Source organism: Prevotella sp. HCN-7019, assembly GCF_037890215.1.
Lineage (GTDB): Bacteria > Bacteroidota > Bacteroidia > Bacteroidales > Bacteroidaceae > Prevotella.
In genome coordinates, this window is record NZ_JBBKBO010000007.1 from 57,672 (window position 1) to 153,648 (window position 95,977).

Sequence of the window (95,977 nt, forward strand, 5' to 3'; positions counted from 1 at the left end):
AATCACAACACCTACAATATAATTCAGCATTCCAAAATATTTCGGGAGACCACTCGGATCACCAATTGTAAGGCCATAAGCATTGTTCTGTACTGCAAGATACATTACAACACGCGGCAAACCTATAACAACATAAAGCACCGATATCATTATGGCACATAGTATAAATACCAACATGATAAATCCCCAGTGACGCCATCCGTTACGATAGGCCTCTCCCAAAATTGACCATACCCTTGCTTTAGATTCAACAAGATATTTCATCACCGAATAAATCAACGGAATAATGGCAATCAGTGCAAGCACTATAAAAAATACCATAAATATGAAATATGTTGTATTCAAACTCTCTGGCGACTTGTTAGTACCTAATAATAACAGTATTGCAGTACCCAACATAATTATAATCACTGAAACCAGCAACATCATTACAGTCATTAATAAGACTGTTTGCAAAGTATAGATATAATTATGCTTGAGGGATTTATCATTCAATAGAGACATAACAGCAGCTCCAAGCCAACTTATTGAAAATACCATGGGCACCAAGAAAACTAACTGCATCCATGACCATGAATCAAAAAAAACAGACAAACTCATGATCGTAGAATAAACAAAAGCAGCCAGCCATGTTTTGCGGAAAATTGTTGCAAAATTGGTAAACATCAGTTCATAAGCTGAGTATATACAACTCGAATAACTGCGATCTTTGTATAAAAATTTCTCTATCATAGCTGAATATAACTTGTTTTTCTTCTAAATTCTGAACATATTATAGCTGTTGCAACCGCAACATTAAGACTATCTGTAGTAGCTCTATCTTGTGGAAAGTTAGGTATAAGCAATTTATTACTTATCATTTCCCTTAACTTATGCGAAATTCCATTACCTTCGTTACCCATCACGATGAGTCCACATTCCGTAAGCCTCTTTTCGTATATATTGTCACCATCTAGAAATGTTCCATATACAGGCATGTCCGAAGGCAACTTATCAATAAATTCTAACAGATCCGTATATACAACACACACTCTTGATATGCTTCCCATTGTAGCCTGCACAACCTTCGGATTATAAACATCAGCAGTACCCTGACTACATATAATTTTTGTTATACCAAACCAGTCTGCAATACGTATTATAGTACCAAGATTCCCTGGATCCTGTACATCATCCAAAGCTAAAACCAAATCGTTATTCAACTCTTCCGGAATTACAATATTTTCTATTTTCGGAAATACAGCCAATACCTGCTGAGGATGTTGAAGGAAACTCACCTTACGAAGTTCTTCGTCACTAACTTCAATAACCTCACTTTCGCTTTTGTTATAACGTGACAAATTATTTTCCAGCCATTCTTTTGTCGCAACAATTATTCTGGCCGGCATACAATCGAGCAAATCACTCACAACTTTTGGTCCTTCTGCAACAAAAGCCTTTTCACGATTACGGTTTTTCTTGAGTTCAAGTGATTTTATATATTTTATTCTGCCTTTACTTATCATTATTTTCTATAAGAGCAAACATATGCCTGTCCATGGCCCCAATGCAGGTTCCAGTCATTCATATATCGGAACCGGACTTTAAAAGGATGGCATCTACTATATCTTAATGCAAAGATAGCAATATTAATCAATTATTTCGTAACTTTGCAAATAAATTAAAGCATATTGAATATAATTAAACACATATCATCTCTACACATACATCCTCATGTACGCATTCTGCTTGTCATCAGTGCAGTTACAATATTCATGTGTACATCCTGTTCCACAACCAAGTTCGTACCAGATGGTGAACACCTTCTTACCGAGGTCAAAATCGAAACAGACAACAAGATTGTTGATCCCTCACAAATGGAACAATACATAAGTCAAAAGGCAAACACAAAATGGTTTTCATTATTCGAAATTCCTCTTGGCACATACAATCTGTCTGGTCGTGACTCCACAAAATGGATAAACAAGGTATTAAGAAGACTTGGCGAGAGCCCCGTTCTGTTTGATACATTAAAAGCAGACATGTCACGTAATAATCTACGCGCAGCAATGCAGAACATGGGCTATCTGCGTGCAGATGCATCTTTAACCACAACGGCAAAGGATAAGAAAATAAAAGCTATCTACAAGCTACATCCAGGGAAGCCTTATTTCATTGGAAACATTGAGTATGATATCCACGACAAAAATATTGCCCAAATACTCAATATGGATAATGCGGAAAATCACGGACTGAAAAGTGGTATGATATTCTCCATCAACAATCTAGAGAACGAACGTAAAAGAATAACAAACATATTATCTGACAGTGGATACTACAAATTTAATAAAGACTACATAATTTACGAAGCTGATTCCACTAGAAGCAACGACTCAATTGACATCAAATTAAAACTGATTAAATATAGAGCAGACAGCAAAAGTCCAGAAAAAAATCACAACCGTTATTACATTAACAAAGTGAATTTCACTGGGGATGACGGTAACAGAATAAAACTAAGACGTAGTGTACTCGATGATAATTTAGCCATAAAAGAAGGATCACCTTTCTGCGAACATGATCTTCAGAGAACCTACAACAACTTTGCAAGACTCCAAGCTGTAAAATATACAAACATACAGTTTGAAGAATTGCCTGATACATCACTGCTGAACTGCAACATACAATTAAGTACAAACAAACCGAACACGATTTCCTTCCAACCAGAAGGAACAAATACCGCAGGTGATCTCGGAGCTGCAGCTTCACTTACGTATGAGAACCGCAATCTTTTTCACGGAAGCGAACTGTTAAGCATACAGTTGCGTGCTGCATTCGAGGCCATCACCGGATTGGAAGGATATCAGGCAGAGGACTATGAGGAGTACAATATAGAAGGACGCCTTATGTTTCCAAGATTCATCGCTCCTTTTCTTTCCGAAAACTTCAGAAGAAACAGCAATGCTCACTCCGAACTTACAATGAGCTATAATCTGCAAAACCGGCCGGAGTTCCATCGCAGAGTCTTTACTGCTGCATGGAGATACCATTGGAATGCCCCTAAGCAAAACTCTACTTATCGTTTTGATCTCATAGATTTGAACTATGTTTATATGCCGTGGATTTCAGAAAAGTTCAAGGAAGATTATCTTGATGATGATTCCAACAGAAACGCAATACTAAAATATAATTATGAAGATCTTTTTATAATGAAGATGGGATTCGGTATGACTTACAATAATGGAGTGCATGCCATAAAAGCAAACATTGAAACAGCAGGAAATCTTCTGAGCCTGATATCAAACATTTCTAGATTTGACAAAAACAGCCAAGGGCAATATACTTTATGCAATATAGCATTCGCACAGTACATAAAAGCAGACTTTGATTATACCAGATTGTTCACATTTGACTGGCGCAACTCACTGGCCATGCATTTTGACATCGGTATCGCCTATCCCTATGGCAATAGCAAAATACTACCTTTTGAAAAAAGATATTTCTCTGGAGGTGCTAATTCTGTACGAGGTTGGAATGTCCGAGAACTCGGACCTGGTAGATTCAAGGGAACAGACGGACGTATCGATTTTATAAACCAGACTGGAGATATGAAACTGGACTTCAATCTGGAATACCGCACGGCTTTGTTCTGGAAATTCAACGGCGCATTCTTCATAGATGCAGGTAATATATGGACCCTACGTTCATATGCAGAACAACCCGGCGGTCAATTCAAAATTGATGAGTTCTATAAGCAGATTGCTGTGTCATATGGTCTCGGAATACGCTTGAATCTTGATTATTTCATATTGAGATTCGATATGGGGGTCAAAGCCATCAATCCTGCATATACAACAAAGAAAGAACATTATCCAATAATAGATCCTAATTTCAGACGCGACGTTTCATTCCACTTTGCAGTAGGACTTCCGTTCTAAACGGATCATCGTAATCCCACAAACAACTATGACAGTCATACTTTTTTCATACACCATCACATAATACCAATATCATTATTCTATAAATACCCATCCGAAAAATTGCGAATGTATATCTATAAAGAATATAAATCCCCAAAAGTATCAGTTCAACTTTTGGGGATTATATAATTGATATGCAATATATTATTATTATAAAATAATTACTGATGTTGCTCTCTCAACAAATCATTGACAGTCTTAACAGGATTAAATGTTGATATCGGAACTTCCACGAACACCGTATTCCAATCGCTCATTGCTCCGTTCCATAAACCAGGAAGTTCGAGTGCCTTGAGTTCTTTTCCATTCTTGCTTTTTGAACTGATAAAACCTGTTGACTTGTCAACGAAATCCGGAAGATGGAATGGTCTTCCTTTGTAATCTTTTGTTGCGCATACAAGATCAACTGGATTGAAGTGGGTGCCTTCTTTGAACATACGCACATATTCCTCGTTGCTCTTATCAATCTGACTCGACTCAAGAATCTGCAGACTTACAGTTCCATCATGATTATAACAAAGGAACGGACCACCTCCCGGTTCGCCAACATTCTTCACCATTCCACAGACTCTCATTGGTCGGTTCAACTTATTGCGTAAATATATAACCAAATCTGCATCCTCAAGTTCCTTGATATCTGTACGTCTGCAACACAAATCACGCTGCACAAAGCGTATTATCTCCTCAAGTTGAGCATGAGTGTAGTTGCCTGTGTCGAGCAAATTAAGATAAGCAAAAGCACGTGCCTGTAGATCAATAAGAATTCCGGCAAGCAACTTCTTATATTTCACCGTATCATCTTTGAATCTGTCAGGAACAACATTATCAATATTCTTTATGAATATAACATCAGCATCAATGTCATTGAGATTTTCTATCAAAGCTCCATGTCCTCCAGGCCGGAACAACAAGGAACCGTCTTCGTTCCTGAACGCAGTATTGTCCGGATTTGCCGCAATCGTGTCGGTATTGGCCTTCTGTTCTGAAAAACTGATATTGTATTCCACACCGAACTTTTCCGCATATAAATCAGCCTTCTCCGATACTTTCTGCTTGAAAAACTCAAGATGATCATGTGAAACCGTAAAATGAACATTTGCCTTTCCTTCTGATTTGGCGTATAAAGCAGCCTCAACCAGATGTTCTTCCATTGGTGTACGGGGGCCCTCCTCATAATTATGGAAGAGCAGTAACCCTTTAGGAAGACGTCCGTAATTCAGCCCCTTATCTTCAAGTAGGTTTGCCACGATTTCCTTATATTCGCCATTATCAACCAAACAGGTAACACACTTTCCTGTATTAACCTTACATGTATTGCACAACTCCTTTTTAAAGGCAAATTTCTTTATATTTTCAAAAAACTCCTTTTCAAATTCTGTTGTAGGCTTATCATAGTCTGCATCCAGAAATGCATACAGATTCTTAAACATGCGACTAGCCGCACCGCTTGCCGGCACAAACTTCACAATCTTATGGCTACCGTTAAGATAAGTATCCCATATGGAAAGATATTTATGCATCTCGTCTTCTGTCGGCGACATTATACCTTTGCCTACGGAAGCGGCAGCTTCAATCTTAAGAAATGGGAAACCTTTTTTTATTTCGTCAAGCTGGTGTTCTACTTGCTCTTCAGTGATTCCTCTTAAGGATATTTGCTTTAGGTCTTGTTGAGATAACATATTATTGAGTTTATGTAAATTGTTGTATATTCGTTACAAATTTAGTTACTTTTTTCATAAATGCGAAACGTTAAAGGTATTTTTTGTAACTTTGTGACCAAACTTAATATAGATAAACATAGTTATGGCAGGAATATTAAGATCCACAAAAGAAGAAAAAAGAGAGTTTGTACGTATCATAAGATATTTACGTGATACTTTGGGAGATTCTCTCATGCCTGACGACGAGCAAAATTTGAGACAAATAATAGAAACTGCAGTAAAAGAAAACAAAATTGAAAGAGATGTCTTTGGGCTGAACCCAATATTATTAAGTTTTCAGACTGCAGAAGTTGAAGTGCAGGAAATAGGCATGAAACGTGACTGCGTACTATCTATATTGCTGTATAATATTGTCACTAATGACGATAGTGTAACAGAGCGAATAGAAAAAATATTCGGCAAAGGTGTTGCACAGATAATACATGGTCTTGTAAGAATCCAAAATCTTTACAGTAAGAATCCTGTTATAGAAAGCGAGAATTTCAAAAGCCTCCTTCTTTCATTTGCAGAAGACATGCGCGTCATTCTTATAATGATCGCAGACAGAGTCAGTCTGATGCGTCAGATAAGAGACACAGACAATGAGGAAGCAAAACGTAAAGTATCCGAAGAAGCCAGCTATCTTTATGCCCCACTCGCCCACAAACTGGGATTGTATAAACTAAAAAGCGAACTTGAGGACCTTAGTCTGAAATATCTTGAACACGATGCATACTATGCCATCAAAGAAAAACTTAACGCCACAAAAAAATCCCGTGATGCATACATTGAGAGATTCATTCAGCCAATAGAAGAACAACTGCATAAAATGGGAATAAAATGTCATGTGAAAGGACGCACAAAAAGTATCCATTCCATATGGCAAAAGATGAAAAAACAGAAATGCGCATTCGAAGGTATATATGATCTGTTTGCAATTCGTATAATTATTGACTCACCTATAGAAAAAGAGAAAATGCTTTGCTGGCAAACATATTCATTAATCACCGATATGTACATGCCAAACCCCAAAAGATTACGCGACTGGCTTTCTGTGCCCAAATCCAACGGATATGAAAGTCTACATATAACCGTACTTGGACCAGAAAACAAATGGGTAGAAGTGCAGATTCGTACAGAAAGAATGGACGAAATTGCAGAGCGTGGTCTTGCTGCACATTGGAGATACAAAGGTATCAAAGGTGAAACTGGACTTGACGAATGGCTTAACAATATACGCAGCGCGCTTGAAACGAACGATGATATGCAGTTGATGGATCAGTTCAAAATGGACTTATATGAAGACGAGGTTTTTGTTTTCACTCCCAAAGGCGATCTGTTCAAATTTCCAAAAGGAGCGACCGTACTTGATTTCGCATACCATATACATTCCGGTATCGGTAACAAATGCGTCGGGGCAAGAATAAACGACAAGAATGTTTCCATAAGGGAGATTCTGCATTCTGGTGACCAGGTGGAAATCATCACACAGAACAACCAGAAGCCCAAACGCGACTGGATCAACATTGTCAAGACAAGCAGAGCTAAAGCCAAGATAAAGCTTGCACTGAGAGAGACGCAGGTAAAAGAAGGCTTATATGCAAAGGAAATGATCGCCAGAAAACTCAAGAATAGGAAAATAGAGATGGACGAAAGCACAATGGCTCATATGATTAAAAAGCTAGGCTTTAAAGAGACGTCCGATTTCTATAAACAATTAACAGATGAGAAACTTGACGTTAACGAGGTGATAGAAACATATATTGAAGTCAGAAATCATGATTTGAATTTAAACGGACCCGGTATAACACGATCTGCTGAAGAATTCAATTATGAAAACCATGACGATGATATGATCCATGCACACGAAGATGTGCTTGTTATAGACAGAAATCTAAAAGGCATTGATTATACTCTTGCAAAATGTTGCCACCCTATATATGGAGATCCCATATTCGGATTTGTAACAATAAACGGCGGAATAAAGGTACATTGTGAAAACTGCCCCAATGCTCCTGAATTGAGAAAACGGTTTGGCTATAGAATTGTAAAAGCACGTTGGAGTGGGAAAGGAACTTCCCAATATAATATTACTCTGAGAATTATAGGAAATGACGATATTGGCATTGTTAACAACATCACAAGCATTATCTCAAAAGAAGAAAAAATAGTAATGCGGTCAATAAACATAGACAGCAATGATGGATTATTTAGCGGTAATATAGTAATTCAAATTGATGATACATCAAGGCTAGAATCACTATTAAAAAAGCTGAGGGCTATAAAAGGAGTAAAAAGCGCAGTGCGCTTATGAACGTGAACTAAGCAAGGCATCAAACTGCTTAATTCCGTCATAAGTACACACACCACGTATAAACAATAAAATTATATTGTTGAGAATACGTGCCAAATCGTATTCTTTATACATTTGTGTGCGCTTCACATATTCTATAGAAGCATTCAATATGCGCGACAATACATCATAATCCACATCATCACGGAATACACCTTCTTTTATTCCACGCCTATAAAAAGACATCTTGTCCTTTTTACGTTCAGAATCTCGGGTTTCAAAATAAGATACCACCTGACTGTATTTCTGTATGTCAGAAAAATAAAGAGGATTTATACCAGACAACCACTGTATCTGCTTATTGTAAAATTCTATTATTATATCAATAACATTATTAGAAGGATCTTTTTCAAAAGACATCATATGGGCATCATATTGTTCCTCTTGAAACTTGACACCCTCAAGCAAAAGTTCCTCTTTGTTAGAATATATCTCATACAACGTACGCTTGGATATACCCAAAGATGCGGCAATATCATCCATCTTAACCGCTCTGATGCCCTTACTCATAAACTCAGCCATTGATGTTTGCAGAATCTTTTCACGCAACTGTTGTCTGTAGTTTGTCTGGGAACTGTTTTTATACATACATATTAGTTTTGTGACAAAGTTATAAAAAAAATGTGAAACTGAAATTGCTTTAATAGTTTTTTATTAACTTTGCGTTTATATATACACATAAAAATCAACAAATATATAATATATGGTAAAAATAACAAAAGAAAGTGCACTGGATTATCACAAGAATGGACGTCCGGGCAAAATTGAAGTAAAACCAACAAAACCATATCATACACAAACAGACCTCAGTCTTGCTTATTCACCAGGTGTTGCCTATCCGTGTATTGAAATACAAAAAAATCCGAATGATGTTTATAAATACACAGATAAAGGCAATCTTGTGGCTGTAATCTCTAACGGTACAGCCGTACTTGGCCTTGGAGACATTGGAGCTATGAGCGGAAAACCTGTTATGGAAGGTAAAGGACTTCTGTTTAAAATATACGGAGGTATTGATGTTTTTGATATTGAGATAGATGAAAAAGATCCGGAGAAATTCTGTGAAGCCGTTGAAAAAATTGCACCGACTTTTGGAGGTATTAATCTTGAAGACATAAAGGCACCGGAATGTTTTTATATAGAAGAGAGATTAAAGAAAACTCTTGACATTCCTGTTATGCACGATGATCAGCACGGAACCGCTATTATATCCGCAGCAGGCCTGAAAAATGCACTAGAGGTTGCCGGCAAAGATATATCCAATGTGAAAATTGTTGTAAATGGAGCCGGAGCTGCAGCCATCAGCTGCACAAAACTGTACGTTGCACTTGGAGCAAAAATAGAAAATATCATCATGGTCGATTCTAAGGGCGTTATAACAAAGGACAGAGAAAATCTCACTCCACAGAAACAAATGTTTGCAACAAGCCAGACAAACATTCATACCTTGGAAGAAGCAATCAAAAATGCAGATGTTTTCGTCGGATTATCAAAAGGAAATATCCTTACACAGGACATGATACGCTCGATGAATGACAACCCTATTGTATTTGCGCTTGCAAATCCTGTTCCAGAAATCAGCTATGAGGAAGCTATGGCCAGTCGCCCTGACGTGCTTATGTCAACAGGACGAAGCGATTATCCAAATCAGATAAATAATGTCATAGGATTCCCCTACATTTTCCGTGGAGCTCTTGACGTACATGCCAAAGCCATAAATGAGGAGATGAAATTGGCTGCAGTGAATGCCATTGCCGATCTTGCCAAGCAACCAGTACCAGACGTTGTGAATGAAGTCTATCATGTGAATGATCTCACATTTGGACCAAAATATTTTATACCGAAACCGGTTGATCCCCGTCTTATTACTGAAGTTAGCGCCGCTGTTGCAAAAAGTGCAATAGAAAGCGGAGTGGCCCGCCATACGATAACAGACTGGGATGCATATAAAAAGAGCCTTATGCAGTTGCTTGGACAAGAAACCAAACTTACACGCAATCTGCATGATACAGCCCGCATGCACCCACAACGTGTTGTATTTGCAGAAGGAGCACATCCAACTATGATGAAAGCTGCCGTACAGGCAAAAGCAGAAGGTATATGCATACCGATTCTTTTGGGAAATCCAGACAGATTGAACAGACTTGCCCAACGGTTGAAGTTGGATCTAACAGGAATACAGCTCATCGACATGCGCGCAGACCAAGAACAAGGACGACGCGCTACATTCGCAAAACATCTGGCAGAGAAACGTGCACGTCAAGGATATACATTCCAAGAAGCCTATGACAAGATGTATGAGCGGAACTATTTCGGTATGATGATGGTGGAAACAGGGGAAGCTGATGCATTTATCACAGGATTGTATACAAAATACTCAAACACAATAAAGGTTGCAAAAGAAGTAATCGGTATACGCCCGGAATATAATACCTTCGGAACCATGCACATACTCAACACAAAGAAAGGAACATATTATATTGCAGACACACTGATCAACCGTCATCCTGACGAAAATGTACTCATTGATATCGCAAGACTTTCTGCACATACAGTGAGATTCTTCAACGAAGAACCACATATTGCTATGATCAGCTATTCTAACTTTGGAACTGATGATATCGGTAGTCCGCAGAAAGTCCATAATGCCGTTGCAGAACTCCAACAAAGGTATCCTGATATGGTTATTGATGGCGAAATGCAAGTTAACTTTGCATTAAATAAAGAGTTAAGGGATGATAAGTATCCATTTACAAGACTAAAAGGTCTTGATGTAAACACTCTTGTTTTCCCTAATATGAGTAGTGCCAATGGAAGCTACAAACTCCTCCAGGCTCTTGATCCAGACGCAGAAATAATCGGACCAATACAAATGGGCTTGAATAAACCTATACACTTTACAGATTTTGAAAGCTCTGTACGTGACATCGTAAATGTAACAGCCATAGCGGTTATTGACGCTTATGTAGATAAGATAAAATCAAATAAATAAAAAACAACGAAATAATGGTTGGGCAAAATTTGCCCAACCATTATTTTCTAATAAAAAATTATTATGCTGACATTACCATGCGCCAAATTAAACTTAGGGTTAAATATTATAAATAAACGTCATGACGGATACCATAATCTGGAAACTGTATTCATACCAATCCCATTATATGATGTTTTGGAAATAAATTTAATGGATGAGCGTTTCCCTTCAGAAACAGCCTGCGACATAAAGATTACAGGAAATAAAATTGAATGTGAAGACAATGATAATATTGTAATCAAAGCATATAATCTAATTGCATCAGAATATAATATACCACGCATACACGTACATTTATTTAAGAATATTCCATCTCAAGCTGGCATGGGGGGAGGTTCCAGTGACGCAGCATATATGCTGAAAGCGCTTAATAAAATGTTTGAACTGAACATTACAAATCAGGAACTAAAAAAATATGCTGCCAGACTTGGCGCAGACTGTGCATTTTTCATTGAATCAACTCCTGTATTTGCAACAGGTATTGGGGATTCTCTAACCCCCGTAAACATAAAATCGATACTCTCCAATTACTATGTGGCTATTGTAAAACCCTCCATTGCAATATCAACCAAAAACGCATATGCTCATATCAATCCACATCATCCACAAAAATGCTGTAAGGAGATAATAAAACAACCATTAGAAACATGGAAACATGAATTGATAAATGATTTTGAGGAACAGGCATTCAAAGAATATCCAGAACTACAAAAGATAAAAAACAGTCTGTATGAACATGGAGCCATATATGCACAAATGAGTGGAAGTGGAAGCGCCATGTTCGGTATTTTCAAAGATAAACCCAATAATATAAGTGTTTGTTTTAGGCAACACTATACAACAATACTTAAATTACAATATTAATGGATAATCCCAAAGAACTTTTTCCTATTGTTGATGAATCTGGAAATATAATAGGAAGTGTCAGTCGAAAAGAAGCTCACAGCGGATCAATGATACTACATCCAGTAGTACACCTACACGTCTTTGACATTAACGGAAATATTTATCTGCAGAAACGTCCTATATGGAAAGATATCCAACCTGGTAAATGGGACACTGCATGTGGAGGGCATATTGATCTTGGCGAGAACGTAGAAGCAGCTCTAAAACGCGAAGCAAAAGAAGAGCTTGGACTATATGATTTCGACGTTAAACTATTAGGAAGTTATATTTTTGAAAGCTCATGTGAACGCGAACTCATATATGTTCACACAACTATTTACAAGAAAGAAATTATACCAAACATAAATGAACTAGCAAATGGACGCTTTTGGAGTAAAGTAGAAATAAGAAACAATATGAATAAAGGTGTATTCACTCCAAACTTTGAAAACGAATACCAAAAATTTTTCATGGATTAAAATAAAAATACCTTATTATATTTTCATAATAAACTTGATAATGGTATGATAATCATACCATTATCAAGTTATTTTCAATTATATAATATATTATTTTTCAAAATATCTCTTATATAATCCCATAAATCCAGCACAGTGGCGTGCTTCGTCCTTTGCCATTTCATGAACTGTATCATGAGTCGCATCCATACCTGCTGCCTTTGCATTTTTTGCAATGCGGAATTTATCCTCACATGCACCACGCTCTGCAGCAATACGTGCTTCAAGATTACTCTTTGTATCTTTTACTACATCACCCAGTAATTCCGCAAACTTACTTGCATGCTCAGCCTCTTCATATGCATAACGCTTAAACGCTTCTGCTATTTCCGGATAACCTTCCCTATCAGCCTGACGACTCATGGCCAAATACATACCAACCTCACCACATTCACCATTGAAATGAGCGTTAAGATCTTTAATCATCTCTTCATTAGCATCCTCTTTACGAGCAGCACCAAGCGTATGGACTGTGGCAAATTCCGCATTATCGGATTCATCCATCTCTTTAAACTTAGCCTTAGATGCTTTACATACAGGACATACTTCAGGAGCCTCTGTACCTTCGTGAATATATCCACAAACTGTGCAAATAAATTTTTTCTTCATAATTTAATACGTTATTAAATGATATACTATGTTATTGCAATCAATTATTTTATTTTTTATTTTTTTCTAAACAACTAGAACATACTCCCCTATAATATAATTGTATACAATCAATGCTGTTACCGCAAATATATTTTTTACAGTCTATATTCAAATTATCTTGAATATCAACAATTGTTTTGCATTGCTTACAATAGAAATGCACATGGGGCTTTATCTCACCATCATAACAAACACGATGCTCATCAATTGTTATCATTTGAGCAGCATTATTATCTGATAATAATCGCAAAGTATTATACACAGTAGTCCTACTCAACGTTGGAATCTTTTTACAGAGCCCTTTATAGACATCATCTACCGTTGGATGAGTTCTATGCTCCAACAGATACTGCATTATTTCAATCCTCTGTATAGATGGCTTTATACCATTCTGCAACAATCTATCATATGCTTCACTTTTCAACATCTTGCATATACATATTATTTTTATGCAAAGATACAAATATATTAGCATAATAACAAATACAACATTGTAATAATTTCAATTTTAACTTAATTTTAAATTTGAATGGTTTGTATAATAGTAAAGGATATGCAAAATCTGCATATCCTTTACTATATTTATATGATAAAATAAATACCATATATCAATCAATATCTACATGCTGTGGAAGATGGAATTCATATGACTTATCAAAAACCTGCCCCACCTTATTTATTTCAAGAAATGTTGTGCCACCATTTTCGCCAAAACTACCACTCATATAAGCAATCTTATCATCCATCGTAATATAACCTTTCTGACGTAGCATTCTTAATGCTGCAATAAACATATATTCGGGTGATTTGTGCTTTTTTTGATATATTGGCGTTACACCAAAACTAAGATTAAGCCATCTTTGTGTTTTTTCTTTATAACAGATTGCAAGAATTGGGGTTGGACCACGAAAAGCTGCGAGATGACGTGCTGTTTCTCCAGATTCACTGTCTGTAATAATTCCAGCGACTCCCAATTTGCGCGTTGCATCTATAGCAGAATGTGCAAGAAATTCACGCTGAGTACATTTATCATTCATCGGAACCTCGAATGCCTCAACATTAACACGGTCACGCTCTGCCTGTTCTGCAATAGCAGCCATGGTTTTAACTGCCTCTAACGGATATTTACCACTTGCGGTCTCACCACTAAGCATAAGTGCATCCGTGTTAGAATATATTGCATTTGCTATATCTGTTACTTCTGCACGTGTGGGACGAGGATTATTTATCATTGTATGAAGCATCTGTGTTGCTACTATTACAGGCTTCTTTTTCATCACACATTTATTTATAATCTGGCGCTGTATACCAGGAATCTTTTCAATAGGGACTTCAATTCCCAAATCACCACGTGCAATCATCACCCCATACGAAACATCTATAATTTCATCGATATTGTCAACACCTTCCTGATTCTCAATTTTTGAAATAATCTTTATATCACTATTGTGTTCATCTAGGATCTTTTGTATTGCTATAACATCATTAGCTGATCTTACAAAAGAATGTGCAATAAAATCTATATCGAGCTCAATGGCCAACAATATATTATTATAATCCCGTTCTGTTATCGTTGGTAAATTTATATGTTCTCCCGGCACATTCACACTCTTGTGTGCACCAAGTACACCGTCATTCTGCACCTGAGCAACAAGCATTGGACCAGTATTCTCAATAACTTTCATATCGATCTCACCATCATCAAACAGGATATCATCACCAACTTTCACATCTTTTGTGATGTCCGCATAACTTACATTAATAATGTCGTGCGTAGAATCCATCTCAGGACGTCCAAAAATCTTAACAACATCCCCTGTTTTATATTGTATAGGATCTTTTACATCGGTAGTACGAACTTCAGGCCCTTTTGTATCTATCATCAACGCAATGTGTGGTGACACAGCACGTACATTCCGTACAATCTCCCTAATTCCGTCCGGTGTGGCATGTGCGGTGTTCATACGGACTACATTCATGCCAGCAAAAAACAATTTGCGAATAAATTCCTGAGAACAACGCCTATCACTAATGGAGGCAACAATCTTTGTCTGTTTCATAACATCTGGTTTATTACATATCCAATATACTAATATGCAAAGTTAAGAAAAAAGAAAATAAATGTCTGTCTTTTCATCGTAAAATCATCTTTTTAATAATACTAAATTTCAAAGTCAAAATATAAACTATTGATAAACAATCTATTGGTTATTATAATATTATTATATGTTGTCAAAAAAAACAAAAATATATTTTGCATGACACAAAAAAACTAGTATCTTTGCACTTCAAAAGAAAGAGAAATAAAAATTCACATAAAAAAACACAAATGACAAAAGCAGATATTATCAACAAGATTGCCACTAGCACCGGTATTCCTAAAAAGGATGTGGCCGTAGTAGTTGAAAGCTTGATGGAAACAATAAAAAACAGCCTTTTGGAGAAAAAAGAGAATGTTTATCTGCGTGGCTTCGGTAGTTTTGTTATCAAACATAGAGCAGCTAAAACTGCAAGAAACATTCTGAAAAAAACAACTATGATTATTGAGGCACACGACCTACCGAGTTTCAAGCCAGCAAAATGCTTTGTTGATAAGATGAAAGGTTGAAACTAATTGATAAACTCGATGTAACATCATTACAAACAAAATATAAATAAATAAAAATTAAAGCTATGCCAAACGGAAAGAAGAAAAAAGGACATAAGATGGCCACGCATAAGCGTAAAAAAAGATTGAGAAAGAACAGACACAAGAGCAAATAAAGTTTTCTGAACATTGCTCTATCGGTTTGTTCCAGATGAGGGCGCGTCAATGCATCCACTCAGGATTTTTGACACGCCCTTTTGTTTTATATTACATTTTTGTTGTTTTGTAAAATACAATTTATAAGCTAAGTATAAAGAAGAAATGACCAGCGAACTTGTAATTGATGTCCAGCAGAAAGAAATATCCATAGCTTTACTCGAGGATAAACGGCTTGTAGAATATCAGAACGAACCACGTTCTGTTTCTTATGCAGTCGGTAATATCTATATTGCAGAAGTGAAGAAACTGATGCCTGGGCTAAATGCCAGTTTTGTGGATGTTGGTTTTGAACGTGACGCATTTCTCCATTATCTTGACATAGGTAGCCAATTTAATTCCTACGAAAAATATCTCAAACAAGTACAAAGCGACAGAAAGAAATTATATCCCTTCAGTAAAGCTACAAGACTTCCTGATCTTAAAAAAGATGGAAGCATACAAAACATACTCACCAAAGGTCAGGAAGTTCTGGTACAAATTGTTAAAGAACCAATATCTACAAAAGGGCCTCGTCTTACAGGAGAACTGAGTTTTGCCGGAAGATATCTTGTTCTTATCCCATTTGGGGATAAAGTATCAGTATCAGCCAAAATAAAAAGCGGAGAAGAGCGGGCTCGTCTTAAACAACTCATCAATAGCATAAAGCCAAAGAACTGTGGTGTTATTGTACGTACTGTAGCTGAAGGTAAACGCGTAGCTGAACTTGATGCAGAATTAAAAATTCTGACTAAAAGATGGGAAGACGCCATCACAAAAATACAAAAAACACAAAAGCGCCCACAACTTGTATTTGAAGAAACAGGTCGAACAGTAGCACTTTTACGCGATCTGTTTAATTCTACATATGAAAATATTTATGTAAATGATGAGACTGTATTCAATGAAGTAAAGGATTATGTTTCGCTCATTGCGCCAGAAAAAGCAAAAATAGTAAAACTGTACACAGGAACAGTCCCTATTTTCGACAATTTCAATATCACCAAACAGATTAAATCAAGCTTTGGAAAAACAGTTAATTACAAACATGGTGCATATCTCATCATAGAACATACCGAAGCCCTGCATGTTGTAGATGTAAACAGCGGTAACCGCTCACATTCAGATAACGGACAGGAAGCCAATGCACTCGACGTCAACCTTGGTGCAGCAGATGAATTGGCAAGGCAACTCAGACTAAGAGATATGGGCGGAATTATTGTAGTTGACTTTATTGACATGAATCTTGCAGAGGACAGACAACTCCTATATGAAAGAATGTGCAAGAACATGCAAAAAGACCGTGCCAAACACAACATTCTGCCTTTAAGTAAGTTTGGACTGATGCAGATCACACGTCAAAGAGTACGCCCTGCCATGGACGTAAATGTAGAAGAAACATGCCCGACATGTTTTGGTAAGGGAAAAATAAAGTCAAGTATTTTATTTACTGATCAACTGGAAAGCAAAATTGATTGTTTAGTAAACAAGATCGGAGTAAAAACGTTCTATCTGCACGTACATCCTTATGTTGCTGCATACATAAACCAAGGAGTTTTCTCACTGAAACGCAAATGGCAATTGAAATACGGACTTGGAGTTCATGTGATTTCCTCCCAAAAATTATCATTCCTTCAGTACGAGTTCTATGACAATAAGAAACAATATATAGACATGAAGGAAGAGATTGAAACAAAATAAAGATACTTATATATTTTGGGAAACTATTACCTTATAATTAATAAAATAAACGACCGTTCCTGTATATCATAAAAACAGAGACGGTCATTTCGTTTTATACAACATATATGATTTATTATTGGCACCAACCAGCATATTTTCGTACGATATCAAGAAAATAGCCATGCACACGTGTATCATCAGTAAGTTCTGGATGGAAGGATGTAACCAACTGATTGTCCTGTCTTGCAGCAACAATATGTCCTCCACATTCAGCCAACACACACGCATTTCCATATACACTTTTAATATACGGAGCGCGAATAAATGTCATCGGAATACCATCACCAACTTCTTTCATCATTCCTTTCACATAGAAACTGCCCAATTGTCTTCCATAAGCATTACGGCAAACATCTATCGACATTGTTGAAAAACCGATGGATGAATCACCATTCTCCACATGCTCTGCAAGCAATATCAAGCCAGCACATGTTCCCATAACGGGCAAACCATTACAGATAGAATCCTTTATAGGTTTTAATAATCCAAGTTCATGGAGCAGTTTTGCTTGTGTAGTACTTTCTCCACCTGGAATGATAAGCCCGTCTTTAGATTGATTCCAATCAGCTAACTTTCTAATTTCAAAAGTTTCACACCCTAGCTCGCGTAGCATACGTTCGTGTTCGATAAATGCTCCCTGAAGCGCCAATACAGCAATTCTCATACAATTACTTTCCACGTTCTGCCATCAATAGATTTATCTCATCATCATTTATACCAACCATAGCTTCACCCAAATCCTCTGAAAGTTCGGCAAGAATATTAGGATCATTATAGTTCGTGACTGCCTTCACTATCGCAGACGCACGTTTTACAGGATTGCCACTCTTAAATATACCAGAACCAACAAATACACCTTCTGCACCGAGCTGCATCATCAGTGAAGCATCAGCCGGAGTTGCAATTCCTCCTGCAGCAAAATTCACTACCGGCAATTTTCCATTATCGTGAACATATCGTACAAGCTCATAAGACACCTGAAGTTGTTTTGCCGACTCAAACAACTCATCTTCACGCATAGATACAAGCATACGAATTTCTTTCTGAATAAGTCTCATGTGTCTTACAGCCTGTACAACATCTCCAGTACCAGGTTCTCCCTTTGTCCTTATCATAGTTGCTCCTTCTGAAATACGACGCAGAGCCTCCCCTAGATTTTTCGCACCACATACAAACGGAACATCGAACTTGTTCTTATCTATATGATACAAATCATCTGCCGGCGATAATACTTCACTTTCATCAATATAATCTATCTCCAAAGCCTGTAGAATCTGTGCCTCGGCAAAATGTCCTATACGACATTTTGCCATAACTGGTATTGACACCGCATTCTGTATCTGTTTTATGAGTTTGGGGTCACTCATACGCGATACACCACCGGCAGCGCGTATGTCCGCAGGTATACGCTCAAGCGCCATTACCGCACAGGCGCCGGCTTCTTCTGCAATTCGTGCCTGTTCTGGAGTTGTCACATCCATTATCACCCCACCCTTCAACATTTGGGCAAGATTTCTGTTCAATATCTGTCTTTCCTTATTCATAACTTGGTATTTTGTTTTATTTTTCTGTATTCACTCGGAGCAACTCCCGTCATCTTTCTGAAAAATTTCGAAAAATGAGCCTGGGAACTAAAACCAAAATCATAAGCAATTTCCTGTACTGTCCTATCAGAAGATGATAACAACAGTTCCGCCTCATGACATAAATAATCATCAATAATGGTCTTCGGAGCTTTACCCGTAATCCGCTTTGTGACCTGGGCTAGATAACGACTGCTGACATTCAGACTATCAGCATAAAAGCGCACATCTCTATTTGATGTAAAATGTTCTGCCACCTCATTCACAAACTCATTGTAAAGTTCGCTGGCCCTACCCACAAGATCTGTATGCAACAGAAAAGCCTGATTTACATAATTATATGCTTTTGTCACAGCATCATATAAGTCATTGCCCTTACAGTAGAAAGTAGCTATTGCTGACGAAAGATTACTGCTCACGCCGTGCCGTTCGTACGAATTACACATATTGGGAGTCGACACATACTTATAGGAAGATTCTCCACGCTGCACAAGAATATCCATAGAAGACTCCGCCATCGATGTTCCATGCTGAAGCAACACGGCCTGACATCCGAACTTCAATATCTCACATGCAGCATCAAACATATCAGAAGCATAAGAAAGCCTTCTGCCGATTATATATTCTGCACTACTTTTCTTTATTGTTACAAGCGAACACAGAGGCAGAAGATATTCCTTTATACAATCTATCGTCTCATCTGACATAAGAACTTCCCCACAACTCGAGATTATGACTGGATCATAAATCACATACAACGGCGGATATTTTCTCAACGACTCGGTTATACTCCTCACAGCAGCTGCGCTGCGGATCATTCCGATTTTTACAACCTGCGGCTGTACGTCATTGACAATAGCCTCAATCTGTCCGGATATCACTTCTGGCGGAATATTATAGAAATCCTGTATGCCGATTGTGTTTTGCACTGTTATAGAAGTTATTACAGACACGGCATAACCTCCCAATGCCGATATTGTCTTTATATCGGCCTGTACACCAGATCCACTTGTACTGTCAGAACCGGTTATCGTGAGAACTGTATTTCTTTGATAATCTTCCACCGTCTTGTACTCTGTTTACATGCAAAGGAAAATAAAAAAACAGACATACCGAAATTTTGTTCGCGTTTTGACAAAGAAAACGAGCGTTTGTATAAAGGTTTAGTATGAATACATCTAAACACTATAAATCCCTTTCACCTTTTAATAATGAATATCTATACATTTCCGAAATAAAATATCCCAACAAAAATATGCACAATAAAAACCGTAGAATAAGAAAATGTAATCATAACAACACAATAAAACTACATAAACATGCTATAGAAACTTTGACAATACATTATGATATAATCAACAAAGTATTACAATAAAAGAATGCGGATAACAACAGAATAAAATTCTACTGTCATCCGCATTGGCACAAATGATATACAATATAATGCCTATTGAACAACTTTATACCGTATTCTGAAACCGTGTGTCTGTTCATCCCAATTAGTACCAAGAAGCTCAAAATGTCCTATCTGTGCAGTTGAACGCACATGTTTACCAATACAAGGACACACGTCATAATCACCAATATAAACCAGACGAATCGTTTCTGAAGCATTATCAGGAAGGTTTGTCAGCTCCACGCTATCAGGAATATCCTGCCGTGTCACAAACTTGAATTTCACTGGGAGATCTTCCTCTATTAGTTCATTCATGCGACGTTCTATCTCCTTCTCATCTTTTCTTGAAGGCTTCTGGTCCAGTATATAGGTTATTTTGCTCTTCTTACGCTCTATATGAGCATTTGTAGAACGCTTACAACCGAACATTCTTATCATAGTCTGGTTCAACAGATGTTCTGCTGTATGAGCTGGAGCAAACTCCTCCTTGTTATGTTCATTCAAAATATAATCAGAATCCGTACCCATCAGATCACAAATTTATAGACATTTCCACTATATGCACCTATGGTGTCTGTGAATTCTTGCTTTGTTGAAAAATCGAATTTCAACTTACGTTCAGTCAATAATTCCGTAACACAATAATTTTTCTTAGGGATACCAAGATACTCGAAAGCATGTTCCGGTATATTCACACAGGCTTCGACATCTTGTTCCGAGAAATTAGCTGTTATAATCAGAACCTCATTTTTGTATTTGCGGATAAATGCATATTGGCGTATAAGAGACTCGTTTACATACATAAGATCGAAGAACTCTCCCATGCTTACCGCTTTATCATGCGATGCAATATTCAATATCTTTGTATATAAAGCATTCAGTCCTCGTTCTTCATCAGTCAGTTCCTCCGGATGTTGATAGCCTTTGTACAACGACTTAACCGTCCAATAATCAAATATCGTGGTGCGTCCGTCACAACCACTGAATCCCTCATGATCCATTCCGCGTTCTCCGTATTCCTGACCAGCATACAACATGAACGGATTCTGACGCATCAGAGCGTTAGTCACTACAGCCGGAACTGCTTTGGCAGCATCTCCGGCAAAGAAGTCACTTGCAATACGTTGCTCATCATGATTCTCCAAAAAATACAGCATATGTTCGTTTATATCATCCACGCTTTGCCATGCATGGCTTATAGCTGTTGTAGATGCCTCACCACGTATGACAGCACGCACCGTGTCGTACATACCGACTTTGTCGTAAAGGTAGTCGAAGCCTGAAGATATATAATTGCGGTATTCTGAAGGATTATAAACCTCAGCTATGAAAAGAAGTTTCGGATATACGGCCTTGACTTTATTGATTGCCCACTTCCAGAACTCCGCTGGCACCATCTCCGCCATGTCACAACGGAAGCCATCAATACCCTTCGAGGCCCAGTACAACAGAATATCTGCCATCTTGTTCCATGTATCAGGTATTGGATCAAAATGATACGAACGGCCTCCCGCATCACAATAATCTACTCCATAGTTCAGTTTTACAGTCTCATACCAGTCATTACGTCCTGGATGGTTATCAAAACGATCGTTGCCTGTAGCCTTTGCCGGACATTCTTCATATCGGTTACCTTCATAAGAAGCATCAAATTCCGGTTCGAACGGCGTATTGACACAATAATAGAAATTATTGTTCGCATTGAAGCCCATACATTTGTCATCGTCTTCTCCTAAATCCTTCACATTGCTTGGTTTTGCAATAGAATGATACTGACGTGCCACATGGTTAGGCACAAAATCCATTATGAATCCCAATCCGTATCTGTGCGTCCGTTTGACAAGAGCTTCGAATTCCTTCATTCTTGTAGCAACATTATCCGCAAGATCAGGATCTATATCATAATAATCCACTATGGCATAAGGAGAGCCGGCCTTTCCTTTAACGACGGCCGGATGTTGCGTTGGTATACCAAATGAAGAGTAATCAGTAACTGAAGCGTGACGTATTACTCCGGTATACCATACATGCGTCACACCCGTAGCCTTTATCTGTTTTAAAACTTTCTCACTGAAGAAACTCATTTTTCCACAACCATTTTCGGCAACCGAACCATTACATTTACATGTAGTGTTACGGTTGCCGAAAATACGTGTGAAAATCTGATATATTATTATCTTTTTATTCATCTCAGATTAATCCATGTGCAGCGACGTTTTTGTCTATACGTCCAATCATTCCTTGAAGAGCTTTTCCCGGTCCACACTCTGTGAAATCGTCGGCACCATCAGCAATCATATTCTGAACAGAAGACGTCCATCTTACGCTACTTGTAAGCTGTGCTATAAGGTTAGATTTGATTTCAGCAGCATCAGTATGAGGTTTTCCGTCTACATTCTGATATACAGGACATTTAGGTGTTGAGAATTCTGTAGCCTCGATAGCCTTCTGCAATTCTTCTTTTGCAGGCTGCATGAGCGGAGAATGGAACGCGCCACCGACCTTTAGAGGTAATGCACGCTTCGCACCGGCAGCTTTCAGTTTCTCACATGCCTGATTTATAGCGTCTACATTACCACTTATAACCAACTGTCCGGGACAATTATAATTTGCCGGAACAACTATATTATCAGGTGTACTGCATTCGTTACAAATCTCCTCAATCTTTTCATCCGGCAGTCCGATAACAGCAGCCATGGTTCCAGGAGCAGCCTCGCACGCTTTCTGCATTGCTGTCGCACGAGCGTAAACAAGCTTCAAACCATCCTCAAAACTCAAAGCCCCTGCTGCGACAAGAGCAGAGAATTCGCCAAGAGAATGGCCTGCAACCATAGAAGGAGCGAAATCATCACCTAAACACAATGCACTGATAACACTGTGAAGGAATACAGCAGGCTGTGTCACTTTGGTCTGTGTCAGCTCGGCATCAGTGCCGGCAAACATAATATCAGTTATTCTGAATCCCAGAATCTCGTTTGCTTTTTCAAACAACTCTTTTGCTTTTTCGTTATTATCGTACAGGTCTTTTCCCATACCAACAAACTGAGATCCCTGACCAGGAAAAACAAATGCTTTCATATTTTTCTGTTTTTAAGTTTAATACGTGTGCAAAGTTACTATTTTTTTCGTAATCAATGGACTTTTATACGGGTAAAAGCCATATAATAACCAAAAAGCAAAGATATGATATTATTATACAACTAAACATAATGCTTACAGAAATACAGAATGAGAAACGGGCTCTGTAAAAATTAAGTGTGAATTGAACTGCTATAAAACAGCGGCATCAATTCCTTACCGGAGTTATTGCCTTCAGCTGAGATAGAAACCAAAGGGGGATGTTACAGATTTTCAGTATCCTGAGCTTTTCACGTCAGAGTTTTCTGTTCTACCCCCAAAAACAAGCGCGTATTTGCACGCTGACTTTCTGTCTGCCGCAAATTCACGAGAAATGAGAGTTTTATGCAAACAACTGTACACCAACAACTTACATCTAAGAATAAATTTTTCATCGTACGAAATGCACCATTTCAGCATGTGATACGGGCCGTTTCATGTCCTGATATACGCAATATCACACCCTGATATGGGCGTAAACAGAGGCTGAAACAGGCATAATCGGAACGTCGGACCAACCGGCCTGCACGACACAACGGGGTATACGACAAGGCCGTCAAGGCGGAACATGCCTTAGAAACAAGGAACTTAACTTTCCCTTACATCTATTTTGCAATTTTCTTTTGTCAAAAAAATGTCAAGAAAATCTGTAAGTACGTCGCTTGAGTTTTCTTTAAAAACATCGATATTAGGAGTTGACAAAAACACGGAAAATATGTGTTCTTCTTGCGGTGAGGATTTTTTCGGTTTCAGTAACGTGGTTTTATATTATATGGGCAGACGCTCAGTCACTATTCATAGCCTCCCCATTTTGTACGGATTTTCCCATCATCCCATCATGCTTCATAAACCAAAACCAATCCCCACAGAATTTCTGTTGGTCCGTAAAACGGATTTTCTATATATATTATTCTACAATACTGTAAAATAAAAATCTCCATTTGGATGATTTATAAAAGTTATAATCCAAATGGAGATTAAAAAATCATATCACAAAAGCAATCAGTCGAGACCAAGAGCTTTCTTGATAGACTCTACCTTTTCTGCACTCTCGTTATTGCAACGCTCATAACATCCAGCACACTTCATATTACCTTTTATTTCAAGATAGAACTTTATCTTAGGCTCAGTTCCTGACGGACGAACGCTGACCTTTGTATTGTCTTCACAGAACCACTGCAATACATTGCTTGTAGCAGGCATATCTATTTTCGTAACATTACCTTCAGCATCCTTCTGTTCAAGCGTAAGATAGTCTTTCACTAGCACGACCTTGCTACCACCTAATTCTGTAGGAGGATTCTTTCTGAAGTTACTCATCATTGCCTGAATCTCGTCTGCACCACTCTTTCCAGGACGTACAACATTTATAGTAGTCTCTTTTGAGAAACCATATTCAATATAAATGTCCATAAGAAGATCGTAAAGAGTCTTACCCTGATCCTTGGCATATGCACAGATCTCTGCCAACAGAGAACATGCTGACACAGCATCCTTATCACGAACGAAATCCTCTGCAAGGAAGCCATAGCTCTCCTCACCACCTCCGATATACTGCTGTTTTCCTTCAGAAAGAGCAATTTCACGCGCAATCCACTTGAAGCCCGTATAGCAATCTCTCATCTCTATGTGCTGCTTATCGGCAATCTGCTTTATTGTCTCTGTTGTAACAATCGTTTTAACAATAAAGTCGGTAGGCTTCATCTTACCTGTCTTAATGCGATTCGTAATTATATAATACAAGAAAATAAGACAAGTCTGATTACCATTGATAAGAATCCATTCTCCCTTATCATTTTTGCATGCCATACCCACACGGTCTGCATCAGGATCACTGGCCATTACGATGTCTGCGTCTATTGCCTTTGCATCCCGTAAAGCCAAAGTAAGCGCTTCTCCATTTTCAGGATTAGGACTCTTGACTGTCGGGAAATCTCCGCTTCTTTCCATCTGTTCCGCAACACAGTGTACATTTTCAAATCCCCATTTCTTAAGACTTTGCGGAATAAGCATCATTCCTGTGCCATGCAAAGGAGTATAAACAATCTTAAGATCTTTCTGACGTTTGATTACCTCTGGATCGATTGAAACAGTATGAACCTGCTCAAGATAAGCATTGTCAACCTCTTCACCGATAATCTGAATGAGCTCTTTGTTACCAGAGAACTTCACGTCGTCGACCTTCACTTTATTAACTTCATCGATTATGCCGACATCATGTGGAGACAACACCTGTGCACCATCTTCCCAATAAGCCTTATATCCGTTATACTCACGAGGATTATGGGAAGCTGTTATATTAACTCCGGCCTGACAGCCAAGATGACGTATTGCAAAAGAACATTCCGGTGTAGGACGCATGTCATCAAAAAGGTAAACCTTGATACCATTTGCAGAGAAAATATCCGCAACAGTTTCTGCAAACAGACGACTGTTATTACGACAGTCATGACATACAACAACAGAAACAGAACTGCGATCTGCAAAATTCTTTTTCAGATAATTTGCAAAACCTTGAGTGGCCATACCCACTGTATATATGTTCATTCTGTTGCTTCCGGCTCCCATGATGCCACGGAGTCCACCTGTACCAAATTCAAGATCCTTGTAGAAACACTCTATCAGATCAGTCTTATCTTCATTGTCAAGCAGTGCCTGAACAGACTTGCGGGTGTCTTCATCAAATGAAGGTGACAACCATTGTTTTGCCTTGTTTTCACACAAAGCAATCAGTTCTGTATTATTCTCCATAATTAAATCTGTTATGTTTTATCATACGTTTATATATTTACAAAGATAGTGATTATCTGTGAATAATACTCAATACAATATGTTATTTTTTCATTTTTATAATATGATAAAATATAATTCTCCATGCTAAATACCACATATGAATATTGCAAATGACATAATAGCAACAATACATAAGCCTATAAATAAAAATGCCTCGGAAGGATAAATAAATCCTACCAAGGCATTTTAAAATAGACATTATAATAAATATGGTTTTATTTTGTCTTAGTTATTGTATGCAATACCTTTCCGGTCTTATCTATCATATACATATTCAATGCTTTCTTCGTCGCTGAAATAACAGAGAAACCTGGTTCCGGTGAACAGAACACGGTACCTTCAATAGGTTTCACCGTACGGGCAAGTGAACCAGATGAGTTTACTACATAATCAATGTTGTCATCTTTCATACGGATATGTTGAAAATTGTGAATATGGCCACATGCATACAATGAAACATTGTTATATTTTTTCAATACAGGCAGAAGTATACGCTGCATATCAGCACGTTCGACATCATCCTTTGGTGTTTCTGCATATATAGGATGATGACCAACCACTATCACCCAATCCTCTTTTGCCTGTTTAAGTGTGGCGTCAAGCCATTTCAATTGCTCATCATTATTCTGCTTGCACGCATCCGGATACTTAACATTCTCCTCACGATATTTTGAAATCAGCGGAGTTGTATCAATAAAAATCAGACGCAGCGTAGTTCCATCTTCATCGAACGTACGTGTATAATAACGTCCTTCCATTTCCCACCTTCGGCTCACTTGCCCATAATCCAGCACAGCCTGAGTGTTACCACGATACTCATGATTTCCTAACACAGGATACCAGGCAAGCATTAGTTCTGGATGAGAATATATCTGTTCATAGTTTGTCATCCACAAAGGATCGTTTACAGAAGCTACACCTTCAAAATGATGAACATCACCTGCAGCAATAACACACTCCGGTCCTAAAGTCTCTGCCATAACTCCCATAAGTTCAGCAATGGGTTTCTGATCATAGTAACCATTACGTCCAAGATCATTGGCCATATACAAAACCACATCACCTTTCATTTTCTCCCAATCAGCAGGAGTCTGTGCGTAAATGCCGAGACTGCAGAAAATGGAGATGAATACAACAGCAAAGGCTGTCAAATAAGTTTTTTTGTTTCTTATCATAAGATTTGTTATCATTTTAATTATTGTAAAATTACAAAAGATTTTATTTATGTAATAAGTTTCCGTCGCATCGTGCAAGAACAGATACAGCGGAAACTTTCAGGAATCTATTTTAAAGATTTATCTTTATACCAGCATTGACTTTTACACCATAATATTCCACCTGCATTGTACGATCTTTCTCGCCCTGATAGTAACGAAGTGGTTGATTGAGCAGATTGTTTGCCTCTGCGTAAACCGTAAACTTGGTTTTATTTCCCCATGTATAGCTTGCGTTCAAGTCAAGATAGTTCACTTTGTCATAATAACGATCAAGTGCACGATCACCAGTATTCATCTGATCAATAAAGCTTGAAGCAAAGTTATAAGACAGCCGCACATTTACTCCAGATTTCTCATAGTACAGAGAAGCGTTTGCTGTATGCTCCGGCGAACCGGCCATCTTCACATCATCTCCATCCTTTATACCAAGGCGTTCATTATAGTTTCTTGTAGTGCTATGTGTGTAAGTGTAGTTGGCATAGAGTCCAAGACACTTTAATGACGGAGCAATAAATCCAAAATCACGCTGCCATGCTGCTTCCACACCAAATATTCTTGCATCGTATGCATTCAAGTTCTGTGTCACCTCAAATGTTTCATCGTTTCCTGCAAGACCAAGTTCTGAACCCTTATAATAGCTGAGTGTCTCCACATTCACATTACGGACATCCTTATAGAATAATCCAAGACTTACAAGACCTACACTCTTGAAATAATAATCAACAGAAAGGTCATAGTTGAAAGATGTTGTCGGTTTTGTGTTTGGATCGCCGATTGCAGCCTCCTGATCGACAAGATTAAAACTCTTGTTTGCTATAAGTGCAGAATACTTTGGACGTGAAAGTGTCTCTGTGAACGAAGCACGTATATTTCCTTCCTCACCAAGTTTATATCTCAAGAGCAGACTGGGCAACAAATTAGTATAATCGTGCTTGTATTCGCCGGTCGGAGTCAGCTTTTCGAATTCCTCCATCTCCACTTCACCGTCCTCATCAAGAACAGGCTGTCCGTTCTCGTCAAGCACTTCATTCTCACCAGCCTCATAGTTAAATCCGCTTGTACGCAGAGATGTGCGCTCAATACGAAGTCCCAGAGTTGCGTCAAGATTCTTACCGAGTTTCTGATCAAAACGGAGATATCCTGCAAGTATAGACTCTTTCACTTTATAATTTCCAGCTTCCTCTTCAAGAACCTCCTCACCATAGGCCTTATCAAAGGAGATACCACCCAAAAATTCTTTTCTTATAAACGGTGAGTGAAGCGGATAATTCTCGCCAGGCATGAATCCGTCACGAATCTGCAAGCTTGTTTGCGAACGCCAATCACCAAGAAGTTCTTCATCATATTCATAGAAGCTTACATTACGTTTCTTATCCTTGCTTGTATATTTGGCACCGAACTTCAGTTTATTTCCATACAAACCGTTGGCAAGGGGCAACTCAAAGTTGATACGTGCTTTGTATTCGTTTTCAGCAATATCCTCATCTTGATTTGTGAGCTCATCAATACTCCAACCATCATCATTCAGATCTGGCAGAGCTATAGTACAGTAAGGCTGACGTCCAAAAGCGTCCTTAAATCCTGAACCGAAATCGATTCCCTCATACTCGAACGAGGCATAGCGTTCGTTAGGACGCTCCTCTGTTGCACGTGAATAACTTCCTGCCCAATCTATTTTAAGGTTGCCGATATAATGTTCACCATCAAGTGTGAAGTCCATTGTCTGCTGACGCTCAAGACGCGCATTTTTTGTATCATCTGCACCGGCCTTTGTTTCGAGAACAACCGACTGTTTTGAAGCAGAAGAATTAAGTTTCTTGTAACTTATACGATAGCGGTTCTCCCAGTCGTTACGACGATTGTATATTCCTTTGAAAGATATTTTATTCAACGGATTAAACTTATAGTCAAAAGAAAGAGAGTAGCTCTGACGCTCACGTGTCACATAATACTGACGTACCTGGGCCTCTTTGAGTTCAACACCCTCATCACCCATTTCATACTCAAACTCAGTATTGTCTGAACCGCCTGGTGCATACTGATACGAAGCCGATGCCATCACTCCCAGTTTATTGTTGAAGAAACGGTCACCCCATGTAGCTCCGAGATTCCACTGTTGCTTATCACTAATCCATGTATGTCCACTTCCAAGAGTGAAATTCAAAACACGGTGTGACGGAGTGTTCTTTGTCACAAGGTTTATGGCACCACCGATAGCGTCGCCATCCATATCTGATGTCACGACTTTATTTACCTCGATAGTCTGCACCATGTCTGACGGTATAAGATCAAGCTGTACATTACGTGTATCACCTTCGGCAGAAGGAAGTCTGTTACCATTTACAGTGACAGAAGTTAAGTCTGCACTTGTTCCACGCACCTGTCCAAAGCGTGCCTCTCCCTGGTCATACTGTACATTTATACCATTGATGCGCTTCAAGGCATCACCAATATTTGAATCCGGGAATTTGCCAACCTGATCTGCGGACACCACATTGGTTACCCCCATACTGTTTTTCTGCATCTGCATTGCACGACGCTGGCCAGAGAAAGCCCCATCAACAACCACTTCCTGCAAAGCGAGTCCTTCAGTCAAGACAAAATTGTTTTCTTTTGATTTATTATCCTCTATTACAATCTTGCTGACTACAGGCTGATAGCCGACATACGATATTTTCACAACATAAGTTCCTGGTTTCAAATTCGGCAACTTATAAAAACCATTTATGTCACTTGTCACACCAGTGTGCAAATCCTCGATCATAATAGTAGCTCCAGGCAGTACGTGATGTTCTGTATCGGTGATACGACCACTCACACTTCCACCTACATTAATTTCGGTAACATCATTTGCAGCCGAAAGGCTGATACATCCGGCGCTGAACACAGCTGCCGCCAATAACAATCTTTTACCCTTTTCCATATAATTTTAAACAAATTGATTTCTGGGCGCAAAGGTATTCCTGAATAATTGCTAAAGAATAACAAAGAAATTAAAGCATTGCAACAATTATATTACAACTAGATTACAGACAACGGATATACACAGGAATATAAAACTGAATATACATACAAAATCATGGCATTTTTATTCATTAAAATATATATGTTAAACTCTCTAAGAATAAATTATTTGAATACAACAAACAGCCTGGTAATAAATTCGCGAGTATTCACATATCCATGCAAACATATTGAATAACAGCGCATCATACCATTCAATTCATATTATTAACAAATTATTGTTACGCAGAAAAGGGCTTTCCATAATGGAACAAAGCCGATTCCGGCATCCAAACAAGGCCATACGAATATGCAAAAACGCTTTTATAAAAGTACCAAAATAGCTTTCCGATACTCACATAACGAATAAAACGATACATAAAACAACATAAAGCCCCAAAATCATCATGAATAAATAATGGTACAATACTCTATTTCATAAACTTCAGATGTTGAAACTTTTTTACCACCGGGCAATGCATATTTACACATCACCGGTGTATAAACATATTACACCATCAATACAGGAAATAAACCAACTATTATAACTTGCTGTTTTTGAATAAAAATAAAAAAGCGGAAGATATTTAATATCTCTTCCGCTCATATCAGATTAATCAGTTGACTTCCTCAACCACGGTTTTCACACCTTTTATTTTCTCACCATTTGCCATACGTAGCACCTGTCTTAACTTTGAACGCTCTACTGCTACATATGAATAACGGTCCTTTATGTCAATCCTGCCGATGTCGGCTGATTTAAGCCCGGCTTTCTTACACAAAAAACCAACAATATCGCCTTTACTGATTTTGCTCTGTTTTCCTTTCCCTATATATACTGTAGCATTTTTAGGCTGCGCCACAGGCAACAGTACATCAGGAATCTCAAATACATCCATATCGCTTTCCACGTAATCGGGAAGTTTCTCTGACGGACTCAATAAAAAGAACGCTCTGCCATGAGCGTCCCATCGTGCCGTACGTCCCGTGCGATGAATATAATTATCTTCAGTTTCTGGAAGATGATAATGTATAATATTCTCAACAAACGGTATATCAAGACCACGTGATGCAAGATCTGTACTCACAAGCACACTGGCAGATCCATTTGAAAATTTATATATAGCATCCTCACGTTCACGCTGATCCAAACCACCATGATATGCACTCGTGACAAATCCAAGACTACGCAGATAAGCATCTACACGCTCCACGCTTTCACGATAGTTCACAAATACAATACTGCTTTGGTTACCGAAAGTCCTCAACAACGAGGACAACGTCTCTAATTTATCTTTTACAGGAACAGCAACCTTATATATTTTCAACCGTTCTGCTACAATGTCGGCACCGTCTAAATAATCAAGACGCACCATACGTCTCATATTCAAAAAATGAGGTATTGAATCAATATCCGTAGCAGAAAGAAGGATACGTTTCCCAACATTCGGCAACTTACCCATTATGGCACTCATCTCATCAGCGAATCCCATCTCAAGACATTTGTCAAACTCATCGATAACAACATATCTAATGCCATCAGAAGAGATATTATGCTTATCAAGATGATCATTAAGACGTCCCGGAGTAGCAAATACAATATGCGGACAAACTTGCCGTAGAGTCCGGTGCTCTTCCATAGCCATCCGGCCTCCATAACATGCACAACATCGCAATCCGGTCTTCATATCATTCAATACATTAGCCGACTGCAGCGCAAGTTCTCGTCCTGGCACAATGACAACGCACTGCACATGATCATCCATCTGATTTACCATCTGCACAATAGGCAAAAGATAAGCCAGAGTCTTTCCTGAACCAGTCGGAGACAAAATTACCACATCATTATCTCCATTCATTATGGCCTCACCAGCTGCTTTCTGCATATCGCTCAAAGAATCCACCCCGAGCCTTTTCAAAAAATCATTTATTATCATCCGTCTTCAATAATGCGTCTATTTCCTCAAATTCCTTTCCCATGTTAAGGTTAAGATATATCGTATATAACGGCATTCCCCACTTTCCTTTCTGGTCCGGCGCAAGAGCCCTATAACGTTCGAGATATGGCATTGCACTCTTATACAAAATCCTCAGCCGTGACTTCTGCTTGCGAGACATAAGCGTATTGGAATCTATTCTCACAGCTTGATTGAAATATGCCAGTCCGGCATTGAGATAGGCGTCCGCCAATGTATCATTGCGTGCTATAAGATCATCGCTTATGTTTATACATTCATCATAACGTCCTATATTGAGCAGAACAGTACTCTTTGCATACAGAAAAACTCCGTTGGTACTGTCTACCTCCAAAGCTTTGTCACATAGCATAAGAGCATTCCTCATGTCATCACTTTTATAGTACAAGTCAAACAGTCGTGGGAAAAAATACATAGACTTGGGATATTTATCAAATCCCGTCAATAATAATGACTTATACTTGGCAGTATCTGCTTGTTGCTTATATGTTTCTGCAAGATACTGATATAAGAATTTCTGTTTTGCAGTATCCTTCATTGCAAGGTCTGCATACTTCAATGTTTTTCCTGCATCATTTTGCTTGAAACCACTATACACTGCCATATAAGCGGCACGTGGAATGATAGTGTCGCGATTCTCATAATCATATCCCGAAAAAAGCGGTTGATTCTTGCAATCTATATACGTATCAAAAAAATCATACGCCTGTTTAAAATCATGTTTTCTTGCAAAGAACAGACCACCATTATACAGATTCGGACGATATGTATTGAGAAAAGCGGAATGTTTCTTACGGTATTTCAAAACAATACGTCCACGCTTGTGCGGTTCAATGTTCACAGAATCAAAACTTTCCAGAACCTGAAACATTCTGCGTGTAGCATTGAACAAAACTGCGGTATCATACTGATTCTTCAGATACAACTGTTCATTACCATGATCATATTGTTTCTTTATGGCATCAAAAAGTACCAACCATATTTTCTCGTTCTTACGATTCGCTGAATCTTTGAGTAAATTACGCATCGATTCTTCCGCTTTGGCAAATTCTTTCCCTTCCTTCAACCATTCCTTGGCCTGTGATATCTCCTTCCTCTGAGAATAAATGCCAATAGGAATAAAAAAGAAGAATATGAATAATACGAATTTATTTACCATAGCCATAAACATAAATAATTATCTACGATACCGCGCAAACAAGAAAACAGATATTAGGGCAATATCCCCTTTAAATTATATTTTATCCTCTACGATAAAATCTCGTAGAGGATAAAATAGCGTTTATCATTTCACCAAAGCCTCCATCTCCTTGGTACGACTATCGTCTGCACCATAAAGATTATAATAGCATTGGTACAACGGATAGCTCCAGTTCGCTTCCTTACGATTCGGATCCAAAGAACGTGCTTTTTCCAAATATCCTAAAGACTCTACCAAGAGAGCTTTCTGCTCAGCAGGTGTTGCAAGCGTTGCTGCCTTTGAATTCATCGAATATCCCAAATATGTAAACACAATAGCCTGCTTGTCATCCAGTTCAACAGACTTTTTCAGTGAAGCAATTGCCTCGTCCCACTTTTCTGCATTCATCTCATTCTGACCTTTCATTGCCCAAATATTGGCATTGTTTGGTTCTACAGAAAGACGCTCGCTGATAAGAGAAAGCTGCTGCTGATCCATTCCAAGACCACCATACAGAGTTACGAGTGAATTGAACACCTGAGCATCCTTATTTGTAGCATAAAGAGTTTCTACTTCTTTAAGACACTTCAAAGAATCCTCTTTTGTCTTCAAACCTTGCTGCATGAGATACATCTTCAAACCAAGGGCCTCCTTATATGATGCAGTATCCTTAAGGGCAATATCACAATATTTGTTTGCATTCTCAAGATTGTTTGCCTGGAAAGAATATACAGCAGCAACACGTGCTACCTCACCAAGCCACAAGTCTGGCTCCTTTGTCTTATCAACTTCTGCGAAAAGTGGTGCGTTGGCACTTTCCACATACATTGCATAGTTATTCAATGCAGCTGTCTGGTCACCTTTTTCCGCAGCATACTGACCACCATTTATCAGATGTGTACGGAGACGGTAAAGTTTCTCTTGGTTTGACTTATGAAATTTCGGAGACACTTTGCCTTTTGCATTCGGCATATTGTCATATTTGTCACACTCAATTCCATTCTTCATCGCATTATAAGCAGCATTGAAAAGTCCCAATGTGTCATAAGGTTCCGGATTACCTTGCTGCATCTGCACCACAAGCTGATTGGTGTTGATTGTGCTCTCTTCCTTTGAAACCTTTTCCATTGCCAGCTCTACAAGCTTGTTATAAGCTTTGGCTTTCTGGTCATTTTCCAATGACGAAAGGTTGGCATTCAGAAGGTTTTCTGCTTCAGTGTAATCCTTGGATTTCATTATGCTTTTAAAAGCATCACCTTGAGCAAAAGCTGAAGTGGCAGCTACTACCAATACAGCCGAAATTACTAGCTTCTTCATAATTGCATTATTTTAAAGTTATTGTATATTCATCATTCTTTATCTGTCTCATTTTCTGATGTTGCTACAGAAGTAATATCCTCCGCAATATCATCCTGTTTTTGTGTCCACTGAGCACGGCTTTCTTCTTCTACAGTTGCCTCAAGCTCGCTGCTCATTACTTTACATACACTGGCAATAACATCATTCTTCTTTGACAGGTTGATTAATCTTACTCCCTGTGTAGCGCGTCCCATAACTCTACATTCTGCCACAGACAATCGAATGGCAATACCACTCTTATTGATTATCATCAAATCATTGCTGTCTGTAACATTCTTGATTGCCACAAGCCGACCGGTCTTATCTGTTATACTAAGAGTCTTGACACCCTTTCCACCACGATTGGTAACACGATAGTCATTAACCTGCGAACGCTTGCCATATCCGTTTTCACTTACAACCATAACAGTCTCGGTTTCAGGATTATTTACAACAATCATTCCTATGACCTCATCATCGCCATCGTCCAGACGCATACCTCTTACACCAGTAGCCACACGTCCCATGGTACGGATCGAATTCTCATCAAATCTTACAGCACGACCATTACGATTTGCCATGATAAGTTCATTTCGACCATTAGTCAAACGAACGTCAACAACTTCGTCATCCTCAGCTATGTTAATTGCGATAACACCATTCGTTCGTGGACGCGAATACGCTTCAAGACATGTTTTCTTTACAGTTCCATGTTTTGTCGCAAATACCACATAATGTGTCTTCACGAAATTCTCATCATCAAGTCCACGCAAACGCAACAATGCATTGACAGAATCATCGCTCTCAATATTAAGCATATTCTGAATGGCACGTCCTTTGAAATTCTTATCACCTTCTGGAATTTCATAACATTTAAGCCAATAACAACGTCCTTTCCTTGTAAAGAACAGCATTGTCTGATGCATTGTAGCTGGATATATGTATTCTGTAAAATCCTGCTCTCTTGTGCGAGCCCCCTTAGATCCGACTCCGCCACGCGCCTGCTCCCTGAATTCGCTTAGTGGTGTGCGTTTGATATATCCGAGATGACTTACAGTAATTACAACCGGATCATTCGGATAGAAATCCTCTGCATTGAATTCATGCTCATAAGGCTTTATCTCAGTGCGTCTCGGATCATTATATTTTTCCTTTACTTCAAGAAGTTCATCTTTCATAACCTTCTTGCACAACTCCGGATCATCCAATATTGACTGCAGATAAGAAATCTGACGCAACAATTCATCATATTCTGCATGGAGTTGCTCAACTCGCAATCCTGTAAGCTGTGAAAGTCGCATATCAACAATGGCCTTTGACTGCAACTCATCCAAATCGAATCTCTTTTCGAGATTGCGCTGCGCATCAGAAGGAGTTTTGCTCGCACGTATTATACGCACTACTTCATCTACATTGTCACAAGCAATGATCAGACCTTTTATTATATGAGCACGTTCCTCGGCCTTAGTAAGATCAAAACGTGTACGACGTATTGTGACATCATGACGATGTTCCACGAAATACCTCACACAGTCTTTCAGTGACAAGAGACGCGGACGTCCCTTTACCAATGCAATGCAATTGACTGAGAATGAGCTTTGCATAGCGGTCATCTTATACAATTTATTTAAGATAACATTCGCATTTGCATCTCTTTTCACATCAACAACGATGCGCATTCCCTGACGACCAGATTCATCGTTCACATTTGATATGCCATCAATCTTGCCTTCCTTTACAAGTTCTGCAATATTCTCAACCAGCTGAGCCTTATTAACTCCGTACGGAAGTTCCGTCACGACAATTTTGTCATGCGAATCATCACTTTCTATTTCAGATTTGGCTCTCAACATAATTCGTCCACGCCCTGTCTCATATGCATCTTTCACACCCTGCAGACCGTAGATATATGCTCCTGTTGGAAAATCCGGAGCCTTTATATATTGCATAAGCCCATCCGTATCAATATCCGGATTATCAATATATGCACAGCAACCGTCAACGACCTCGCCTAAATTATGAGTCGGAATATTTGTTGCCATACCCACAGCAATTCCGTTTCCTCCATTAACCAACAAGTTAGGTATTTTAGTTGGCATAACAGTAGGTTCCTGCAATGTATCATCGAAGTTGTTGGTCATGTCAACGGTATTCTTCTCCAGATCGTCCATCACATGCTCACCCATCTTCGACAGGCGGCACTCGGTATAACGCATCGCAGCTGCAGAATCACCGTCTATAGAACCAAAATTACCTTGTCCATCCACCAGAGTATAACGCATATTCCAGTCTTGGCCCATTCGGACAATAGCACCATATACAGAACTGTCACCATGAGGATGATATTTTCCCAACACCTCACCAACAACACGTGCACATTTTTTATATGGATTGTTACTTGTATTTCCTATACCAAGCATACCATATAATATACGTCTGTGAACAGGCTTAAAACCATCTCGAACATCAGGAAGGGCACGAGCAACAATTACCGACATACTATAGTCGATATACGAAGACTTCATTTCCTCCTCAATGTTTATCTTCAAAATCCGATCTTGATCAATTGTCTGATTTTCATCCATTTTTATATATCTTGTTTTTTATTTCGAGACACATATTTTAGCCTCAAATTTACGCTAAGGCCATTATTTTTCGTTCTCACGAGTTTTTAATATATTTTCAAAATGTAAAATTACAAAAAAAAGACGACTCGATAAAACTTTTAAAAACCAAACGAAGCAAAATTAAGTATAATTAGCTTATAAAAATAGCACACATCATCCAACACACTTACACATAACACAACAATAATACCACAACGCCAAACATATAAAAAACAACATATCCATAACAGCTAAAGAATACTGTTCGAAATATATAATCTACCTTAATTTAAAAAGAATATAAAAAACATCCCGAAATGAAAACACCAGCAAACACACACGATACATCACAACAATAAGCCACCAAACGCAATCATATAAACATAACTACTCTAGAATAAGGTCCAGCAGAAATTTCCACGAAGACGGACCTCTGCAAAAAAGGCGGCGGATTCAGACCCGTGCCGGCGTGACATATCTTCCGCCTGAAGAAAAAAATCCTACACTTTCAGATTTTGAGTATCATGCGCTTTTTTCGCCCGAGTTTTCAATTCTACCCCAAAAATACAGCGCGAATTTGCACGCACACAATCCTTAGGACGCAAATTCGCGAAATACGAGAGATTATTATAAGATACTGTATGCCAAGCACTTGCGTCTAGCAGCACTTCTTTCAGCTTGTAAAAAGCACCATTTCAGCATACGATAAAGTCCATTTCATAGGCTAAAACACACCATATCACACCACGATATGGGCGCAATCGGACCCTAAAACTGACGTAATCAGGATGTAATACGTCCTATTCCAAACTACACTACAGAATATATTAAGGGGCCATATGGAATGAAAAAAGTCCTCACAATCCCTGATTTAACATTTCTTCACACCTCTTTCATGATTTTATTTTGTCAAGAACAATTCAAGAAAATCTGTAAGTCCAACATCCGAGTTTTCTGTAAAAACACCGATATTGTACACAAGAGAAGACACGGAGGGTATATACTTATACCCATAGATAATTCATCGAATACAGCTCTGTATTGCCTCATCATCACACAAGGAAATGACAGCCACAGCTTATGCGACCACGTCTCGTCATAAAATCTCCCGACATATCATTACACAATAGGCTAAAACCAAATCCCCGCCAAAATTTCACTGAGACAAGAACCGAATTAACCCATAAACAATAAAAAGGGGCGCACCATATTCTGATGCACCCCTTTTTATCATATATTAAGTGTGATTTATTTCTTGAAATAGTCCTTTACATCCTCATTCGGGATCATACGCTCATCGAAAATATAAGCACCCGTCTTAGGACTCTTAACCATCTTTATAACCTTTGTATACGCACGACCATCCGTAGATCCTTCATGGAGGGTTGCGACCGCTTTCTTTGCCATATCTTAATTCAATTATTATTTTATCTCCTTGTGAAGAGTCATCTTCTTCAAGATAGGATTATACTTCATTAATTCCATACGGTCTGGAGTATTCTTGCGGTTTTTGGTAGTCACATAACGACTTGTTCCCGGCATACCGCTTTCCTTCATCTCGGTACATTCAAGTATAACCTGAACTCTATTACCTTTAGCTTTCTTTGATGCCATCTGATTAATCTCCTATAACTTTTATGTCACTCCAGTCACAATATCCCTTAGAAACCGCCTGCTTAAGAGCAGCGTCAAGCCCAACCTTATTAATAAGACGCAGACCTGCTGCGCTAATCTTCAAGCTGATCCAGCAGTTCTCTTCTACATAGTAGAATTTCTTCTTAAATAAGTTTACATCAAAAGTACGTTTTGTACGGTGCTTTGAATGTGAAACATTATTTCCTATCTGGGCTTTTTTCCCTGTAATCTGACAAATTTTCGACATTACTAATTTGCTTTTTTATATTCCTTTTGATACCTATTCCAAACAGCTTGCAAAATTATTATTTTTTTTGTAATAAGCCAAACATTTACTTAAATAAAAAAAATATTTAAGTTATTTTTTCATTTTGGCCATAAAATATCATGCATTGCATCGCAAATAGGGACCAAAAGATTTATCAATCCTTAACTTCAAGCAGCTCTTTATTATCTTCCATATATTTCAGAAATAACTGAAGAGCTTTACTTGTTGCAATCGCAAGATTTATATCACGACCATAGTCCTCCTCCAATTTCATCGTAACAATATTATCTTTGTTACCACAAGCAATCCATATTGTTCCGACTGGGATATCATGCGTTCCGCCTCCAGGACCGGCAACACCGGTTGTTGATATTGCGAAATCAACATTCAATGTCTTTATCGCCCCCTTAACCATTGCTATCGCAACATCTTCACAAACCGCAGTCTTTTCTTCTAACAACTGAGAATCGACACCCAACACATTTTCCTTTACATCGTTCGTATAAGAAATAATTCCACCTTTAAAATAAGCAGAAGCTCCAGGTACTGATATTATCGCTTCAGCAATACGTCCACCTGTACAACTTTCGGCTGTACCTAATGTCAACCCAGACTCATAAAGATATTGTTGAATCTCTCTGCTCAATACTTTTTTTTCGAATTCCATAATATGTTATTTATTGAAATGTTACTTTACTGAATGCAGGTTTATCTATTGAACAAAATTCCTCATCTAAATATTTATAATATCCGACAATTCCTATCATTGCAGCATTATCTGTCGTATAGCTGAACTTCGGTATATATATATTCCAACCATATTTTTTTGCATGCTCATGAAAAGCATTTCTTAATCCATTGTTTGCAGACACTCCACCAGCCACTGCGACATGTTTAATTCCTGTCTCTTTAACTGCCATACGCAGTTTTTTCATCAGAATGTCCACAATAGTATATTCCAAACTAGCAGCAAGATCTTCTTTGTTTTTCTCAATGAACTCAGGGTCTTCCGCAATCCACTTTTTCAAACTATAAAGGAAAGAAGTCTTCAATCCACTAAAACTATAATCCATACCTTTTATATGAGGTTCGGAAAATTTGTATGCCATAGGATTTCCTTTTCGTGCCAGCCTGTCAATAATTGGACCTCCAGGATATCCCAGTCCCATAACTTTTGAACATTTATCAATAGCTTCTCCTGCAGCGTCATCTATTGTCTGGCCAAGAACCTCCATATCATTGTATGCATTGACTTTTACAATCTGAGAATTTCCGCCACTTACAAGCAAACACAAAAACGGAAATGGAGGATGTGTTTCGTCTTGAGGGTTTTCTTTAATGAAATGCGCCATTACGTGTCCCTGCAGATGATTGACATCGATAAGAGGGATTCCCAAACTGCGGGCCAAACCTTTTGTAAAACTTACCCCAACAAGCAATGATCCCATAAGACCCGGTCCACGCGTAAACGCTATGGCAGACAACTGCTCTTTTGATATACCTGCTCTCACCAACGCTTGATTAACAACAGGTACAACATTTTGCAGATGGGCTCTCGAGGCAAGCTCAGGAACCACTCCCCCATATTCTTCATGAACACTTTGCGATGCCGTAACATTGCTCAACAATACATCATTACATAAAACGGCCGCAGATGTATCATCACAACTACTCTCTATACCTAATATATAAATATCATTATTCATGATCCTAAATTCTTATTTTGTTAAGATTTCCACTCCATGTTCTGTCATAACAAACGTATGTTCCCACTGTGCACTTGGTAACTCATCACCAGTTATGACTTCCCATCCATATTCATCATCCGCATCAATAAAAACTTTCCATGTACCCATATTTACCATTGGTTCTATGGTAAATACCATTCCCGGCACAAGCAACATCCCCTGGCCGATATGACCAACATGCATCACATCCGGCTTTTCGTGAAACTTCAATCCCACACCATGACCGCACAGATCTCGTACAATTCCATAATGATACTTATCAGCATGTTTCTTTATGGCGTGGCCGATATCTCCTACAAATCCATATGGCTTTGCAGCCTCTGCTCCTATCTCAAGACATTCTTTTGCAACACGTACCAACTGTTCTTTTTCAGGTGTAGTCTTCCCTATTATAAACATTCGAGAAGCATCTGCATAATATCCATCGTATATTGTTGTAAAGTCAACATTTACGATATCACCCTCCTGAAGTATATCTTCCTCTTTAGGAATACCATGACATACAACTTCATTAATACTGGTGCACACACTTTTAGGAAAGCCTTCATATCCTAAACAAGCAGGAATTCCTCCATGAGATACACAATAATCATAGCATATCTTATCTATCTCCAAGGTACTCATCCCTGCATGTATATTTTTGGCCACTTCATCAAGAACTCCAGTGTTTATTACTCCACTTTTACGGATACCTTCTATTTGTTCTGGAGTCTTTATCAAATCTCTTGACGGCACCTCCTTGCCTTTACTTTCCCAATACATCACTTTCTTATCAAGTTCTGTGGGCTCTTGTCCAGGCAAACAATGCCATATTTTTTTCTTACCAAATACCATACCTATTACAATTATTATTCGAACAAACTCAGTCTATTTTTTCTTGCATCATCAATAGTCATATTAACGCGTTTATTATGCCCATCATAATCCGTGCGTATTTTCATATATTTATCATCAATACTCTTTATAAAGGCCTCTCTTTTCTCCTCATTCAAAAAATTCGACACATATACAGGATTTTGAGAAGCATCATGCACCCATATAACCGGACCTTTATATATCGGAGATATTTTTATTGCGACATACAACTCATTTGTTGCTGCCCCACCTATCATAAGCGGTATTTTTATGTCATATTTGTTCAATTCATTTACGACATTCTGCATTTCTTCGAGACTTGGTGTAATTAATCCACTCAAACCTATTGCATCAACATTCTCCTCCATTGCTTTTTGGGCTATCTGTTCTGCAGGGACCATAACCCCCAAATCAACTACATCATAATTATTACATGTCAAAACCAAAGAAACGATATTTTTACCAATGTCGTGAACATCACCCTTAACAGTCGCCAATAAAACCTTTCCTGATTTTTTCGTTTGTCCGGAACTGTTCATCTCAATATAAGGGCGTAAAACAGAAACTGCCTTTTTCATTGTCCGGGCAGTTTTTATAACCTGAGGAAGAAACATCTTACCACTTGCAAACAGTTCTCCTACAACATTCATACCTTCCAATAACGGCCCCTCAATTATATTAATTGCCTTACCGTATATATCCATCGCCTCATTCAGGTCATCCTCAAGGAAATCAGAAACACCCTTTGTCATAGCATATACCAGACGAGAACGGACATCTCCGCTTCTCCATTCCGGAATTAATGGCTCTTTCTCATGACCACAAGTACACGGACTCACAACATTTACCTCAGACAGCGCTTCAGCCAACTTTATCAATTTATCTGCAGCTCCCTCACACCGGTTCAAAACAACATCTTCCAACACCGTTATATGTTCTGGCAAGATGTCTGAATACGTAACATTAGTTGCCGGATTCAAGATTCCCAAATCCAGCCCATTATCTATAGCATGATACAAAAACACAGCATGCATAGCCTCCCTTATATAATTGTTTCCGCGGAAAGAAAACGAGAGATTACTTATTCCACCACAGACATGACTTTCTGGCAAATTTTCACGTATCCATCGCGTGGCTTTTATAAAATCAACAGCATAATTATCATGCTCGGACATTCCGGTACCAATTGTAAGAACATTTGGATCAAATATGATATCAGAAGGAGACATCTTCACTTTATCTACAAGCAAATGATAAGCACGCGCAGCAATCTCAATTTTACGGTTATAGTCAGTGGCCTGGCCTTGTTCATCAAAGCACATAACAATGACAGCTGCACCATATTTCTTAACCTCATTTGCCCGGCAGATAAAATTATCTTCACCGTCTTTCAAGGAAATAGAATTGACAATACTTTTACCTTGGACACACTTCAATCCAGCCCTTATAACATCCCAATTAGAAGAATCTATCATAACTGGCACCTTTGCGATATCTGGCTCTGTTGCTATCAGATTGAGAAATGTAGTCATTTCCACAGGCGCATCCAACAATGCATCATCCATATTGACATCAATCACAAGAGCTCCATCTGCAACCTGCTTTCTTGCAATACCCAAGGCTTCCTCATATTTCTTTTCCTTAATAAGTCGCAGAAACTTACGTGAACCTGAGACATTACAACGCTCCCCTACATTGATAAATTTAACCTCACTGGTCAACTCCAATTTATCCAAACCACTTAACTGAAGATTTTGACAAATCGGACATGAAAGATGTGGTTTCTTTCCTTCTACTACAGAAACAAGTTTTGCTATATATTCATCTGTGGTGCCACAGCATCCACCAACAATATTCACAACTCCATCATTCACCAACTCGGAAATCTCCAAAGCCATGGTTTCCGGTGAATCATCATAATGCCCAAAACTATCTGGGATTCCCGCATTAGGATAAACGCTTATATAATGAGATGAGTGTCTTGCCAGATCACGTAAATAGGGCTTCATCTGCTTTGCACCAAATGAACAATTCAAGCCCACAGAAAATATAGGGAAGGTACTTATACTTGCCAAGAACGCATCAAGAGACTGTCCGCTTAAAGTCCGCCCAGCCAGATCATTGACTGTAACGCTCAACATAATTGGAAGCGACTTTGCAGTCTGTTCCATTATATTCATAGCCGCACAGATTGCAGCCTTTGCATTTAATGTATCGAATATAGTTTCTATAAGGATGGCATCCACACCGCCCTTCAGCAAAGCCCCGATCTGTTGAGAATAAGCCTCAACCAATTCGTCATACGTTATATTTCTTGCTGCAGGATTATCCGCATCCGGACTTATGGAGCAGGTTTTATTTGTAGGGCCCACTGATCCTACAACAAATCTTGGTTTCTGTTTTGTGGAATACTTATCCGCTATTGCCCTTGCGATTCTCGCTCCTTCATAAGCCATCTCCACAGCATAATCCTGAAGATGATAATCTGCTTGCGAAACAATCTGGCTGTTAAAAGTATTGGTCGTGATTATGTCTGCCCCAGCCTCCAAATATCGTTTATGGATATCAGATATGACATCTGGGCGTGTTATATTGAGCATGTCATTATTACCTTTCATAATTCCCGGCACATTAATAAATCTATTGCCACGGAAATCATGTTCCTCAAGCGAATAGCTCTGGATCATTGTTCCCATTGCGCCATCCAACACTAGGATTCGATCTTTTATGACATTCTCTATATTCATTATCAATAATTTTTCATTGCGCGGTCCATCTCCCTGCGATCCTCTTTTTCTTTCAACGTCTGCCGCTTATCATATTCTTTTTTTCCTTTACAGAGTGCTATATCCATTTTTGCCCGTCCATTCTCATCAATAAAGACAAGTATCGGCACTATCGTAAATCCTGTTTGTTTTGTTGCGCTCTGCAGTTTATATATTTCTTTTTTATTTAGTAAAAGCTTTCTATCTCGCTTACTGTCATGGTTATTGTATGAACCATAAAAATATGGCGAAATATTCATTCCCTTAACCCATATCTCCCCATTATTTATATAACAGAACGTATCAACAAGACTGGCTTTACCTAAACGTATTGATTTTATTTCCGTTCCCGTAAGGACGATTCCCGCAGTATATATATCAATAAAGAAATATTCAAATGAAGCTTTTTTATTTCTTATGTTTACAGGACTTTTCTTCCTGATAAGTTCGTCTTCCTTATTCATCTGATATACATTTTCTATTATTGTTCCACCTTTGCAAAATCACTTATATGTTCGTCCACATATATTGCAATCTGTGCAGTCCATTCTTCCTCATGTTCAATGAAGTCATCATCCAAATCATCAAAGACAGGGAACTGCTCGAACAGTGCCATAAACTCTTCGTCACTACAATCCTTTTCCAATTTATCCTTATGCTCAAAATATAATTCTCTTCCATTATAAACAAGCTTAGACAAATCTCGAAGTCCCCACAATTTCAACACTTTTGCAAAAGGATTTTGGAAGATAAAGCCTCCATATCCATTATGGATCAACTGAACAAATCCTCCATCCATAACTTCCTCATGAAGGATGTCATATGCGAGCAAAGTTATCTGATCAACATTAAGCTCCTGCATGTTTTCAGCAGTCAATTCACCGCCTATAGAATCTTTTATAGATTTTATGAACAATGAAAGAAAACTGTCCATACCATTATTTGCCGCAGAAACAATATCTGTTTCATTTATAACAACTTCTTTCATGACGTAATTATAATTGTATAAAATACTAATCGTTATTTTGCAAAGTTACAATAAAAAAGTCAATAAAACTGAAACTGTTTATAAAAAGAGCTTATAACATAGAAAAAACAACTTATTCAGCACGTTCCCATAATCCACTTATTTTACGACGGATAACTATTATATTTATAGAAGAGATCATGACAAACAGTATCACACCCAAAATTATAGAATATAATAATGAACCGTCATTGACTCCTGGAAACAAATTCATTAAAATATCCATATAATATGAACGTACGATACACACCACAATCCAAACAACAACAAGCGCAACGAAGTTCAACGAAAGGGCAAGAAGTTGGTAAGGCATCGCTATCTTTGCCGAAGAATATCCGATAAGAAGAAGATTTTCCAGTTTCGAGGCATTCTTCTGAACAAGTAAATATATACTTAATATGAGTAGGAAAAAACTCATAACAGAAATTATAAGCCCTACAGTAATAACCATGACAACAAGCAACCTAAGAAAATATGTTGTTTTGCCAGCATCAAGATTATTGTCAGAAAGATCATAGCCATTATCTTCTACATATTTTTCAAACCCATCATCTGCAGGATTTGAAACCTCTAAAATAAGTCTTGTTGCCGGCATTTCACTATCCGGCACATAACGTTTATTACTCCAATCCATAAACTCCTGAGGAACCAATATCGTATTCAATCTGTTTGAAAAAGCAACGATCTTACCTTTATATTGGTCAGCATGTCCATTTCCTCGTATAAACAGATTAAAATCAACCATTCCCATCACTCCATCACTGATCTTAGGCAAAGAATGACTCTGTGCAAAGCCAAAATTATACATTGTAATGTATGAGCGCGGTAATATTATCGGAACAACACGAGTCTTCTCATCAAACTTCCATTTATCAATAGGAATTTCCACAAACTCGTCAGGAATACTTTCAAAAAAAAGCTCTGTATTGAACAAATTGGCCCCACATACTGACATTGAAGCATCTACTCTGTATTCCGTAGATGTGAACTTCCCAATCCTCCTTACAAACTTCTGCTCCGCAAGCCTCTTATATTCTTCATTACTGAAAGTTTTCGTATTACCAGAAAATGTACCTGTAGCGCCTATTTTCTTGCTCAACACTATATAATCGGCCTTCATAAAACTGTCGCCAGCCGTAAAAACCGGCATAACATCATGATAAAACTGAAAACCGAACAAGACAATAAACAAACCAAATATATTTGCAAAGAAAAATCCTGAAAACTGTGGTATACTGATATGCTGACGGAGTAGCTTCCAAATCAAATTCATAACTTAAATATTTTTTCGTAATCAAGACACATCTGCTTTCCAATACTGGTAATAATAACTCCAGCCTCCTGCTTGTGGGCTTCTTCCATAAGAAGATCACCCATTATTGCAGCATTATCATCATCCAAATGACTGATGGGTTCATCCAATAATATGAAATCAAAAGGCTGCACCAAAGCTCTCATCAAAGCGACACGTTGCTGCTGACCATAAGACATAACATCTACCTTATCATGCATTTTATCCCTTATTCCCAAACGGTCGAACCACAATTCTATTTCCGATTTTGACTTAAAACCAGTCAATCGGTTTTTTATCTGCACATTCTCAAATGCCGTAAGCTCCGGAAACAGTCTCAGCTCCTGAAACAAATAACTTATACTCACTTGACGTATTCCGGTCCACTGGGACTTTTTGAATGTTGATACATTTACATCATCAAACAAGATAGCCCCCTCATAATCATGACGATATCCAATTATATAACTGCAGAATGTACTTTTACCCTTACCGCTTGCAGCTTCCACCAGATATAAATGGTTCTTCTCAAACATAATTTCATTGTTCCACACTTCCGAAATCATATTATCGGCATTTCTGAAAACATGTGGAACAACTTTTTCGAAAACAATTCTATCCATTATCTTTATCTGACACTATAAATTATTGTACTGATACCGCCAATGAACGCCTTCAAAACAGACATTTCTGAGCTCTCAGTTAAAGTATTTTCTTTCGGGATATTAACAATCAGTGCTAATCTACATCCTTTCAGTTTTGATATTATATCAGAATCCAAAGGACTGTCTGAAACACCAATAGACGCGTATGCCAGTTTCGAATCAGTACCACTGAAATACTGTTTGTCTCCTGTTACACCAAAATAATAATCATGGCCTCCACCATCGCTATAATAATAAGAATTTTCTTTCCAATCTGCAATTCTTCCTCCAGCCGGACATGATTTCTTCCAATAATCCACATCTTCAAGCCAGGACATATCATCCAGCTGTGCACTCATGGAGAACTTTACAGTTGTTCTCGGCCATTCTGGACAGACAACGGCCATATCCCCATTCACGCTTTTTATAATATTATTCATATCCACAACAGTATTTACAGACATAAGCAAAGCCTGCATAGACTTGTTGTTCTGCAACAAAGGTAGAAAACGTTCTCCGTCAATGTTCAGAAAGAATCCGGCAAAATCACTCTTAGACATCGCTTTCATATATTTGTCTGTCAAAGGTCTGAAAATTGTCAATGCATTTTTTATCTTAGAATCCTTCTCCTTATCAAAAGATATCGTATTTCCATTAATATACAGACAATCGGCGTTGATTTCCATTGTAGCAGTAATCATCACATCTGAAAGATCAACATCCGTTGGAACACCTATTGTAAACGGAGCCACAAAATTCTCTGGAAAAGCCGTTCCCTTTGCAACAATAGCCAATGGAGAATTCAGCGTATCAAGACAATTGTATATCGGAGTCATAGCGATGCCATCCTTTTTATCTTGTCGCATATAGGCCGACATTCTTACCTCCATTTCCTGGCATGCGGCAGCAGTCACAGGACCGCATATCATAATTACATCGTCAGTAAAACCGGCAACCCATGAATTATCAATTAATGTAAAATTAATATTGCCACGCTCCTGCAACGGACTACAAAATCCTTTTTCTGATTGTTTCTTGAAAAACTCTAAAAGCCGATTTTCATCCGACACATCCGCACAAAATCCAAAATTTCCATCTGCTGTTTCAAACAAGTACATTCGCCGCTCCAAGTCCAATCCGCAATCTCCAGGATTCTCCGCATCAAACAATTTCTCCACCCATGCCATATTCTCGCCCTTCATACGGGATGCGTCGACAGACATCAGAGCAACACTACCGGCAGGTATAACATCCATACAGTCTTTCTCAGAACATGAGTTTGAGAATAACATCACCATTAAAACAAAAATACAAGAAAGTATCCTGAAAACAAACCTCATAATCTCTTATCTTTTCCTTAACATAAGTTGCGACATCATAACAGCACCAAGACCTGCAGTTTCCGTACGCAGACGACTTCTTCCTAATGATGCAGACCTATAGCCATTGTCCATTGCCAGCCACACTTCATCTATAGAGAAATCACCTTCCGGACCAATCATCACTGTAATACGGTCTTCCGTGCCATGCTTCCCTATCTCGTCAAAAAGATCACTACGAGCAATTTCATCATAACAATGGGCTATATATTTCTGTCCATTCTCTTCTCTTTTCACAAATTCCGAGAAATCCATCATCGGATTTATAATGGGCTTCCATGGTTTACGGCTCTGTTTCATTGCAGAAATGATTATCTTATCAAGCCGGTCTATACGCAAGGTTCTACGTTCCGAAAACTTACAGTTGAGAAAGGTTATCTCGTCAAATCCGACCTCGGTTGCTTTCTCCACCATCCATTCCATACGATCGGACATCTTTGTGGGCGCAATTGCCAAATGGATGTATCCATTCCAGTCTTTCTCCCTTTCTATGGTTTCCTTTATACTGTAAAGACAACGTTTTGTAGAAGCCGCCGTCACCTCTGCCGTATAAAATTGTCCACATCCGTCCATAAGAAATATCTCATCACCGGCTTTAAGTCTCAACACACGTATGGCATGCGTAGCTTCGTCGGACGGCAACTCCGAAGAAGACGCAGCATCCGGCACGTAAAAATATCTTGCTTCCTTCATTTTTCTATATTTTCAATGTCTTTTTTCCGACGTTGCAGTTCGTCTCTCAACTGAGAAGCCAATTCGTAGTTTTCCTCCTTGATTGCCTTCTGCATGGCTTTATCAAGCATATCACCGCTTATGGCATTTATAGGAATGGACATTCCTTTTGCATTTTTCCTATAGGCAACACTCTGTCTGTCCATCAGTTTTTCTTCCATATATAAAGGTATTTCGCTGATATATGACAACAACACAGCATCACTTGCTCTCAACGGGAAAGAATCTCCGGTATTGACATTGTGCAATGCCACACTGTATTGGCCGTCAACGACATCGTCTATTACCATCTCCAATGAAACTCTGGTCTTATCGTCTATAAGCTTCAAAAGTACCTCCGGAAGAAATCTGTCAGTCGGCATGCTTCTGCCTACTCTGACACCGAGCTGGTATTCTGCATTAGAATCGCACACGATTGTTATCTGTCTGCTTTCCGTCTCATCGGTCATAACAACAAGGCATACCTTGTCTGTACCTACAATTCCCGAGATTCCATTAAATATCAATCTTGTTCTGTTCATTCAAAATTCAAATAATGATTATCATTCTGACTTGAACACCATCGCAAACGTGACACCTACAACAAGAGCGAATCCCGCAAATATCAGCCAGCATGTCTGCCAGTCTCCCAACAGATAGGCTCCCTCCCACTTACAATAATGGTTGACTACCTCACCTGCAGCAAGAGTGCCGATGGTTGCTCCGAGTCCGTTTGTCATAAGCATGAACAGACCTTGTGCCGAAGCTTTTATGGAGTCATCGCATTTCTGGTCGACAAACATCGCACCGGAAACATTGAAAAAGTCAAATGCCACCCCATACACAATGCAAGAAAGCACAAACAGAATGACTCCAGGCATAGCCGGATTACCCAGTCCGAAGAATCCGAAACGCAATACCCAGGCAAACATTGCAATAAGCATCACTATCTTTATACCGAAACGCTTCAAAAAGAACGGAATCATCAATATGCACAAAGCTTCACTGACTTGCGATAATGAAGTCAGCAATGTGGCATTGTTCGCAGCAAACGAAGTCCTTATCACTTCAATTTCACTACCCTTGAAACTCGTAATGAACGGCCCGGCAAAACTGTTAGTCACCTGAAGCGACATACCAAGAAGAGTTGAGAAGATGAAGAACAATGCCATGCGCTTAGACTTAAAGAGTCGGAATGCGTCAAGTCCGAAAGTCTCAATAAGCGAAACCGACTTTTTCTTGACAATATGACACGGAGGCAACGTCATGCAATATACAAACAGAATAACACTGAGCAGTCCAGAAACAAGGAACTGCATATATGTATACTGGAATTTGTGTGCATTTTCATCCAATGTAAAGAAGAAAGAGCCGTTCTCCCATGTAGCACAGTTAACAAACCACATTGCCACAATAAAACCAATGGTACCGAACACTCTGATAGGCGGAAAATCTTTCACCGTATCCATACCATGACCTTTCAGAAGCGTGAATGCCGTGGTGTTCGACAGCGCAAGTGTCGGCATATAGAAAGCCACACTCAACGTATAAAGAATTATGAAAGCAGCCTTATCGCTTATCTCGTTTCCAAATCCGGCCGACATGCCCATATACCAGCATCCCATCATTGCTATACCGGCAAGAAGATGACAATATCCCAACAATTTCTGAGGCTGGATATATTTGTCACCAACAATTCCTATCAGCGTCGGCATAAATATAGAAACAATGCCCTGAATGGCATAAAACCATGAAATCTGAGAGCCAAGACCTGCTGTTCCGAGATAGTTTCCCATACATGTCAGATATGCTCCCCAAACGGCGAACTCAAGAAAGTTCATCACGACAAGGCGTATCTTCAAATTCATATTCCAAAATTTAAAATCTTAAACGCAAAGATAGTACAAAACTAAGATAAATACAAATGAAACAAAAACATTTTTCTATGCGCAGAATACTTTATATTAACAAGAAAAATAACAAGACATCTGTATAACAGGCATACATGTCCTGTCCTGCACAACAATGTATGAACATATGTGATATTAACGTGGGTTCAACGTATTTAAAACAATACAGACTGTGGTCTGCATCGTACGCATACCCTTATATGAATACCTTGCCACTATTGACCGCCCCATCGCCATTGCATACCTTTGCATCGCATTCAGGGAAAATCCCATGCGGAGGACACTCTTTCATGCAAAGAACAGCCACACGGAGGCAGAGCCCGCACCTTATATAATATGAGGCGCACGCGGAGCCAGGGCCGGCAAGGCTCCCACGCACACTGTCCGGACGGAACAAGGGCGGGCCGTCTGTCCCGACAGGCTGAAGTCTCTCCTTATAATCAAAACCATCAAAACACAAAGAAAGGAAAACACATCATGGCAGTAAAGTACAAAATCTATCAGAGCAACCGTAAGGACGCATTCAACGGCAAATGGTATGCACGCGCCGTACACGAAGGAACAGTGACCACCGACGACCTCGCCGACATCATGCAGGACAACTGTACCGTGAAGCGCTCGGACATCCTGGCGGTGATAAGCGAGCTGGTCGACGCGATGACCACGCAGCTCCAGAACTCAATGAAGGTGAAGATAGACCGTTTCGGAACTTTCAAGCTGGGCATATCCACATCGCCGGCCGACACAGCCAAGGACTTCTCCGCAGGCAGCAACATAAAGAACATCCACGTGCTCTTCCTGCCTGAGGTCAAGATCGACGCCAAGGGCAACCGCATGCAGGCATTCATCTCCGGCGCAAAGGTGCAGGAAGCCACTCCTTACGACATCGACAAGGAGGACGGAACAGAAGAAGGCGTATAAACAGACAATCCATTTATAACCATTAAAAAAACAGACATAACATTATGAGCAAACTGAACACAAACGGATGGAAAGTGATAATGAAAGTGCTGATAGCCATCGCCACCACAATTCTCGGCGCACTCGGCGTACAGGAGGCGGGCAATGACAAATGACAACCGGGAACGCATACAGTTCATTCTCCGCGTCATAGCACTCCTCATAACAATCATAGCTGCAATCAGCTGCTCGATAGTGCTCTATTGAACAGCCAATACTCAGAACACCTGCGAGGCTCCGATGCCCCGCAGGTGTTTTTTATGTCCTAATCTCTACGCAACCGTTATTCACTGACACACAACCGTTTGCATCTTTCCTCACATCATTCTTCCTTCATCTTTTCCTTTTCCATAATTATACATCCACCATACTGACAGAACGTCACACACCTACCCTACATTTCTATTTTCCAATATATCACATTCTTTTTATTCACAGACTCTTTCATCATTCTCTTTATTTAACGCCAGTTAAATACACATTCTTCTTAAACCCAAATCTCCAAGTCTTTTAAAAAGGTTTATATCGCGCTATGAAAGAGCCTGTATTAACCTCTGATAAAGCCCATATCGAGCCCAAATATAGCCTATATCATGTCATGATAAAGCCTGTATCAGAAGTCGGAACGGACCGTTTTGCAGCACAAGAAACGGACACTTATATAAACCGTCAATCACAAGCTCGAAAATATCGCATATTTGGAACATTACATTATATTCCTCCACAAACAGTGACATTCTGAGTTTATCAATCTCACATTAATGCATAAAATGCATACTTCGCTCTTAATATTTAACTATAGCTATTTTAAGACCTTTTTCCTTTGCAGAATTTATCAACGCTCCTGTCATTGTTCCACTTCCATCCCAAAATGCAATCAGAGCATCTGCATGATTAATCATCTTTTCATTAGATTTATAGCCAGCATCCTGACCATATCTTTTCCAATCTGCGTCATAAGGTTCAATCATTATAGAACGGTCATAACTATATTTATGGATAAAATCCGCAATGGTCCTTGATGTACCACAGAGTATGATAATATTATGTGTATTTCTTTTTACTGATAAATAATAATCACATTTTTCTTTGAACAAATCATAATTACCAAAAGAACTACTTCCTGCAACTATAACACGATATTCATTTTTTTGTTCTACTGGAAAGGCAGTTACTTCTTCAACATAATAATCCATCAAAATACTTCTAAAAAAAATATCATCTTTAGGATGATAACTTCTACATCGTTCAGCATCAATCATTTTAGGATATTTGGGCTTTCCATACTTTCTACTTAGTCTACAGATCGGAGTATTTTCAGAACCATAAGCATAATAAAATTTGCATATGGTACAACGACGTAGATATTTATATTTGTACATCCATAATAAGGGTACCAATATATTATCATCGCTATAATTTTTAATATTTACAAAATTGAGTTCAACGAGAGAGTCTTTTTGATATTTAAATGCTGATTTTCTACAATTTATCTTTGCTACATAACCGTTTTCTTTGATACTCGGATTGAAGATATAACGAGAAATCCCCACTTCCATAGGTACTTGTAATTTGCGATTAAAAGATATAAATTCGATTTCTTTTTTTCTTGTATTTTTAAACAATGTTTCCTCTAATGCTTTTTGTGACAATAAAAAAATTAGATCTTGTTCTTTCCTTAAAGTTAACTCAATAATCTTCAGACCAGAATTTCTCTTTTTAACTTCGCATGGATGAGTTACACAAATTTCAATCAAAATAGGTGAAATATTTAAATCCTGTGAATTTGTCAAAAGAAGATCAGCAACAAACCCTTCGATAATTACCTCTTCACGACATGTATCATAATATTTCTTTAAATCAATAGTTTCCATAACCATATCTTTCTGACATTTAATATTCCTCAAAGTACAATCATAATTATTGCATTCTTTTGAAACTGGATAAGAAACTATGAATGTATTGTTATTATCAAATTTACGCTTGATTAGTAGCTTACCAAGTTTATGTATATAAGTTTCACCGTTACAATCGACTAACTCCTTATGATAAAAATGTGCCTTTCTACTCTTGCTCCCAATGGCTCGAGGTAATAGTTCTTTTCCACAGCCAATACACTTATACGAATGAAGTCTGCTATCTTCTTTCGTATAATCGTTGATGGAGACAATCTTGCCGTTTTCATCATATGCGTATTGATATTTTATTTCGGCCATTTATTGGAATTTTAATACTATCTAAAAATCTATTAATATAGGTCCCATCTAATTAAAATTAGAAATAACATTATATTATTTCCTACAATAGGATTTTTATACAATATATGAACCGTTTACATATTATAAAATTTATTATAATTCTTCTATCTTCCCTATCTTTTTTAGTCGACTTATAATTGTCCCTTTGCTTCTCTTGAAAAATTCTGATAATGAATCAATAGTATTTCCTTCATCAAACATACGACAAAGCACTTTATCGGACTCATCATTCCATGACATATATGCATTGCTATGCTTTTCCCTTCTTTCTTCTAATGTATAAGATTTCCTACATTCCTCTACTATAGGGCTATCATCTTTAAAACGCTCTTGTCTCATACTATATGTTTACCCGGAATAACTCCACGCACGCCACCTTTTGGATTTTTTACATCCCCTTTATAGCGAGGTATCAAATGCATATGAACGTGAAACACCGACTGACCTGCTGCCTCATTAACATTGATTCCAATGTTGTATCCATCAGGATGATAACGTTCATCTATCTTTTGTTTCACATACTGAAGCATTATATTCATGGCTTCTCGTTCATGATTTGTCAAATCGAAATAAGATGCCACATGCCTTTTAGGAATTATAAGAGCATGACCAGGAGAAACAGGATAACCATCATAAAACGCAACACATGTGGCTGTTTCACAAATCACTTCCACGCTACGTGATAAATTACAGAAAGAACATGTCTCTCCTTTTTTGCGTGGAAGTTTATTGAAATGATTGTATCTATAAAGTTCATAACTGGAATTACATTCCAAGCTCAAAAAAGGTAAACGAACATTGCATTGGTAGGTGTATTCCCGATAAATGGCATGAAATCTGAATCCAACTTCTTTTATATCACGCCGTACAGCAAAATAGGCCGTACCTTTTGGTGAAAGAAGATTGGATACATTCATCATCACTTCAGCTTGTGCATATGGCTCCAACACATTTAACACATATACGCAAAATATAGTGTCAAACTTACCTTCCGGATATTCCGGCCGATAATAATAATCATATCCTATAATATCATATCCACGCCGTTTCAATTCGTCCGTATCATACCCGAAGCCACAACCGAAATCAAGAATACGCCCTCTCAATAAGGAATGTTGCATAAGATAACGAACGGGGACAGACAGGTCAGTGCGTTTAATGGCGGTTAAATAAGGATGGTTTATTTTTTCGATTGTCATAATTCCTAATATTTCCAAATTTCAAATCCCATATTCAAAGCAATCTGATGCATAGGTGTGAACGTTTGGAAGAAACAATCCAGTAAATGTTCTTTGTCCATAGAAACGATTTCTTGTGGTGTATGTCCCAACGAAAGATAGTCTTCCAATAACTTTTCTTGCTTACCCTCACTTAAATTGATACGTAAAGCTGCTTGATGAATTGTTGCTAGCTTCGGAAGATATATATTCAAATCGGGTAACTTATTGCCCTTTGAACTATTTATGCTTGGATCAGCTGGTATCAGATTCCAAAGCAGGTCATGAGAAACAAAACTCCAGGGAATAAAATGATCCAAATCATACATACGTTCCTCCAATAAGTTTCCTGTATATGGACATCGAACTTCCAATCCATGTTTTATGGCAACATTCCAGAATTTATGCTGAGCAGACAAAGAGTTTCGCTCCTCTTGCTTCACTAACTTAGTGGGTATCGCCGGCACATTTGGATTTCTTGCCTGTAAAAATCCCGCTAAGCCCCAATAGGCAAAAGCACTCAGAATATCATAATTTTCTCGCAAATATTCCAGCCAAACCGGATTCAATTCTACCCACAACGTTCCATTCAGCTTTTCTAATTTATAGAGGCAACCGTTCTCAAACGATTGGGAACGAACTACGGTTTGACGATCATCTGATGTATCAATCCAAGGACGCAAAAAGCGAAAAGGGACATTCTTTTGCAAAAAATTCAACCTTTTTCGTACATCCGCTTTTTTGATAAGTGCATGTAAAAGATCTATTAAGTCTCGTGCACTAATACTAATGGGAATGTTATATTCTTTGTGCAAAGCCCATATTGCATCATATAATGATTCTGATTTTCCGAAAGATAGACGAAAATATATTACAGGATACCATGCATTTGCCACCATCATAATCATAATCTCCCATACATCCATCTTTGTTTTTCCTCGCTTTACAAACAAATCAAGTATGCTGAGAAACCAGTAATATTTATATGTAGCCACAGTTTTGTCGAATACTCGATTTAAGTGTTTTGTCGTCAATATGTAGGATTGAGGTATTTGCATATCAGAAAAATTACTCGTCTATATAACAAAGATACTAAAATATTTTTAGTATTATTCGGAATCTAATACATTTCTTCATAAAGAATTCAATACTATTCTGTTCACATCATTAATCTAAAGTAGAATCCTTCTGTTTTAACTTTATGACCTCAATATTTGTATTTATTTTGTTATTAAGTTTTTAAATGAAATGAGTTCGACGAATTATAAAAGCTTGTAATTAGCGAAAATCGCTGTATCTTTATAGGACACAAAGAATTAGGAACAATAATCACTATAAGATTCAGTATGTTTTTTGATGTTATGATGACGAAATATAATCACATTCACAATAAAGTACAAGTATCATCACGCATCAATAATATCAATAGTTAAAAACTTATGTGCCGTCATATCCGTACCAATAACAAATACCGGAACGTATATAACGACACATAAGTCTACTATGTATATAAAACTTTTGTCTTAGAAAAGCTGCTACATTCAGCCTGCTACAAAAGAAATCAGCTCATCCGGGCTAACCTTCTTCTGCTCGCCCGTCTTCATATTCTTAACAGTTATCATACCCTCGGCGATCTCGCTTTCACCGGCAAGAGCGACATAAGCGATTCCCTTTGCATTGGCATAATTCATCTGTTTCTTCATCTTGCACGAGTCCGGATACATTTCTGTAGCGATGCCTGCCTGACGGCATTTCTGTACAAGCGGCATACAATAAGCCGTCTCGTTTTCTCCGAAATTGATAAACAGCAACTGTGTGGAATTCATGGCTTCCTCCGGATAAAGATTCAAGCCATTCAACACATCATATATTCTGTCCGCTCCGAAAGATATTCCAACACCACTCAATCCGGGCATACCGAATATTCCCGTAAGATTGTCATAACGACCACCACCGGAAATACTTCCTATCGGGAAGTCGAGAGCCTTCACCTCAAAGATGGCACCAGTATAATAGTTAAGGCCACGTGCAAGAGTAAGATCCAACTGAACCTCGTTCTTAAGATTACACAATCCGAGCTTTTCAAGAATGTATCTTACCTCTTCAACACCTTTCAATCCTGTCTCAGATGCGGAAAGCACATTGCTTATAACCTCCAGCTTCGACTCGTTGGTACCACTCATGTTGATTATAGGCTGGAGTTTTTCTAACGCATCATCCGGAATACCACAATCACGCAGCTCTGCATTCACTCCATCTACACCGATTTTGTCAAGTTTGTCTATTGCAACAGTTATATCGACAATCTTGTCGGCCTGTCCTATCACTTCGGCTATACCCGCAAGAATCTTGCGATTGTTTATTTTTATGGCAACACGCACACCCAAACGAGAGAAAACCGTATCTACCATCTGCATCAGTTCGACCTCATTGAGCAGTGAATCCGAACCCACCACGTCTGCATCGCACTGATAGAACTCTCTGTAACGTCCTTTCTGCGGGCGGTCAGCACGCCATACCGGTTGTATCTGATATCGACGGAACGGCAGTTGCAGTTCATCCCTATGCATGACAACATATCTTGCAAACGGAACGGTGAGATCATAGCGAAGTCCTTTCTCACAGAGTTTTGGTGCGAGTTTCAGTGAATTGCGTTCGGCAAGTTCCTCATCGCTAACTTTGCTAATATAATCTCCAGAATTCAGAACCTTGAACAGAAGCTTGTCGCCTTCCTCTCCATATTTACCCATGAGAGTATGAAGAGTTTCCATGGCTGGCGTCTCTATCTGTTGGAATGCGTAAAGAGAAAAAACCTCCTTTATTGTGTTGAAAATATAGTTGCGTCTCGCCATCTCCAACGGCGAGAAATCACGGGTTCCCTTTGGTATGCCAGGTTTATTCATCTATAAACTTCTTTTTACTTTTTTCTAACGATTGTCTGTTCACGATCCGGACCTATCGAAACAATATCAATGGGCGTCTCAAGTTCTTTCTCCAAGAACTTTATATAATCCAAGAATTCTTTCGGGAACTGCGACTCGTCTGTATAACCCGTCATATCGGTTTTCCATCCCGGAATATCTACATAAACAGGTTCGATGCCTTTCTCAATGTTATACGGGAAGTCTCTTGTTTCTGTTCCATTCTGTCTGTAAGCGACACATGCCTTTATAGTATCAAAGCTGTCCAGAACATCGCTTTTCATCATTATCAGACTTGTCACTCCATTTATCATTATTGCATAGCGGAGGGCTACAAGATCAATCCATCCACAACGACGTTCACGTCCTGTGACTGCGCCATATTCATGACCGAGTTGACGGATTTTGTCTCCAGTCTCATCAAAAAGTTCTGTCGGGAACGGACCTGAACCAACACGTGTACAATAAGCCTTCATTATACCATACACATTGCCGATCTTATTCGGACCGATACCAAGTCCGGAGCATGCACCGGCACATATTGTATTGGAAGAAGTAACAAACGGATAGCTGCCGAAATCAACATCAAGCAAAGTACCCTGCGCTCCTTCACAAAGAATATTCTTGCCTTCTCTTAACTTCTGATTGATTACATGCTCACTGTCTATAACATTGAACTGACGCATATACTCCACACCTTCCATCCAGCGTTTTTCATCCTCAGAGATATCATAATCGGTATATCCCAGTGATTTGAGAGTTGCCTCATGGCGTGCTTTATGCTCAGCATATTTTCTTTCAAAATCTTCAAAGATATCACCCACACGTAAACCATTACGGGAAATTTTGTCTGTATAAGTAGGGCCGATACCTTTGCCTGTTGTTCCAACCTTGTGGTCGCCTTTCAGTGATTCGTATGCACGGTCGAGCACACGATGGGTAGGCATTATCAGGTGAGCTTTCTTCGATATATATAAACGCGATTTAAGATCATGGCCGCTCTTTTCAAGTTCCTTTGCCTCATCCATAAACAAATCCGGAGCAAGCACTACTCCATTACCGATGATATTGACCTTTCCTCCTTGGAATATGCCTGACGGAATGCTGCGAAGTACATATTTCTGTCCTTCGAACTCCAAAGTGTGACCCGCATTAGGTCCGCCCTGGAAGCGGGCTATGACATCATATTTAGGAGTAAGTACATCGACTACTTTTCCTTTACCTTCGTCTCCCCACTGAAGACCCAGCAGAACATCAACTTTACCTGTATTCATTTATCTGAAATTTAAAAATTCGTATTTCCGGAATAATATATCATAACTGAATATGCCACAAAGTTACGTTTTTTTATCTAATAATGATATATATGCTATTAAAAAATGTCTGTTTTCATATCTGCCAATGCAGAATCAGCCAGAGCAGAATAATTTTCGTCTATTGATATAAAACGCATAAGACAATTCATTGCCGCATGTTTCAATGATGTATTATCACCTGCGAACACCTTATGCACACTTTTCAGGAAATGTCCGGACTGATCCTTGTCTGGTCTGAATCCTTTCATTATCAATCTACTGAAAACATGATAGGCACATATCTGCGCTATGGCATTATCGCAGTCCATCCATCTTAAAGCCAACAAATGTGCATCGTTAACATACTGAAATAAATTAAGCGCACACATCTCTGCAATTTCGACAGATTTGGTATGCATAATCCATTCATCGGCAAGCTCAGACGAAACCTTGTCTGCCGGCATCAACATGGTTGCAAGGATCTTGCATTCTCTGATATCATCTTTCCATAATCCGGAAGCCAGCTCATAGCTTTTTTCATATCCTAAAGCTATTTCTTTAAGTTGAGCAAAAGGAATACCCCAGTTAACTTTATATTCAAGTCCTTTATCACGCATAGAGCGAGACGTCACACCATTCATGAATAAATGGAATGTCTTCTTTATCTGTCTTATGTTTTCTGATATCTGATCCATTTTAAGCTATTTTATAAAAATCCATACTCTGAAGAATATCTCATCATCTGATGTTCATAACTTTCTGTATAATCAAGAACTATATCAGTGATATTGCCATCATCATCATAAACGGGTTTCATCCAAGGATTTATGAAACCTTTATATGGCGCAATGTCCAACGCAGCATACCTTTCAAGTATTTCTGTATGTAATTCAGAATCAACATTAATGGCATACTTCTCGACCATTGCTTTTGCCGCCTCATAATCACCTTCACTCTTAATGCGTTGTATCTCAGCCAGAAGTACGGCAAACAATGAACGTAAAGCCTGATAGTCTGTTATTTCAAGATATGTCTTTCCGTCTTTCTTTACCAGTTGAACAACACCGTCAGAATGTTCATATACCCAACGTGCAATCAACGCTCTATTGCGCATATGAGCCTCCTCTATCTGATGCCCGGGTTTAATGCGGGTGAGCTGGGTAAGCATTCCATTCATCATGTAGGTGTAATAATGAGCTTTATAAGCATCCGAGGAATCAAGAAGTCCAAGCTCGCATAATTTTTCATCCGCAATATAATATAATCCAAATAGATCGGCACGGGCTTCTTCTATCGTATTACCATATGCTTTCAGAGCATCTGGGAAGACACCAGGCAACAATTGTCCACTTCCATGTCCGAGACACTCATGCAAATCTGTATGCAGATCATCACATATATTACCATATCGTCTTATATGTTCAAGGGTCATTGGGTCTATTACAAATTCCTCATTAAAACCATTGCCCATGGCTGCCTTATCATAAGCTTCAGTAAGATTGCCAATCGTAACACTTTTAGAACCATAACGGGCACGTATCCAATCTGCATTAGGAAGATTTATTCCTATTGCTGACGATGGATATTCGTCACCACCAAGCATTGCAGCACACACAACATTTGCAATAACCCCTTTTACTTCTTTTTTCTTAAAACGCGGATCTACAGGAGAATGATCTTCAAACCATTGGGCATTGTCGCTGATTGTCTGGGCACGGCGTGTTGCTTCCATATCTTTATAAGAAACAAAACCTTCCCATGACGCTTTCAGCCCTAGAGGGTCTCCATACACTTCAATAAAACCGTTGATAAAATCAACCAGTCCTGAAGTTTCCTTCAACCATTCAATAGAAAACATGTCAAACGTACGTAGATCACCCGTACGATAATAATCTACCAATATGGAGATTATCTTTTTCTGCTGCTCGTTCTCAGCTTCATTACGAGCTTTTTCAAGCCAATATATAATATTTTTTATTGCAGAACCATACAAACCGGATTCAGTCCACTTGTATTCCACGAGTTTTCCGTCACGCTTTACAAGCTTTGAGTTCAAACCATATGAAGGCATAGCCTCATCACTTTCATCCTTCATATCATTGTAGAACGTCTCTACTTCGTCTTGTGTAACATTCTCATAATAATTACATGCCGATGTCACCACAAGATCCTGTTTATCTGCCTTATTTACACGTTTGGGGAGAATAAGCTGATCGAAAATAACAGGAAATATATCGTCACATAAACTATCGACGGTTTCACCTTCTTTCAATGGCAATAAACTTTTATCTGTATTATCTATAACCATTCTGAGATAATCAGAAGAAAAACCTGGAACAAACTTCTCACATCCATAGTGATGATAAATACCATTAGAGAACCACAACCGTTTAAGGTATATTACAATATTCTGGAATTCAATATGTTCACGTTCCCCTTTATATCCAACATATACAGCTTCAAGAAGTTTTCTGATATGAAGATTATAAGCTCCAAACTGATCGGTGGTGATATCGCGTCCAGATAAAGCTGCCTTTGACAGATAATAAATATACTTCTTTTGTTCTAATGTTAATTTATCAAATTCTGGTAAGCGGTATCTTAACAGCTGAAGATCCGCAAATTTTTCATCTGAATACTTGAAAGTTTGTTCCATCTGTAAAACGTATATAGTTTATTAAAGAGACTTATGGCAACCAACAATGCCCATTATTCGATACGGTGCGTCTGTCTATAATGCAAAGGTGTAATTCCTTTATATTTACAAAACGCATTGTAGAAAGACTGACGATTTGAGAAACCAACCATATCTGATATTTCCTGCATTCTTAACTTTGCATAACGTCTGTCTGTCAATAATGTCATAGACTCCTCCACCCGCAATTTATTTATCAATGATGTGTAATTCATATGAAATCTGACACTAAGCACCACTGATATGTATCTCGTATTTGTACCTAACTCTTCTGCAAGTTTTTTTGCTGAATAATGTTTGTCTCTATATTTTTTTTCAATATGCAGGATTCTGATGATTTGTTCGTATAGATCGTCTGACACTTTAGAACTTATGTATTTAAGATATGACGGATCACGTTTCTCTTCTATTTGTTTCTTCTCGTCACTCATTGATTTTTTCATATTTAACACGAAATTGTGGTGTTCTGTTTAACATTATAAAGCCTCACACTCTTTCAGCCATAACGAGCTCGATGCATCAGACGGCATTCGCCAATCACCACGAGGACTCAGGCTGACACTACCGACTTTTGGCCCGTCTGGAAGACACGAACGCTTAAACTGCTGAGTGAAGAAACGTGAGAAAAATGTTTTAAGCCAATGCTTTATAGTTTCATCGTCATAAACATTCACATCAAACGCCTTTCGTGCCAACAAATAGATTTTAGAGGGTCTGAAACCAAAACGTAAAAAATAATATAAGAAGAAATCGTGCAACTCATATGGTCCTACGAGGTCTTCTGTCTTCTGTTTTATCGTTCCGTCTTCCTCTGCAGGAATAAGTTCCGGACTGATAGGTGTATCTATTATATCAAGCAATGTCTCACGGGATTTCTCATCTACTGCATTATCTGCAACATTTCGAACCAAATATTTTATCAACGTTTTGGGAATTCCGGCATTAACTCCATACATGGACATATGATCTCCATTATAAGTAGCCCATCCTAGAGCCAATTCACTCAAATCACCAGTTCCAACGACCATACCTTTCAACTGATTGCTTAAATCCATCAAGATTTGAGTTCTTTCGCGTGCTTGGCTGTTCTCATATGTTACATCATGTACAGATATATCATGTCCGATATCTTTGAAATGAACTTTGACACTATCAGCAATATTTATCTCCCGTATCGTAACTCCAAGACTTTCCATTAATGACAATGCATTATTATACGTACGGTCTGTAGTACCAAATCCAGGCATGGTAACACCGACAATACCTTTCCTATTCATTCCAAGTTTGTCAAATGTCTTCACACATACCAACAAAGCCAATGTTGAATCAAGTCCACCACTTATGCCTACGATAAGATGCTTACAATCTGTATGAATTATGCGTTTAGCCAAACCTGCAACCTGTATAGAAAATATTTCATTACAACTATGTTGCATGTCATTATCATTTGGAATAAACGGCAAAGCATCTATATCACGCAACAAAGAAAAATCTTTTGGTTGTACTATTCCTGTTGACTTTATGACAACATCTGAATTATCACGACAATTTACAAATGTTGTGTTTTTTTGTCTTTCAACACGTAACTTCTCAACGTCTATCTGATTAATAACAATCTGAGGTTTAAAACAGAAACGTTCTGACTGCGACAGCAATGTTCCGTTCTCAAAAATAAGAGCATTACCACCATACACAACATCCTGAGTACTTTCACCAAAACCACATCCACTATATACATAACCAGAAATAGTACGTGCACTTTGTTGTGAAAGCAAATTCATAAGGTAATCATGCTTACCTATCAACTCATCACTTGCTGATAAATTAAAAATAATATCAGCACCAGCTAATGTCAATTTATTACTACACGGTTCAGCAGCCCATACATCCTCACAGATTTCAATACCAAACAACACATTGTCTGAAGTTCTGAACAATACCGGCTCTGGAACAATGGAAACAGAATTACCTGCATATCTTATATCCGTAGGCTTCAAATCCTTTGATGAAGAGAACCATCTTTTTTCATAGAACTCGCCATAATTCGGAAGGTAAGTTTTCGGAATCATGCCAATTATAACGCCATGCTGAATTACAAGAGCACAGTTGTATAATGATCCGGAAATATTAACAGGAGCACCGACTATACATATAATATCAAGTTTACGTGTAAAATCCAACAGCTGCATAACAGCCACCTCCGCCTGTTCAACAAGCAATTGCTGTAAAAACAGATCCTGACAAGAATAGCCGGTTACAGACAATTCCGGAAAAACGACTATCTCAACTCCCTTACCTTCGGCCTGTGCCACAAAATCTTCGATCTGCTTAACATTATATTCCGTATCAGCAACCTTTACTGACGGAACAGCCGCCGCAACTGTTATAAAACCGTATTTCATATTATCTTATTGTTATTTGTGTAGCTCCATATCCGTATTCCAGAAATGACGCATCCTGATATTGATATTTTTTATACTTATACTGTAGTTCATGCAAAATAGCATGACGCAAAACACCTTCACCCTTACCATGAATAAATACAATACGTCTGCCCTTATCTGATTTATATTTTTCAAGAGTCTCATGGAATTTTTCTATCTGATAATTCAATATATCAGAGGCATTCATACCAGCAGTCGTATCAAGAAGGGAACTTGCATGTAAATCTATAACAACAATATCATCATTCTTTCTTTTATTAAGGAAAGGATGTCCTTTTTTCCCATCATCATAACGTCTTGCATAGGTATCTTTCCGAGAATTTTCTTCTGAAGAAGCAGAATACATTTCTTTCTTCAATTGTTGTGCATCAACAACAAGAGGACGAGTAAGTTTGTCATTCTCAACAATCGGCAGCAACAATGCTATCTCATCAAAGAAATCATTCTCCCTAAATGAATGTAATTTATAAAATTTCACCTTATCTAATCTGAACTGTGCATCCACAACAGGTTTCAACATATAATTTTTATTACGCTTATATGCCAACATCTGTATTGATATACGATCATAATCATTCAAGCTTTCACGTCCAAATTCTTCAATGTGTTTTTTTGTATTTGGCTCTAATTCATCTTGAGAATGTAATATCCAGTTTGCTCCCTCTGCAGTACAATAAGTATATTGTATAAAATAATTACTGTCGTTTACAATATATACATCAAAAGTTGTCGTTGTAAATAACTTCGGGTCTTTCGGAACAAATGCAATATAGCAGTTCAGGATATCTCCACCCTTACGTTCTTCAATAACATGACCAACAGCGTTAGCTACATTTATTTCTTTTTTCAAAGAGATATCAGAAATAATATTGTCATTTGAAGAACTACTTTTTGTAAGAGTCTTTTCGGTTGAGTGTGAAGAATTTCTCTTTATTATATTTTGAGAATCATAACTATCTTCCCCACCAACACACACAACATTATTAATTGGTGTCGGAATCTGAAATCCATCTTCATCTTCCACCAATACAATATTTCCTTTAAATCCAGCAACACGTCCTCCTCCGGTTTCACTCAAGAACCGTACTTTATCTCCTATTTTCATAATATTATTCCTAAATAATTTATAATTTATGGAATCAGAAGAGAGCTGTCTCCATAACTCAAAAATCTGAAATCATGTGACAATGCATAATTATAAATTTTCTTCCAATCACCATTGACAAATGCACTTACCAAGAGTAGCAATGTACTTTGAGGTTGATGAAAATTTGTTATCAACATTTTCACTATTTTATATTTGTAGCCAGGAGCAATTATAATTTGTGTACTTGTATGCAATGCATCCAAGCCTTTTCGGTCTAGGAATTCCAAAATATTCTTCAAAGCATCTATTGGAGAAACTAATTCCATAGAATTATCTGCATAAGGTTCCCATTGATTGACATGCAAATCCTCTTCATGCAAATCTTTGTTATTCTGCAATTTCAAACCTATATAATACAAACTCTCCAAAGTCCGAACACTTGTTGTACCAACAGCAATGGCAGATGCACCATAATTTATTAGTTTTTCTATAGTTTTGCGCTTTACACAGATATATTCAGAATGCATCTCATGACCTTCTATCATCTCTGATTTAACAGGTTTAAATGTTCCAGCTCCTACATGAAGTGTCAATTCTTCGCAATCAATACAATGATTTCTCAAATCAGACAAAACCCGATCCGTAAAATGAAGTCCGGCTGTCGGCGCTGCTACAGAACCTTTAATCTTAGAATAGACTGTCTGATATGTCATTTTATCACTATCCTGCGTTTCACGATTCAAATATGGCGGTATTGGTAATTCGCCTATACAATCTATAATTTCTGCAAAATTTATCGTTGTATCATTCCAATCAAAATCAACCAACAGCCCCGTACCATATTCACCTCGTAACGTAGCCTTTATCTGAACAGTCTTCCCATTGATACAAAACTCTTTTACTAGAGAACCCGTTTTCCACTTTTTTAAATTTCCCACAAGGCAAGACCACGAACAATGACCTGTTGTCTGAAACATTTGTTCATAATCAGAAGGTTCTGCCGGTTCCAACAGGAAGATCTCTATCAATGCTCCAGTTTCTTTCTGAAAATGCATTCTTGCCTGTATGACTTTGGTATTATTAAATATCATCAACGAATCTGTCGGAAGATATTTTGCCAAATTATAAAATACATCCTCTGAAACTTCACCATGTCTATATATAAGCAATTTACTGTGATCTCTTTCTTTCACAGGAAACTTTGCGATTCGATCCTCTGGAAGAGGATAATTAAAATCTTTAATATAAATATGCTTTGTATCCATACAATTAAATATATATTATAACAGATCTAAATATTGCATATAATAATATTATAACTATTACCAATATTACAACATCTATATCTTTTTTATCATATCCGCTTATTGTATATTGTTTAGAAACATAAGTTATATTGGGAGCTATTTTTTTATATGCCCATGAATATAATTTTGATGCAAGAAATCCGACAAACCCACCCCATATAAGTCCGACAAAAATATCACTTGGATAATGTACTCCAAGATATAATCGGGTATAACAATTAAGCAGAGACCATGATATCAATATTATACTAAGTAACCGACTTCTAATCAACATAATAAAAAAGACAGCTATAGAAAAAGTATTCGCTGCATGTGATGAAAAGAAACTATATCCCGTTGCACGAAAATTATTTGCCAAAGTTATACAACTTTTAAAAATAGGATCATTACATGGCCTTTCTCTTGCAACAAGTGGTTTTACAATAAAATCGGACATCCCGTCTGCCAAAAGAATGCAGAATGCCGCACATCCAATAACCAAAAATATCTGACTCATTGTTTCATTATTTTTGACAACAAGAAACAATAAAGATAAATATAACGGTATCCATGTAAAACCAGATGTTAACACTATTATCAGATTATCCATAAATACAGAATTGCTGCCATTTAACAATAACAGCAAACTCTGATCTATATTAATAAATGTATTAACATCCATTATTATCACATAATATTTTATATTTCTTCAATCTGAGTTTTTCTAACCCATCCGTCTCTTCCATCAGACAGTTCTACGTGACGCCATTCTTTCATTGTCTTATCTGTGATCTTAACTTTTGTTCCTTCATGTAGAACAAAAACGTCTGTTCCTGTATCAGCCGGAGTTTTTTTGACATTTACAGTTGAAGTCACAACAATTGCTTGTTCGCTATTTGCAAATTGTACTTTTTGCTGATGAGCAAAAATATTACTTAAAACAAATAATACAAGAAATGATACAGCCCCATAAAAGCCGACTTTACGCATCATTATATTATTTCCGAAAAGAAACAACAGCATAAGAACTAAAGCTATAAGGATAGACAGGATTGAAAATGTAGCCCATGTATCTACGCTTACAAGATTTACCATTGATTTATACCAAGTAACAAAAAACATCTCACTACGTGGCATTATCTTGTCTATTGTTTTATTTCGTACAAACTGTAAATTAAACAAAATATCATTATCTCCAGGCGATAACCTTAATGCACGCTCATATGCAATTATAGCCTTGGTGTTATCTCCGGTCCGATAATAAGCATTGCCAAGATTATAATACCAATCTGAACTTATGCCATTTTTCAACAATTCATTGTACCCAATTATCGCTTGCTGATAATTCCCTTTTGAATACTCCTCATCCACTTGTTCTTTGGTCACAGCAGACAGCCCTAGTGGGCAGATCAGCAACAATGATAATAAAATTATTGCCTTACCTGACCTTTTTTTATTTTTCAGCATTTTTAAAGAGTTCTCAATATCCATTATTGCATCGATGGCACTATTGTAAGTCTTATCCATATTGCCAGCAGTATCACCAGGAGCATAACGCTCAAACTCACACTCATCAAGCGCACTCATAAATTTAAATATAGTATCTTCTTTTATACCATTATTCTCCAGATTTCCAGAAATATTATCTCTTGAAAGCTGCTCAACTGGCATATTCAGTTTATCGCTCACATAACCCCATAAAGCCCTTAATACTTCATCGTAGAATTCATTTTGCTTTCCGCATTTCATGAGTTTTTCCGCATATCTAAGCCTCTTTACAGCTACCTTATTGGCTTTACGACCTTTCATCTTTACAATGTCTGCATTATCTATAGCCCGCTTACGGAAAATAACCAACAGAATAACAAACAGAACTATCAAACACGCAATACTTACCCAATACGAAACAGACCCATAAAAGAACTGTCCGGCATGGCGTAACGATGTATCACCAGTCTTTATTCCTCTAATATCATTTTCTGTCTCATCAGAATAGTCAACCATTCTTCCACCACGTCCAGACCCTTTTGCTACATTGATATCTATTGGTTGGGTTTTTATTGTCTTATATCCCTTTTCATTCAGATCATAATATGTGAAACTTATTGACGGGATTACATATTTGCCCTGATTGCGCGGAACAACGAGAAAATCATAAATTATACTTCCCTCAATGCCTTTAGTTGTAAGCTTTGTATTATCTGTTACCTTTGGATCATATTTGTCAAAATCCTTAGGGAACGTAACCACAGGCTGTTTCAATAATTTCATATTGCCAACACCACTTACTACAACTCTTATAGTCAACGGATCTCCAGCTTTAACATTCTTATTATCCGCCTGAGCAGAAATATTGAACGTACCAACTCCTCCAGAGAATCCGGAAGGCTTTTGAGGAAGAGGATCAACCTGAATGTCTATTGCAGGTGCGACAATATTACGTTTCACCTCCACATATCCAGAACCACCATTGAAAAATGCCTCAAAAGGATCAACAGCACGATTCTGTTGTACAACAATTCCTTTAAATGTTATACTTGGAATCTTAAGCTTACCTGTCATTTGGGGATACATTACATATTGACTCCATGTAACACAACGATAATTTATACCATTAACCTTTTCTATATGATAACTCTTTTGAAGTGGCAGTTTTACTTCCTGTGTATGAAAACCTGTCAGATCCGGCATTTTTCCATCTAACTGCGTGAGATCAACCAATGTATAAACTTTATATGTCAACAGAATCGGCTCTTGCTCATACACACGCTTTTTATTAGCTGTTACTTTCACAAAAAGATCTTTTCCACTGATATGAGAACCTGCCGGTTTCATAGGTTCACTATCATCGTGCATACGTGGGGCCCCGCCATTATTTGCAGATGTCCCACTAACTGTTATTTTTATTGTCTTTGATGATATGGTTTTACCACCGACTTTTGCGTGAGCCGCAGAGATATTATAAGAACCTTTCTTTTCTGCATATAAAGTATATGTAAATGTTATAGATGAAGAGCTGCTCGTCCGTCCATTTATCATCTGAATACTTCTTTGCACGGACTGATAAGGACCAGCTATAACTTCTATTCCTGCAGGAATATTTCCAGCTCTAAAATCATCAACATCTTGTGTATTTACGGTATAAGCTATTCGAAAATTCTCACCAACAGCAACCTGCGATGGAGCAGAAACAGATATGGTCTGTGAATATGATCTACATACACACAGCAACATTATACATAATAAGAAATGTAATTTCGAAGTTCTCATAATAAAATGAATATCAAAAAATGATAATGTTCTACCAATTCTTTTCAAGTTTTCTTGAACGCGAATGACGCGACTCATCCTGCATGCGTTTTTTTGTTTCTTTTTCAGCCTGCATAGCAGCATTAAGCAATTGTTCAGCGTTGTCTTTACTCATCTGTTCCTGTTTTTGCTGATTCTGCTGCTTCTGCTGAGTTTTTTGCTTTTCTTGTTTTTCCTTATTATTTCTATTTTGTTTATCATCTTTATTATTTTGCTGAGGATTGTTTTGATTTTTCTTTTGTTGCCTTTTGCATAATGCCAAATTATAACGTGTTTCGTTGTCATTCGGGTTATTTCTAAGACTTTCTTTATATGCAGATATCGCCTCACCAAACATCTTTCTGTTCTGGCAAATAACTCCTATATTATGAAATATCTTGGCTTTACGCAACGAGTTTTTTTCCACCCTTGCAGCCTTCTGATATTCTTCTACAGCCGCAGAGTCTTTTTGTTGCATCATTAACGCACAACCTAAATTATACAACGCCTGTGGATTGTCAGGATTTACAGCGATAGACTTTCGGTATTCTGCTTCCGCCTTTGAATACTCCTGCATCCTATATAATTTATTTCCAGAACGAACAAACTGTCTATCCGCCTGTGCAGAAACATTTATCAAACAAATAAATGTTAGAAAAAATAGGACTATATATCTGTTCATTATTTCTTCCTCCTAAATAAACGTATTTTCATAAGAAGCGGATTCTTTGCTTCAAGAATACATACTTCTGCTATAAGCAACAATAACACAAGAATACCAAAAGCCTGAAATTGTTCATCATATTCACTGTAAACAACACTCTGTGTTGTACCTTTTTGCAATTTTGAAATTTCAGAATTCAGTTTTTCCTGAGCTTCACTTGTATTATCAACATGAATATATGTACCATTTCCAGCCTGGGCAACTTCCTGACACATCTGTTCATTAAGAGCCGTCATAACAGTTTTACCTGAAGCATCTGTAAGATATCCGTTTCCAACAGGTATCGGTGCTCCATTGCTACTACCCACACCAAGAATAAAAACATTTATACCTTTCTTTTTGGCTTCTTTGGCCGCTTCCAGGGCACCACCTTCATGGTCCTCACCGTCTGTTATTACAATTATCGCACGTCCAATATTCTCCTGTTGACTAAAACTATTCATTGCAAGTCTTATTGCACGAGCAAGATCCGTTCCTTGTGTAGAAATTAGCGACGGATCCATATTCTGCAAAAACATCTTTGCCGAAACATAATCATTGGTTATTGGAAGTTGTACAAAAGCCTCTCCTGCAAATACAATAAGCCCTATTCTATCTTCTGTAAAATTGTCTATAAGGTTCTCAACCAACAGTTTACTTTTATCCAATCTTGACGGAACAACATCTTTTGCAAGCATAGAATTACTGATATCGACAGCAATTATAGTTTCAATGCCACTACGGCTCTCATTAGATATTTTTGTTCCTGTCTGCGGACGCGCCAACATTAAAACAACAAGAGTCAACGCCGTTAGAATCAACACAAACTTCACCGTAGGCCGATATTTTGATACATCTGGCATCAATTCACGCACAAGAGCAATATCACCAAATTTCTTCAATTTTGCTATTCTACGTTTATAAGTAAGAAAACGTAACAAAAGCAATATCGGCACCAATAATAAGAGCCAAAGATATATAGGGTCTTCAAATCTGAACATTTGTCTAAAAATTTATGGTATTCTCCGTAATACCGTTGTTCTAATTAAAATATCAAGCAGCAACACAACAAACAAAGCAAGAGCAAAAGGCTGATATGCTTCATAACGTTTTGAGAACTTCTTAACGTTCATTTTTGTCTTCTCCAGTTTGTCTATATCGTCATAAATCTGCTGAAGTTCACGATTATTTGTCGCTCTATAAGAATTTCCATCCGTGGTTGACGCGATATCTGTCAATGTCTTAAAATCGATTTCCACAGGAATCTTTATATATTGTATGCCACCAGCCACTGGCATCGGATATGGAGCGACCTTATTCGTACCAACCCCAATGGTATATACTCTTATTCCGAATTTTTTTGCAATCTGCGCACTTGTCATTGGCGAAATATCACCCATGTTGTTGCTACCATCAGTAAGAAGAATGATAACTTTACTTTTGGCTTTAGAATCTTTCAAACGAGACACAGCATTTGCCAGTCCCATACCAATAGCTGTTCCATCGGCGATTATTCCACGGGATGCAATATCTGTCCGTACAGACTGCAACATATTAAGCAACGAGGCATGATCCGTGGTCATAGGACATTGAGTGAACGACTCTCCTGCAAATATTGTCAATCCGATATTGTCATCAGGACGGCCCGCAATGAACTCGGCTGCAACATTTTTGGCTGCCTCAATACGATTAGGCTTCAAATCCTCAGCCAACATTGAAGTAGAAACGTCCATTGCCAACATTATATCAATACCTTCAACAGATTTACTACCCCAAGAATTATGTGTTTGCGGACGTGCCAACACACACACCAGCAATATGAAGGCAATACATCTAAGCAGCATTGGCATATGAACCATTCTCACACGCCAACTTCCCCCGACAAAACGATATGCTTCAGTATCGCTCATTCGAAGCGTCGGCTCACTTTTTTTCTTATAAAGGAAATACCATAACACATATGGTATCAGTAATATAAGCAGGAGAAAATATTCTTTATTCGCAAATTCCATTTTTATTTCCTTATACCATCAACAGATATACCTTATAGATCACAAAACACAACATGACTAAAATGACAACCGATGCCACTGCAATAAGTGTCTTGATAACAATTCGATTCTGACGAGTCTTAATATCGTTTTCGGTCAACTTCGGAACTATCTTTTCTTCTGTCGGCTGATTCTCAATCTTTGTCTGATCTATGAAATTTATAGCATTAACCAAATTCATATCGTTCTCATTAAGAAGAGTAGAATATTTTGCAAACTTCACAAGATCCGCAGTATAAAATAACTCCTTCAATTCATCCAACATCTTCTGATCGCCAGTCTCGTGCAATCTGTCGAGAATTTCAGAACTGGTCATCTCCATAGCATTAAAACCAAAACGCTCTTTGATATACTGTCGTAACGCATCGGTCAGCTGAGTATAATATTCTTTCTGATTTTCAGAAGAATTCAATTTCTCCTTGCGAAGTTTTTCAATAACAGTCAGAGCTTTCTGATGTGGCAAAACTTTCTTTATTACCCGTATACGCACAATCACCGGTTTGTTCTGCTTAAGACATACCGCCAAGTAACAACACAACATACAAAGCAACAAAACAATGGCGCTCATCCAAAAGACACCACTCCATTCAGACCAATCAAAAGGATTGTCCTGTACATCTTTTGGTGGAAAAAATTTGTCAAGATGTAATGTGTCGACTTCCACCGGTATCACTTTCAAAGCCAGTTGGTTTGCGGTATATGCCTTACCGTCCACACTTACTTTCATTCCCGGTATTGCATAAAGTTTCTCATCAAAACTTGTAATAGTAAAAGTTTTAGAAACAGTCATCATTCCATTGTCTATCAGCGCCGTATCTGCATCTGTAGAGCCTAACACTTCGACTCCGGGAGTAATGAACTGCGCGCGCTCATATGTTGGATAAACAACCTTTACGCCACGGTCTGCCGTCACGTCAACTGTCAGCTTTGCCTGCTGTCCTATGAAAATCTCAATCGAATCTATTGCTGCCTTAACATACACACGTCCAGATTTTGCCTGGAGTGCAACGGGCAACACCAACATTATTATAATAAGAAACTTCTTCAATGCTTTCACTTAATTTCAAATATCATCTGTTTCGTTTTGCAAATAATGCCATCATAGACCTGACATAATCTTCGTCAGTAGCCACAGACATCCAGTCAACCTTGCTTTTTGCAAACGTCTCCCCCAATACATCCTGACGATGAAGCCAATATTTTGTATGGGCCGCACGAAGTTTGGAAGAACTGGTGTCTATATACATTTCATGTCCGCTCTCAGCATCACGAACTTTCATCAAGCCAATATCCGGCAAAGTCTTTGCACGCTTATCATAAACTTGTATTGCCATGATGTCATGTTTACGGTTTGCAATCTCAAGTTCCTGCGACATGTCTTTCCGATCATAAAAATCACTCAAGACAAAAGCTGTACACCGTCTTTTTATAACACGTGTAAGATAAGCAACAGCCATACCCACATCTGTTTTCTTACTCTGTGGATGGAAATCCAACATCTCACGTATAATATAAAGTATGTGCTTACGGCCTTTCTGAGGAGGAATATACTTTTCTATTCTATCCGAGAAAAATATAACCCCTATCTTATCATTATTCTGCATGGCACTGAAAGCCAGAGTCGCAGCAATCTCCGTAACCATGTCACATTTCATCTGACGCGACGTACCAAAATCCAATGATCCGGAAACATCAATAAGGAGCATAACCGTAAGTTCACGTTCCTCTTCATAAACCTTTACAAAAGGCTTACGGAAACGCGCAGTCACGTTCCAGTCGATGTCACGCACGTCGTCACCGAACTGGTACTCACGGACTTCGGCAAAAGCCATGCCTCGGCCTTTAAACGCGGAATGGTACTGACCTGCGAATATATTCTGACTCAGCCCTCGCGTTTTTATTTCTATCTTACGAACTTTCTTTAAAATATCAGATGTCTCCACCCTAATGTCTTTTAGATCATTTTACAAATGAAGCATCAAGGTACTTCAACTTTGTTTATAATTTGAGAAACAATCTCTTCAGCCGATGTATTGCTTGCCTCTGCCTCATAGGAAAGACCAATACGATGACGCATCACATCATGGGCAACCGCACGCACATCCTCGGGAACAACGTATCCGCGATGCTTTATGAACGCGTAAGCACGTGAAGCTTTAGCAAGATTTATGCTGGCACGTGGCGAACCTCCGAATGTTATCATATTTTTCAGTTCCGGCAGTCCGTAACGATCAGGATATCTTGAAGCAAACACAATATCTGCAATATACTGTTCTATTTTCTCATCAAGATATACTTCATTTACAATATTTCTTGCCTTAAGTATCTCCTCTGCTGTCGTCACAGGATGAACGACAGGCTGTTCACCCTTGATATTTGAACGTATAATAAGTTTTTCTTCTTCAAGCGTAGGATAGTCTATCATGACCTTCAACATAAAACGGTCGACCTGTGCTTCGGGAAGTTGATATGTTCCCTCCTGCTCAATCGGATTCTGTGTTGCCATAACCAGGAATGGATTTGGCAATGCAAAAGTCTGGTCACCGATTGTCACCTGATGCTCCTGCATGGCTTCAAGAAGAGCGCTCTGTACCTTTGCCGGAGCACGGTTGATTTCATCTGCCAGTACAAAATTGGCAAATACAGGACCTTTCTTCACATGAAACTTCTCATCTTTCTGAGAATATATCAACGTACCGATTACGTCTGCCGGCAACAAGTCCGGAGTGAACTGTATTCTACTGTAATCTGCATCAATAAGCTGTGAAAGTGTCTTTATGGCCAATGTCTTAGCCAATCCTGGCACACCTTCCAACAGTATATGTCCGTCGCTAAGTAAAGATATCAGCAACGAGTCAATAAGATGTTTCTGTCCTACTATAACGCGGTTCATTCCAGTAACCAGATTGGTTACAAAGCCGCTTTGCTGTTCTATCCGGATATTAAGCTCACGAATATCAATAGATTCTGCCATATTTTATTATATTAATTTTAGCGCAAAATTACAATATTAATCAGAGAGAGGCGAAGGATGTGCTCTAAATTATATTAAAAAAGGTCAGAAATGCGGCTGGCATTAATAAACAAAATAAAGAAAATGGACATTCCATATCATTTCTTCGATGTTTATATTTCATGTACTTTTATTTCCACCCATAGTACGCCAATATTACCATCCACAGCATCTGTGTTTTTTATGAACTACATATTTATACATGTCTAATACCAAATTTTTGTAAAAATGTCCGTTTCACTTCCCGAAGACGCGCCTGACATTGTGATGGATGCCGTATAGCTTCTTGGTACGACATTTATTTATTGTATGTAACATGATAAAGTCATCCTACTCCGTACGGAAAATCCGTCTATAATCCAACCTCCAATAAACATCTGTTTGGGGATCCGATACAGAAAACATTATACTTATAAAATATTCGCACAATATCCACCACGGACACATCAAGACACACTTACCTATTACTGACGTATCATAACTAATATTCAACATTTGCGATCTTTATTTTTTTAATGTACGTTGATATAGGCCGGTTTGTCTAATAAATTCTTGCGCACTGAAAAACGGTCGATATCGTGTTACAAAACAGGCCATTTGAAGCTCTGAAACAGTGCTTTTCATGCCCCAAAATGGGCTGTTTTAGAGCCTCAAATGGTACGTTCCGCAGTTCCATAAAGCCTGTTCCGCAGCAGGCTGACACATATCGGCGGATGGAAAGCCATAAAAGGCGGCAGCTTATCATTTTTATAGTTTTATATCATGCTCACGTTATCTATTTTTTATATGATACAACTAATGGTTAATCAATTCCTTAAACAAAAAAGCCGCATCGTCTGTCACGATACGGCCTGAATATAAATTTCTTAAATAATCACATTATTCCATCTTCACGAAGTTTCTCCTGCCATTTCCAAGCAGAAGCAAGAACATCTTCCAACGGTGTCTCAGCTTTCCAGCCAAGCACCTTATTGGCCTTATCCACATTGCCCCATACTTTTTCAATATCACCTTCGCGACGCGGCGCATAGCTCCAGTTTACCTTTACACCAGTAGCCTTCTCAAAACCTTCTACTACCTCAAGCGTAGAGACTCCAGTTCCGGTTCCGACATTAAATACTTCAACAGCATCAGTCTCCTGATCAAGAACGCGAGCCATGGCAGCCACATGAGCCTTGGCAAGATCCACAACATAGATGTAATCACGGATACATGTTCCATCCGGAGTGTTATAATCATTGCCGAAAATCTTCAATTCCTTACGTACACCTATTGCCGTCTGTGTGACAAAAGGTATAAGGTTCATAGGAACACCATTGGGCAACTCTCCGATATATGCAGACGGATGAGCACCAATTGGATTAAAATAGCGCAGAATAATCGACTTGATAGGTGCTCCACTATGTATGTAATCACAAATTATCTCCTCGTTTATCTGCTTTGTGTTACCGTATGGAGAAAGAGCTTTCTGTATAGGTGCTTCTTCTGTCACCGGCAGATTATCCTCTGATGGCTGACCATAAACAGTGCAACTTGATGAGAATATTATGCCCTTCACATTATACTTAGGCATAAGCTCAAGAAGGTTGATAAGCGATACAATATTGTTGCGATAATACAGCAATGGCTTTTCCACGCTCTCGCCCACTGCTTTAGATGCAGCAAAATGAATTATACCCTCTATTTCCGGATATTTTGCAAATACGGCCTCAACCGCATCTTTCTCACGAAGATCAACGTTCTCAAAAGCAGGACGCACACCTGTTATCTTCTCTATTCCGTCAAGTACTTCAATTTTTGAATTCGACAGATTATCAACAATAACCACGTTATAACCTGCCTGCTGCAGTTCTACCGTAGTATGTGAACCAATAAAACCGGTTCCTCCAGTAACCAAAATTGTTTGTTTCATAAATTTCGTTTTATGTTAATAATTTCCTATTACTTTCATTCCAAACCGAAAAGATTCTTAAGTCCGTTATCCACGCCATTGAATCCCATGAAAGCCAATGCTAAAAGGCCAGCGGTAACAAGCACAATCGCCATACCGCGCATGCCCCTTGGGATATTCACCATTGATAATTGCTCACGTAAACCAGCAAAAACAATCAGCGCAAGAGCGAATCCCACAGCTGTTGAAAAAGCATACATTATACTTTCCGCAAGATTGAAATCCTTTTGTATCACCAAAATGGCAACACCCAACACACAGCAGTTTGTTGTTATCAACGGCAGAAATATTCCTAAAGCCTGATACATCACCGGTGAAACCTTCTTCAATATTATCTCAACCATCTGTACCAATGACGCTATTATCAGAATAAACGCAATTGTCTGCATATACTGAAGTCCTGCCGGCTCCAGTACTAATTTTTGGACAAGATATGTCACAATTGTTGATAAAGTAAGCACAAAGGCCACGGCCATCCCCATTCCCAGAGCTGTTTCAACTTTCTTTGATACTCCGAGAAATGGACATATTCCCAGAAACTGGGACAGAACAATATTGTTTACAAATATCGCAGATATGAATATCAATATATATTCCATAATTATGATTTTCTAAATTTATTGACCAACGCTATCAGATAGCCCAATGTAAGAAACGCCCCAGGAGGCAATATGAAAAGTAACATATTGGCAGTCTCTGGAAGAATGGCAACACCGAACAAAGAACCGGCACCTAACAACTCACGTACCATACCAAGAACAGTAAGTGCAACCGTGAAACCGACACCTATACCCAGACCGTCGAAGAAACTTGCTGCCGCCCCATTCTTACACGCAAAAGCCTCTGCACGTCCCAATATTATACAATTGACAACAATCAATGGTATATACAGTCCCAATGATTTATTGATTGCAGGCAGATATGCTTGCAGGCACATCTGCAATATAGTTACAAAAGAAGCGATTATAACAACAAATACAGGAATGCGTACACTGTCCGGAGTCAGATTCTTGATGAGAGATATGACAACATTAGAACATATCAATACAAACATTGTAGCCAATCCCATTGACATTCCATTTATGGCTGACGTTGTTGTAGCCAGTGTAGGACACATACCTAGCAGAAGAACAAATATAGGATTCTCCCGCACAATGCCGTTCATTACTATTTTCAAATAATTCATCGTTCTCATTATTTAATTTAGTACATGATACATAATGCATTCTCACTTCCGTTTTTGATAATCGGCATAAACCGAGTACGCCTGATTAACAGCCTTCAGAAAGGCTCTTGTAGTGATAGTCGATGCAGTAATTGCATCAACAGTACCACCATCTTTTTTTACAACCAAAGGTTTTCCATCAGACATGTCATGGCCTATAATATTGCCTTTACCTCCTTCTGCGAACCATTTGTCCGCCTTCGTTCCGAGACCGGGAGTCTCCGATGATTGCAAAATTGTATATCCAAGTATCTTTGCCTTTGCATCAAAACCAACCAAAACCTTCATTTCTCCGCCAAATCCCATAACACTGCTTTCTATTGCCACACCAGCATTATCACGATTCCAGCCAAGAATCCGGTAAACAACAAAGAGTTCTTTCTTGTCGTTATTATCCATAACAATAGTATCCGCGGAGTCAACAAAAATATTATTATTACACATAACGTCCTTTATTCCATCAGAAAGTACCTTATCGGCCTGTATTCTTATAGGTTCTTCTGTTATATGATTCATGAAAGCCAACAAAGCACCTGTAATCACAGCAACAGCCACAAGAACCAATGACATATTACGAAATGATGATTTTAACTTTTCCATATCAATGCTTTTTATTTTCTTATCTCACCAAAACGTTTCGGCTTTACATACATATTAATCAATGGAGTAAATGCATTCATGATAAGAATTGCAAACGACATCCCTTCCGGATACGATCCCCAATTACGGATCACGATTGTCAGAATACCAATTGAGATTCCATATATAATCTGGCCTTTATGTGTCATAGGTGAAGTCACATAATCCGTAGCCATAAATATGGCTCCAAGCATCACACCACCGGCAAGCAATACTGTAACAGGATCTGCATATGAAGAATCCAATATATGTAGAATACCGGAAAAGACAAAGATTGTTGCCATTATGCTTAAAGGAATATGCCATGTGATGATTTTCTTCCACAACATATAAGCCAGACCTATCAACAATGCAAGGGCGCACACCTCACCAATTGATCCTCCTCCAAAACCTGCACCGTTATTACCTAACAGCAGACTAAGAGAATCTGGAAGTTTTTCCAAGATTGAAGCATCGCCCGTTCTCACGGCCTCTTTCATAAGGCTCAAAGGCGTGGCCTCCGTAACAGCATCCATATAATAACCATGCTGTCCGACAACAGGCCACGAAGTCATCTGCGCAGGAAACGAAACCAAAAGAAAGCACCTTCCTACCAAGGCCGGATTAAAAGGATTACAGCCAAGTCCGCCAAATGTCATTTTGCCAACACCAATGGCAACCAGAGCACCAATGACAACAATCCACAGCGGAATGTTTGAAGGTAAATTGAAACCAAGCAACAAACCTGTTATTACCGCAGAGCCATCAAGAACAGACAGATTTTTGTTATGAAGAATATAACGATTTATCGCCCACTCAAAAAATACGCATGACACAACACCGCTCAGACAAACAACAGCTGCACCAATACCAAAATAATAAAACGACACCAGTAATGCCGGCAGAAGTGCGATGATGACACCATACATATTACGTTCTATGCTGTCATTCCCATGTATATGCGGTGATAAAGATACAATCAGTTTCGACATAATAATATTATTTTTGTTTTCGTGCCTTTATCAAGGCCATTACTTTAGATTTTCCAAGACGGATATTATCAAGCATCGGTCTGTTTGCCGGACATGTATACTGACACGATCCGCATTCTATACATGACGTTATAAAATGTTCCTCTGCTTTTGCCCAATCATGTGCAGCAGAAGAAGTGGCTAGAACATAAGGTTCAAGCCCCATAGGACAGACTCCCACACATTTTGCACATCTGAAACAAGGACCAACATTCTTATTTCGTCCGGCCTCCTTTCCGGAAAGCACCGTTACACTATTTGTACCTTTGCACACCGGTACATCTGTTGTCATAAGCGCCTTACCCATCATTGGACCGCCTGCAATGACTTTATTTTCTCCTTCAGGAAGTCCGCCACAAGCATCGATAAGCTTACTTATCGGAGTACCCATCCTTACAAGAAAATTCTTAGGCTGGCCAATTTTCTTACCGGTAACACTTGTATAGCGTTCGAACAACGGTTTGTTTTTCATTACCGCCTGATAAACAGCAAATGCAGTTCCTACATTTACGACAACCGTACCGACATTGGCCGGAATAGCTGGAGGATCCGGAACCTGACGTCTTATTACAGCGTCAATAAGCTGTTTCTCACCACCCTGAGGATATTTTTGTTTTAATGGAACCACCATTATGGATTTATCTTCTGCAGTTTTTTCCTGAAAAAGTTTTATTGCTTTCGGTTTGTTCGCTTCAATACCAATGTATCCATTATGAGCCGAAACTGCCCTAAGCAACAATTTCACACCGACAAGAATCTCATCGGCATGTTCCATCATCAGCATGTAATCAGAAGTAATATATGGCTCACACTCAACTGCGTTTATGATAACAGAATCTATTTTGGCAGATGCCGGCGGATTAAGTTTCACATGTGTAGGAAATCCAGCGCCTCCCATTCCTGTTATGCCGGCATCCTTTATACGTCGGATAATCTCTTCTGGTGTAAGTTCTCCATGTTTCTCAAGAGTTTCCAAAGAATCACTTCTATCAATGGATTCCTCCCACACATCATCCTCTACATTTATTATTATTACCGGTTTGCTGTAACCGGTAGCGTCTATTATGGCTCCGACTTTCGCCACGGTACCTGATACAGAAGAATGAATCGATGCAGAGACCGGTCCTCCCGCCTCTGCTATTTTTGTGCCAACCTTTACCTTGTCGCCTTTTTTGACAACAGGCACTGCCGGCACTCCGATATGTTGGGACAACGGAAAGAACGCCTGCTGCGGTAGTTCTGCAACACATGTCTCCATTTCCGCTGTAATTTTGTTCTCTTCAGGATGAATACCACCAATTCTGAATGTCTTAAATATCATGTCATGAAATATTTATACAACACTAATATATAAACACCTATAAAAAGATTCGCCATCATGAACACGCTCCGCCATCATGGGCTATCATCTTAACTGCATGTCTGGGACACACCTGCACACACTTGCCACAAGCCGTGCATTTCTCTGTATCTATACACGCAAGTCCATGCTCTACTGTAATAGCACCAACAGGACATTCCTTGGCGCACTTTCCACAACCGATACAGGAAACACCACATGCCTTTGATGCAACCGGACCATTGTCACAATTCATACAGCTGACATATACGAAGGGTTTTGTTTCATTCCTGTCACACAACTCAATAATATTACGTGGACATTCCTTCACACACGCACCACACCCGACACACTTTGACATGTTCACTTCGACAACACCTTTTTGTTGGTCAAGCGACAACGCTCCGAACATACATGCCTTGAGACAATCGCCACATCCAAGACAGCCATAACCACAAGCCGTCTCCCCTGCACTACACATATGAACGGCAAAACAAGTGCGAAGGCCAGAGTATTTGGATATTTCAGGACGAACATCATGAGTTCCGCCACATCTTACAACAGCAACCTTGGAAGTAGAGCTTCCGGCATCCACATTCAGAACTCCGGCAATATGTTTCATTGTATCACTTCCACCGACAGGACAGGAAAGACCTTCTATGGAACCTCTATCTGCCGCATTAACAATAGCCGATGCAAATCCGGAACATCCGGGATAGCCGCATCCTCCACAATTTGCATGTGGAAGAAGTTCCATAACCAGACCTATACGGTTGTCTTCCTTGACATAAAATTTTCTGGAACAAGCATAAAGAACCAGCGATGCAACAAATGCAATCAAACCAAGTACAAGTACTGCAATCAACAGATAATCCATGTTAAGTTAAATCTTTTTTATATCCTTGATTTCAAAAAAGAATTTCTTGTCCAACATATCACGTAACAGATACATGATGACATAATAGACAGCAACAATTCCAAATGAAACAACAGATATGATTAAATCATCTTTACAAAAGGTCTTAGTAATAAAAAAGGATATAAGCATGATGGCAAGCGGAATCCCAAAGCCACATATCACAGCCATACGTGCCATACTGACCTGAATGGCCACCACAACATTATCACCCTCTTTAAATCCAGAAACATGTGTACCACGTACCGTAACATCCATCTCTTTGCTTTCTGTCTTATTGCAGACCTGTGATACACGACATGACGAGCAGGCTGAAGTCCTGACAATACGCACATTGGCACGATCTCTATCAACGGAAACAACGACTCCATTATGCTCTATTCTGTTACAAGACTGGTTCATACATATTCCAAGACTATACTTGCAAAAGTAATATTATAATTTCTAAATAGCAAATAAAACAATAATATTTTCGGCCATTTATAGCGTACTATTCCCGAAAAATACTATATTTGCAGCACGTTTTATATATAAGAATAATATGAAAACATCTGAACAGACAATACAGCAGATTGAGCGTTTCATAAAGAAAACCATCCAGAAGTTTCCTCAGAATGACGACGTATCGCTCCTGACAGACATTCACATAAGAGTGTCGCAAGACAGTGGTGAAATGATTTCATTCGATGACGACGACAAGGAAATCACGCGATGTGTCGTGGAACAATGGATAAACAATAATGACGAAAATTTCTACCAAGACGTCACTAACACATTGCAGAACACACTCCAAAAATTCCATGACGCAATTGACAACATGGGAATAATGAAACCATACAGTTTTGTTCTTGAAAATGAAGAAAAAGAAAACATTTCAGAACTGTATGTAGCCGACGACGACACGGTGATCATCGGTGGAGATCTAATGGAAAACCTTAACGACGATCTGAATTCATTCCTATCCGAGTTGCTTGGCAAAGACAAATAACAGACAAAACTGCAAACAGATCATTATCATGCTGGCTACAGCGGGCCCATATCGTCATAAAAAACAAAAAAGAAAACCAAAAGAAAAATCTGTGTCTTAACATAAAAATAAAAAGAACGCCATACGATCCGCGTTCACATAAAAGATATCGTCCGGTGCATCTGTTCTATATAACATACACCGGACGATATCTTTTTGACATATTCAGAAACAGTATCTGATATTTAGAGCTTTATCTTTTTCTTCACACCCTTGCTTTCATTACCCATACGATCAAGCGAAGTAACCACATAAGTATACTTTGTCTCTCCATCAACATACGGCAACTTATAGAATGTATTGGTCGTAATATCAATTATATGCGATGCGTCATCTATATCAACCTTCTCACCCGGAGCGAATCTATATATGACATATTTCACAGCCTTGTCGTCCCAATCATCACCTTTCGGTTGAGTCCAGAACAACACATATCCATCACTCATCCAGATCGGCTTCACCTTTTTGGGCTTCTTGGGTCTGTCGTCATCAATGAATGGCATGAGCGGTTGCAATGCCGGATATTTCCAATAGCTGTTTTTCAGCACTGAAGCATAGTTGCCGACATTATCAACAACAGCTCTCGAATACCACAATACCGCTCCATTCACATTACGCATTTGACTTCGCAGTGCGAATTTGGCCGGCATCTGATTGATTGAAGGATTGTCCAAATCTGCAAACTTCACTGTACGTTCCACGTCCTCGCCAATAAAAAGTGGGCGATTTGATGCATAACGGTTCCACCAGTTTATAAGAGTCTTGTAATCTGCTGTCTTATGACCAATCTGCCAATAAATCTGAGGCACGCAATAGTCAATCCATCCGTTATTCACCCAAAGCAATACGTCAGCATACAGGTCGTCATAATTCTGTAGTCCTCCTGTCTCACTACCAATGTTTGGGGCATTTCTCTTGTTTCTATATATACCAAAAGGCGCAATACCAAACTTCACCCACGGTTTGCGTTTGTGTATCGTCTCACCGAGTTCCTTTATGAAAAGATTGACATTATAACGTCTCCAGTCACCTATGTCGCGTATACCATTATTATATTGAGCGAACTCATTGCTGTCAGGAATTGTCTGACCCGGAGCAGGATAAGGATAAAAATAATCGTCAATGTGCAAACCGTCTATATCATAACGCGAAACAATATCATCCACAACCCTGCATATATATTCTCTGTTTTCAGGCATTCCTGGGTTAAGAATAAATTGTCCATCATACGAGAACACACGGCCCGGATATTTAATAGCTACATGTGAGGAAGCAAGCAATTGTGTATTCTTCGTTTTGGCTCTATATGGATTTATCCATGCATGAAGTTCCATACCACGCTTATGACATTCGTCTATCATCCACTGCAAAGGATCCCAAAATGGCGACGGAGCCTGTCCCTGCACACCTGTAAGAAAACGACTCCATGGCTCAATGCTACTCTGATACAACGCATCACACTCCGGGCGCACCTGAAAGATAATTGCATTGACATTACATTTCTGCAATTCGTCTAACTGGTTTAGCAGATTCTGCTGCATAGCAGCTGTGGAAAGTCCTTGAAACTGTCCGTTGACACACTGTATCCATGCACCGCGGAATTCTCTCTTCGGTACATATTTCTTTGCCGCCTGAATACACAGGCTCACTAATACGGCTGCAATAACGCAGCAGAACCTAAAAGTCGGATATTTTCTCATGTTATAAATTTTGGTAAACAAAATTAATAAATTCATACGTAAAAGCATATTTACGCTTTTATTTTTATATTTTTTAACACCGAGACGATATTGCAATATAAACAAATAAAGAAAACAGGTGTGTACTACCCAAAACAGGAAGCACACACCCGCATATTTAATCTAACCTTTTATAATGTCTATTCACAATATTACATAATGCAGAACATCATTTTTTTAGATTTTCAATAAAGAATTTCGAGATCTGTCGCAAAAGATGATTACGCGTATTACCTCCATAAATGCTGTGATTGCGGTTTGTATAGAAATTCTCCTTGAAGTCTTTATCAGCCTGAACGAGAGCCTCGCTGTATTCGAAAACATTCTGAGGATGCACGTTGTCATCAGCCATACCGTGACAAAGAAGCAACGCACCGCTCAGTTTACCAGCACGCTCAATTGGATTCACCGCATAGCCGGATGCGTTTTCTTTTGGCGTGCGCATGTAGCGTTCTGTATATACAGTATCATAATATTTCCAATTGGTCGGAGCTGCAACAGCAACACCAGCCTTGAAAACCTGACGTCCTTCACTCATACTCATAAGAGTATTGAATCCACCGTAGCTCCAGCCCCATATTCCGATATTATCCTTATCGACATAAGGCAGTGTGCCGAGATACAAAGCAGTCTCCACCTGGTCTTTCGACTCCAGATCTCCAAGACGCAAATAAACACTCTTCTCAAATTCAGAACCACGTCCTCCGGTACCACGACCATCCACACAAACCACAATGAAACCTTCCGAAGCAAGATAATAATCAAATGCACCGCCCTGTCCCATAGAACCTGCATTCCAAGAATTAACAACCTGCTGGCTGCCAGGTCCGCTATATTGGAACATTATGACAGGATATTTGCGTGAAGCATCAAAATCTGCAGGCTTTACCATCCAACCATCCAGTTTAACACCCTCGGAAGTTGTAAAAGAGAAAGTTTCTTTCTTTGTGAATCCATATTGTTGTGCGGTCTGTTTCAATTCTTTATTATCAAGAATTGTCGAAAGAACTTTGCCTGATTTATTGCGGACGGTATATACATACGGAGTATTGTAATCGCTCCATGTGTTGATGAAATATTCATAGTCTGCCGAGAAGATCGCACTGTTCCAGCCCTCCTGGTCTGTAAGACGTTCTGTCTTTCCATTCTTGTGCGACACATACACCTGACGGTCATGAGCATTGAGTGCCGCAGCCTGATAATACACATCACCAGTTGATTCATCATATCCGTAAATAGCAGTGATATCAAAATTGCCATCACCAACCTTACGTATCTGCTGTCCGTTCATACCATATATATATATATGCATGAAACCGTCGCGGTCGCTCGGAAGCAGAATTGTACTCTTTCCTACGATTGTTCCTTCAATAGCCTCTTCTTTCACATATTTAGGCACATTCTCCTTTATAAGGAGCTGAGACACCGTACTTCTCGGATTCACACCATACAGGCACAGTTCGTCCTGATGACGATTGAGAGTATATACAATTATCTTCTGAGCATCGGATGTCATCTTTATACGCGGAATATAGCTGTCTGCTTGCACCGGCACCTGCAACTTACGCGACTTATGAGTCTTTATCTCATAACTCCACACACTTACAACAGAATTATCCTGTCCTGCTTTCGGATATTTATATGTGTAATCGCCCGGATAATCCTCATATTCACCAAATGTCGGATTACTGCCTTTGAAATATTGAAGTGAATAATTTCTGACCTTTGTCTCGTCATATTTTATCCAGCATATCATCGAACCGTCCGCATTGAACACCAACGACCGTGAAAGTCCGAATTCTTCTTCATTCACCCAATCCGGCACTCCATTTATAACCTCATTCTTTTTACCATCCTTTGTAACCTCACTTTCTGCATTGTCATACAAAAGCTTAACAAGATAAATATTATTCTCGCGTACAAAAGCCACCTGCATTCCGTCAGGCGACCACGTCGGTATCTGCTGAGGGCCACCATCAGAAAGTTTCTCCAGTTTATGGCTGCTGATTGTATATATGTAATATACTGCTTTGAACGAACGACGGTATATGCGCTCTGTCTGAGTCTGAATAAGCATACGCTTGCCATCCGGTGACATGATGTATCCATCAAAATCCTTTATCTTCTCTCCCATGGTATTATTGATATCAAAAAGCACTTCTACTGTCTTTCCTGTACGGAAGGAACATTTCAGAATCTGCTTTTTGTCATCACTGATCCTGACATACATGTCGGTGCCTTCAATAGGATCAATGCCACTGACAGACTTGGCTGCAAACTTGCCGCCCGTAATATCACCAATGGTTATTTTCTCGATTGCAAACATATTTGTAGCAGTCAAAAATAATGTTGCACAAATTGCCAATAATTTTTTCATTATCGTATTTTTCAAAATAATTTAATGCAAAGATACTTTTTTTTCCTTACTTTTGCATTACATATTGTATTAAAAGTTATTTAATGAAAACGCTGCCATACAACGATTTCGGAAACTGGATAAGAAAGAAGTTCCCATTCCGTGTACAGAAAATATCGGTTGACGCCGGTTTCACTTGCCCCAATAGAGACGGACGGCTCTCTGTCAACGGATGTACCTTTTGCGACAACCGCACCTTCAGTCCGTCATATTGCAGCAGAAACAAATCCATAAAGGAACAAATTGAAGAGGGCAAAGACTTCTTTGCACGCAAGTATCCGGAGATGAAATATCTGGCATATTTCCAATCATTCACCAACACTTACGGAAGTGTGGAAGACCTTAAAAGAAAATACGAAGAGGCTCTTGCCGTGGATAATGTGGTTGGAATTGTTATCGGCACACGTCCTGACTGTGTGGATGAACAAAAACTTGATTATATAGCCAAACTGAATGAAGAATGTCTTGTTATAGTAGAATACGGCATTGAAAGCGCAAACAACGAAACTCTGCGACGCATTAACAGAGGTCACACATTCGAGTGCAGCAAAGAAGCAATAAAGAAGACCAAAGAAAGAGGTATTATCACAGGTGGACATATAATAATAGGCCTGCCGGGGGAAGACCGGAATGAAAGTCTACGACAAGCAGCTATAATATCCGAATGCGGGCTTGATATACTGAAAATACACCAAATGCAGATTATTAAAGGGACAAAACTCGCAAAAGAATATATTGAAAAGCCATTCCACCTATACAGTGTGGATGAGTATATAGAGCTGATATCCAAATACATACAGTATCTGAATAAAGATTTAATTTTGGAAAGATTCGTGAGTCAATCACCCAAGGAGCTGTTGCTTGCACCAAAATGGGATATGAAAAACTACGAATTTACAAATCGCCTGATAAACGAAATGAAATCTACAGGGGCATACCAAGGAAAATTGGTTAATATCGGAAATCAGGCATAATATTATAAATATGATAAATTGACATTATTCTGCTTTCAAACAGGTATTCTGTTTTATCTGTGGCTCAAAAGCAATTCAATGGAGATTAGATATTATTTTCATGAAGTACCATGGAATGGCAAAACCTTCAGACAACACAAAATGGTATAAACCGTGAAAGCGCACCTACCCACGTAATGATAAATCCACGCTATCGTAACCGATAAATCACCAACATATATGCCCGACATGTATTTCCATGCTCTATCTAATGTCTAATATCATTGTTTTTAAAGAAAACCCGAGTGGCGGACTTACAGTTTTTCTTGACTTTATTTTGACAAAATAAAATCACAAAATAGAAGTGAAAGAATATTAAATCCAGCATTTTATAGACTATCTCAGCCCATACAGCATTGCTATATACCGTGGTGTGTAGTCCGGAAAAATTCATTTTACATTCTGATTATGCACATTTGAGGGTCCGATTATGCACATATCATAGTGCGATATTGTGCATTTGAGGCCCTGAAACGGGCCATATCGCATGCTCAAACGGTGCTTATTGCATGACAGAAAAAGGGACATCAAACAAAAACCTCTGACATTCAATAATTTGCACAAGCCACTCATATTTCACGTATTTGCGTCTGAAGAGACATCTGTTCGAAAATACTCGCTTATTTTTTGGGGTAGAACTGAAAACCCGAATAAAAAATCGAAGAATACTGAAAATCTGTAAGTGTCCCATAGACATTCCTCCCAATAAAAGAGGGGAACACCAATGCGATACTGGAACCACATTTTTATTGAAAGTAAATTTCACGGTACGCACGATGAACCATTTTAGAGCAGCCTAACAGGCCTTTTAAAAACACAGAATGAAATCTTTGAGAAGCAGTACCAGGTTCGATACTAACCTTCAGAGAACCTATGGATACACATTTTATTTGACAGAAAAAAATGCTCAAAATAGCTTATATCTATAAGAATATTATTTAACAAACCTTAAAAATAGGCTCTTAAAGCTTATTGGTAATATATGATATTTTATGTGTCAATGCCCACACAACATCCGCATATAATGAAGGATCTATACATCAAAGAATGTCATATTGCTTTTCTCGATACAATAAGACACAACAAGTTTCACCAATCATACATTTACAGGCATTTACAACTCGTAAAACTTACATTAAAAGTCAATGTCGAAAACACCCACATCACACAATATCCCCAGACTTCAATAATTCATCAAGAGTAACATCACCGTGCGACTTCATATATTTATCGACCTTATTCACATACTCCGTATCAAAAACCCTTCTGCCAACCACCTTATTAACAGACCACATTATCTTTGCCGCATGTATCTCCCTACTCTTTCTTGAAGAAGATTTCAATGATTTATATGGATAAAGACTTAAAAGATAAAAACTCATACAATCTGACACTATATACTCACGCGTCATGAATTTACACTGTTTTTGTGTGTAAAACTTCTTATAAAGAGGATAGTCAGCCCCAAGATATTTGTCAAGAAAGATACCAATTGATCCGTCTACAACAATAACACTTTGGTCCAATGATCCTATCTGAGAATATATATAAGGTATATTTACTTCCGGTATGAGTTCACGGAGTCTCTTAAATGCTTTTGTCAGCTGGCTGTTCACATCGTCCATATCTGCATACTGAAACTCAACATCTGAAATGATTCTCTGTAAAAGAGTATCCTGGTAATAATTCAGAAATTTACTGTTTATCTCAGGATCACTTATTTCGCCAAGCTGCAGAACATCTTCTATCAATATACGTGTTTCTCTTGGATAGTCTGTATTCAATTGCTGCAATGCGGCAAAATCTCCTGTTGTGAGATAACGCGTCTCAATACGATCGTAACGCTTTACCTCAATGCGCCCATTTGCTTTTCTTTCATCATTCTGCTTCAACTTTAGCCCACATGATACAAATAAAAGCAAAATCACAAATGATATGATACAGTATAGACTTTTCACCAATACAGACGTAATATTACAATAAATCTATCACAAAAATACTAAAAAATATTTTTTAATCCAAGTTTTTTCTAAAACAAGTTAAAAAATTAACTAAAATACCTGTTTTTGATTTATTTTTTTGAATTTGGACAAAAAATATTAATCTTTCATAGATCATTATATTTACATCTGCCCTTAAAATAAAATTGCCATAACAACGACTTACCATACAGCCCAGCTATATTCTTCACACAGCGATCATTCTGTATTTTTTGTCGATCAGACTTAAATTCTGAAAGCCACTTACGAAAATCGCGCCTAGCTTTCACCACAGCCTTAAACTCACCTATATTATGATCAACTGCTAACATCTTAAATGCAGCTATGTAATCTAAAAGAAAACGCATAACCATAACCTTCCTAAGCTCTGACGCTTCCGTATTCTTATATAACATAGTAAGGTTATTTCTGAAATTCAAATATGTTTTCATCGGATTACTCTTAGGCAATGTGCCACCACCAACGTGGTAAACAGCGCTTGAAGGAACACAATATATCTTACGTCCCATTATTCGCATTCGCCAACACAAATCAATCTCTTCATTGTGTGCGAAAAATCGTGGATCAAAACCTCCGGCAGCCCAGAAATCGCTGCTGCGCACCAACATACACGCCCCTGTTGCCCACAATATCTCTGCAACATCGTCATATTGCCCTTTATCCTCCTCCACTTTATCGAATATACGTCCGCGACAAAACGGATAGCCGTATTTGTCTATAAAACCACCCGCAGCTCCTGCATATTCAAACGAATGTCGATTAAACATAGACAATATCTTGGGTTGACATGCAGCACAGTCTGTATGAGCATCCATAAATGACACAAGAGGCTCCAACCAACCTGGCGTTACCTCAACATCACTATTTATCAGTAAATAATACTCTGAATCTATCTGTCTCAGCGCACGATTATATCCGTCAGCAAAACCATAATTTTTGTCCAACATTATGGTCCGAACCCCAGGGTAGGTGGTTCTGATATATTCCATAGAGTTATCAGAAGAAGCATTATCGGCAACAACAACTTCTGCACAACCGGATGAATATGTTATAACAGAAGAAAGGTAACTTTGCAGCATCCCCTTTCCGTTCCAATTCAATATTACAATAGCGACTCTCATAACAAAATTGCCTTCAATGCCGTTTTTTGACTATTAAAACCACCTAATCTAACATTAATCAATTGATTATCGTACATCTCATTGCTATCTGATGGCGAAAGTTCTACACGTACATAATTTCTTGTGAATCCGTGCATCGACTTTCCCTTAGTGGCTTTCTCAAACAACACTTCCGCATCTTTACCAATATGCCTTTCATAAAAGGCATTTTTCTTAATATCGCTAAGCTCGAGTAAACGTCGACACCGTTCTTTCTTCTCTTTTTCAGAAACAACATAAGGAATCTTCAATGCTGCGGTACCGGGACGTTCACTGTATGGAAATACGTGGAGCTGAGTAATATCCAAATTATTGAGAAAATCATAGCATTCCTCAAAATGTTCAGAATGTTCACCTCTACACCCTACCATGACATCAACTCCTATAAATGCGTCTGGAATCAATTGCCTTATAATATTTATTTTATATGCGAACAACTTTTTATCATATCTTCTATGCATCAAGCGTAATATTTCGTCAGAACCGCTTTGTAATGGAATATGGAAATGAGGCATAAAAGCCCGGCTTTTTGCACAATATTCTATAAGTTCATCATCCAAAAGATCCGGTTCCATACTACTTATTCTGAATCTTTTTATTCCGTCAACCTGATCAAGTGCTTTTACAAGATCAATAAAACGTTCGTGTGTTGTCTTACCAAAATCACCGATATTAACACCTGTAAGAACAATCTCCTTTCCTCCAGCTTCTGCCGCCATCCTGGCTTGAGCAACAAGAGAACTAATATCCGGATTACGCGAGAATCCTCTTGCATAAGGTATTGTACAATATGTACAGAAGTAATCACATCCATCCTGTACCTTAAGAAAATAACGAGTACGGTTGCCTCTTGAACATGAAGGGGCAAATGTCTTTATTTCCTTTGTACTTACAGAGAAATATTGGTGCAAATTAGTTACTTCTTTAAAAGAACCCTCATTTAAACTTTGTTTTTTTGTCCAGGCATAATTAAGAAAATCAATCAATGTTGCCTTTTCATTTGCTCCCAACACCAAATCGACCCCATCTATCTTGCTTACATTCTCAGGTTGAAGTTGTGCATAACAGCCTGTGACAACTACGAGTGCCCCCGGATTATTTCTTACCAGACGGTGTATTGCCTGCCTACATTTATGATCTGCTACGTCCGTTACTGAACATGTATTAATAATACATATATCTGCAACTTCTCCTGATTCAGCAGTTCTCACCCCCATATCATCGAGCATTTGCGCAAATGTGGAAGTTTCCGAGAAATTCAATTTACAACCAAGAGTATAATATACAGCTACTTTGCCTTGAAAAACAGAACTATCTATCATTTATATTAAATGTCATTTGGAAATACAAAAGTAATAAAAAACTCAAAAGTATCTTCATTATATATATAAATAAACATTATATTTTTATATTAAAAAAGGATCCTACAAAAGAACAATATATAATTCAAAACACAAATTTGACAAGAGTTCATACAGTCACGCAGTCATTAACATTTATTATCACTTCAAAACTTATTGATTTTCAACTAATTAGAAAAAAGTTACACAAAAGACAAAAAAAAAATCAAAAAAAATGATGTGATAAGAAAAAAATGCTTACCTTTGCATCGTTTTAATAAACAAATGATTGTTTTACAGATTTAAAAAGCAAAGAAAATGAAGAAATTAGTTTTAATGTTCGTAGCTATCGCAGCTATTTCATTCGCATCTTGTGGTAACAACACAAAAACAGCTGCTACTGACGCTGATTCTCTGAACGACACAACAGTTGTTGAAGATACAACAGTTGCTGCTGACTCTGTAGTTGCAGACAGCCTCTAATTCACAGCTAAGAACAGAAAAATGAGAGATTGACCGCCAGACCAAGTCTGACGGTTTTTTTATGTCTGATAACGAATAAAAATTGAGGATGAAATTATATACAGACAAAACAAAGTATATAAATACCAATCAGACATTTAATCTACATCTTCTACCGGAATAAAAACAGTATTCTCAACAATAACAATATTAATAAAAATTACTCCCCGGTAAACTTTATAATACTACCAAGATATCTCATAATCCGAAAACCCTAATTTTTTAATATCAATATCGTATTGATATCTTACAAGCTTAACAATAACCAATACAATAGCTTATATTGAATTTACAACGTATTTCTATGTAAATACGGAATTACGTTTTTTGCATTATTATTCATTTTAATGTAAGCAAAAAATACAAATCCTCTAATACAATCAGAAATATCTAAA

79 protein-coding genes and 1 pseudogene (1 of these 80 running past the window's edge) are annotated in these 95,977 nt (G+C 38.4%); 13 read left to right on the forward strand and 67 right to left on the reverse strand.

Annotation, left to right across the window (positions count from 1 at the left end):
- Both WKT13_RS09935 and WKT13_RS09940 read right to left on the reverse strand, forming a co-directional pair.
- Positions 1-732 carry the 5' portion of a hypothetical protein gene (locus WKT13_RS09935; protein WP_340323754.1) on the reverse strand. It extends 141 nt beyond the left edge of the window, so the window shows 732 of its 873 coding nt (coding positions 1-732); its start codon is at positions 730-732; its stop codon lies beyond the left edge, outside the window.
- Entirely contained in the window at positions 729-1,505 is a 777-nt protein-coding gene (locus tag WKT13_RS09940) for a TrmH family RNA methyltransferase (protein ID WP_340323755.1), read from the reverse strand. Before WKT13_RS09940 ends, WKT13_RS09935 begins: the two co-directional genes overlap by 4 nt.
- Before the next feature lie 249 nt (positions 1,506-1,754).
- Between WKT13_RS09940 and tamL the strand changes: the two genes are divergently transcribed.
- On the forward strand, positions 1,755-3,917 hold the full coding sequence (gene tamL, locus WKT13_RS09945) for a translocation and assembly module lipoprotein TamL (protein ID WP_340323807.1): 2,163 nt from the start codon (positions 1,755-1,757) through the stop codon (positions 3,915-3,917).
- Between the two features lie 203 nt (positions 3,918-4,120).
- Here the strand turns inward: tamL and WKT13_RS09950 are convergent, their stop codons facing one another.
- Complete coding sequence (locus WKT13_RS09950) at positions 4,121-5,638, reverse strand: DUF4301 family protein (protein ID WP_340323756.1); 1,518 nt, start codon at positions 5,636-5,638, stop codon at positions 4,121-4,123.
- A gap of 124 nt (positions 5,639-5,762) precedes the next feature.
- Between WKT13_RS09950 and WKT13_RS09955 the strand changes: the two genes are divergently transcribed.
- A complete protein-coding gene (locus WKT13_RS09955; RefSeq protein ID WP_340323757.1) occupies positions 5,763-7,973 on the forward strand; it encodes a RelA/SpoT family protein in 2,211 nt (736 codons plus the stop codon).
- On the opposite strand, the gene WKT13_RS09960 is transcribed toward WKT13_RS09955, so the two are convergent.
- Positions 7,968-8,600 carry a TetR/AcrR family transcriptional regulator gene (locus WKT13_RS09960; protein ID WP_298620715.1) on the reverse strand — a complete coding sequence of 211 codons (633 nt, stop codon included), beginning with the start codon at positions 8,598-8,600 and terminating at the stop codon, positions 7,968-7,970. The genes WKT13_RS09955 and WKT13_RS09960 overlap by 6 nt on opposite strands.
- A gap of 115 nt (positions 8,601-8,715) precedes the next feature.
- Between WKT13_RS09960 and WKT13_RS09965 the strand changes: the two genes are divergently transcribed.
- The 3 genes from WKT13_RS09965 to WKT13_RS09975 all read left to right on the forward strand — a co-directional run bounded on the left by WKT13_RS09965 (position 8,716) and on the right by WKT13_RS09975 (position 12,410).
- A complete protein-coding gene (locus WKT13_RS09965; protein WP_340323758.1) occupies positions 8,716-11,004 on the forward strand; it encodes an NADP-dependent malic enzyme in 2,289 nt (762 codons plus the stop codon).
- A gap of 63 nt (positions 11,005-11,067) precedes the next feature.
- Positions 11,068-11,910, forward strand: a complete 843-nt coding sequence (ispE, locus tag WKT13_RS09970; RefSeq protein ID WP_340323759.1) for a 4-(cytidine 5'-diphospho)-2-C-methyl-D-erythritol kinase — start codon at positions 11,068-11,070, stop codon at positions 11,908-11,910.
- Positions 11,910-12,410: an NUDIX hydrolase gene (locus WKT13_RS09975; RefSeq protein WP_445323597.1), complete on the forward strand. Its 501-nt coding sequence runs from the start codon at positions 11,910-11,912 to the stop codon at positions 12,408-12,410. Before ispE ends, WKT13_RS09975 begins: the two co-directional genes overlap by 1 nt.
- A gap of 90 nt (positions 12,411-12,500) precedes the next feature.
- Here the strand turns inward: WKT13_RS09975 and WKT13_RS09980 are convergent, their stop codons facing one another.
- The 3 genes from WKT13_RS09980 to pyk form a co-directional block, all read right to left on the reverse strand.
- Complete coding sequence (locus WKT13_RS09980) at positions 12,501-13,058, reverse strand: NADH peroxidase (RefSeq protein ID WP_340323760.1); 558 nt, start codon at positions 13,056-13,058, stop codon at positions 12,501-12,503.
- Between the two features lie 49 nt (positions 13,059-13,107).
- Complete coding sequence (locus WKT13_RS09985) at positions 13,108-13,527, reverse strand: Fur family transcriptional regulator (protein WP_298620707.1); 420 nt, start codon at positions 13,525-13,527, stop codon at positions 13,108-13,110.
- A gap of 181 nt (positions 13,528-13,708) precedes the next feature.
- Positions 13,709-15,160, reverse strand: a complete 1,452-nt coding sequence (pyk, locus tag WKT13_RS09990) for a pyruvate kinase (RefSeq protein ID WP_340323761.1) — start codon at positions 15,158-15,160, stop codon at positions 13,709-13,711.
- Between the two features lie 221 nt (positions 15,161-15,381).
- Here pyk and WKT13_RS09995 point away from each other — a divergent pair, with 221 nt between their 5' ends.
- Both WKT13_RS09995 and WKT13_RS10000 read left to right on the forward strand, forming a co-directional pair.
- Positions 15,382-15,708 (forward strand): HU family DNA-binding protein, encoded by a 327-nt coding sequence (locus WKT13_RS09995; protein WP_298620903.1) that lies wholly within the window; start codon positions 15,382-15,384, stop codon positions 15,706-15,708.
- A 300-nt stretch (positions 15,709-16,008) separates the two neighbouring features.
- Positions 16,009-17,583 carry an Rne/Rng family ribonuclease gene (locus WKT13_RS10000; RefSeq protein ID WP_340323762.1) on the forward strand — a complete coding sequence of 525 codons (1,575 nt, stop codon included), beginning with the start codon at positions 16,009-16,011 and terminating at the stop codon, positions 17,581-17,583.
- Between the two features lie 115 nt (positions 17,584-17,698).
- Here the strand turns inward: WKT13_RS10000 and pdxT are convergent, their stop codons facing one another.
- The 27 genes and pseudogenes from pdxT to WKT13_RS10135 all read right to left on the reverse strand — a co-directional run bounded on the left by pdxT (position 17,699) and on the right by WKT13_RS10135 (position 52,025).
- Positions 17,699-18,289, reverse strand: coding sequence for a pyridoxal 5'-phosphate synthase glutaminase subunit PdxT (gene pdxT, locus WKT13_RS10005; protein ID WP_340323763.1), 591 nt, complete (start codon positions 18,287-18,289; stop codon positions 17,699-17,701).
- A 4-nt stretch (positions 18,290-18,293) separates the two neighbouring features.
- On the reverse strand, positions 18,294-19,169 hold the full coding sequence (gene pdxS / locus WKT13_RS10010) for a pyridoxal 5'-phosphate synthase lyase subunit PdxS (RefSeq protein WP_340323764.1): 876 nt from the start codon (positions 19,167-19,169) through the stop codon (positions 18,294-18,296).
- Positions 19,166-20,272: a hydroxymethylpyrimidine/phosphomethylpyrimidine kinase gene (locus tag WKT13_RS10015; RefSeq protein ID WP_340323765.1), complete on the reverse strand. Its 1,107-nt coding sequence runs from the start codon at positions 20,270-20,272 to the stop codon at positions 19,166-19,168. The genes pdxS and WKT13_RS10015 overlap by 4 nt, the downstream gene beginning before the upstream one ends.
- A 383-nt stretch (positions 20,273-20,655) precedes the next feature.
- Positions 20,656-22,793 (reverse strand): annotated as a pseudogene (locus WKT13_RS10020) (alpha-amylase family glycosyl hydrolase).
- A gap of 1 nt (position 22,794) precedes the next feature.
- On the reverse strand, positions 22,795-23,682 hold the full coding sequence (gene fabD, locus WKT13_RS10025; protein ID WP_298620695.1) for an ACP S-malonyltransferase: 888 nt from the start codon (positions 23,680-23,682) through the stop codon (positions 22,795-22,797).
- Positions 23,683-24,723: 1,041 nt separating this feature from the next.
- Positions 24,724-26,472 carry a phospho-sugar mutase gene (locus WKT13_RS10030; protein ID WP_340323766.1) on the reverse strand — a complete coding sequence of 583 codons (1,749 nt, stop codon included), beginning with the start codon at positions 26,470-26,472 and terminating at the stop codon, positions 24,724-24,726.
- Between the two features lie 257 nt (positions 26,473-26,729).
- The gene (locus WKT13_RS10035) at positions 26,730-27,704 is read right to left on the reverse strand and encodes a metallophosphoesterase (protein ID WP_445323598.1); all 975 of its coding nucleotides are present in this window, start codon (positions 27,702-27,704) and stop codon (positions 26,730-26,732) included.
- Between the two features lie 97 nt (positions 27,705-27,801).
- On the reverse strand, positions 27,802-30,654 hold the full coding sequence (locus WKT13_RS10040) for a TonB-dependent receptor (protein WP_340323768.1): 2,853 nt from the start codon (positions 30,652-30,654) through the stop codon (positions 27,802-27,804).
- A 697-nt stretch (positions 30,655-31,351) separates the two neighbouring features.
- A complete protein-coding gene (locus tag WKT13_RS10045; RefSeq protein WP_340323808.1) occupies positions 31,352-32,668 on the reverse strand; it encodes a DEAD/DEAH box helicase in 1,317 nt (438 codons plus the stop codon).
- Complete coding sequence (locus tag WKT13_RS10050; RefSeq protein ID WP_340323769.1) at positions 32,658-33,869, reverse strand: tetratricopeptide repeat protein; 1,212 nt, start codon at positions 33,867-33,869, stop codon at positions 32,658-32,660. Before WKT13_RS10050 ends, WKT13_RS10045 begins: the two co-directional genes overlap by 11 nt.
- A gap of 126 nt (positions 33,870-33,995) precedes the next feature.
- Complete coding sequence (locus WKT13_RS10055) at positions 33,996-35,207, reverse strand: tetratricopeptide repeat protein (RefSeq protein WP_298620684.1); 1,212 nt, start codon at positions 35,205-35,207, stop codon at positions 33,996-33,998.
- Positions 35,208-35,239: 32 nt separating this feature from the next.
- The gene (gyrA, locus tag WKT13_RS10060) at positions 35,240-37,813 is read right to left on the reverse strand and encodes a DNA gyrase subunit A (protein WP_340323770.1); all 2,574 of its coding nucleotides are present in this window, start codon (positions 37,811-37,813) and stop codon (positions 35,240-35,242) included.
- Positions 37,814-39,082: 1,269 nt separating this feature from the next.
- Entirely contained in the window at positions 39,083-39,241 is a 159-nt protein-coding gene (locus WKT13_RS10065; protein WP_298620681.1) for a DUF4295 domain-containing protein, read from the reverse strand.
- A gap of 15 nt (positions 39,242-39,256) precedes the next feature.
- Positions 39,257-39,448, reverse strand: coding sequence for a 50S ribosomal protein L33 (gene rpmG, locus WKT13_RS10070; protein ID WP_021994229.1), 192 nt, complete (start codon positions 39,446-39,448; stop codon positions 39,257-39,259).
- 4 nt (positions 39,449-39,452) lie between these two features.
- Positions 39,453-39,716, reverse strand: coding sequence for a 50S ribosomal protein L28 (gene rpmB / locus WKT13_RS10075; protein WP_298620677.1), 264 nt, complete (start codon positions 39,714-39,716; stop codon positions 39,453-39,455).
- Positions 39,717-39,891: 175 nt separating this feature from the next.
- Positions 39,892-40,404 (reverse strand): CinA family protein, encoded by a 513-nt coding sequence (locus WKT13_RS10080; RefSeq protein WP_298620675.1) that lies wholly within the window; start codon positions 40,402-40,404, stop codon positions 39,892-39,894.
- 10 nt (positions 40,405-40,414) lie between these two features.
- Complete coding sequence (tsaD, locus tag WKT13_RS10085; protein WP_340323771.1) at positions 40,415-41,443, reverse strand: tRNA (adenosine(37)-N6)-threonylcarbamoyltransferase complex transferase subunit TsaD; 1,029 nt, start codon at positions 41,441-41,443, stop codon at positions 40,415-40,417.
- Between the two features lie 12 nt (positions 41,444-41,455).
- The gene (gene map / locus WKT13_RS10090) at positions 41,456-42,319 is read right to left on the reverse strand and encodes a type I methionyl aminopeptidase (RefSeq protein ID WP_298620673.1); all 864 of its coding nucleotides are present in this window, start codon (positions 42,317-42,319) and stop codon (positions 41,456-41,458) included.
- 14 nt (positions 42,320-42,333) lie between these two features.
- A complete protein-coding gene (gene metH, locus WKT13_RS10095) occupies positions 42,334-45,087 on the reverse strand; it encodes a methionine synthase (RefSeq protein ID WP_340323772.1) in 2,754 nt (917 codons plus the stop codon).
- Between the two features lie 2 nt (positions 45,088-45,089).
- Positions 45,090-45,569: an SsrA-binding protein SmpB gene (gene smpB, locus WKT13_RS10100; protein ID WP_298620670.1), complete on the reverse strand. Its 480-nt coding sequence runs from the start codon at positions 45,567-45,569 to the stop codon at positions 45,090-45,092.
- Positions 45,570-45,586: 17 nt separating this feature from the next.
- Positions 45,587-46,093, reverse strand: a complete 507-nt coding sequence (locus WKT13_RS10105; RefSeq protein ID WP_340323773.1) for a DMP19 family protein — start codon at positions 46,091-46,093, stop codon at positions 45,587-45,589.
- Between the two features lie 112 nt (positions 46,094-46,205).
- Positions 46,206-47,405 carry an ABC transporter permease gene (locus tag WKT13_RS10110; protein WP_340323774.1) on the reverse strand — a complete coding sequence of 400 codons (1,200 nt, stop codon included), beginning with the start codon at positions 47,403-47,405 and terminating at the stop codon, positions 46,206-46,208.
- Positions 47,402-48,046 carry an ATP-binding cassette domain-containing protein gene (locus tag WKT13_RS10115; protein WP_340323775.1) on the reverse strand — a complete coding sequence of 215 codons (645 nt, stop codon included), beginning with the start codon at positions 48,044-48,046 and terminating at the stop codon, positions 47,402-47,404. The genes WKT13_RS10110 and WKT13_RS10115 overlap by 4 nt, the downstream gene beginning before the upstream one ends.
- 5 nt (positions 48,047-48,051) lie before the next feature.
- Positions 48,052-49,407 (reverse strand): DUF4836 family protein, encoded by a 1,356-nt coding sequence (locus WKT13_RS10120; protein WP_340323776.1) that lies wholly within the window; start codon positions 49,405-49,407, stop codon positions 48,052-48,054.
- 6 nt (positions 49,408-49,413) lie between these two features.
- Positions 49,414-50,139 (reverse strand): 16S rRNA (uracil(1498)-N(3))-methyltransferase, encoded by a 726-nt coding sequence (locus WKT13_RS10125; RefSeq protein WP_340323777.1) that lies wholly within the window; start codon positions 50,137-50,139, stop codon positions 49,414-49,416.
- Positions 50,136-50,699 carry a bifunctional nuclease domain-containing protein gene (locus WKT13_RS10130; protein WP_340323778.1) on the reverse strand — a complete coding sequence of 188 codons (564 nt, stop codon included), beginning with the start codon at positions 50,697-50,699 and terminating at the stop codon, positions 50,136-50,138. Before WKT13_RS10130 ends, WKT13_RS10125 begins: the two co-directional genes overlap by 4 nt.
- A 21-nt stretch (positions 50,700-50,720) precedes the next feature.
- Positions 50,721-52,025: an MFS transporter gene (locus tag WKT13_RS10135; protein ID WP_298620661.1), complete on the reverse strand. Its 1,305-nt coding sequence runs from the start codon at positions 52,023-52,025 to the stop codon at positions 50,721-50,723.
- Between the two features lie 519 nt (positions 52,026-52,544).
- Here WKT13_RS10135 and WKT13_RS10140 point away from each other — a divergent pair.
- The 3 genes from WKT13_RS10140 to WKT13_RS10150 all read left to right on the forward strand — a co-directional run bounded on the left by WKT13_RS10140 (position 52,545) and on the right by WKT13_RS10150 (position 53,769).
- Positions 52,545-52,988: an HU family DNA-binding protein gene (locus WKT13_RS10140; RefSeq protein WP_340323779.1), complete on the forward strand. Its 444-nt coding sequence runs from the start codon at positions 52,545-52,547 to the stop codon at positions 52,986-52,988.
- Between the two features lie 44 nt (positions 52,989-53,032).
- A complete protein-coding gene (locus tag WKT13_RS10145) occupies positions 53,033-53,143 on the forward strand; it encodes a smalltalk protein (RefSeq protein ID WP_295312685.1) in 111 nt (36 codons plus the stop codon).
- A gap of 416 nt (positions 53,144-53,559) precedes the next feature.
- Positions 53,560-53,769, forward strand: coding sequence for a hypothetical protein (locus WKT13_RS10150; RefSeq protein ID WP_340323780.1), 210 nt, complete (start codon positions 53,560-53,562; stop codon positions 53,767-53,769).
- Between the two features lie 43 nt (positions 53,770-53,812).
- Here the strand turns inward: WKT13_RS10150 and WKT13_RS10155 are convergent, their stop codons facing one another.
- The 28 genes from WKT13_RS10155 to WKT13_RS10290 form a co-directional block, all read right to left on the reverse strand.
- The gene (locus WKT13_RS10155) at positions 53,813-55,243 is read right to left on the reverse strand and encodes a hypothetical protein (protein WP_340323781.1); all 1,431 of its coding nucleotides are present in this window, start codon (positions 55,241-55,243) and stop codon (positions 53,813-53,815) included.
- Between the two features lie 135 nt (positions 55,244-55,378).
- The gene (locus tag WKT13_RS10160; protein ID WP_340323782.1) at positions 55,379-55,624 is read right to left on the reverse strand and encodes a hypothetical protein; all 246 of its coding nucleotides are present in this window, start codon (positions 55,622-55,624) and stop codon (positions 55,379-55,381) included.
- Positions 55,621-56,484, reverse strand: a complete 864-nt coding sequence (locus WKT13_RS10165) for a bifunctional class I SAM-dependent methyltransferase/HIT family protein (protein WP_340323783.1) — start codon at positions 56,482-56,484, stop codon at positions 55,621-55,623. Before WKT13_RS10165 ends, WKT13_RS10160 begins: the two co-directional genes overlap by 4 nt.
- 5 nt (positions 56,485-56,489) lie before the next feature.
- Complete coding sequence (locus WKT13_RS10170) at positions 56,490-57,428, reverse strand: HNH endonuclease domain-containing protein (RefSeq protein WP_340323784.1); 939 nt, start codon at positions 57,426-57,428, stop codon at positions 56,490-56,492.
- A 615-nt stretch (positions 57,429-58,043) separates the two neighbouring features.
- On the reverse strand, positions 58,044-59,405 hold the full coding sequence (gene hisS / locus WKT13_RS10175; protein WP_340323785.1) for a histidine--tRNA ligase: 1,362 nt from the start codon (positions 59,403-59,405) through the stop codon (positions 58,044-58,046).
- A 14-nt stretch (positions 59,406-59,419) separates the two neighbouring features.
- Positions 59,420-60,697 (reverse strand): adenylosuccinate synthase, encoded by a 1,278-nt coding sequence (locus WKT13_RS10180; protein WP_298620637.1) that lies wholly within the window; start codon positions 60,695-60,697, stop codon positions 59,420-59,422.
- A 98-nt stretch (positions 60,698-60,795) separates the two neighbouring features.
- Entirely contained in the window at positions 60,796-61,359 is a 564-nt protein-coding gene (locus tag WKT13_RS10185; RefSeq protein WP_340323786.1) for a DNA alkylation repair protein, read from the reverse strand.
- Between the two features lie 65 nt (positions 61,360-61,424).
- A complete protein-coding gene (locus tag WKT13_RS10190) occupies positions 61,425-63,374 on the reverse strand; it encodes a dipeptidyl-peptidase 3 family protein (protein WP_340323787.1) in 1,950 nt (649 codons plus the stop codon).
- A 53-nt stretch (positions 63,375-63,427) separates the two neighbouring features.
- On the reverse strand, positions 63,428-63,844 hold the full coding sequence (locus WKT13_RS10195; RefSeq protein ID WP_340323788.1) for a helix-turn-helix domain-containing protein: 417 nt from the start codon (positions 63,842-63,844) through the stop codon (positions 63,428-63,430).
- 45 nt (positions 63,845-63,889) lie between these two features.
- Positions 63,890-65,815 carry an NAD(+) synthase gene (locus WKT13_RS10200; protein WP_340323789.1) on the reverse strand — a complete coding sequence of 642 codons (1,926 nt, stop codon included), beginning with the start codon at positions 65,813-65,815 and terminating at the stop codon, positions 63,890-63,892.
- Between the two features lies 1 nt (position 65,816).
- Complete coding sequence (locus WKT13_RS10205; RefSeq protein WP_340323790.1) at positions 65,817-66,962, reverse strand: DUF2027 domain-containing protein; 1,146 nt, start codon at positions 66,960-66,962, stop codon at positions 65,817-65,819.
- A 26-nt stretch (positions 66,963-66,988) separates the two neighbouring features.
- Positions 66,989-68,209 carry an S-adenosylmethionine:tRNA ribosyltransferase-isomerase gene (locus tag WKT13_RS10210; RefSeq protein ID WP_340323791.1) on the reverse strand — a complete coding sequence of 407 codons (1,221 nt, stop codon included), beginning with the start codon at positions 68,207-68,209 and terminating at the stop codon, positions 66,989-66,991.
- 4 nt (positions 68,210-68,213) lie between these two features.
- Positions 68,214-68,747, reverse strand: a complete 534-nt coding sequence (locus WKT13_RS10215) for a phosphatase PAP2 family protein (protein ID WP_340323792.1) — start codon at positions 68,745-68,747, stop codon at positions 68,214-68,216.
- 182 nt (positions 68,748-68,929) lie between these two features.
- Complete coding sequence (locus WKT13_RS10220; RefSeq protein ID WP_340323809.1) at positions 68,930-71,500, reverse strand: BatD family protein; 2,571 nt, start codon at positions 71,498-71,500, stop codon at positions 68,930-68,932.
- A gap of 31 nt (positions 71,501-71,531) precedes the next feature.
- Positions 71,532-72,200 (reverse strand): tetratricopeptide repeat protein, encoded by a 669-nt coding sequence (locus WKT13_RS10225; RefSeq protein WP_298620624.1) that lies wholly within the window; start codon positions 72,198-72,200, stop codon positions 71,532-71,534.
- The gene (locus WKT13_RS10230; RefSeq protein WP_340323793.1) at positions 72,200-73,222 is read right to left on the reverse strand and encodes a VWA domain-containing protein; all 1,023 of its coding nucleotides are present in this window, start codon (positions 73,220-73,222) and stop codon (positions 72,200-72,202) included. The genes WKT13_RS10225 and WKT13_RS10230 overlap by 1 nt, the downstream gene beginning before the upstream one ends.
- 12 nt (positions 73,223-73,234) lie before the next feature.
- The gene (locus WKT13_RS10235) at positions 73,235-74,233 is read right to left on the reverse strand and encodes a vWA domain-containing protein (protein WP_298620620.1); all 999 of its coding nucleotides are present in this window, start codon (positions 74,231-74,233) and stop codon (positions 73,235-73,237) included.
- Positions 74,234-74,243: 10 nt separating this feature from the next.
- On the reverse strand, positions 74,244-75,296 hold the full coding sequence (locus WKT13_RS10240; RefSeq protein WP_445323600.1) for a BatD family protein: 1,053 nt from the start codon (positions 75,294-75,296) through the stop codon (positions 74,244-74,246).
- Between the two features lie 46 nt (positions 75,297-75,342).
- On the reverse strand, positions 75,343-76,215 hold the full coding sequence (locus WKT13_RS10245) for a DUF58 domain-containing protein (RefSeq protein WP_298620619.1): 873 nt from the start codon (positions 76,213-76,215) through the stop codon (positions 75,343-75,345).
- Between the two features lie 35 nt (positions 76,216-76,250).
- Positions 76,251-77,246, reverse strand: a complete 996-nt coding sequence (locus WKT13_RS10250) for an AAA family ATPase (protein ID WP_298620618.1) — start codon at positions 77,244-77,246, stop codon at positions 76,251-76,253.
- 913 nt (positions 77,247-78,159) lie between these two features.
- Positions 78,160-79,197, reverse strand: a complete 1,038-nt coding sequence (galE, locus tag WKT13_RS10255) for a UDP-glucose 4-epimerase GalE (protein ID WP_298620616.1) — start codon at positions 79,195-79,197, stop codon at positions 78,160-78,162.
- Positions 79,198-79,232: 35 nt separating this feature from the next.
- Positions 79,233-79,835, reverse strand: a complete 603-nt coding sequence (rsxA, locus tag WKT13_RS10260; protein WP_298620614.1) for an electron transport complex subunit RsxA — start codon at positions 79,833-79,835, stop codon at positions 79,233-79,235.
- A 2-nt stretch (positions 79,836-79,837) separates the two neighbouring features.
- A complete protein-coding gene (rsxE, locus tag WKT13_RS10265) occupies positions 79,838-80,422 on the reverse strand; it encodes an electron transport complex subunit RsxE (RefSeq protein WP_298620612.1) in 585 nt (194 codons plus the stop codon).
- Between the two features lie 42 nt (positions 80,423-80,464).
- On the reverse strand, positions 80,465-81,061 hold the full coding sequence (locus WKT13_RS10270; RefSeq protein ID WP_340323794.1) for an RnfABCDGE type electron transport complex subunit G: 597 nt from the start codon (positions 81,059-81,061) through the stop codon (positions 80,465-80,467).
- An 11-nt stretch (positions 81,062-81,072) separates the two neighbouring features.
- Positions 81,073-82,071: an RnfABCDGE type electron transport complex subunit D gene (locus tag WKT13_RS10275; RefSeq protein ID WP_340323795.1), complete on the reverse strand. Its 999-nt coding sequence runs from the start codon at positions 82,069-82,071 to the stop codon at positions 81,073-81,075.
- A gap of 7 nt (positions 82,072-82,078) precedes the next feature.
- Complete coding sequence (gene rsxC, locus WKT13_RS10280) at positions 82,079-83,431, reverse strand: electron transport complex subunit RsxC (RefSeq protein ID WP_340323796.1); 1,353 nt, start codon at positions 83,429-83,431, stop codon at positions 82,079-82,081.
- Positions 83,432-83,486: 55 nt separating this feature from the next.
- Positions 83,487-84,326, reverse strand: a complete 840-nt coding sequence (locus WKT13_RS10285; RefSeq protein WP_298620604.1) for an RnfABCDGE type electron transport complex subunit B — start codon at positions 84,324-84,326, stop codon at positions 83,487-83,489.
- Positions 84,327-84,332: 6 nt separating this feature from the next.
- Positions 84,333-84,767 carry a SoxR reducing system RseC family protein gene (locus tag WKT13_RS10290; protein ID WP_340323798.1) on the reverse strand — a complete coding sequence of 145 codons (435 nt, stop codon included), beginning with the start codon at positions 84,765-84,767 and terminating at the stop codon, positions 84,333-84,335.
- Between the two features lie 139 nt (positions 84,768-84,906).
- On the opposite strand from WKT13_RS10290, the gene WKT13_RS10295 reads away from it, so the two are divergent.
- Complete coding sequence (locus WKT13_RS10295) at positions 84,907-85,353, forward strand: hypothetical protein (RefSeq protein ID WP_298620602.1); 447 nt, start codon at positions 84,907-84,909, stop codon at positions 85,351-85,353.
- A gap of 224 nt (positions 85,354-85,577) precedes the next feature.
- On the opposite strand, the gene WKT13_RS10300 is transcribed toward WKT13_RS10295, so the two are convergent.
- Positions 85,578-87,092: a glycoside hydrolase family 10 protein gene (locus tag WKT13_RS10300; protein WP_340323799.1), complete on the reverse strand. Its 1,515-nt coding sequence runs from the start codon at positions 87,090-87,092 to the stop codon at positions 85,578-85,580.
- Between the two features lie 208 nt (positions 87,093-87,300).
- Positions 87,301-89,508 (reverse strand): S9 family peptidase, encoded by a 2,208-nt coding sequence (locus WKT13_RS10305; protein ID WP_340323800.1) that lies wholly within the window; start codon positions 89,506-89,508, stop codon positions 87,301-87,303.
- An 83-nt stretch (positions 89,509-89,591) separates the two neighbouring features.
- Between WKT13_RS10305 and WKT13_RS10310 the strand changes: the two genes are divergently transcribed.
- Positions 89,592-90,521: a TIGR01212 family radical SAM protein gene (locus WKT13_RS10310; protein ID WP_340323801.1), complete on the forward strand. Its 930-nt coding sequence runs from the start codon at positions 89,592-89,594 to the stop codon at positions 90,519-90,521.
- Positions 90,522-91,723: 1,202 nt separating this feature from the next.
- Here the strand turns inward: WKT13_RS10310 and WKT13_RS10315 are convergent.
- The 3 genes from WKT13_RS10315 to mtaB all read right to left on the reverse strand — a co-directional run bounded on the left by WKT13_RS10315 (position 91,724) and on the right by mtaB (position 95,042).
- The gene (locus WKT13_RS10315; protein ID WP_445323599.1) at positions 91,724-92,518 is read right to left on the reverse strand and encodes a gliding motility protein GldB-related protein; all 795 of its coding nucleotides are present in this window, start codon (positions 92,516-92,518) and stop codon (positions 91,724-91,726) included.
- Between the two features lie 149 nt (positions 92,519-92,667).
- Entirely contained in the window at positions 92,668-93,681 is a 1,014-nt protein-coding gene (locus WKT13_RS10320) for a glycosyltransferase family 2 protein (RefSeq protein WP_340323803.1), read from the reverse strand.
- Positions 93,678-95,042: a tRNA (N(6)-L-threonylcarbamoyladenosine(37)-C(2))-methylthiotransferase MtaB gene (mtaB, locus tag WKT13_RS10325; protein ID WP_340323804.1), complete on the reverse strand. Its 1,365-nt coding sequence runs from the start codon at positions 95,040-95,042 to the stop codon at positions 93,678-93,680. The genes WKT13_RS10320 and mtaB overlap by 4 nt, the downstream gene beginning before the upstream one ends.
- A 336-nt stretch (positions 95,043-95,378) precedes the next feature.
- Here mtaB and WKT13_RS10330 point away from each other — a divergent pair, with 336 nt between their 5' ends.
- Positions 95,379-95,543, forward strand: coding sequence for a PG1828 family lipoprotein (locus tag WKT13_RS10330; RefSeq protein WP_340323805.1), 165 nt, complete (start codon positions 95,379-95,381; stop codon positions 95,541-95,543).
- Positions 95,544-95,977: the final 434 nt, after the last annotated feature.

What these genes read in the sequence shown, in the direction of transcription:
- WKT13_RS09940 (WP_340323755.1), bottom strand. Translation starts at nt 1,505, where the DNA reads ATGATAAGTAAAGGCAGAATAAAATATATAAAATCACTTGAACTCAAG.
- tamL (WP_340323807.1), top strand. Translation starts at nt 1,755, where the DNA reads ATGTGTACATCCTGTTCCACAACCAAGTTCGTACCAGATGGTGAACAC.
- WKT13_RS09950 (WP_340323756.1), bottom strand. Translation starts at nt 5,638, where the DNA reads ATGTTATCTCAACAAGACCTAAAGCAAATATCCTTAAGAGGAATCACT.
- WKT13_RS09955 (WP_340323757.1), top strand. Translation starts at nt 5,763, where the DNA reads ATGGCAGGAATATTAAGATCCACAAAAGAAGAAAAAAGAGAGTTTGTA.
- WKT13_RS09960 (WP_298620715.1), bottom strand. Translation starts at nt 8,600, where the DNA reads ATGTATAAAAACAGTTCCCAGACAAACTACAGACAACAGTTGCGTGAA.
- WKT13_RS09965 (WP_340323758.1), top strand. Translation starts at nt 8,716, where the DNA reads ATGGTAAAAATAACAAAAGAAAGTGCACTGGATTATCACAAGAATGGA.
- ispE (WP_340323759.1), top strand. Translation starts at nt 11,068, where the DNA reads ATGCTGACATTACCATGCGCCAAATTAAACTTAGGGTTAAATATTATA.
- WKT13_RS09975 (WP_445323597.1), top strand. Translation starts at nt 11,910, where the DNA reads ATGGATAATCCCAAAGAACTTTTTCCTATTGTTGATGAATCTGGAAAT.
- WKT13_RS09980 (WP_340323760.1), bottom strand. Translation starts at nt 13,058, where the DNA reads ATGAAGAAAAAATTTATTTGCACAGTTTGTGGATATATTCACGAAGGT.
- WKT13_RS09985 (WP_298620707.1), bottom strand. Translation starts at nt 13,527, where the DNA reads ATGTTGAAAAGTGAAGCATATGATAGATTGTTGCAGAATGGTATAAAG.
- pyk (WP_340323761.1), bottom strand. Translation starts at nt 15,160, where the DNA reads ATGAAACAGACAAAGATTGTTGCCTCCATTAGTGATAGGCGTTGTTCT.
- WKT13_RS10000 (WP_340323762.1), top strand. Translation starts at nt 16,009, where the DNA reads ATGACCAGCGAACTTGTAATTGATGTCCAGCAGAAAGAAATATCCATA.
- pdxT (WP_340323763.1), bottom strand. Translation starts at nt 18,289, where the DNA reads ATGAGAATTGCTGTATTGGCGCTTCAGGGAGCATTTATCGAACACGAA.
- pdxS (WP_340323764.1), bottom strand. Translation starts at nt 19,169, where the DNA reads ATGAATAAGGAAAGACAGATATTGAACAGAAATCTTGCCCAAATGTTG.
- fabD (WP_298620695.1), bottom strand. Translation starts at nt 23,682, where the DNA reads ATGAAAGCATTTGTTTTTCCTGGTCAGGGATCTCAGTTTGTTGGTATG.
- WKT13_RS10030 (WP_340323766.1), bottom strand. Translation starts at nt 26,472, where the DNA reads ATGGAGAATAATACAGAACTGATTGCTTTGTGTGAAAACAAGGCAAAA.
- WKT13_RS10035 (WP_445323598.1), bottom strand. Translation starts at nt 27,704, where the DNA reads ATGATAACAAATCTTATGATAAGAAACAAAAAAACTTATTTGACAGCC.
- WKT13_RS10040 (WP_340323768.1), bottom strand. Translation starts at nt 30,654, where the DNA reads ATGGAAAAGGGTAAAAGATTGTTATTGGCGGCAGCTGTGTTCAGCGCC.
- WKT13_RS10050 (WP_340323769.1), bottom strand. Translation starts at nt 33,869, where the DNA reads ATGGTAAATAAATTCGTATTATTCATATTCTTCTTTTTTATTCCTATT.
- WKT13_RS10055 (WP_298620684.1), bottom strand. Translation starts at nt 35,207, where the DNA reads ATGAAGAAGCTAGTAATTTCGGCTGTATTGGTAGTAGCTGCCACTTCA.
- gyrA (WP_340323770.1), bottom strand. Translation starts at nt 37,813, where the DNA reads ATGGATGAAAATCAGACAATTGATCAAGATCGGATTTTGAAGATAAAC.
- WKT13_RS10065 (WP_298620681.1), bottom strand. Translation starts at nt 39,241, where the DNA reads ATGGCAAAGAAAGCGGTCGCAACCCTCCATGAAGGATCTACGGATGGT.
- rpmG (WP_021994229.1), bottom strand. Translation starts at nt 39,448, where the DNA reads ATGGCATCAAAGAAAGCTAAAGGTAATAGAGTTCAGGTTATACTTGAA.
- rpmB (WP_298620677.1), bottom strand. Translation starts at nt 39,716, where the DNA reads ATGTCGAAAATTTGTCAGATTACAGGGAAAAAAGCCCAGATAGGAAAT.
- WKT13_RS10080 (WP_298620675.1), bottom strand. Translation starts at nt 40,404, where the DNA reads ATGGAATTCGAAAAAAAAGTATTGAGCAGAGAGATTCAACAATATCTT.
- tsaD (WP_340323771.1), bottom strand. Translation starts at nt 41,443, where the DNA reads ATGAATAATGATATTTATATATTAGGTATAGAGAGTAGTTGTGATGAT.
- map (WP_298620673.1), bottom strand. Translation starts at nt 42,319, where the DNA reads ATGGTATTTGGTAAGAAAAAAATATGGCATTGTTTGCCTGGACAAGAG.
- metH (WP_340323772.1), bottom strand. Translation starts at nt 45,087, where the DNA reads ATGAATATAGAGAATGTCATAAAAGATCGAATCCTAGTGTTGGATGGC.
- smpB (WP_298620670.1), bottom strand. Translation starts at nt 45,569, where the DNA reads ATGAATAAGGAAGACGAACTTATCAGGAAGAAAAGTCCTGTAAACATA.
- WKT13_RS10105 (WP_340323773.1), bottom strand. Translation starts at nt 46,093, where the DNA reads ATGAAAGAAGTTGTTATAAATGAAACAGATATTGTTTCTGCGGCAAAT.
- WKT13_RS10110 (WP_340323774.1), bottom strand. Translation starts at nt 47,405, where the DNA reads ATGAATTTGATTTGGAAGCTACTCCGTCAGCATATCAGTATACCACAG.
- WKT13_RS10115 (WP_340323775.1), bottom strand. Translation starts at nt 48,046, where the DNA reads ATGGATAGAATTGTTTTCGAAAAAGTTGTTCCACATGTTTTCAGAAAT.
- WKT13_RS10120 (WP_340323776.1), bottom strand. Translation starts at nt 49,407, where the DNA reads ATGAGGTTTGTTTTCAGGATACTTTCTTGTATTTTTGTTTTAATGGTG.
- WKT13_RS10125 (WP_340323777.1), bottom strand. Translation starts at nt 50,139, where the DNA reads ATGAAGGAAGCAAGATATTTTTACGTGCCGGATGCTGCGTCTTCTTCG.
- WKT13_RS10130 (WP_340323778.1), bottom strand. Translation starts at nt 50,699, where the DNA reads ATGAACAGAACAAGATTGATATTTAATGGAATCTCGGGAATTGTAGGT.
- WKT13_RS10135 (WP_298620661.1), bottom strand. Translation starts at nt 52,025, where the DNA reads ATGAATTTGAAGATACGCCTTGTCGTGATGAACTTTCTTGAGTTCGCC.
- WKT13_RS10140 (WP_340323779.1), top strand. Translation starts at nt 52,545, where the DNA reads ATGGCAGTAAAGTACAAAATCTATCAGAGCAACCGTAAGGACGCATTC.
- WKT13_RS10145 (WP_295312685.1), top strand. Translation starts at nt 53,033, where the DNA reads ATGAGCAAACTGAACACAAACGGATGGAAAGTGATAATGAAAGTGCTG.
- WKT13_RS10150 (WP_340323780.1), top strand. Translation starts at nt 53,560, where the DNA reads ATGAAAGAGCCTGTATTAACCTCTGATAAAGCCCATATCGAGCCCAAA.
- WKT13_RS10155 (WP_340323781.1), bottom strand. Translation starts at nt 55,243, where the DNA reads ATGGCCGAAATAAAATATCAATACGCATATGATGAAAACGGCAAGATT.
- WKT13_RS10160 (WP_340323782.1), bottom strand. Translation starts at nt 55,624, where the DNA reads ATGAGACAAGAGCGTTTTAAAGATGATAGCCCTATAGTAGAGGAATGT.
- WKT13_RS10165 (WP_340323783.1), bottom strand. Translation starts at nt 56,484, where the DNA reads ATGACAATCGAAAAAATAAACCATCCTTATTTAACCGCCATTAAACGC.
- WKT13_RS10170 (WP_340323784.1), bottom strand. Translation starts at nt 57,428, where the DNA reads ATGGATGTATGGGAGATTATGATTATGATGGTGGCAAATGCATGGTAT.
- hisS (WP_340323785.1), bottom strand. Translation starts at nt 59,405, where the DNA reads ATGAATAAACCTGGCATACCAAAGGGAACCCGTGATTTCTCGCCGTTG.
- WKT13_RS10180 (WP_298620637.1), bottom strand. Translation starts at nt 60,697, where the DNA reads ATGAATACAGGTAAAGTTGATGTTCTGCTGGGTCTTCAGTGGGGAGAC.
- WKT13_RS10185 (WP_340323786.1), bottom strand. Translation starts at nt 61,359, where the DNA reads ATGAATGGTGTGACGTCTCGCTCTATGCGTGATAAAGGACTTGAATAT.
- WKT13_RS10190 (WP_340323787.1), bottom strand. Translation starts at nt 63,374, where the DNA reads ATGGAACAAACTTTCAAGTATTCAGATGAAAAATTTGCGGATCTTCAG.
- WKT13_RS10195 (WP_340323788.1), bottom strand. Translation starts at nt 63,844, where the DNA reads ATGAGTGACGAGAAGAAACAAATAGAAGAGAAACGTGATCCGTCATAT.
- WKT13_RS10200 (WP_340323789.1), bottom strand. Translation starts at nt 65,815, where the DNA reads ATGAAATACGGTTTTATAACAGTTGCGGCGGCTGTTCCGTCAGTAAAG.
- WKT13_RS10205 (WP_340323790.1), bottom strand. Translation starts at nt 66,962, where the DNA reads ATGAAAATAGGAGATAAAGTACGGTTCTTGAGTGAAACCGGAGGAGGA.
- WKT13_RS10210 (WP_340323791.1), bottom strand. Translation starts at nt 68,209, where the DNA reads ATGGATACAAAGCATATTTATATTAAAGATTTTAATTATCCTCTTCCA.
- WKT13_RS10215 (WP_340323792.1), bottom strand. Translation starts at nt 68,747, where the DNA reads ATGAGTCAGATATTTTTGGTTATTGGATGTGCGGCATTCTGCATTCTT.
- WKT13_RS10220 (WP_340323809.1), bottom strand. Translation starts at nt 71,500, where the DNA reads ATGAGAACTTCGAAATTACATTTCTTATTATGTATAATGTTGCTGTGT.
- WKT13_RS10225 (WP_298620624.1), bottom strand. Translation starts at nt 72,200, where the DNA reads ATGAACAGATATATAGTCCTATTTTTTCTAACATTTATTTGTTTGATA.
- WKT13_RS10230 (WP_340323793.1), bottom strand. Translation starts at nt 73,222, where the DNA reads ATGTTCAGATTTGAAGACCCTATATATCTTTGGCTCTTATTATTGGTG.
- WKT13_RS10235 (WP_298620620.1), bottom strand. Translation starts at nt 74,233, where the DNA reads ATGGAATTTGCGAATAAAGAATATTTTCTCCTGCTTATATTACTGATA.
- WKT13_RS10240 (WP_445323600.1), bottom strand. Translation starts at nt 75,296, where the DNA reads ATGTTGGTGTTGCCCGTTGCACTCCAGGCAAAATCTGGACGTGTGTAT.
- WKT13_RS10250 (WP_298620618.1), bottom strand. Translation starts at nt 77,246, where the DNA reads ATGGCAGAATCTATTGATATTCGTGAGCTTAATATCCGGATAGAACAG.
- galE (WP_298620616.1), bottom strand. Translation starts at nt 79,197, where the DNA reads ATGAAACAAACAATTTTGGTTACTGGAGGAACCGGTTTTATTGGTTCA.
- rsxA (WP_298620614.1), bottom strand. Translation starts at nt 79,835, where the DNA reads ATGGAATATATATTGATATTCATATCTGCGATATTTGTAAACAATATT.
- rsxE (WP_298620612.1), bottom strand. Translation starts at nt 80,422, where the DNA reads ATGAATTATTTGAAAATAGTAATGAACGGCATTGTGCGGGAGAATCCT.
- WKT13_RS10270 (WP_340323794.1), bottom strand. Translation starts at nt 81,061, where the DNA reads ATGGAAAAGTTAAAATCATCATTTCGTAATATGTCATTGGTTCTTGTG.
- WKT13_RS10275 (WP_340323795.1), bottom strand. Translation starts at nt 82,071, where the DNA reads ATGTCGAAACTGATTGTATCTTTATCACCGCATATACATGGGAATGAC.
- rsxC (WP_340323796.1), bottom strand. Translation starts at nt 83,431, where the DNA reads ATGATATTTAAGACATTCAGAATTGGTGGTATTCATCCTGAAGAGAAC.
- WKT13_RS10285 (WP_298620604.1), bottom strand. Translation starts at nt 84,326, where the DNA reads ATGGATTATCTGTTGATTGCAGTACTTGTACTTGGTTTGATTGCATTT.
- WKT13_RS10290 (WP_340323798.1), bottom strand. Translation starts at nt 84,767, where the DNA reads ATGAACCAGTCTTGTAACAGAATAGAGCATAATGGAGTCGTTGTTTCC.
- WKT13_RS10295 (WP_298620602.1), top strand. Translation starts at nt 84,907, where the DNA reads ATGAAAACATCTGAACAGACAATACAGCAGATTGAGCGTTTCATAAAG.
- WKT13_RS10300 (WP_340323799.1), bottom strand. Translation starts at nt 87,092, where the DNA reads ATGAGAAAATATCCGACTTTTAGGTTCTGCTGCGTTATTGCAGCCGTA.
- WKT13_RS10305 (WP_340323800.1), bottom strand. Translation starts at nt 89,508, where the DNA reads ATGAAAAAATTATTGGCAATTTGTGCAACATTATTTTTGACTGCTACA.
- WKT13_RS10310 (WP_340323801.1), top strand. Translation starts at nt 89,592, where the DNA reads ATGAAAACGCTGCCATACAACGATTTCGGAAACTGGATAAGAAAGAAG.
- WKT13_RS10320 (WP_340323803.1), bottom strand. Translation starts at nt 93,681, where the DNA reads ATGAGAGTCGCTATTGTAATATTGAATTGGAACGGAAAGGGGATGCTG.
- mtaB (WP_340323804.1), bottom strand. Translation starts at nt 95,042, where the DNA reads ATGATAGATAGTTCTGTTTTTCAAGGCAAAGTAGCTGTATATTATACT.
- WKT13_RS10330 (WP_340323805.1), top strand. Translation starts at nt 95,379, where the DNA reads ATGAAGAAATTAGTTTTAATGTTCGTAGCTATCGCAGCTATTTCATTC.